General features: G+C 68.7%; 61 protein-coding genes and 5 pseudogenes (2 of these 66 running past the window's edge). 30 read left to right on the top strand and 36 right to left on the bottom strand.

Annotated elements, in window-relative coordinates:
- From ABZV91_RS00610 to ligD, 4 genes are all read left to right on the top strand, one after another.
- Positions 1 to 195, top strand: the end of a protein-coding gene (locus ABZV91_RS00610; RefSeq protein WP_355233473.1) for an SPFH domain-containing protein. 912 nt of this gene lie to the left of the window's left edge; only the last 195 of its 1107 coding nucleotides appear in the window; its start codon lies beyond the left edge, outside the window; its stop codon occupies positions 193 to 195.
- A 26-nt stretch (positions 196 to 221) separates the two neighbouring features.
- Positions 222 to 605 (top strand): cold shock domain-containing protein, encoded by a 384-nt coding sequence (locus ABZV91_RS00605; protein WP_355233471.1) that lies wholly within the window; start codon positions 222 to 224, stop codon positions 603 to 605.
- Positions 606 to 711: 106 nt separating this feature from the next.
- Complete coding sequence (locus ABZV91_RS00600) at positions 712 to 1797, top strand: ATP-dependent DNA ligase (protein ID WP_355233469.1); 1086 nt, start codon at positions 712 to 714, stop codon at positions 1795 to 1797.
- Positions 1794 to 2804, top strand: coding sequence for a non-homologous end-joining DNA ligase (ligD, locus tag ABZV91_RS00595; protein WP_355233467.1), 1011 nt, complete (start codon positions 1794 to 1796; stop codon positions 2802 to 2804). Before ABZV91_RS00600 ends, ligD begins: the two co-directional genes overlap by 4 nt.
- 12 nt (positions 2805 to 2816) lie before the next feature.
- Here the strand turns inward: ligD and ABZV91_RS00590 are convergent, their stop codons facing one another.
- The 3 genes from ABZV91_RS00590 to ABZV91_RS00580 all read right to left on the bottom strand — a co-directional run bounded on the left by ABZV91_RS00590 (position 2817) and on the right by ABZV91_RS00580 (position 5572).
- The gene (locus ABZV91_RS00590) at positions 2817 to 3569 is read right to left on the bottom strand and encodes a hypothetical protein (RefSeq protein WP_355233465.1); all 753 of its coding nucleotides are present in this window, start codon (positions 3567 to 3569) and stop codon (positions 2817 to 2819) included.
- 172 nt (positions 3570 to 3741) lie between these two features.
- Complete coding sequence (locus ABZV91_RS00585; RefSeq protein WP_355233607.1) at positions 3742 to 4305, bottom strand: helix-turn-helix domain-containing protein; 564 nt, start codon at positions 4303 to 4305, stop codon at positions 3742 to 3744.
- A gap of 121 nt (positions 4306 to 4426) precedes the next feature.
- Positions 4427 to 5572, bottom strand: a complete 1146-nt coding sequence (locus ABZV91_RS00580) for an acyl-CoA dehydrogenase family protein (RefSeq protein ID WP_355233463.1) — start codon at positions 5570 to 5572, stop codon at positions 4427 to 4429.
- A 230-nt stretch (positions 5573 to 5802) separates the two neighbouring features.
- Here ABZV91_RS00580 and ABZV91_RS00575 point away from each other — a divergent pair, with 230 nt between their 5' ends.
- The 3 genes from ABZV91_RS00575 (at position 5803) to ABZV91_RS00565 (ending at position 9101) form a co-directional block, all read left to right on the top strand.
- Positions 5803 to 7233, top strand: coding sequence for an SDR family NAD(P)-dependent oxidoreductase (locus ABZV91_RS00575; protein WP_355233461.1), 1431 nt, complete (start codon positions 5803 to 5805; stop codon positions 7231 to 7233).
- A gap of 40 nt (positions 7234 to 7273) precedes the next feature.
- A complete protein-coding gene (locus ABZV91_RS00570; protein WP_355233459.1) occupies positions 7274 to 7657 on the top strand; it encodes a DUF2784 domain-containing protein in 384 nt (127 codons plus the stop codon).
- Positions 7658 to 7748: 91 nt separating this feature from the next.
- Positions 7749 to 9101, top strand: a complete 1353-nt coding sequence (locus ABZV91_RS00565) for a CoA transferase (RefSeq protein WP_355233457.1) — start codon at positions 7749 to 7751, stop codon at positions 9099 to 9101.
- A 21-nt stretch (positions 9102 to 9122) separates the two neighbouring features.
- On the opposite strand, the gene ABZV91_RS00560 is transcribed toward ABZV91_RS00565, so the two are convergent.
- The 6 genes from ABZV91_RS00560 to ABZV91_RS00535 all read right to left on the bottom strand — a co-directional run bounded on the left by ABZV91_RS00560 (position 9123) and on the right by ABZV91_RS00535 (position 15765).
- Complete coding sequence (locus ABZV91_RS00560) at positions 9123 to 9455, bottom strand: hypothetical protein (protein ID WP_355233455.1); 333 nt, start codon at positions 9453 to 9455, stop codon at positions 9123 to 9125.
- A gap of 50 nt (positions 9456 to 9505) precedes the next feature.
- Positions 9506 to 10480 carry a helix-turn-helix domain-containing protein gene (locus ABZV91_RS00555; RefSeq protein WP_355233453.1) on the bottom strand — a complete coding sequence of 325 codons (975 nt, stop codon included), beginning with the start codon at positions 10478 to 10480 and terminating at the stop codon, positions 9506 to 9508.
- Between the two features lie 743 nt (positions 10481 to 11223).
- The gene (locus tag ABZV91_RS00550) at positions 11224 to 12201 is read right to left on the bottom strand and encodes a helix-turn-helix domain-containing protein (protein ID WP_355233451.1); all 978 of its coding nucleotides are present in this window, start codon (positions 12199 to 12201) and stop codon (positions 11224 to 11226) included.
- Between the two features lie 472 nt (positions 12202 to 12673).
- On the bottom strand, positions 12674 to 13153 hold the full coding sequence (locus ABZV91_RS00545) for a hypothetical protein (RefSeq protein WP_355233449.1): 480 nt from the start codon (positions 13151 to 13153) through the stop codon (positions 12674 to 12676).
- A gap of 327 nt (positions 13154 to 13480) precedes the next feature.
- On the bottom strand, positions 13481 to 14488 hold the full coding sequence (locus tag ABZV91_RS00540; protein WP_355233447.1) for a transglycosylase SLT domain-containing protein: 1008 nt from the start codon (positions 14486 to 14488) through the stop codon (positions 13481 to 13483).
- Positions 14489 to 14730: 242 nt separating this feature from the next.
- Positions 14731 to 15765, bottom strand: coding sequence for a phage tail tip lysozyme (locus ABZV91_RS00535; RefSeq protein WP_355233445.1), 1035 nt, complete (start codon positions 15763 to 15765; stop codon positions 14731 to 14733).
- A gap of 213 nt (positions 15766 to 15978) precedes the next feature.
- Between ABZV91_RS00535 and ABZV91_RS00530 the strand changes: the two genes are divergently transcribed.
- From ABZV91_RS00530 to ABZV91_RS00520, 3 genes are all read left to right on the top strand, one after another.
- The gene (locus tag ABZV91_RS00530) at positions 15979 to 16530 is read left to right on the top strand and encodes a dihydrofolate reductase family protein (protein WP_355233443.1); all 552 of its coding nucleotides are present in this window, start codon (positions 15979 to 15981) and stop codon (positions 16528 to 16530) included.
- Positions 16531 to 16663: 133 nt separating this feature from the next.
- Positions 16664 to 17440, top strand: a complete 777-nt coding sequence (locus ABZV91_RS00525) for a glycoside hydrolase family 3 N-terminal domain-containing protein (RefSeq protein WP_355233441.1) — start codon at positions 16664 to 16666, stop codon at positions 17438 to 17440.
- Between the two features lie 15 nt (positions 17441 to 17455).
- Positions 17456 to 18925, top strand: coding sequence for a glycoside hydrolase family 3 C-terminal domain-containing protein (locus tag ABZV91_RS00520; RefSeq protein ID WP_355233439.1), 1470 nt, complete (start codon positions 17456 to 17458; stop codon positions 18923 to 18925).
- Positions 18926 to 20041: 1116 nt separating this feature from the next.
- Here ABZV91_RS00520 and ABZV91_RS00515 read toward each other — a convergent pair.
- The 4 genes from ABZV91_RS00515 to ABZV91_RS00500 all read right to left on the bottom strand — a co-directional run bounded on the left by ABZV91_RS00515 (position 20042) and on the right by ABZV91_RS00500 (position 22831).
- On the bottom strand, positions 20042 to 21007 hold the full coding sequence (locus tag ABZV91_RS00515) for a hypothetical protein (RefSeq protein ID WP_355233437.1): 966 nt from the start codon (positions 21005 to 21007) through the stop codon (positions 20042 to 20044).
- Positions 21008 to 21128: 121 nt separating this feature from the next.
- Positions 21129 to 21359: a hypothetical protein gene (locus ABZV91_RS00510; protein ID WP_355233435.1), complete on the bottom strand. Its 231-nt coding sequence runs from the start codon at positions 21357 to 21359 to the stop codon at positions 21129 to 21131.
- Positions 21349 to 22218: a S8 family serine peptidase gene (locus ABZV91_RS00505; protein WP_355233433.1), complete on the bottom strand. Its 870-nt coding sequence runs from the start codon at positions 22216 to 22218 to the stop codon at positions 21349 to 21351. Before ABZV91_RS00505 ends, ABZV91_RS00510 begins: the two co-directional genes overlap by 11 nt.
- 130 nt (positions 22219 to 22348) lie before the next feature.
- Positions 22349 to 22831, bottom strand: coding sequence for a hypothetical protein (locus ABZV91_RS00500; RefSeq protein ID WP_355233431.1), 483 nt, complete (start codon positions 22829 to 22831; stop codon positions 22349 to 22351).
- Between the two features lie 1230 nt (positions 22832 to 24061).
- Between ABZV91_RS00500 and ABZV91_RS00495 the strand changes: the two genes are divergently transcribed.
- The gene (locus ABZV91_RS00495; RefSeq protein ID WP_355233429.1) at positions 24062 to 25108 is read left to right on the top strand and encodes a hypothetical protein; all 1047 of its coding nucleotides are present in this window, start codon (positions 24062 to 24064) and stop codon (positions 25106 to 25108) included.
- 10 nt (positions 25109 to 25118) lie between these two features.
- Here the strand turns inward: ABZV91_RS00495 and ABZV91_RS00490 are convergent.
- The 5 genes and pseudogenes from ABZV91_RS00490 to hpnE form a co-directional block, all read right to left on the bottom strand.
- Positions 25119 to 25866: pseudogene (locus ABZV91_RS00490) on the bottom strand (nitronate monooxygenase); the annotation flags it as partial.
- Between the two features lie 90 nt (positions 25867 to 25956).
- A complete protein-coding gene (locus ABZV91_RS00485; protein WP_355233427.1) occupies positions 25957 to 28182 on the bottom strand; it encodes an acyl-CoA dehydrogenase in 2226 nt (741 codons plus the stop codon).
- Between the two features lie 131 nt (positions 28183 to 28313).
- The gene (locus ABZV91_RS00480; RefSeq protein ID WP_355233425.1) at positions 28314 to 29915 is read right to left on the bottom strand and encodes a GMC oxidoreductase; all 1602 of its coding nucleotides are present in this window, start codon (positions 29913 to 29915) and stop codon (positions 28314 to 28316) included.
- A 285-nt stretch (positions 29916 to 30200) separates the two neighbouring features.
- Positions 30201 to 30719: an SRPBCC family protein gene (locus ABZV91_RS00475; RefSeq protein WP_355233423.1), complete on the bottom strand. Its 519-nt coding sequence runs from the start codon at positions 30717 to 30719 to the stop codon at positions 30201 to 30203.
- A gap of 270 nt (positions 30720 to 30989) precedes the next feature.
- Positions 30990 to 32362: pseudogene (hpnE, locus tag ABZV91_RS00470) on the bottom strand (hydroxysqualene dehydroxylase HpnE).
- 66 nt (positions 32363 to 32428) lie between these two features.
- Between hpnE and ABZV91_RS00465 the strand changes: the two are divergent.
- From ABZV91_RS00465 to ABZV91_RS00455, 3 genes are all read left to right on the top strand, one after another.
- Complete coding sequence (locus tag ABZV91_RS00465) at positions 32429 to 33655, top strand: oxygenase MpaB family protein (protein ID WP_355233421.1); 1227 nt, start codon at positions 32429 to 32431, stop codon at positions 33653 to 33655.
- Positions 33656 to 33784: 129 nt separating this feature from the next.
- The gene (locus ABZV91_RS00460; protein WP_355233419.1) at positions 33785 to 34546 is read left to right on the top strand and encodes an SDR family NAD(P)-dependent oxidoreductase; all 762 of its coding nucleotides are present in this window, start codon (positions 33785 to 33787) and stop codon (positions 34544 to 34546) included.
- A gap of 147 nt (positions 34547 to 34693) precedes the next feature.
- The gene (locus ABZV91_RS00455; protein ID WP_355233417.1) at positions 34694 to 35575 is read left to right on the top strand and encodes an acyl-CoA thioesterase domain-containing protein; all 882 of its coding nucleotides are present in this window, start codon (positions 34694 to 34696) and stop codon (positions 35573 to 35575) included.
- A 23-nt stretch (positions 35576 to 35598) separates the two neighbouring features.
- Here ABZV91_RS00455 and ABZV91_RS00450 read toward each other — a convergent pair whose 3' ends face one another.
- Complete coding sequence (locus ABZV91_RS00450; RefSeq protein WP_355233416.1) at positions 35599 to 36627, bottom strand: oxidoreductase; 1029 nt, start codon at positions 36625 to 36627, stop codon at positions 35599 to 35601.
- A 247-nt stretch (positions 36628 to 36874) separates the two neighbouring features.
- Here ABZV91_RS00450 and ABZV91_RS00445 point away from each other — a divergent pair.
- Positions 36875 to 38025: pseudogene (locus ABZV91_RS00445) on the top strand (cytochrome P450); the annotation flags it as partial.
- Positions 38026 to 38039: 14 nt separating this feature from the next.
- On the opposite strand, the pseudogene ABZV91_RS00440 reads toward ABZV91_RS00445, so the two are convergent.
- Positions 38040 to 38170, bottom strand: a pseudogene (locus tag ABZV91_RS00440) (acetyl-CoA C-acyltransferase); the annotation flags it as partial.
- A gap of 99 nt (positions 38171 to 38269) precedes the next feature.
- On the opposite strand from ABZV91_RS00440, the gene ABZV91_RS00435 reads away from it, so the two are divergent.
- The 4 genes from ABZV91_RS00435 to ABZV91_RS00420 all read left to right on the top strand — a co-directional run bounded on the left by ABZV91_RS00435 (position 38270) and on the right by ABZV91_RS00420 (position 41499).
- Entirely contained in the window at positions 38270 to 38416 is a 147-nt protein-coding gene (locus ABZV91_RS00435; protein ID WP_063814553.1) for a DUF1059 domain-containing protein, read from the top strand.
- A 116-nt stretch (positions 38417 to 38532) separates the two neighbouring features.
- A complete protein-coding gene (locus ABZV91_RS00430; RefSeq protein WP_355233413.1) occupies positions 38533 to 39246 on the top strand; it encodes a 3'(2'),5'-bisphosphate nucleotidase CysQ in 714 nt (237 codons plus the stop codon).
- Between the two features lie 120 nt (positions 39247 to 39366).
- The gene (locus ABZV91_RS00425) at positions 39367 to 40188 is read left to right on the top strand and encodes a mycofactocin-coupled SDR family oxidoreductase (protein WP_355233411.1); all 822 of its coding nucleotides are present in this window, start codon (positions 39367 to 39369) and stop codon (positions 40186 to 40188) included.
- A gap of 183 nt (positions 40189 to 40371) precedes the next feature.
- Complete coding sequence (locus ABZV91_RS00420) at positions 40372 to 41499, top strand: NDMA-dependent alcohol dehydrogenase (protein WP_355233409.1); 1128 nt, start codon at positions 40372 to 40374, stop codon at positions 41497 to 41499.
- Positions 41500 to 41513: 14 nt separating this feature from the next.
- Here ABZV91_RS00420 and ABZV91_RS00415 read toward each other — a convergent pair whose 3' ends face one another.
- On the bottom strand, positions 41514 to 41972 hold the full coding sequence (locus tag ABZV91_RS00415; RefSeq protein WP_039824335.1) for a MaoC family dehydratase: 459 nt from the start codon (positions 41970 to 41972) through the stop codon (positions 41514 to 41516).
- A gap of 332 nt (positions 41973 to 42304) precedes the next feature.
- Here ABZV91_RS00415 and ABZV91_RS00410 point away from each other — a divergent pair, with 332 nt between their 5' ends.
- The gene (locus tag ABZV91_RS00410) at positions 42305 to 43042 is read left to right on the top strand and encodes a sulfite exporter TauE/SafE family protein (protein ID WP_355233407.1); all 738 of its coding nucleotides are present in this window, start codon (positions 42305 to 42307) and stop codon (positions 43040 to 43042) included.
- Between the two features lie 22 nt (positions 43043 to 43064).
- Here the strand turns inward: ABZV91_RS00410 and ABZV91_RS00405 are convergent, their stop codons facing one another.
- The 3 genes from ABZV91_RS00405 to ABZV91_RS00395 form a co-directional block, all read right to left on the bottom strand.
- Positions 43065 to 44252, bottom strand: coding sequence for a zinc-dependent alcohol dehydrogenase (locus tag ABZV91_RS00405; protein ID WP_355233405.1), 1188 nt, complete (start codon positions 44250 to 44252; stop codon positions 43065 to 43067).
- A 281-nt stretch (positions 44253 to 44533) separates the two neighbouring features.
- Complete coding sequence (locus ABZV91_RS00400; protein ID WP_355233403.1) at positions 44534 to 45604, bottom strand: crosslink repair DNA glycosylase YcaQ family protein; 1071 nt, start codon at positions 45602 to 45604, stop codon at positions 44534 to 44536.
- A gap of 84 nt (positions 45605 to 45688) precedes the next feature.
- Entirely contained in the window at positions 45689 to 47212 is a 1524-nt protein-coding gene (locus ABZV91_RS00395) for an SDR family oxidoreductase (RefSeq protein WP_355233401.1), read from the bottom strand.
- 305 nt (positions 47213 to 47517) lie between these two features.
- Here ABZV91_RS00395 and ABZV91_RS00390 point away from each other — a divergent pair, with 305 nt between their 5' ends.
- On the top strand, positions 47518 to 52140 hold the full coding sequence (locus ABZV91_RS00390) for a cation-translocating P-type ATPase (protein WP_355233399.1): 4623 nt from the start codon (positions 47518 to 47520) through the stop codon (positions 52138 to 52140).
- A 125-nt stretch (positions 52141 to 52265) separates the two neighbouring features.
- Here ABZV91_RS00390 and ABZV91_RS00385 read toward each other — a convergent pair whose 3' ends face one another.
- The 4 genes from ABZV91_RS00385 to ABZV91_RS00370 form a co-directional block, all read right to left on the bottom strand.
- Complete coding sequence (locus ABZV91_RS00385; protein ID WP_355233397.1) at positions 52266 to 53156, bottom strand: PRC and DUF2382 domain-containing protein; 891 nt, start codon at positions 53154 to 53156, stop codon at positions 52266 to 52268.
- A gap of 530 nt (positions 53157 to 53686) precedes the next feature.
- Positions 53687 to 95350 carry a LuxR C-terminal-related transcriptional regulator gene (locus ABZV91_RS00380; RefSeq protein WP_355233395.1) on the bottom strand — a complete coding sequence of 13888 codons (41664 nt, stop codon included), beginning with the start codon at positions 95348 to 95350 and terminating at the stop codon, positions 53687 to 53689.
- Between the two features lie 377 nt (positions 95351 to 95727).
- Positions 95728 to 96159: a YbaB/EbfC family nucleoid-associated protein gene (locus ABZV91_RS00375; RefSeq protein ID WP_355233393.1), complete on the bottom strand. Its 432-nt coding sequence runs from the start codon at positions 96157 to 96159 to the stop codon at positions 95728 to 95730.
- 26 nt (positions 96160 to 96185) lie between these two features.
- On the bottom strand, positions 96186 to 97856 hold the full coding sequence (locus ABZV91_RS00370) for a hypothetical protein (protein ID WP_355233391.1): 1671 nt from the start codon (positions 97854 to 97856) through the stop codon (positions 96186 to 96188).
- 225 nt (positions 97857 to 98081) lie between these two features.
- On the opposite strand from ABZV91_RS00370, the gene ABZV91_RS00365 reads away from it, so the two are divergent.
- Both ABZV91_RS00365 and ABZV91_RS00360 read left to right on the top strand, forming a co-directional pair.
- Positions 98082 to 99749, top strand: a complete 1668-nt coding sequence (locus tag ABZV91_RS00365; protein ID WP_355233389.1) for an FAD-dependent oxidoreductase — start codon at positions 98082 to 98084, stop codon at positions 99747 to 99749.
- A 14-nt stretch (positions 99750 to 99763) separates the two neighbouring features.
- Complete coding sequence (locus ABZV91_RS00360; protein WP_355233388.1) at positions 99764 to 101194, top strand: ATP-binding protein; 1431 nt, start codon at positions 99764 to 99766, stop codon at positions 101192 to 101194.
- Positions 101195 to 101254: 60 nt separating this feature from the next.
- Here the strand turns inward: ABZV91_RS00360 and ABZV91_RS00355 are convergent, their stop codons facing one another.
- Positions 101255 to 102400 (bottom strand): FAD-dependent oxidoreductase, encoded by a 1146-nt coding sequence (locus tag ABZV91_RS00355; protein WP_355233386.1) that lies wholly within the window; start codon positions 102398 to 102400, stop codon positions 101255 to 101257.
- 96 nt (positions 102401 to 102496) lie between these two features.
- Between ABZV91_RS00355 and ABZV91_RS00350 the strand changes: the two genes are divergently transcribed.
- The gene (locus ABZV91_RS00350; protein WP_355233384.1) at positions 102497 to 103069 is read left to right on the top strand and encodes a TetR family transcriptional regulator; all 573 of its coding nucleotides are present in this window, start codon (positions 102497 to 102499) and stop codon (positions 103067 to 103069) included.
- 33 nt (positions 103070 to 103102) lie between these two features.
- Here the strand turns inward: ABZV91_RS00350 and ABZV91_RS00345 are convergent, their stop codons facing one another.
- Both ABZV91_RS00345 and ABZV91_RS00340 read right to left on the bottom strand, forming a co-directional pair.
- Entirely contained in the window at positions 103103 to 104269 is a 1167-nt protein-coding gene (locus ABZV91_RS00345; protein ID WP_355233382.1) for an alpha/beta hydrolase, read from the bottom strand.
- Between the two features lie 73 nt (positions 104270 to 104342).
- Positions 104343 to 105008, bottom strand: a complete 666-nt coding sequence (locus tag ABZV91_RS00340; protein ID WP_355233380.1) for a TetR/AcrR family transcriptional regulator — start codon at positions 105006 to 105008, stop codon at positions 104343 to 104345.
- Between the two features lie 39 nt (positions 105009 to 105047).
- Here ABZV91_RS00340 and ABZV91_RS00335 point away from each other — a divergent pair, with 39 nt between their 5' ends.
- The gene (locus ABZV91_RS00335) at positions 105048 to 106538 is read left to right on the top strand and encodes an NAD(P)/FAD-dependent oxidoreductase (RefSeq protein ID WP_355233379.1); all 1491 of its coding nucleotides are present in this window, start codon (positions 105048 to 105050) and stop codon (positions 106536 to 106538) included.
- Between the two features lie 99 nt (positions 106539 to 106637).
- Here the strand turns inward: ABZV91_RS00335 and ABZV91_RS00330 are convergent, their stop codons facing one another.
- Positions 106638 to 108143, bottom strand: coding sequence for a hypothetical protein (locus tag ABZV91_RS00330; protein WP_355233377.1), 1506 nt, complete (start codon positions 108141 to 108143; stop codon positions 106638 to 106640).
- 588 nt (positions 108144 to 108731) lie between these two features.
- Between ABZV91_RS00330 and ABZV91_RS00325 the strand changes: the two genes are divergently transcribed.
- The gene (locus tag ABZV91_RS00325) at positions 108732 to 109898 is read left to right on the top strand and encodes a lipase family protein (protein ID WP_355233605.1); all 1167 of its coding nucleotides are present in this window, start codon (positions 108732 to 108734) and stop codon (positions 109896 to 109898) included.
- A gap of 93 nt (positions 109899 to 109991) precedes the next feature.
- Here ABZV91_RS00325 and ABZV91_RS00320 read toward each other — a convergent pair whose 3' ends face one another.
- From ABZV91_RS00320 to ABZV91_RS00310, 3 genes are all read right to left on the bottom strand, one after another.
- Positions 109992 to 110246, bottom strand: coding sequence for a hypothetical protein (locus tag ABZV91_RS00320; protein ID WP_355233375.1), 255 nt, complete (start codon positions 110244 to 110246; stop codon positions 109992 to 109994).
- A gap of 9 nt (positions 110247 to 110255) precedes the next feature.
- The gene (locus ABZV91_RS00315; protein ID WP_355233373.1) at positions 110256 to 110546 is read right to left on the bottom strand and encodes a hypothetical protein; all 291 of its coding nucleotides are present in this window, start codon (positions 110544 to 110546) and stop codon (positions 110256 to 110258) included.
- 121 nt (positions 110547 to 110667) lie between these two features.
- On the bottom strand, positions 110668 to 111231 hold the full coding sequence (locus tag ABZV91_RS00310; protein WP_355233371.1) for a gluconokinase: 564 nt from the start codon (positions 111229 to 111231) through the stop codon (positions 110668 to 110670).
- A 733-nt stretch (positions 111232 to 111964) separates the two neighbouring features.
- Between ABZV91_RS00310 and ABZV91_RS00305 the strand changes: the two genes are divergently transcribed.
- Positions 111965 to 112561 carry a hypothetical protein gene (locus ABZV91_RS00305; protein ID WP_355233369.1) on the top strand — a complete coding sequence of 199 codons (597 nt, stop codon included), beginning with the start codon at positions 111965 to 111967 and terminating at the stop codon, positions 112559 to 112561.
- Positions 112562 to 112845: 284 nt separating this feature from the next.
- Here ABZV91_RS00305 and ABZV91_RS00300 read toward each other — a convergent pair.
- A pseudogene (locus ABZV91_RS00300) lies at positions 112846 to 113141 on the bottom strand (DUF2000 domain-containing protein).
- On the opposite strand from ABZV91_RS00300, the gene ABZV91_RS00295 reads away from it, so the two are divergent.
- The 3 genes from ABZV91_RS00295 to ABZV91_RS00285 form a co-directional block, all read left to right on the top strand.
- A complete protein-coding gene (locus ABZV91_RS00295; protein ID WP_355233367.1) occupies positions 113037 to 113762 on the top strand; it encodes an AraC family transcriptional regulator in 726 nt (241 codons plus the stop codon). The pseudogene ABZV91_RS00300 and the gene ABZV91_RS00295 overlap by 105 nt on opposite strands.
- A 243-nt stretch (positions 113763 to 114005) precedes the next feature.
- Complete coding sequence (locus ABZV91_RS00290; RefSeq protein WP_355233365.1) at positions 114006 to 115337, top strand: alpha/beta hydrolase-fold protein; 1332 nt, start codon at positions 114006 to 114008, stop codon at positions 115335 to 115337.
- Positions 115334 to 115343, top strand: partial view of a DUF2156 domain-containing protein gene (locus tag ABZV91_RS00285; protein WP_355233363.1) — the 5' portion only. It continues 2477 nt past the right edge of the window; the window shows 10 of its 2487 coding nt (coding positions 1-10); it begins with the start codon at positions 115334 to 115336; its stop codon lies off the right edge, out of view. The genes ABZV91_RS00290 and ABZV91_RS00285 overlap by 4 nt, the downstream gene beginning before the upstream one ends.

Genomic DNA, 115343 nt, shown 5'->3' with positions numbered 1-115343 from the left:
ATGCTCATCGAGCAGCTGCCCCTCATCGTGGAGCAGGCGGCACGTGGACTGTCCAACGCCAACCTGACGGTCCTCAACGGGCCGGACGGGGTGGGCGAACTGCTCAACGGCATGGTCGGGCAGGGGCTCACCGTATTCAACTCGTTGCAAAAGGCGCTTTCGGCCACCGATGCGGAAAAACCGGATATAGAGTGACCGGCAGAACTGCGGCGAGGAGCGGTGTGGTGGCCAGCGGGAAATTGGTGTCGTTCGACGGATCGCGGGGTTTCGGTTTCATCCGGCCCGAGGACGGTGGACCCGACGTGTTCGTCCACGTCAACGATATCGGCTTGAGCGAGGACGAACTCCGGCAGGGCCGGGTGTTCGAATTCGATGTCACCGAGGGTGATCGGGGGCCCAAGGCGATCAACCTCCGGTCCCCGCGCGGCCAGCACGCACGGCCCAAACCGGCCGGCGAGGGTGCCCGGTTGACCGCCGAGGAGCACACCCGGCTGGTCACCGAACTCCTCCTGGACGCCTCCCCGGCGCTGACCGCGGGGGAGATCGTGGCCATCCGGGAACGGCTCACCGATTTCGCGGCCGAACAGGGCTGGATCGACGGCTGACAGTCGGATCCGAGGATCTGTCGGTTCGAACTCCTATCATCGGGGGCGATGATTCGGCGCCGGCCGCGGCGTCGATACGGGTGAGGATCGACCCCAGGAGGATCGCGTGGATCTACCGGTGATGCCGCCCGTCCGGCCCATGCTGGCCAAGTCCGCCCCCGGCATACCGCCGGGCCCGGGCTTGAGCTACGAACCCAAATGGGACGGATTCCGCTGCGTGGTGTTTCGCGACGGCGCGGAGGTGGAACTGGGGTCCCGCAACGATCGGCCTCTCACCAGGTACTTTCCCGAGGTTGCCGATCTGCTGCGCGGCGCGCTGCCGGATCGGTGCGTGGTGGACGGGGAGATCGTCGTGGTCACCGGACACGGACTCGATTTCGATGTGCTGCAGCAGCGGCTGCATCCGGCGGCCTCGCGGGTGGCCAAACTGTCGGTGGAGACGCCGGCGAGTTTCGTGGCCTTCGACCTGCTCGCCCTCGGCGACCGCGATCTGACCGAGGCGCCGTTCGCCGAGCGCCGCCGGTTGCTCGAAAGCATCCTGCGGACCGATCCCGGCCGAGTACAACTGACCCCGCTCACCGGCGATCCGGCGGTCGCCCGCGACTGGTTCACCCGGTTCGAGGGCGCGGGCTTCGACGGGGTGATGGTCAAAGCCGACGACCAGCCGTATCAGCAGAACAAGCGGGTGATGCTCAAGGTCAAGCACGAGCGCACCGCCGACTGTGTGGTGGCGGGTTTCCGCTGGCACAAGGACGGCCGAGGCGTGGGCTCCCTGTTGCTCGGCCTGTACGACGACGAGGGCCGGCTGCATCATGTGGGAGTGGCGAGCAGTTTCACCGCCGCACGGCGCACCGAATTGATCGGCGAACTCGCGCCGTACCGGGAGAACGCGCTGGCGGACCATCCGTGGCGGGAATGGGCCGATGCCGCGGCCCAGGCCGAGTCCGGCGGGTCCATGCCCGGCGGGGTCAGTCGCTGGAGCGGCGGTAAGGACCTGTCATGGGAGCCGCTGCGTGCCGAACTGGTGGCCGAGGTCAGATACGAGCATCTCCAGTCCGGCCGGTTCCGGCACGGCGGCCGGCTGGTCCGGTTCCGCGCCGATCGCACCCCCGAGTCGTGTACCTACGCCCAGCTGGAAGAGGCCGCGCCCGCGGAGTTGCGCGAAATCTTCGGGGCGGCGGTGGCGAAATGAGCGAAGCGGTGAAAATCGAGGTCGCCGGCCGGGTGCTCACCATCACCAACCCCGCGAAGGTGTACTTCTCGCGCCGGGGCGAGACCAAATTGGATCTCGTGCGCTATTACCAGAGCGTCGCCGAACCGTTCCTCCGGGTCAACGGCGGGCGGCCGCTGCTGCTGGAACGCTACCCGGACGGTGCGTCGGGGAAATCCTGGTTCCAGAAGCGGGTGCCGAAATCCGCGCCGGACTGGTTGCGCACCGTGGAGGTCGCCACCCCGAACGGCACGACGAGCGACGCGCTGGTGGCACACGATCTGGCCCATGTGCTGTGGGCGGTGAACCAGGGATGCCTCGGCTTCCACGTCTGGCCCAATACCGTGCCGGATCTGCGAGTCGCCGATCAGCTCCGGATCGATCTGGATCCCTCGCCCGGTATCGGTTTCGACGAACTGCGGACCGCCGCCGTCCGGACCAGGGAGCTGTGTGGCGAGCTCGGTATCGAGACATGGGTGAAAACCTCCGGGTCGCGCGGTCTGCACCTCTACATCGCACTGGAACCCCGCTGGGACGGATACGAGGTCCGTGCCGCGGCCGTGGCACTGGCGCGGGAACTGGAACGCCGGCACCCCGACGACATCACCGCGCACTGGTGGAAAGAAGAACGCGGCCGGCGGGTTTTCGTCGACTACAACCAGAACGCGCCGCACAAGACCGTTTTCGGCGCCTGGTGTGTACGCCCCAAGGTCGGTGCGCAGGTATCCACCCCAGTGACCTGGGACGAACTCGGCACCGTGGTCCCCGAGGATCTGACGATCGCCTCGGTGCCGGCCCGTCTCGCCGAGTACGGCGATCCCTGGGAGCACCGCCCACCGCAGAGTATCGAGCCGCTGCTGCGGATGTCCGAACGCGATCTGGCCTCCGGTCTGATGGACGCGCCGTGGCCGCCGCAGTACCCGAAGATGCCGAACGAGCCGCCGCGGGTGCAGCCCAGCCGAGCCCGCAAGCCAGCGACGGACGGCTGAGCCGGGCCCGGCTCAGGAGGTCCAGAGCGTCCAGGTCCCGTTTTCGCAGACCAGGGCGTACCCGGCGGCTGTGCGCGCGGTGGCGGTGCCCGTACAGTCCGTGTCTTCCGTCCGGATGGTGTCCGCTACTCGATAGGGACCCGACCACTGGTAGCCGGTGACCGACGCGGAATCGGTGAGGCACAGCAGGGTGCCGCCGTCGGCGGCGGCACCGAGCAGGGCCGGTTCGGGGCAGGCGGTGTCGGCCTCGGCGGCCGGCGGGACCGCGGTGGCCGCACTCGCCGGAACCGAGGGTTCGGTGGACACGCTCCGGCCAGGCGAGGTGGTCGGTGCGCTCTCGGAGGTCCCGGAGGCAGCCGAAACCGGCGGTTCGGTCGTCTGCTGCCCGCCGGTCGCCTCGTCCACCGCGGCGCCGACCCGGGAGAACACCTCACCGGGCGTATCCCGCGGCAGCAGGATCAGTGCCGCCAGCACTGCCACTTCGCCGACGCCGAGCACGAACGCGGTGAAGGCCATGAGGCGACCACGGGGATGCCCGAACGCGATCAGCCCGAAAACGATCGCCACCGGGAAGACCAGGACGAGTGCCGCTACCAGTGCGACGATCGCGTACGGATTGACGATCGGACGTTCGTCGTGGCGGAAGGGCTCCTCGGACCAGTCGTCGTAGTCGTCGCGCCGCCGCCCGGTACGCGGTGGCTCCTCGTCCCGGTCCGGCGGAACTTCCGGCCAGCGCTCCCCCGCCCAGCGCTGTCTATATGCCATGACCGATCCCTTCGAGCCGCCGTCGGCGCATCCTGGAGCACTGGACTGCGCCCGGCATCCGAAAGAATAAGCCGCGATCCGCCGAGGGGCCCGGTAAATCCCCCTGGCCGCGGATCGAGGCTGGTCAGCACCCGAAATGCCCGGCCGCTCCGCTGCGCCGGGCCACGGCGGTTCAGTCCTCTCGTCGTACCCGCGGCAGCGATTCGGTGACCAAGGTGCTCAGCATATCGACCAGCAGTCCATGGACCTGATCGCGGGTCATGGTGCCGCGAGTCAGCCATTCCCGGCCGGCCACCTTCACCAGGCCACCGTAGGCGCGGACCATCGCTCGTCGCGGCTCTTCGGAGGCCGCGCCGTCGGCGAGGCCGATCATCACCAGCAGCCGCTGCGCGGCCGCGTCGTCGGCCGCGTCGAGGATCTGCTGCACCTCCGGGTCGTCACCGACCCCCTCGTGACTGGTCACTTTGACCCAGGTACTGCCGTGTTCGGAGATAGTGTCCAGCAACCAGCGCACACTGGCCTCGACCCGTTCCCGGGTGGTGCCCGTGGGCACGGCCAGTTCGTCGGCACGGGGCAGGGTCACCATCCGGCGGACGACCGCGAGGTAGAGGTCGCGCTTGTTGCCGAAATAATGGTTGATCAGGCCGCGCGCCACACCGGCCCGCTGCGCCAGTTCGGCCGTGGACACCGCCGCGTACGGACGTTCCCCGAACATCTCGATGGCCTGGGCGAGGATCTGGGCGCGGCGCTCGTCGGGTTCGAGCCGGCGCCGCCGGGGTTGCTCGTCCGTGCCGTTTCCACCGGCCCCGGACGGGCCGAGGGCGGGGTCGGTGACGGGGGCGAGTGAAGGTTCGAGGTCAGAGCCCACGCGCGATGAGGTCCTTCATCACTTCATTGCTGCCGGCGAGGATGCGCAGCACCCGGGCGCCCGTGTACAGCTGGGAGATCGGGTACTCGGTCATATAGCCGTAGCCGCCGAAGAGCTGCAGGCAGCGGTCCACGACGACGCCGAGCTGATCGGTGGACCAGTACTTCGACATGGCGGCCGACTGGATATCGAGTTCCCCGCGCAGGTGCCGGCCGATGCAATCGTCCAGGAACACGCGGTTGGTCCGGGCGATGGTCGCGCATTCGGCCAGTTCGAATCTGGTGTTCTGCATGGCGAACAGCGGTTTACCGAAGGCCTCGCGGCCCTTGGTGTATTCGACGGTCAGTTCGACCGCGCGCTCCATCATCGCCACCGCCATGATGGCGGTGACCAGCCGCTCCTGGGCCAGCAGCTGCATCATCTGATAGAAGCCCTGACCTTCGGCGCCGCCGAGCAGGTTCGCCGCGGGCACCCGCAGTCCGTCGAAGAACAGTTCGGCGGTGTCCTGGCCTTTGCCGCCGATCTTGGACAGGATGCGGCCGCGGGTGAAACCGGGGGTGTCGTCGCCGACCTCGGCGAAGAGCAGCGACACACCGGCCGCGCCCTTCTCCGGGTCGGTCTTGGCGGCGATGATGATGCCGTCGCAGAGCCAGCCGTTGGAGATGAAGATCTTCGAACCGGTGATCACGTACTCGTCGCCTTCGCGGACGGCCCGGGTCTTGATCGCCTGCAGGTCCGAGCCGGTGCCCGGCTCGGTCATCCCGATGGACAACACCATCTCGCCACTGCTCGCCTTGGGCAGGATCCGCTTCTTCAGCTCCTCGGAGCCGAATTCGGCCAGATAGGGCGCGATGATCGAACTGTGCACCGGGATTCCCAGCGCACCGTCGCCGGCGCGGACCTGCTCCTCGATGATCGCGGCCTCGTGGGCGAAGCTGCCGCCACCACCGCCGAATTCCTCCGGGACCGCGGGGCACAGCAGGCCGAGTTCACCGGCGCGCCGGTAGAGCGCCTTGTCCGGATGGCCCTGCTCGATGAACTTCTCCTCGTGCGGCACCACTTCCTTCTCGAAGTAGTTGCGCGCGAGTTCCCGTACCGCCTCGACCTCGTCGTCGCTCCATGCGGGGCGTGCCATATCCGCGTCCTCTGTTCGTGATCAGCCAGACCGGCGCCGCGCACCGGATCGTCCGGCAACGACTTTCCCGCACTATTGGCGTGATGTCAACGAGGCGCTTTCCCACTTGTGGCGACGCGACCGGCACCTGTGCCGGGCCGCCGCGACGGCCCGGCTCCGCCCGCGCTCCGGCGGTTTTGCCACAATGGTGCGCACGCTTTTCCAGCTCACGAAGGAATTCCTCCGCACCGATGGCCGCGCCCAGTATCGACCCGAACGACCTCGCCACCTGTTTGCGCGTTCTCGACCAGGCAGGACAGCTGGACCCCGGCCATCCGGATTCGACCACCGTGCAGCGCGCGGTCGGCCGCATGTTCAAAGAACTCAAACGGCAGCGTCGTATCGCGGCCCGGCAGGCGAAACTGGCCGCGGACCGCGCGGTGGTCGCCGCGACGGCCACCGGATCACCCAACCGGATCGACGACGAGACCGCCGGTATCCCGATCAGCTCCAACACCACCGGCGCCTCGGCCGGCACGCTCCTGCGCCCCCGCGGGTGCTATATCTGCAAGGAGAAGTACACCCGCGTCGACGCGTTCTACCACCAGTTGTGCCCGGACTGCGCGGCCATGAGCCACGGTCGCCGCGAGGCCCGCACCGACCTGACCGGCCGGCGTGCCCTGCTCACCGGCGGCCGGGCCAAGATCGGGATGTACATCGCGCTGCGGCTGCTGCGCGACGGCGCGCATACGACCATCACCACCCGCTTCCCCAACGACGCGATCCGCCGCTTCGCCGCCCATCCGGACAGCGCCGACTGGCTGCACCGCCTCCGCATCGTCGGAATCGATCTGCGGGATCCGGCGCAGGTGGTGGCCCTAGCCGACGATGTCGCGGCTCAGGGACCGCTCGATATCCTCATCAACAACGCCGCGCAGACGGTCCGCCGCTCCCCCGGCGCCTACAGCGCCCTGGCCGCCGCCGAGGACGGCCCACTACCCTCCGGCCAGTTGCCCGAGAAGGTGACCTTCGGGCAGACCACCCGCGCCCATCCGACCGCGCTGACCGCCTCGCTGACCCCCACTCTGTCGACCGCCGATGTGGCCGAACTGGCACTGGTGGCCGGGTCGGCCACACCCGACCGCATCGCCCGCGGAGTGGCGATCGATGCCGGGGGCCTGGTGCCCGACCTCGCCCATACCAACAGCTGGGTGCACACCGTGGGCGAGGTGGACCCCACCGAACTGCTGGAAGTCCAGCTGTGCAATTCGGTCGCCCCGTTCATCCTGGTCTCCCGATTGCGGCCCGCGCTGGCCGCGGCGCCCCCACGCCGGAAGTACGTGGTGAACGTCTCGGCGATGGAGGGACAGTTCTCTCGCGGTTACAAGGGGCCCGGGCATCCGCACACCAATATGGCCAAGGCGGCGCTGAACATGCTGACCCGGACCAGCGCGAAGGAAATGCTGGAGACCGACGGCATCCTGATGACCGCGGTGGACACCGGCTGGATCACCGACGAGCGACCGCACTACACCAAGATCAGGCTCGCGGACGAGGGGTTCCACGCCCCGCTGGACCTGGTGGACGGCGCGGCCCGGGTCTACGACCCGATCGTGCGCGGCGAAGCCGGTGAAGACCTCCACGGCTGCTTCCTGAAGGACTACCGCCCCTCGCCGTGGTAAACCCGGTGCCGTAACCCATCCGAGGACATACCCTGGAAGGGTGTGGTATCGGCTGATCGCGGATATGGTCGCCGCCCTGCATCTGCTGTTCATCGGCTACGTGGTGGCGGGCGGCTTCCTGGCGTGGCGTTTCCCTCGCACGATCTGGTTGCACGGGGCGGCCGCGGCCTGGGGATTCGGCACGGTGCTGGTCGGCTACGACTGCCCGCTCACCTACGCGGAGAACTGGGCACGGCATCGCGCCGGGGTGTCGGGGTTGCCGCCGGAGGGCTTCATCGACCACTACCTGACCGGAGTGATCTATCCGGAGAGCATGCTCACGGAAGTGCAGCTGGTGGTGGCGGCCTGCGTCGTGGTGTCGTGGGCCGGGGTGTGGTGGCGCGCCCGCCGTCCGCACGGTCCGAGTGCGCGGGTCGCCGGCTGATCCGTGCCCGCTGGTGACGGTGTGATGAGAATCGCTGTGCCATCGGACGACCGAGCGTTCGCCGGGCCCGCGGCCCAGTACGCTCGGGGCGGTGGACGTGGGCGCACGGCTGGTCCGTGATTACGAAGACGGGGCAGGCGTCGGCGGTTCGGGTCCGATGGAGTGGCCCGATCCCGGTCGGTATCTCGCCGCCACCCTCCCCGTGTGGGGGCTGGCCGCGGGATCCGTGCAGGCATTCGTGGCGGCCGCCGATCGGTATCGGCGCGCGACCGGCACCGCACCGATCCGGCACCGGTTGAACCCCGAGAGAATCGCGGCCTCGTTCTCCAGTGACCGGTTGCTGCGGATCGGCGGTGCCCCCGTCGAAGGATTCGCCGACCTGTCCGGTTTCTTTCCCACATTCGACGGCTGGGTGCGCACCCACGCCAACTATCCGCATCACCGCGCCCGGCTGCTGGCCGCCCTCGAGCTGCCCGCGGACGCGCCGCGTGAGCTGGCCGAAACCCAGATGGCGATGATCCGCGCCGCGGATCTGGAAGAGCTGGCCGCGGCCCGGGGCGCGATCGTGGCCCGGGTGCGCGACGAAGCGCAGTGGCGGGCGGAGCCGCAGGCCGCGGCCGCCGGAGCGGGCCCGTTGGTCGCCCTGGTGACACGCGGCGACCGGCACCGGTACACGCTGCCGATATCGGGGACGCCGTACCAGCCGCTGCAGGGTGTGCGGGTACTGGATCTGACCCGGGTGATCGCCGGGCCGGTGGCCACTCGGGCGCTGGCGCTGCTCGGGGCCGAAGTCCTGCGGGTGGACCCGCCCCGGCTGCCGGAGATCTCCTGGCAGTACAGCGACACCTGTCAGGGCAAATATTCGGCCCTGCTCGACCTGCGGTCGGCATCCGCGGCCTGGGAGGCGCTGCGGGACTCCGCCGACGTGCTGGTGACCGGCTATCGGCCGGGCGCACTGGAAGGACTCGGCCTGACCGGACGCCCGGGGCTCGTGCACGGCCGGGTGAGTGCCTGGGGTTTCACCGGGCCGTGGGCGGGCCGGCGCGGTTTCGACAGCATCGTGCAGGCCGCGACCGGCATCGCGGTGATCGAGGGGGAGTCCGCGGTGCCCGGCGCGCTGCCCGCACAGGCGCTGGACCACGCCTCCGGTTACCTGCTCGCGGCCGGTATCGTCGACGCGCTCACGGACCGCGCGGGCGACGGCCGCGGCCGGGACGTGCGGGTATCACTGGCCCGGACGGCGACCTGGTTGCTCTCGGAACGTGGCCGCACTCCCGATCATCCGGCGCCGGCGGTGCCCGGCGCGGACAACACCGTATCCCATGGAGAGGTCGTCAGCGCGGCGCCGGCGCTGGCCGAATTCCCGGACTACCCGTTTCCGGCGCCGGGCTATGGTCGCGCCGAGCCCCGGTGGGCGGAGCAGCGGGCACCCGAGCGCCGCTGAACGCGCCCGACGGGCGAAGGCTCACAGGCCGGTGGCCAGTCGCACCACGACCTGGTCCTGGGTGACCTCCTGCACCGTCAGGTTCAGCCCCTGCACCGAACCGGACTCACCCATGGGTACGGTGACCTGCTGGCCCGCCACCGACAGGGTGACCAGGTCGCCCTGCACCGAGGTGAGTTCGGTCTCCACGCCCAGCACGCTGATCTTCGCCTGCACACCGCGCTCGAATGTCACGGTGCAGCCGCTGACCTCGCATTCGCTTCGCGCCCCCGATCCCGTCGCGGTGCAGGCCGCGGTCCCCAGCGACGCGGCGACTACGAGCAGGAGGGCGGCGGTCAGCCGTCGAACAGACATGCTGACAGTGTAGGGGCCTGTTCGGGCACGCGACCGGGATCACCGCATGATCACCACGGGCCACCGTGGGCCCGGATCTGCGCCGGTGAAACTCCCCGCCGCCGACGAGCGAGCGCGCGTAGCGCGCCGGCATTGATATAGCCGACCTCCCGGGCTATAGCCTCGACCGTGAGCCCAGTGGCACGGAGAAGCCGGGTGGCACGGTCCAGCCGTATATCGTCGGCAAAGTCTTTGGGCGACATCCCGAGAGCCGCGCGCGTGGCGCGCTGCAGGCTGCGCTCGGTCACTCCCAGTTCTCGCGCTGCAGTCGAGATAAGGAACTGCTGCGATATATGCTCGCGCACCCACCGCTCGTACCCGACAATCAGCGGGTTGCCCCGCGCGACAACCTCGGGGATGGCATAAGATGCCTGGCTGGACCGGTCCTCTATCGCGAGGTAGCGGCGCGCCTGCTCTGCCAGTTCCGGACTGGTGCGATACACCATCGACAACGCCATATCCATATGTGAGAGCGAGGCGCCTGCAGTAGTGATGCCATCACCGTGGCAGACAATGCTACGCTCGTCCAGGTCGACGCCCGGGTAGCGCGCACGAAAGCTCGCGCCCAGCCACCAGCTGGTCGTAGCCGGCGAGCCGTCGAGCACACCGGCCTCCGCGAGAAAAAATGTTCCCGTACAGGCCGCGGCCAGGTGCACGCCCTCGACTCGTGCACTGCGGATCCGATCGAGAAGCCAGGTATTCCCGGGAGCCGAGACGAGTTCCACCAGCGCGCTCGGCTCGAAGACGTTCACCGCCGCCACCGCGACAGCGTCCAACGGCTCCGACACCTCGTTCAGTGGAATGGTCGGCACCAGGTTCCCGCTTCCCGAACGCACCGATTCCCCGAACGATACCGTCTGCACGTGCCACTCCGCCGGCGGATTGTTCAATTCTTTACGGAGGGCGTTCGCCGTGCTGAACGCACCGAGGAGGGCACCCAGACCGAGTTCGCCCACACCGTCCACGACGAAGATACCTACATCCACGCTCGCAGGATACGGCTCAATAATCATCCATGAAACCGATTGGTCCGCTATTCCGTCCGACAGAGGGTCCTCCGCCGGATGGAAACCTGTCGCAAACCGACCGTATCCTGTCGCTTCGGCCCCTCGGACAGAGCTGTCCCACACAGTAGCGTGAGCGCACAGCGCCGGCGACGTACCGCTCTGCAATTACAGGAGACCGGGGCGAAACGCTGGCTGAGACGACCACGCGACACCCACCTCCGTCCCGCACACCCGGCCGAGCAATCGGCCGGAAACCACGTGTAGCGCGAGGTCGCCATCGGCGGTTCCGAGGGACGCCCGGTGATCCCACCGTGGAGTCTTCCGGCAATCCGGTGTGTCCGAATCCAGGGGTGCGGCGCTGAGGGGTGCGCCGTACCCCTGGATTCGGACACACACCCCTTCGAAGCGGCCTGCCCGCCGCCAGGAGGAGACGTCCGGCTCCGTGTTCCGGCCGGGCGCCCGGTGCACAGGGCAAGGTCTTGCGGCTACCATCGCCACCACCTCCGGCGCACCGCTCGAGCGGGCTCCGGTCACCGCGAGGGGTGGCGATATCGTCCCCGTCGGCGCCGCGCACCCCTCGGACCAGGCCGGGGACACTCCGACACCCGTCGATTCGCCGCGGTACCGCGGACTCCGGCACCGTCGAGCCCGGGCTGTTTCGGACAGTCTCCGGATGGCCGGCACCGCGGGTCCACCCCGAGCTCCGCAAACCTGACGAATTCTCAGCGGACGGTACGCGACCCCCGGATCTCGGCAACGGTCAGATCGCGGCGGCGTCGGATCAGCGCTCGCAACGCGCCGCCACTCAGATAACCGACTTCGGCGGCGATCGAGTCAACCGTTTTGGTGGTGGTGCGCAGCAGGTACACCGCCCGTTCCAACCGGATATCGTCGGCGAAGTCCTTCGGTGACATCGCCAGATCCGCCCGGACTGCACGCTGCAGGCTACGCTCGGTGACCCCCAGTTCTCGGGCGGCGGAGGCAATCAGAAATTGTTCGGAGATATGTGCGCGCACCCAGCGCTCGAACGCTGCAATCAGCGGATTACCCCGAGCCATCACCTCTGGAATCACGAATTGCCACTGGTTCGTCCGGTTACCCATCGCCAGGAACCGGGCGGCGCGTTCGGCGAGGTCGGGACTGCCGCGATGCACCAGGGACAGTGCCAGATCCAAATGAGACAGCACCGCGCCTGCTGTGGTTACCCCGTTTCCGTGACAGATGATCCGGGACTCGTCCAGCTGGACGTGCGGATATCGGTTGCGGAAGTTCGGCCCGAGCCACCAACTGGTGGTGGCCGGAGAACCGTCCAGCACACCGGCCTCGGCCAGGAAATAGGTTCCCGTGCACCCGGCCGCCAGATGGACCCCGTCGGCGTGGACGTCGCGGATCCGATCGAGCACCGGCGCGTGCGCCGCGCTCGAGACCAATTCGACGAGGGCCTCTGCGGCCAGCACGTTGACCGCGGGCACGATCATGGTGTCGAGGGGACGGCCGCTCAGCTCGGACAGCGGGGTCGTGGGGACGGCTTGGCCGCGCGCCGAAGTCACGCTGTCTCCGAGCGCGACGACATGAACGTCCCAATCCGTGGGCGGCCGATCGATTTCGCCGCGTAGGGCGCCGGCCAAGTCGAAGGTTTCCAGCACCGCGCTCAAACCGAAGTCGGCCACACCGTCGACCACGAAAATCGCCACCTGCATGTCGGAAATAGTACGGAATCTGTCGCTTCCATCGATTGCCGGGCTACCGATTTACCGGTAGTGCGCACGCGCGACCACCGACAGACGATCCTCGTCACGGCGAGATGCGCACACACGCCGTAAGCATTCTTTGCCGTGGCACCGATTGGATTGTAAAAGGCGCGGGGACGTGAAATGGGCGATTCGCAGGCCGACGCGGATGCGATACGCAGCAACGGTGATACCGCTGCCGGTCACGGCCGCCGAGGTCGCCTCCGGTGCCACGAACCAGGTGGCATTCATCGCCTCGTCCATCCGATCACCGGAGCCTCGCCCCCAAACCGGGCACTGGCGATCGATTCCACGTCGGCGCTGATACGGATTCCGAGCAAATTACCACAGAAGGCCCTGGGCACCAGTGGTTCACATCGCCGGGACCTCATCAGTTCATCGGACCGGCACCTACCAGCGCGCCGGCCCTCCGACCGCCGGGTCAGTATCCCGGGGTGTCGACCTCGATATCGGGGGCGAGGATCCCACACACCTTCCAGCCCCCGTCTTCCTTCACCAGGTCGTAGGTCGCGGTCGAGCTGGTCTCAGTGCCGAGCACCTCCATGGTCATCTCCATGGTGAAGGTCCCGGAATCACTACCCGAGGCCACATCTACACTCTTCAACGTAGTTTCCGATGCCGGCATATCCGACGGCAAACCAGTAGTCTGCACCGAACTGTCCTGCTCGTCTCCGGAGACCGCGTCGAGATCCGCCGCACAGACCAGATCCTGGGGCTCGCCTTCTCGGTCGACCCATGCCTGCGCCACATCTCGCGGATTGTCGTAGCCACCGCCTATCGAGTCGCCACCATCACTGAAGAGGAAGAACGCCCCCACGCCTACGGCGATCAATACGACGGCGACGCCGCCCAGGATGGCCGCTATCCTGCCCCCGTTTCCACCGGACGGACGCGGCGGCACGCCATAACCTCCGGGGGCCCCGTACTGCGGTTGCCCGGGCGGATAAGGCTGACCGTACTGCGGTTGTCCAGCATAGGGCTGTCCCGCAGGTTGCCCGGGATACGGCCCGGCCGGAGGCATCGGCTGACCGGACCGATGCGAGTAGGGATAAGGCAATTGGGGGTGACCCATTCGAAAGTCCTGTTTTCCTTGCGTTCATGTGCGGCACCGAGCGTGATGCCGCATCCTCGTAGTGATTTCCCCCCGGGGCGCCATGACGTTAACGTCACCTCGCGTGAACCGCCCCAGGCGGACAGCAGTACGGAGCCCCGGGAGGTCGATGTATCGTCAATATCCCACGTAGCCCGCCCCGTGGGACATATTGACGATTCCGGGCACATTCTCGAGCGACCCGTAGCGGTCGATGGCGTAGGCGGTACCCGCGCAAATGTTGTCGACCGGATTCCAGATATCGGTGTGGCCGGGTAGGGCATGGGCGTTGAAGGTCGGATCGATGGTCTGCATCAAGCCCTTCGACGGAGTGCCCGCGTCTGCGTTGCTGTCCCACAGGTTGATCGCGTTCGGGTCGCCGCTGGATTCCTTCTCGATCATCGTGGCGATGATGGCCGCGTCGGAGTCCTTGATGTCGTAGCCGTTCTCGCGCAGCACCTCGATCGCCTGGTCGATCCACTGCGCCAAGTCGCCGGTGGGCATCTTGGTGGGCCGACCGGATGTGCCGGTGATCTCGCCACCGGACCCGGAATCATCGTCGGACCCGGAGTCACCACCGTCCGAGGACTGCCCGCCCATGAGCGGACTCGCCGGGGAGCCGCTGCTCACCGGCGCGCCGCCGGTACTTCCCGACCGGTCCTGCGGGACCTGCAGGGACTTGTTCTCCAATTCATTGTGCGCGGACTGCATCTTGCGGACGGTGGCGCCGATGGTGTTGTCGATCGCGACGACCGCGTCGAACTGCTGCCGGGAGGTGGGATTGTCCGGGACGCCTTCGGTGATCTCGATGACCGCGTCGCGCAGGTGCTCGAAATATCCGCTGACGCCGTTGGCATCGTCGGCGGCCAGGGCAGCGAGTTCGGCGATCTGGTTGTCGAGAGTGTTCCAGTCCTCTATATAGGTCGCGACCTGCTGATCCAGCAGCTCGTACTTGTCCGCGAGGTCACCGTCGCCGGGCCGCTCGCCGGCGAGGCGGGCGAACTGCTGGGCGGTGAGACTCGTCGCGGTACGGTCACCCAGCCCGCCCTCCAGTGCTTTGAGGACCTTCTCTGCATAGTCGATATAGGGATTCAACAGCGGAGCGTTGTACGGACGACGGAGTGCCCAACTCTTTGCGACAACCATCGCCCTCCGTCCCGCGCCCAGTACATCACCACTTTCTCAGCAGAGTTCCATCCGGCGCGTGGCCGAACATCCCCGCTGATGAGAAGCTCGCACCGATATCTCGGTAGTACCACGGCGAAATCTTGCCCGGGAACATGTCGACAGAATGCCGGGTGGGAACGAACCGGCGCCGGAGCTCTGCCTTCTTGCAGTCCTGCGCACGAGCACGTTCGGGTCGCCGCTCGGACCGAAGCCCGCCGAGACTACGCCAGCACCGAGGAATCGGTGGAAGGAGCGGAGTTCGCCATGCTGTTCGCGATGCTTTGGGCATTGGCGATCCGCTGCCCACGCGCTTCGCCGGAGCTCCGTTCGTAGTACTGGTCGAAGACCGCCGCGGCGTCGCCGGCATTCGTGGTGCTCTTCAGTCTGCTCATGGCGCCCGATTCGCTGGTTTCCAGTTCGTGCACCATGAAGTCGATCTGCGTCTCCCAACTCGTCACATCCTGGCCACGGGAGGCCGCGAACGCTTCGAGGTTCGCCCGGCGACCGCCGAGCCACTGAGCCAGGCCGATCGCGCCTTCCCCCGGGTTGTACGCGCCGGTGTCGAAGCCCGACTCAACCTGGAGGTTCCCGAGAATTCCGGCAGCCTGTGCCGGAGTGAAGCCCTTTTTGATCAGGTACTCGTACATCTCCTTCACCTGAGCCTTCTCACCCTCGCCGATGGGCTGGGCCGACGCGCCGCTGTAGGCACCGCTGGTATTGGTGAGGCCCGGAACATACGGCGCGGCCCCACCGTTGCCCGACCAGTTCTGCGCGGGGACCTCGGTGGACTTGCCCTCCAGCTTCGCGTAGGCACGCAGGATCGCCTCGTACGCGACGCCGACCGCGTTGTCCAGCGCGTTCACCGCATCGATCTGGCGGGCCGGAGTGGGATCGTTCGGCACCGCTTCGGAGATGTCGACCGCGCTGTCACGCAGTTCGTCGAACTCCCGGCTCACGGTGTTGGCGTCTTCGGCGGCGAAGCCGGCGATGAACCCGATCTGGTCGTCGAGGGACTCCCAGTCGTCCTGGTAGCCCTCGACCTGTTGCATGTTGAGGTCGTACTGCTGCCGCAAGGCGCTCTCGCCGGGGCGCTCGGCCGCTTTCTTCACCAGCTTCCCGGCGTTCAGCGTTTGCGCGTTCTTGTCACCCAGTCCGTCTTCCAGGGCTTTGAGGACCTTCTCGATATAGGTGATGTAAGGGTTGAGAATCGGAGCGTTCTCCGGACGATGAAGCGCCCATTCCTTCGTCGGAGCCATCGTCCACCTTCCTCGACCCGATACAACACCTGCATAACAGGATTCCATCTCGCAACCCGGCCACCCTCCCGCCCGTGAGAATGCATGCGAGCTCACCAGGCAGCGATGAAAAATCTCGTCGTGTCACGTCAATCCGAACGAGACCCGACGAGCCCCGGCGGGCTCATCACAGACCGGCGGCCCACGCCTACCGCCGCCAGAAAGGACATGATCATGGGAACCATCGCCGTGCACGAATTCGTCTCCCTCGACGGAACGTACGAGGACCCGTCGTTCACCTTCGAGTTCGGATTCGATCCGCAGATGGGTGAGACACTGGCCGCGATCACCGGAGCGGCGAAAGCGATCCTGCTCGGTCGCAGAACCTTCGAGATGTTCGCCCCGGCCTGGTCCACCCGGACCGTCGAGGACGATCCGGGCGCCCCGTTCTTCAACGACACCGTCAAGTACGTGGTGGGCGCACGGGAGCCGCAGGTCGAATGGGCCAACAGCGTCTCGTTGGGTGCTTACGATCCCGACCGGATCCGCGCGCTGAAGGACGAGATCGACGGCATCGTCTACATCAGCGGTAGCGGTACCCTCGTCCGGGCACTGCTCGCCGACGGCCTGGTCGACGATCTGCACCTGTTCGTGTATCCCGTCACCCTGGGCAAGGGGGAGAAGCTGTTCACCGAAGGGCTCGACGTCACGAAGTTCGCTCTCAAAGGCCATGACGTGTACGCCAACGGCGTGGTGCACCTGGACTACGGCCCGGCCGGGTCCTGACACGCCCCGGCGCCGCGCCCGCGAATCGGTGCCGGTCACGTCGCCGACTCCCACGCGACGCCGGTCGTATCCACCACCACGCCTCTCCCGGCGGCTAGGTTCGACAGCAGTGCCGAACCACAGGAGGAGTCGTATGCCGGACCCGGTCGCATCCACCCCGGAAGACCTTGTCGCCCCGCTGCCGGTCGAGCAACGCGCCCGGCTGGGCAGTGGGCGCGACTTCTGGTCGACCGAGCCGATCGGGGATATTCCGTCGATCATCCTCTCCGACGGTCCGCACGGCCTGCGCTATCAGGATCCGGATCGCGCCGGTGACGCGCTGGGCATCGGCCCGAGCATTCCGGCCACCTGTTTTCCGCCCGCGGTGGGCCTGGGTCAGAGCTGGGACCCAGAGCTCGCCGCCCTGGTGGGGGCGGCGATCGGCCGGGAGGCCGCGGCGGCGGGTGTGCACGTCGTGCTGGGGCCCGGAATCAATATCAAGCGCGATCCGCGCTGCGGCCGCAATTTCGAGTACTTCTCCGAGGACCCCCGGCTGACCGCCGCGCTGGCCACCGGCTGGGTACGTGGACTGCAACGGCAGGGGGTGGGCGCGTCACTGAAACACTTCGCGGCGAACAACACCGAACACGAGCGGATGACCTCGAGTTCGGACGTCGATCCGCGGCCGCTGCGCGAGATCTATCTGCACGCGTTCGGGCACGTGGTGCGCGAGGCCGCCCCGTGGACGGTGATGTGTTCGTACAACAAGATCAACGGCGTGTACGCGGCGCAGAACCGCTGGCTGCTCACCGAGGTCCTGCGCGAGGAGTGGGGTTTCACCGGTGTGGTGGTCAGCGACTGGGGCGCGGTCGACGACCGGGTCGCCGCGGTCGCCGCGGGACTGGATCTCGCGATGCCCGGCCCCGACTAGGCGGGTGATGCCCGGGTGGTCGCCGCGGTCGCCGACGGCGCACTGGACCCGGAGGTCGTAGCGGCTTCCGCGGGCCGTCTGGCCGCGCTGGCCGTCCGCGCCGCCGGGAACGCCGATCGGGAGACCGGCTGGGACGCCGCCGAACACCATGCGCTCGCCCGCAGGGTCGCGAGCCGCTGTGCGGTGCTGTTGAAGAACGATCACGACCTGCTCCCCCTGTCCCCCGGCGGGCATATCGCGATACTCGGTGAATTCGCGACCGAACCGCGATACCAGGGCGGGGGTTCGTCCCACGTCAACGCCACCCGGGTCGATATCGCGCTAGACGAGATCCGTGCGCACGCCGGATCGGCGACGGTCGGCTACGCTCGCGGATTCGACACCGGATCCGAGTCCGCGACGGCGGATCTGCGTGCCGAGGCGGTCGAGGCGGCCGCCCGGGCCGATGTCGCCGTGCTCTTCCTGGGGCTCGCGGCCGCACAGGAATCCGAGGGCTTCGACCGCGACCACATCGAACTGCCCGCGGACCAGGTCGAGCTGTTGCACGCTGTCCGCGCGGTACAGGACCGGGTGGTGGTGGTCCTGGCCCATGGCGGTGTATTACGACTGGCGTCGATCGTCGATGCCGCCGATGCCATCCTGGACACCGCGCTGCTGGGCCAGGCCGCCGGCGGCGCCGTCGCGGATCTGCTGTTCGGTGTCACCGCACCGTCGGGCCGGTTGACCGAGACGGTGCCGTTACGGCTCGTCGACGTCCCGGCCTACGACAATTTCCCGGGCGAGCAGGGGCATGTCCGTTACGGGGAGGGCATTTTCGTGGGATATCGCTGGTACGACCGCCGCGAGCTCGAGGTCGGTTTTCCGTTCGGGCACGGACTGACCTACACGACCTTCGACTACGCCGAACCACGCACGGTCGCCGATACCGGCGGCGTGACCGTGACGGTGCGGGTGACCAACACCGGTGCTCGGGCGGGCCGCGAGGTGGTCCAGGTCTACACGAGCCCGGTGAACTCGTCGATGCTGCGCCCGCCGCGGGAACTCGGCGGGTTCGCGACGGTGGAGCTGGAACCCGGTGCGGCGGGCGAGGTCACCGTCCGGATACCCCGGCGGGAATTCGCCCGCTGGCACGAATCCGCGGGGCGCTGGGTCGTCGAGGGCGGCGAATACGTCCTGTCCATCGGTCGTTCCAGCCGTGACCTGCCGGTGCGCGCCACCGTGCGGATCGACGGCGACGAGGTCCGGGTGCCGCTCACCCGGGACTCGTCCTTCGCCGAGGTCATGGCGAACGCGGTGGCCGGGCCGGAACTCGAAGCGAAAATCGGGTCGCTGCTCGGCGAGCCCGGTAGTTCGGCGGGGACCGATCCGGGAGTGGATATGGCGCGCATGATCGGTTCCATCCCCATCGGACGGATCGCGCTGAACCTGGGTGGGCTGATGACCGCCGCGGAACTCGACGATCTGCTGGCCCGCGCGAACGGCTGAAGCGGGGACGGGTGTGCACCCACACCGGCTGGGACCTGTCCTGTGATTCATAGTAGCCAGAGGCCGATCGCCGCGATGGTGAGTTCGGCCTGGTAGTAGGCGGGGTGGGCGGCCGCGACCTGGCCGGAAGACACTGCTGCCGTCGAGCAACGGCAGCAGTAGCGGGTTGTCACCGCCCTGCCCGCCGGTGAGCAAGATCCGCGTCGGTCAGCCGCAACCATCGACGAGGAGGATCTTGGTGCTCAGCCCGCCGGTCCTCGTCCGGGCCCATGCCCGCTCGGTCCACTCACCACGACCAGCCGCGCCGGACAACCAACTCCACACACCACAACGAATTACGAGACCGGCCCTACAGGCAGGTCCCTCCTCCCTGAGGATCTCCGAACCACCTTTCGCCGGTGCAGCAGACATTCCCCGGGTAGCAGCTTTCGCCGACGGCGCAACACTTATCGCCACATTTTCCACGCGGTGGCCTACAACAATCCGAAGAAGTCGCCAGCCTCGGCAAGCAGCAGCCCGCCGGCGTACAAACATTGCCGCGTGGGCAGAGTTCGCCGTGACAGATCACGGAGTCGGCCGGGATACATCCGTGCGAAGGATCGCAACTTTCTCCTATCTCACAGCACTGACTCCCGCATATTGTCTGATCAAGATCACACAGCGCGTACTGTGTGCAATTCTTCTCACCGGGCACATAACAACCGTTACCGTGACAGCAGACCTGACCGGGTGGGCAACAAACGTTCCGGCTGGAGATAGTTCCCGTCCAGTCGAAGACGGTGCAGCACTCGGAATCCTCCGCGCAGCACTCCGGTTGCCCGGTACTCAGACGCCGGCAGAGCTTCTGCCCGGGGCCGCATCGGGGAAGGTGCTGTTCACGGCAGTACTGCGTACACATCGGCTTGCATTCGCGCTCCAGAAGGGAAGTCGGAGTATCCCATCCGTCCGCGTCCCGGACACAGTCACGAACGCATTCCTCCACACAGGCGTCGGCAAGAAGGACGCCCTCCTCCATATAAGCACCAGCGGGCACTGTGCAGTACTGCTGGACCGTACGGTAGAGCGAACAGTCTGCCGTTGCGGCTGGAATGGACATACCCGTGCCTCCCGGCGGGATCATCGATCGTAGTATGGAGATAATTTCGTCACCAAGAACGGAAACTCCTCGGTGACGTCGACTCGGACAAAATACTTCTCGGTCACGTCGGTGGTGCGACTGGTGTATGACAATATGACGTCGAGAATGTTTCGAACGGCACTGAGCCGCGAAGGGCGCGTTTCGATCGCGGTCACCGACGATCCGGCTGCGAATGCCTCTGCACTCTTCGCGTATATGCTCGGGTATCGGGCGACGAGATAGTTGAGCGCGCGGTGTTCATCGGACGCTCCGGAGTTGTCGGCGATTTGCATCACCCGATCGAATATCTCCTGTGCCGCCGATCGGAACCGCTCTTCCTCGACCGCGTCCGGCTTGGGCAGCGCCCTCACCAACGCCGCGGTGTCGAAGGCATAGATCTGATCGAATGCCACTACGGGGAGCGTCAATCCATTGCAGTAATTCGGCGGCGCCAACCCGCCCCGCAGACCGATCAGGAGATGGAGGTCGGTCGGGTTGGGAGCTTCCCGAAGAGCTTCGATGAGCAGGGTCAGTTCAGCCGGATCCCGTGGTCGCACCAGATAGGTTTCGAGCCCCTGGATCATGAACACATAGCATGCCAACCTCGCCAAATATCTGTTCTGCGGATCGGAGAGCACAGCATGAAGCGCCTCTCGATCGGTCAGGTCGGCAGTCGCGGCGCGTCCGGTCGCCTGCGCGAACTCCTTCTCGATTCCCAGGCTCGCCAGTCGCGGCTCGATCCGGCCCAGAGCGTAGACATAGGGTGAAGACAACCCGTGCCAGCTCGAAGCTTCGGCACCTGTAGGCCCGCCGGTGCCATCGGACCCACATCCGCATGCTTCCGGCTCCGGCACGGACGCGGGATCGGCTACGTCATCCTGTGGAACGGCCGAGCGCCCTGGGATGTCCCGCGGGCCGGATGTAGCCTTCGCCGAATTCTGTAGCAGCACATCATGATCCTCCATGCGGCAACGCTCCCTTCTCGATCGCACCATCGAGCATCGCTCGAGCCGGATCACATCAGGCCGAGTCCGGTACAGCCGGAAGGTGCTGGAAACTCACGAATACGGTCCGATGCGTGCCGGCTCATCGTTTCCGGTTACCTTTCCCGACGATCGTGATCCAACGGTCGAGGGCTTCGGCCCGCCGTTCGCATCCCCGACACGGACGGATTCCAGCGGTGGCGGTCACGCGTTTCATCAAATCTCCGAAACCGATATCCTCGTCGTTGACGAATCCGGGAAGGCGCACAGCCGAGTGTCCACGGTTCGGTTCGTCGGCCGTATCACTGACGTCGTGTCCCTGATCATCGCCCATCTCGACACCCTCGAACTCGTCGCATGGTTCGTAAAGCCTCGAAAGCCGTCCAGGCATTCAACAGTGGTGGAACAACAGACGCTCGGCGATCGCCGACCCGGCTCAGCGTGTACATCAGTTCCGCGGTCGAAGCCTGCGGGAATTCTGAACACAACAGCGCGACCGTGCCAGTCACCACCGCAGCGGCGGCACTCGTTCCACCGAAAGGCTTCAGGCCTTGGCCCGGCGCGAGACTGGTTATTCCCTCCGCGGGCGCACCGATCCCGCGCCAACCGATCGAATGTCCGAGGTTGGAGATCGCCGAAGGTCGGCCCTGTAGGTCGTACGCCACGGCCGGAACTACGGATCTATGCCGCGTCACCGGCGAACCGGCCATGGCCCGCTGATTTCCCGCCGCCGCGACGATGATCACCTCACGCCGGAACGCGTGGTCCAATGCCTCTCGCAGTGTTCGACCCGCCTCGGCGGTTCGCTGATTCACTGCCAGGCTCACATTGACGATGCGGGCACCCGCTTCGACCAGTTCCACTATCGCCGACGCAAGTTCGCGGTAGGTTGTGGCGGCAGGCTCGGCATCCGAAAACACCGAGCGAACCAGGAGAGTCACTCCGGGACAAATTCCCGGGGCGCCTGATCCACGCTCGGCTACCAGGATACCGGCGACGGCTGTCCCGTGGAACGATCCGCGGCCTACTCGCGAAGGCCCGCCGTCCTGCGCACGAAGGAATTCGAAGCTCGCATCGGCGAACTCCGAGCGCGCACTGTTCACCCGTCCATCGATCAGTCCGACCCGAAGATTGCGTCGACCACGCGTCCGGGACATCAAGCGAGGCAGCGAGACCAATGCCAAAGGATCCATCTCGGGCTCTCCATATCTCGTGGCTGCGCTGTGACTCGGCACCCCTCGTCAAGGACGTTGCCGCCGAATAGGCGAACCGGGGGGCGATACCCCGTATACACGCGGTCGGGCCCACTGTGCTCAGGGCGTTCTACGGGTCGAAATTTCCGGGCGCGGTGAATGCGGCGCGGTCAGCGCCACTCGTATTGGGGTCGGTGTCGGGATCCGGGCCCAAATCGGGTTCACCGGGGTTGTTCGATGACCGGAGGTAGATCCTGCCGTACAACCCCTCATGCCCCGACTCCGTGTCCGCTACGTCCCTGGGTACGACAACCTGAAATGTCCGGGGCACGATCTGCTGCCCCGGAACGAACGTGGTCGGGGTGAACTGTGCCGTGATCTGGTCATCGTCGCCACCGAACGGCTCATCGTTGTCGCTCTCCCATATCTCGACGACCTCACTGAAGGTGTCCTGGCGTTCCGGTGGATCGAATATCGCGCGATAAGTCACCTTCAAGAAATACTTGTTCTCCGGATCCGGCCCGAAAGGTCCACCCTCTATCTTGGCATTCTTTATATCGACCATGACCGCCCTCTTTCTCCATCTCTGTCGCCCCATCCGGTTCCACTGCATCGCGTTTCCGCGGCCGGGTTCGCAATTGCCCGCGGCCGCCCTCACTGTTCAAGGGTCGTCGAGCCACAACAACCGGGCACGCGTGGCAATCCGAGAACCAGCGGCTGTTCCCACGGGGCGCCCGCCCTATCTGGCCCGGACGTACCGGCCATGCAGGCGCATCGTCAGACCTTCCGAACCGGATCACCCGTAGTCCACCAGGGACTTCGTGCGCGGGCCGCATCAGCGGAAGCGCCCGTACCAGCACTTGAATACAACGCAAGTATTCGAGCACACCTCCGGATTTTGCCGAGTAGCCCTCCCACTACCGGAAGCGTCGCATGGCACGCACTTCCGACGATAATTCACGGACCAACTTCTCCAGCGGCGGGCCGATCCGGCCACCGTTGAACTACTCATTTCTGCATTTCATGGTCCTCCTTTCGGAGGCACATGTCACTGATCGTTAGTTCACGGAAATGCCTGTCATCCAGGGTAAGTGAAGCTGTGCGCGTGGAGATTCGACCGGTCATGATCGACCGGGCGTCGACGGCTCCGCGACACCCGTCGACCGCGCACTGAAGCCGTTGCCGGCTCGCGGCTGAGCGGTGGTGGTGCCCGGTATCCAAATTTCGCGGCGGGCACTTGCGACCGCGCGCCGGACCGGACGGCTCTGCGATCGGGAGCGCTGGAACACCATCGGCAACATCGCGCGCGGCAAACACTCCCGAAATCAACGGCACCGCACCCGTCTGCGACCCGGTGCGCGGGACTGATGTCCTGCAGATGCCGCGCCAAGTGATATGCGTGCGTTCAATCGGTTCGTAATCGAGAACTTTCCTCGCGGGCGGCGGAGGGGTCGCTCTGGACGGGATGGTGAAGCGCGCAGGCCTCGCGAAGGCTATTGTCGAGCGGCCGACGCCCGTGGGTATCGGCCTGTTCACCGGGGCCTCGGGCACCGCGACCGGAGCCGAATGATCGCGGCTGGCCGACGCGGGTCGTGCTCACCGGCAGGCGGGGCGGTGACAACCCGCAACTGCTGCCGTTGCTCGACGGCAGCGGTGTCTCCCGGCCAGGTCGCGGCCGCCCACCCCGCCTACTACCAGGCTGAACTCACCATCGCGGCGATCGACCTCTGGCTACGACGAATCACAGGGCGAGCCCCAGCCGGACGCGTCACGTCAAGACTCCTAGCCGCGCGAATTCTCGATCGAGGCAGAAGGATTACTTCGATTTGCCATGATCGTCATCATGTTCGGAAATCCCACTCTCGCCGGGCTCGGGCGAATTCTGCGTATGGCCGGGCAGCGTGCCGTGCCGGTCGTTCTCGCGGTCGTCGTATCCCTCGGTCTCACGGCGAGCCCCACCCACGCCGATCCCGCGGCGCCGGCGCCACTCCCCTCGGCGGGATGTTCGGCACCGCAGCCGCGGCCCGGCACCGAGGCGATACTGTTCGGCTCCCGCGGTATCTCCGGTATCTACGGCCTGGACGTTCCCCCGGACACCGGCCGGCCGTTGCCGGTCGTCCTGGATCTGCACGGGTATCTCGAGCCCGCGTTCATCCAGCACACGAGTACCGAGTTCGGTGCCTACGGGCGCAGCCACGGCTTCGTCACCGTCACCCCGCAACTGCTGCGGCCGGGCATGCCCCGCTGGGACTTCGGCCCGGGCTCGGCCGATATCGGCTATCTGGCGGATCTGCTCACCGAAGTGGAAACCACACTCTGCGTGGACACTCGGCGGATCTACGTCACCGGGCTGTCCATGGGCGGTTTCACCACGTCGTCACTGGGCTGCCAACTGGCCGACCGGATCGCCGCCATCGCACCGGTCGCGGGCCTGGCCGATTTCGCCTGGTGTGCTCCGGCCCGCCCGATCCCGGTGATCGCCCTGCACGGCACCGCCGACCCCATCGTCGCCTACGAGGGCGGGAAGGGTCCCAACGCGCGACTGCTTCCCTCGCCGGACGGATCCGGTTCGGCCGACCCCGGCCATCGCGGGCCGGCGGTGGACGGTCCGGGGCCGCATTCGATTCCGGAGAACGCCGCCGCCTGGGCTCGGCGCAACGGCTGTGCGAGTGGGCCCGTCGACCGGCAGGTCACCGACGATGTGGTCCTGTCGGCGTATCCGTGCCCGGCGGGAGCCGAGGTCCAGCTGTGGTCGGTGACCGGCGGCGGCCACCTCTGGTTCGGCACCCCGTCGGAGATCTTCCCGGCGGCCCTGGTCGGCAACGATACCGAGTCGATCAGCGCCACCACGCTCATCTGGGACTTCTTCCGCGCACACGCGCTGAGCTGACTCGATCAGCTCAGGGCGGCGAGCCGCTGCGGGCGCGGTCGTATTCCGCGGCGAGCCGGTCGACGACGGCCGCGGTAGAAGCGATCCCGGTCACCGCGCCGATACCGTGCCCCGCGCCCCAGATATCGCGCCACGCCCGGGCCGCACCGGAGTTCAGGAATGCCAGCGACCCGGGCCCGTCACCGGGGCCCCAATGCCTCCGGGTCCATCCCGGCGGCGACGATACTCGGGCGCGGGTGGTTGCCGTCGACGCCGGTGCGGAAATCCGTGTAGACGATATCCCCGGCGGTACCGGCGACGATCATCTTCTTGTACTCGGGCACCGCCGCGGCCTCGTCGGTCGCGAGGAAAGTCGAACCCACATACGCGAAATCGGCGCCCGCGGCGAGGGCCGCCAGCACGCTGCCACCATGCGCGACGGCACCCGAGAGGGCCAGCGGGCCGTCGAACCACTCCCGGATCTCCCGGACCAGTGCGAACGGCGACACCGTCCCGCCGTGACCGCCCGCCCCGGCGGCCCCCGCGATCGGTCCGTCGGCGCCCTTGGCCACGGCCTTGCGGGCGAAGGTATCACTGATGACATCGTGCAGCGCGATTCCGCCGTAGGCGCGGATCCGCTCGTTGACATCGGCGCGGGCGCCCAGCGAGGTGATCACGATCGGCACCCGGAACTCCTCCGGGATCGCCAGATCCTCCAGCAGGCGCGCATTGCTCTTGTGCACGATGAGGTTCACCGCGGACGGCGCCGTACCCGGGGTAGCGGCCAGTTCCCCGGTGATCCGGGCGAGCCATTCCCGCAGGGCGAGTTGCGATCCGGGCCGCGGCCCCGGGCGCACCGGCCCGGCACGTTATTTCCGGGGCAGGCCGAGCACCAGCGTCGCGATGGTGTTGAGCTGGATCTCCAGCGTTCCGCCGCCGATGATCCAGGTCGGGATATCGAGTTCGTGGTGAACCGGTTCGGAGACCGCCTCGCCCAGTGCCCCGGCCGGGCCGATCAGGTTCAGAGCGGCGGCCGCGGCGTCGGTGTGCAGCATGGAGGCCGCCGCCTTCGCGACACTCGTGGCCGGGCCGACCGGCTGACCGTCCAGCCGCCGGATCGTCTCGCGCAGATTCAACGCCGAGACGGCCGCCCCTCGGGCGCTGATGCGGCCGAGGGCGCGCAGCGCGTCCTCACGACTGCCGGCGTACTGCGCGCGCTCGATGATCTCTCTGATCCGCTTGTTGTGTCCGGGGTCCCGGACACCGCCGATGAACAGGCGTTCCTGCGCCAGCGTCTCCAGGGTCAGCGTCCAGCCCTGCCCCGGTTCGCCCAGGACCATCGAATCGGGCACGAAGGCATTGTCGAAGAACACCTCGTTGAATTCGGCATCGCCGCTGGCCTGGGTGATCGGGCGGACCGTCACCCCGGTGCCGTGCATATCGACCAGGAACATGGTGAGTCCGCGGTGTCGTTCGGCGTCCGGGTCGGTGCGGCCCAGCAGCAACCCCCAATCGGCGCGATGGGCCAGCGTGGTCCAGATCTTCTGCCCGGTCAACTCCCACCCGCCCTCGACCCGGGTGGCCCGCAGGCTCAGGGAGGCGACATCGGATCCGGCCTCCGGTTCGCTGAACAGCTGGCACCAGATCTCTTCCCCGCGCAGCGCGGGAGCCGCCAGCCGGGCCAGTTGTTCGGGTGTGCCCCGGTGCAGCACGATGGGTACCACCCACTGACCGATTCCCATAGAGGGCTGGGCGATCCCGTGCCGGTCGTATTCGTCCTGCAGGATCAGCTGTTCGAGGGGTCCGGCCTCGATACCGTAGGGCCGCGGCATCGGGGGCGAGACCAGGCCGTGGTCGGCCAGCAGCGTCCGGCGCGGCCCCGGATTCACCGCATCGGTATCGCCGATCTTCGACGGACCCGGGTTGTCCAGTTCCGCCGCCCGGTCCAGGATCTGCGAAATCTCCTCCCGGAAGGACGAATCGGTCTCGGGCAGGGGTACGGCGAAGGTACGCGCGCCGTGCAGGGCCGCCTCGCCCAGCCGCAGTTCCCACGATTCCACCGGCCCGGCCAGCGCGGCCAGGGCTATCGCTCGACGCCAGTAGAGGTGCAGATCGTGCTCCCAGGTGAACCCGATCGCGCCGTGCAGGCCGAGACATTCCACGGCCGCGTGTACGGCCCTGCCGAGGGTGGTGAGCGCCGCACCCGCGACCGCGTGCGTCCGCTGTCGCGCGTCGTCGTCGAGGCCGCGGATCGCGTCCCAGGCCGCCGCGGTGGCGAGTTCACTGGTGATGAACAGTTGCGCGGTGCGGTGCTGCACCGCTTGGAAGGCGCCGATCGGCCGGCCGAACTGGGTCCGCGAGGTGACGTAGGCGGTGGCGGTGTCCGAACACCAGCGGATCACCCCCGCGGCTTCCACGGCCGACAGTGCCACGGCGACCGCCCCGGCCCGCTCGGTATCGAGCGCGACCGGCGTATCGACGGCGACCGAGGTGAACCGGATCTCGCCGATATCCCGGCCCAGGTCGGCGCCGTCCCGCACCACGACCTCGAGTCCCGCGGCCGCCCGGTCGACGACGAACCACCGGGTCTCCGTACCGGACGCCGCGGCCACCACGAACAGTTCGGCCGACGCGGCGCCCAGCACCGGCCCGGTGACGCCACCGAGTCGTGCGGTCTCACCGACGCCATCGTCCACCGTGATCGCGTGCTCGGGCGCGACGACCGCGCCGGTCGCCCCGGCGGCGAATTTCCGCAGCAGGGCATCGACGCGGTCCTCCCCCGCCGCGGCGGCGAGCACCGCGCTGGCGACCACTGTGGGCAGCAGGGGTCCGGGCAGCAGCGCCCGACCCGATTCGGCGACCACCACCGCGAGATCGCCGAGTGTGCCGCCCTGGCCGCCGATCGATTCCGGCAGATGGACCCCGGCCAGGCCGAGTGCCACCAGGTCGGGCCAGAAAGTCGGCCGCACACCCGCTTTCAGCTCCTCGGTGTTCGCACGGAGGTATCCGCGACCGGCGCGGCGGTCGGCGAATCCGGTCACGGTTTCGGCCAGTGCCGCCTGGTCGGCGGTCAGCGCTACAGGCACGGTTCTCATTCCGGTCGAGGGGTACGGTCTCGTTCCCGATCGGGTCGGGGAACTCGGGACTAGAACCTGTTCTACTCGTGGTGGAGCCGTTCGCACAACCCGGATGCGGGCGGGTCCGCCGAAACCGGAGGCGGCAGCCTTCAGATGAGCGATCCCACATCCTCGGCGACCAGGTTGTCCATGGCCCGTTCGGCCACCGCGGCAATGGTCATCGACGGATTGCAGGCGGCGGCGTTGCCGGGGAGCAGCGCACCGTCGAGCACATACAACCCCGGCTGGTCGTGCACCCGTCCGTCGAGATCGCAGACCGTCCCCATACAGGCGCCGCCCAGTGGATGCCAGGTCGAGGGGAAGGCGCGATTGGTATCACCGATCACCGAGGCCGGCCCGGCCACCTTGTGCACGGTCTTCTCGATCCGGCCGTACTGGATGGCCGCGTCACCGTCCGCGGGCCAGAACAACCGGGAGCTGTCGGTGGCCGAATCGTAGGCGAAGCGGCCCCGCGCTTCGCTCACCCCGTAGCCGACGAGCATGGTGGTGTGCGCGTCCATACCCAGCGGTGGAATCGAGGCCTGGATAACGGTATGCGCCGTCGCCGGATCGTCCCAGTTCAAGCTGCCGTAGACGACCGGTCCGCCCTGTTCGGCGCCGAAGTCCTCGGCCAGGTCGGTCCAGGTGTAGATCCGGTCGGCGTTGGTCCCCCACCCCGCGCCCAGCTGGTCGGGCATATCCGGAATGAGGCCCTTGGCCGCGGCGCGCACGAGCAGGTCGGTGGTGTTGAGACTGCCGGCGGCCATGACGAGGGCCTTGGCGGTGAGGATTTTGTTCTCCAGCACCCGCGCGGTCTCGTCGGTCCGATCGACGTGCACGAGCCAGCGGCCGTCGGACCCGCGTTCCACATCGGTGACGTTGTGCATGACCTGCACATCGACCAGTCCGGTGGCCTCGGCGGCGGCCACGTAGGTGACATCCACCGAATGCTTACCGCCGTTGTTCACCCCGAACGCGCCGGCACCGTTGGTGTAGGAGGCCGCCATTTCACCACGGGTTTCGGCGAGGGCGAAATTCCAGTCGATGGGCATGGGGATCTTGGACACCGGCAGGCCGGCGGCCGCGGCGTTCCTGGCGAAGAGGCGGGCGGCTTTGTAGTGCGGGTGGGCGATCAGTTCGTCGGGCGCCACCGCCAGCCGCAACATGGCCGCGACGCGCGGATAGTGCACGCGGTCCATCAGCTGCCAGTCCAATTCCTGCGGGAAATGCGTAGTGAACACCGCTTCGCTCGGTTGCAACGACATTCCCTGGTAGAGCAGGGAACCACCGCCCAGCCCCGCCGCGCACAGCGCCGTCATATTCTCGCCGACGACCGCGTCGAGCAGGCCTGTGTAGGGCTCGAGCGCCACCGGTTTCCCGAACAGTTGCGGATCCGAACCGTGCCACAGTAGTCGCCGGTCGGGGTTCATGGGGTTGCCGAAGGTGTCCGCGTTCGGCCCGGTCGCCCAGCGCCTACCGCGTTCGAGCAGCAGGACCGGGACACCGGCCCGAGCCAGCCGGAGCGCGGCGATCCCGCCGCCGAATCCGGAGCCGATGACGATCACCCGATGTTCCTCGCGCACAACGGGAGTGCGCCGCCGCGGGCTGCGGCTCGCGGGTTGCGCGGAGGCGACGGCCGTACCGGCGACGGTGAGACCGGCGGCCGCTGCCGCGGTACCACTCAGGAATGTGCGCCGTGGGAATGCGGACAAGGACGACCTCCGAACAGCTGTGCACAACTCCGCGCAACAGCCACACCGCCGCGCCCGGCCCCGGAACGCGGCGGCCGGGACAGCCGACAAGCGGAGTGCCCGTGGAATCTTCCGCGAGCGAGTCAAAACTAGACACCTGTCGAGACGGGTGTCAATAACCAATCGGACGCTCGGCCAACTACCGCGCCGTGATCACGATGCGCCGTGCCACGCGAGTTCGGAGTTCCGTTCCGGCGGCCGCGAATAACGACCTGCACACCTGTCCGTCGCAGGTGCGGGCCCGGTTCAGGCCCCGCGGGGAATTTCGAGTTCGGCCTTGATCCGCTTCAGGGTCCGCCGGATATTGCCCTTCTGGAATTCGGCGAACCCCCGTTTGCCGGTGGCTATCCGGTCGAACCACAGGGCGGGAGTGTCCGGCCAACCCGCGCGATCGTCGTACCAGGTCTCGGTGATCCGCGTGCCGTCGGACACCTCCTCGAACCGGTACTCCCAGGTGGCCGCGGCCACCGGCAGCAACGGCTTCCACACCCCCCAGCGGCGGACCTCGAAGACGAACCGGCTCGGCCGTTCGGCCACCACCACCGTGCATCCGGTGTGCCAGCGCATGGCACCGCGCCGGTTGGCGCCCACGAACTCCATACCCGGATAGACGGGCCGGCCCGGCTCCGGGACCACGGCCCCGGTGTTCTCCGGGCTCCACCTGCCCATCTGGGTCACATCGGTCACCGCGTCGTAGGCGGTCTCCGGATCGATGCGCACCACGATACTGTCGGACACCTGGGTGGTCCGGGAAATCTTCACCACGGTCGTAACTCCTTGTCGGCCCCGTCTTGTTCGTCGATCCTAGGCACCGCGCACACCCGTGCGAGGTCGGCGCGAACCCGGCCGGCGGTCTCGCCGTCGCGTCCCGAACGGATTCGAACCGGTTCCTCTCCGGGCGAAGCGAACGTCGTGCGATATCACCGCGAGCCACCCTGCGCGGCAATGCGATCGACACCGGAATCCGTGTCGTGTGCGGACACACCGAATGCGCCGTCCGGCCAACCGCGCTCGCGCGAGGGGGTACTTCCCGACTCAGCGCGCACGGTCGGCCGCGGCGGCATGCTCGAGCAGCGCCGCCACCGCTCGCTCCGCGCTCTGGGCAGCACTTTCCATCGTGGCCGACCAGTCGGTGCGGGTCCAGTCGCCGGCCAGTACCAGATTCGGCACCGAGGTCCGCTGCTCCGGGCGCAGCCCCGTGGTGCCCAGCACCTGAGAGAACGTGGCCTTCGGCATCTTCACGACCTGGGCGTGTACCAGTCGCGCCGCTTCGGCTTCCGGATAGTAGCGCCGGATCAGCGCCAGCTGTTCCTGAACGATCTCGTCGTTGCTCTTGTGGATCTGTTCGTAGGCGCCGCTGGTGGTGAGGCAGTAGAGCCAGGCACCGCGGGGGGCCCGGCCGTGCATACGTTGCCGGTCGAAGACCTCGTCGATCACGCCGGTCCCGCCGATCAGCGCTTCCATCGCGGATCTCGTGCGCAGCGGCCGGTCCAGGTACAGGTTGGTGCTGACGATCGGGGTGACGCCCAGTTTGTCCGCGGCCGCGTAGATCTCGGCATGTTCGGGCAGCTCGTCGAGCAGACCGTGGATCCGCGAATTGGGTACCGCGCAGACCACCGCGTCGGCCGGGATCTCGGTCCCGTCGGCCAGTCGCACTCCCGTCACCAGACCGTCGGTGATCATGATCCGGCGAGCCACCGTCCGGAAGCGGACATCGACACCGTACCGGGCGAATACCCGCTCGGCGCCGGTGATGTAGAGGGCGTCCAGATCCACCGTCGGATAACCGATGGTGACGCCGACCCGGTCCTGCGCCCCGATGCGGAGGCCGGTCGCGAGAACGTCGGCGACACCTTCGCCGACTCCCGCTGAACCGGCTCGGCCGCGATACCGAGGGCCAGCCAGTCCCACAGCGCCTCCCGCGCCGTGGCGGGCATGCCCACCCGCTCGAACCACTGCTCGGTCGTGATATCGGCCAGATCCGCGGGCTGGAACAGGGCCTGCCGTCCGAGCCGGACCGTCGCGCGCAGCGCCCGGAACCGATCGAGCGGCCCCGCGTCGGGATGGGCGCCGAGCAGTGTCCGCACCGCGCGGAATCCTCTGGTATGCAACAGGACCGCGCGTCCGCCGGGCCAGCGCAGCGTACCCGCGCCCGGGAACTCGAGGCGGTCGCGGGTCCCCACGCTCTCGAGGTAGCGGAACAGGCTGCGATAGCCGCTGGCCACCACATGCTGACCGTTGTCGGGCGTGTCACCGACCTCGGGGACCTCCATCGCCTGGGTACGGCCACCCAACCGGGCCCGCCGTTCGAGCAGTGTCACCTGTTTGCCGGCCTCGGCCAGCCATACCGACGCGGCCAGGCCGGCGAGCCCGCCTCCGATCACCACATAACGACGGGCATCGTCCATCTGCTTCTCCCGGACCTCGCGAATCCCATGATTGACACAATGTAACGCAGTCCATACATTCGTTTCATGGGTTCCGACAACACGGGTGCCGCAGTCCCCACCCGTCACCCCGCCGCTCCGGTCCGGGTCCCCGGACTGCGACCGTTCGCCCTCATGATGGGTATCGGCGCGCCCGACGCCGAGCAGTGGGACGCCATGGGCGCCTCCCTGCTGATCGGGGACGAACCGATGGATTCACTGGTCGACTGGATGATCACGACGGGGATGAGCACCACCCGGCCACTGTTCGAACAGGCCCTGCACACCGGGATCGATTCGGTCCCCGACGCCCCTGCCCCACTGCGCGAGTTCTTCACGGTTGTGGAGACGCCGCCGGCCTGGCTGGATGTGCGGACGCTGCGCCGCGGCGAACAGGTCTTGCGCCGCGGTGGATTCGACGGGTTGTACCTGGCCCGAGACGTCTCCTTCCTCGGTGGCTATCTCGCCTCCGGTTTCAACAAGACACTGCTGCGTACCGGAGCTCTGGAGAAAGGTCCCGCTCAGCGGTTCGCCGAAACCATGCAGTGGGCGCTGGACGTCCAGAACGGAATGGAGAAGTTCGGGCCCGGATACCGGTCGACCCTGCACGTACGATTCGTCCACTCGCTGGTCCGCCGGCACGTGGGCGCCATGCCGGACTGGGACGGCGACGCCTGGGGGCTGCCGATCAATCAGACGGATATGGCGGCGACGCTGGTCGGCGCCCTCATCGCGCCGTTCATCGGCGGGATGGCGATGGGAATCCTGCCCGCGCGGGCGGACCGGGAGGCGGCCGCTCATCTCGCGCGCTACGTGGGGTGGCTCATGGGTGTCGCCGACGAATGGCTGCCCACCGGATTCCGCGACAGTGTGCGGATCCTCTACCACTGCATGACCGCCATCACCAACCCCGACGAGACCACCCGCCGGCTCGCGCTGCCGATGGCGGACGATCCACTCACCTGGAACTACCGCAATCTGCCGTGGTTGCGCGGCAGGATCGCCCGCGCACAGCATCTTTCGATCGCCACCATGTACCTGGGCCCCGGCGCCATGCGCAAGCTCGGCCTGTGGCCGTATATGCCGCCGTGGTATCCGATGCTGCGGTTGCCGGTCAATCTCGTCCGCAGCGCGGCCACCCGGATCAGCCCGGGCGCGCGGGCGCGTGCCGAAACGCGGGGCATGCGGGAGCAGAAAGCGTTCCAGCGGATGCTCGTCGGCTCCGGACCGGCGACCGTCGGACTCGCCGCGCAGAGTCTCCAGGCCGGCGCCTGATCGCTCGACCAGCACTATCACCGACACTTCTATGAAAACCGTGGTCCGGTCGCACCCCGGCGCTATAACGTAGGCCGGTATACGTTCGGCGTGCGACGACCGGGCATCACACCGAGAAAGACAGGGACTATGGAGATTCAGGGAACACGCGCAGTCGTCGTCGGCGGCGCGTCCGGGATGGGACGGGCCAGCGCCGAGCTCTTGGCCGCGCGCGGGGCGAAGGTCGCGATCGTCGACCGGACCGCCGGTGAGGGCAACAAGATCGCGGCCGATCTCGGTGGTTCCTTCTTCGAGGTCGATGTCACCGACCACGCCGGGGTCGAAACCGTGCTGGCCGACGCGGTGGCCGAACTGGGCGGCCTCGATATCGCCGTCAACACCGCCGGCGGTGGGATCGCCGAGCGCACCCTGTCCAGAACAGGCCCACACGACCTGGAATCGTTCACCCGGATCATCGATCTGAACCTGATCGCCACGTTCAACCTCAATCGGTTGCAGGCCTGGCATATGAGCCAGGGCGAACCGAACGCCGACGGCGAACGCGGCGTCATCATCAATACCGCCTCCATCGCCGCCTTCGAAGGCCAGATCGGACAGGTCGCCTACACGGCCGCCAAAGCCGGTATCGCCGGCATGGCATTGACCATGGCGCGCGACCTCGGCTCGGTCGGTGTCCGGGTGCTGGCCATCGCGCCGTCACTGTTCGATACCGGCATCCTCGCCGGAGTACCAGAGGAGATGGTCACCCCGCTCGTCGCCGGCAATGCCTTCCCCAAGCGGATGGGACGCCCGGAAGAGTACGCGAAGCTGGCCGCCGCCATTGTCGAGAACGGCATGCTCAACGGCCAGTGCCTGCGCCTGGACGCCGGAATGCGGTTCGCGCCCAAGTGAATCGCCGCGAACCGGGGTACGGCTCGGCCGTGCCCCGGAGCCGGATGGGGAGTCGGCGCCCGGCACGCCGGGCGCCCGCGCCATAATGGGATCCGACCTTTTCCGACACCGCGGCAGACGGCCGTTTCGCGCCGCACGGAGGTGGCCATGACTCTGGAGAGCGTACGGCCCGCGGAATCGGTGGCCGATCGGCTCGCTCTCGAACGCGTCGGGGAGCGCCGCTTCCGCGGGCGCGTGCACGCCGGACCCGCACGCCGCAGCTACGGCGGCGAAGTAGCCGGTCAGGCGGTGCTGGCGGCGGGGTTCACCGCTCCGGCGGACCGGCCCATCCATTCCGCGCAGACCTATTTCCTGTTGCCGGGCGACACCACCGTCCCGACCGAGTTCGTGGTGGAGCCGGTACGCGACAGTGGCTCGTTCTCGACCCGGCGGGTGGAGGCGGTCCAGAACGGTCGGGTGATCTTCACGATGCTCGCCTCGTTCCATCGGCCCGAGGAGGGTCTGGCCCACCAGGTCGCCGCCCTCGACACCCCCGGCCCCGAGGAGGCACCCGATCCCGCGGAGGTCTTCGCCGAGCAACCCGAAGCCATGCGCTGGACCACCGCCTTCCTCGACGCGCTCGGAGTGGACGCCCGGTTCCCCGATCCGCCCGCCCGCTCGCACGCCATGCGCGGAGCCGCCTCCGGCCCGCGACAGCGGGTATGGCTGCGCACCCGGATGCCGGTGCCCGATTCGGGCCTGGAGCAGGCCGCGTGCCTGATGTATCTGAGCGATCTGTTGCTGCTGTCGGCGACCACGGGACCACACGGCGAGGCCCTGCGCGACCGGGAACTCCAGGTGGCCACGGTCAACCATTCGATCTGGTTCCACGCCCCGCTCCGGGTCGACGAGTGGTTCCTGCACGATCAGTACGGTCGCTGGGCGGGTGGTGGCCGCGGGCTCGCGCACGGCGAGATCCTGGACCGGGCGGGCCGGTTGTGCGCGACCACGATGCAGGAGGGACTGATCCGGCCCCGCGACTCCCGCTGATCCGCGCGCCCCCGCTCGGGTGGTTACGCGGTCTCGCCGGCCGCGCCTGTCTCCGGGGCCACCGCGGCCCCGCGCACCGGCACCTCGCCCGCGACCGGGCGCCGCGGCGATCCGAGCGCGAATTCCACGCCGGTCAGCTCTTCGGCGGCCGCCCAGAGCCGACGACCGGCCGCGGGGTCCGCGGCGCCGGCCGGGGTGGACAACCGGACCGGCGGGCCGACCAGTCCCCACCGGCGCACCGGACCGTAGAACCCGGCACCGGGGACTTCCGGGTCGAGCGCGGCCCGCAGCACGGAACGAGCGCCCCCCTCGGGCGTCTGGGTGACCAGACGTGCCAGCGTCATCACCACATCGCTGTAGGCGATCCGGACCAGCAGGCTCCGGTCGCGCAGGATGGTCGACCGCACCCCGCCGGGATGGGCACCGACCGACAGCGCTCGCGACCCCGCGGCCGCCAACCGGCGCTGCAATTCGACCATGAATGTCATGGAGGCCATTTTCGAGCGGGAGTAGGTCACCAACCGGCCGAAGCTGCGCTCGGACTGTAAATCCTCGAAATCCAATGCCGCGGTGCGGCGCCCGTGGCTCAGGCTGCCCACGCTGACGATCCGGCCGGCCGGTGCGGCGGTGATCATATCGGCCACCTGGGCGGTCAAGGCGAAATGCCCGAGGAAGTTGATGCCGAAATCGCTTTCGAAACCGTCGACGGTCGGCGTCCAGGTGCCGGCCACCACGCCCGCATTGTTGATCAGCAGATCGATGCCGGGGAGTTCGTCGTGTAACCGTCGCGCGCAGGTGGCGACCGAGCTCAGGTCGCCGATATCCACATGCGCCGTCCGGATGTCGGCGCCCGGTACCGAGTCCTCGATATCGGCTTTCGCCGTCGCGGCGGCGATATCGTTACGACAGGCGAGCACGACCGACGCGCCCCGGCGGGCCAGGCCACGGGCGATTTCGAGTCCGATCCCGGTGTTCGCACCGGTCACCACAGCGGTCCGGCCCGACTGGTCGGGTGCGTCGGCCACTGTGCACGATTCGTTCGAAGAGCTCACGGCATCTGTCCAGTTCCACCATGTTTCACGCCGCCCCTCGACCCGGAGGGTCACCTGCCGAGGCAGCCGGTCCCGCCGAAGTATAAGATAATTCTCTTTCTGAGAGAATATTATTTCCGCTACCGGCGCGCGCTCGTCCCCGCCCTGCACCGCGTGCGGTATCGATGGTCTGCCGAGCCCGGAGCCCGCTCATGAATCCTGCCGACAGCGCCCCGGCCACCACCCGCCCCTTCCACCCGCTCGATAGTTCTGGGCCCGTGACTTCGCGGCCCGCGACGAGGTATTCGCCCGGTTGCGCGCCGAACCGGAGCTCACCTGGCACACCCCGCACCCGCCGTGTTCCCGCATTCCGAACCCGGATTCCGGGCGGTGACCCGGCGGCGCGATATCGCCTACGTCAGCCGGCATCCCGAACTGTTCACCTCGAGCCTGGGCATCAGCATGGACCCGCCCCGGCACACCCGGTACCGGCGTATCCTCAGCGCCGCGTTCACCCGAGGCAGGTGCGCCGCATCGAATCCCAGATCGCGGCCAACGCCGCCGAGATCGTCGACGAGTTCCTCGCCGAACTGCACGGCGAGCAGCCGGTGGACCTCGTGGACAGCCTGTCCCGCAAACTGCCCATGCGAACCGTCTCCGACATGATCGGCATCGACCGCGCCGACCGGGAAACCGTCGCGTACGCGGACGAAGCGATGTTCGGCTCGTCCGACGAGGAATACGCGAGCCTCGACGAACGTGCCGGTTTCTTCATGACCCAGTTCGCCGTCCTGCACGGCGCCGGAACAGAACTCGCCGCGCGGCGCCGCCAGAGCCCACGCAAGGACCTGATGTCGGCGATCGTGGCCGCCGAGGTGGAGGGCCATCGGCTCACCGACGAAGAGATCGGCGCTCATGGTCTTGCTCGCCTCCGCGGGAAACGATACCACCGAACAGACCATCTCCCACGGGTTCAAGGCGCTGGTGGACCAACCCGCACAGCGTGAATGACTGCTCGAGGATCCAGCGGGCCGGCTCGGCGGCGCCGTCGAGGAGTTCATCCGCTGGGCGACGCCGGTCCTGCATTTCGCCCGGCACGCGGTGACCGATACCGAGGTCGCCGGCACCCCGGTACGGGCGGGCGAGAAACCGGTGTTGTCCTACTGTTCGGCCGATCGCGACGACGCCGCACTCGACGCGCCCCATATCTTCGACCTCACCCGCGACCCCAACCCGCATTCCGGTTTCGACGGCGGCGGAGGCCACTTCTGCCTGGGCGCATGGCCGGCCAGAATGCAGCTGCGGCTACTGTTCCACGACCTGCTCCCCCGGAACCCCGAGGTGGTGCTCGGCGACCCGGAGTACGGCCACAGCGATTTCGTCCACGGCATCGAACGGATGCCGGTCCGGCGCGCCTGATCAGACCTCGGTGCCGCCCGCTGAGGGGAGCGCAACGCCCAGGCGTCCATCTCGGCCCGGGTGATCCGACCGCCTTCGCGGTGTTCAGGCCGACCGTGATCGACATATCGCCGGTCGGCGCGTCGGGGGTCTGCGGAGGGGTGGGCATCCCGCATACGGCCGCGGCAGTCTCCATATCCGTCGTCCCCGCCATCGGAGACGTACGCTGTTCGGCGAATCGTTGTACGCGAAGAGAGGAATTCCCGTGAAGACAAGGCTCAACTGCCCCTGTGGTGAACATCTGACCGGTGCCACCGAGGACGAACTGGTCGACGTCGTGCGTAAACATCTCACCGAGAACCACCCCGGCCACGACTACTCGCGCGACGAGATCCTGTTCATCGCCTACTGACCTGCCGCGCCGGCCCCTCCGGCCGCCGCTACCGGTCTGCGGAACCACGCGACGAGTGCACCGGACGCACCGTGGTATATGGATCTGGGCGGCACCGCTCGCCGGGAAGGATCCTCATGGACGACCACACACTCGCCGCGACACTGGCCGGCGAAGCCGGGACACTGCTGCTCGGCATCCGGGAACTCGGCGGCGCTGTCGGCGACCGGCGGTCCGACAATTTCCTGCTCGGGCGGCTGGCCGTCGAACGCCCGGCGGACGCGGTGCTCTCGGAGGAATCCCCCGACGACGGGGACCGCGTCCGGCAGTCCCGGGTGTGGATCGTCGACCCGCTGGACGGGACCCGGGAATACGGTGAACCCACACGGACCGACTGGGCGGTGCATGTGGCGCTCGCGGTGGACGGCAGGCCCGCCGCGGGCGCGGTCGCGCTCCCCGCCGAGGGTCTGGTGCTGCACACCGGGCAGCCGCCGGTCCTCCCGCCACCGCCGCCGCCCGGGACCGTGCGGATCGCGCTCTCGCGCAGCCGCCCGTCCTTCGAGGTCCGGCGATTGGTGGCCCGGCTGGGGGCGACCGAGGTCCCGATGGGATCGGCCGGCGCCAAGGCGATGGCGGTGGTCCGGGGCAGCGCCGATATCTACGCCCATTCGGGCGGCCAATACGAGTGGGACTCCTGTGCACCGGTCGCGGTGGCGGCCGCGGCGGGCTTGCATGTCTCCCGCCTCGACGGAAGCCCCTTGCTCTACAACCGCCCCGATCCGTATCTCCCCGATCTGCTGATCTGCCGTCCGGAGCTGGCCGAACTGGCTCTGAAGGCGCTGTCGGAGTAGCTCGCCCGAAGGTGCGGGGCACCCTCGTCGGTACTGCCCGTTCCCGACTCCGTACGTGCAAGGCGCGGCCCACCCGGCACACAATGGTCGGAGGTGTTCGCAACGACAGGAGAACGGCAAGTGAGCGGTCGGCTATCCGGCAGAGTAGCTTTCGTCACCGGCGCGGCCCGCGGTCAGGGCCGTGCCCACGCGGTCCGGCTGGCGGCCGAGGGCGCCGACATCATCGCGGCGGACCTGTGCGGTCCGCTTCCCCCCGCGGTGCCCTACGACGCCGCCACTCGCGCCGATCTCGACGAAACCGTCCGTCTGGTCGAGGAGACCGGCCGCAAGATCGTCGCCGAAGTAGCCGATACCCGCGATCCGGACGCGCTGCGAGCCGTCGTCGACGCCGGGACGGCCGCCTTCGGCCGGCTCGACGTGATCGTCGCCAACGCCGGGATCTGTATCCCCGAACCGTGGGACGCCATCACCTCGGAGTCGTTCCAGGCGGTGCTCGACACCAATGTGACCGGCACCTGGAACACCGTGGCGGCCGGCGCGCCCCGGATCATCGAGGGTGGGCGGGGCGGCTCGATCATCCTGATCAGTTCCGCCTCGGGTGTGGCGATGCAGCCGTTCATGGTGCACTACACCGCGAGCAAGCATGCCGTCACCGGCATGGCCCGCGCGCTGGCGGCCGAACTCGGCAGGCATTCGATCCGGGTCAACAGTGTCGCCCCCGGCCCGGTGGCCACGCCGATGGGTTCCGGGGACATGGTCGGAGCACTCACCCGGGCCGCGGAGACCCACGAGCTCCTGACCCGGATGAACACTCCCCTGCTCCCGGAAGGAATCGCCCAGCCGGAGGACATCTCCGACGCGGTGTGCTGGCTGGCGAGCGACGAATCCCGGTTCGTCACCGCCGGCAGTATCTCGGTCGATCTGGGCGCGGCGCAGTACTGAGCCGGTCGGTTCGCGGCACACCGCCCACATGCCCTCGCGGCGTCGTGCGCGGTGCGGCCGTGAACCGCGGCGGATACCGTTTCGGAAAATTCGATATAACACTTTCCGAGAACGTCATTATCAGGCAACCTGAGTACTGCCGCGAACCGACGCGCGACGCCGCCACGACAGTAAGGGAAGCCGATGAAAGCCAAGGGTGCATTGATCTGGGATTACGCGCAGCCGTGGTCGGTCGAGGAGATCGAGATCGGCGATCCCCAGTACGGCGAGGTGAAGGTCCGGGTCGAGACCGCCGGGTTGTGCCAGTTCGATCAACGTCTGGCCAGCGGCGATGTGCCCACCGCCGAGTTCCCGATCCTGGGCGGGCACGAGGGCGCGGGAGTGATCGTCGAGGTGGGCCCGGGAGTGGACCGGCTGACGGTGGGCGACCACGTGGTGTTCTCTTTCATCCCGGCCTGCGGGATGTGCCGATCCTGCCTGTCCGGCCATCACAACCTGTGCGATCGCGGCCAGGATCTACTCACCCGGGGGGCGGTGTCCGACGGCACCTTCCGCATCCGCACCCGCGACCGCAATGTGCACCCCACCTCACTGATCGGCGCGTTCGCCCCCTATGCCGTCGTGCACAAGAGTTCGGTGGTCAAGATCGACCCGTCGATCCCGTTCGATATCGCCTGCCTCGCCAGCTGCAGTGTGACCACCGGGTACGGCGCCGTGGTGAATACGGCGACGGTCCGCCCCGGCGAGGATGTGGCGGTGGTCGGTGCGGGCGCGGTCGGCACCGCGGCGATCCAGGCGGCGGTCATCTCCGGCGCCCGCCGCATCTTCGCGGTGGATCCGATCGAATCGAAACGCACGCAGGCCGCGAAATTCGGCGCCACCCATATCTATCCGACGATCGACAGCGCGATCGGCGGTATCGACGAGGTCACCGGCGGCCAGATGTGCCGCACGGTGATCGTCGCGGTCGGGCGGTGCGACGGCCACGATCTGGCGAAATGGATGCGGATCACCGCCAAGGGCGGCAGTTGCGTCCTCGCCGCCACCGGCGACGCCGCGGAGACCAATCCGCGCATGAACCTGTCGGCACTGACCTTCCAGCAGAAGAGCCTGTGCGGCACGCTGTTCGGTGGCGGGAACCCGCAGTTGCTCATTCCCGAGGTGCTCGCGCTCTACAAACTGGGCGATCTCGGACTCGGCGATATGATCACCCGCGAATACACCCTCGAGCAGATCAACGAGGGCGTCGCCGATATGCTCGAGGGCCGCAATATCCGCGGAATCATCCGCTTCACGGACGCGGACCGCTGACCCGCGGAGCCGGGTCAGAACACGACCCGGCTCACCGCCTCCGCGATCAGCGCCGGCTTGGACCCGCCGTCGATCTCCACCGTGTGCTGCACGACCAGCTGTAGCGCGCCACCGGACACCTCGGTCGCATCGGCCAGCACGGCCGTGGACCGCACTTTCGCGCCCACCGGTACCGGACTCGGGAACCGGACCTTGTTCGAGCCGTAGTTGATGCCCAGTTTCGCGTTCGCGAAGCCGAAGATCTGCGAACCGAGCAGTGGCAGCAGCGACAGCGTCAGGTAGCCGTGCGCGACGGGCCCACCGAACGGGCTCTCCCGTTTCGCACGCTCGGGATCGACATGGATCCACTGATGGTCTCCGGTGGCCTCGGCGAACTGGTCGACCATCCGCTGGGTGACCTCCACCCAGTCGCTCGTGCCCAGCGTCTCCCCCACCGCGGCGAGAACCTCGTCCTTGCCGGTGAATGTGCGCACAGTCTGTCTCCTCGGGTCCGTGCCGCGTCGTCGCGACATCACCTGGTCCCTAATAGGTATTCCGCACTTCGGTCGCGAGTTCAACCCCTCGATGAGACATTTTCTCGATTCGTCGCAAATACCGCGGTGACGACACCTCGCACGGGCCGGACCCACCGGGCGACGCGGCCCCGCGAAACAGTAACCCGTACGACCGTTATGCTGCGGCGGATCGTCCCGGCACGATCCGGCAACGGCGCCGTGACGACCGGCACACCACGCGGTGCACCGGCCCGTCCCTCCCTGCCCCGGCGGCGCCGCCCGCCGGCATCGTTCCACGAGGAGTCCCGCCCTTGACCGTGCTCACCTTCTGCCTCGTCACGGTCGCCGGATTCTTCGCCGGGTTGGTCGGCTACGTGACCGGTATCGCCTCGCTGATCTCCTATCCCGCCCTGCTCGCCGCCGGGCTCTCGCCGGTCTCTGCCAATGTCACCAATACCGTCGCCATGGTCGCCGTCGGCGTCGGGTCCACCGCGAAGGCGGGTGCGGCGGTCAACGAGGACTCCCGGGCGCTGCTGATCCATGCCGGCTGCGCCGCGCTCGGCGGGCTCGGCGGCGCCGCCCTGCTGCTCACCACCTCGGCCGAAATCTTCGCCGCGGTCGTCCCCTTCCTCATCGCCATGGCCTCGACGAGCCTGCTGTTACAGCCCACACTGCGCGAACTCGCCGGCGGCCGGACCTTCCCCCGGCTGTACCCGCTCGCCACCGCTGTCGTCGCCGTCTACGGCGGCTACTTCGGCGCCGGGGTCGGCGTCATGTTCCTCGCCCTGATCCTGGTGTGCACCTCGGAGACGATCTGGCGGGCCAGTGTCCTCAAAAGCGTGCTGACCGGTGTCGTCAATCTCGTCGCGGCGGTGGGGTTCGCCGTGTTCGGACCGGTGCACTGGCTCGCCGCGGTGGCCATGGGCCTGGGGGCGTTCGCGGGCGGGTGGTACGGGCCGCCGCTGGTGGCCCGGCTACCGCCCACCGCGATGCGCATAGGTGTCGCCCTGCTGGGGTTCGGGCTCGCCGGCTATCTGGCCATCACCTGACCGGCCGCGGCCGGTACCCGGCTCACGCGGCGGGGTCGAGCACCACTTTGACCGCGCCGTCCTGTTTGGTCTGGAACATCCGATAGGCCTGCGGCGCCGACGACAACGGCATCCGGTGGGTGGTGAACGAGTCCACCCCCAGCGGATCGCTGTCGTCGAGCAAGGGCAGGATGTCGTCGGCCCAGCGCTTCACATTCGCCTGGCCCATCCGCAGCTGGATCTGTTTGTCGAACAGAGTCCGCATCGGCATCGGGTCCATGGTTCCGCCGTAGACACCGATGATCGAGATGGTGCCGCCCCGCCGGACGATATCGATCGCGGTGTGCAGCGCCGCGAGCCGGTCCACGCTCATGGTGTCCATCGCGGACCGCGCCACCCGCGTAGGCAGATACGACACCGCCCGCTGCGCCGTGGCCGCCAACGGCGACCCGTGCGCCTCCATCCCGACCGCCTCGACCACCGCGTCGGTCCCCCGGCCCTCGGTACGGTCGCGGATGGCGTCGGCCAGGCCGTCCCCGACCGCCCGCAGATCGATGGTTTCGATACCGCGCGCGGCGACACGATCCAGCCGCTCGGGCACCAGATCCACGCCGATCACCCGCAGCCCGCGATGGTGCGCGATCCGCGCGGCCATATCGCCGATTGGCCCCAGCCCCAGCACGGTCACCGACCCGCCGTCCGGGACCGCCGCGTACTCCACGGCCTGCCAGGCGGTCGGCAGCACATCGGACAGGAACAGATATCGCGTATCGTCCGCGTCGTCGGGCACCCGGATATGGGTGAAGTCCGCGTGCGGCACCCGCAGGTATTCGGCCTGACCACCCGGCACCTGGCCGTACAACTTCGAATAGCCGAACAGCGCCGCCCCGCAGCCCTGTTCGCGGACCTGGGTGATCTCGCACTGGGTCATCAGCCCCTGCCGGCACATCTCGCACTCACCGCAGCTGATCTGGAACGGCACCACCACCCGATCGCCCACCGAGAGGTTCCGCACCGCGGGCCCCACCTCCTCCACGATGCCCATCGGCTCGTGGCCGAGCACATCGCCCGGGCTCATATACGGACCGAGCAGCTCGTACAGGTGCAGATCCGAGCCGCAGATCGCCGTGGATGTCACCCGGACGACCGCGTCGCCGGGTTCCCGGATCCCCGGGTCCGGCACCTCCTCGACCGAGACGTCCCGTTTGCCCTGCCAGGTCACCGCCTTCATATCCGCCACCTCCGGCCTCGAGTACTATCGCCCCGGCAAGCCGAGTGCGCCGCGATTCGTCGGGCAGCGACTGCCGGGGCCGGTCCGTCGGCGGCTACCCACCGTCTCGCCCGGAGAAACCGGCCACGCCTCATGCCCCGACCGCTCCGGCGGCCGCGGGCAGCAACGACCGGCCTGTTTCGGCGCGGCGGGAGTCCACTCCCGCAGCGGCTGTACGACCTGTTCAGGGCAGCCGTCGACCGAAGTGGGGAGAAAGCAGTCGCCACGGGATTTGTGTGGGGTCAGTTCGGGTCCAGAAAGCTGTGCAGCCGTTGGATTTCCGCGTCCAGGGCGGTCGCGAAGGCCCGGCCCTTCGGGGCGCCGTCCACATATCCGACCTCGACCGCGCCGCCCGGAGCCGCGCAGTTCGCCCAGCCGATCACGCGGTCGCGCCACAGCATCGGCATCGCGTAGTACCCGCGGACCCGCTGGGCGACGGGGGTGTAGGCCTCGAAACGGTAGTCCCAGCCCCAGATCAGGCCGAAGCGCTTCCGGTCCCAGACGAGGGGGTCGAAAGGCGCCAGGAAGCGGACCCGCGCCTGCGGCGCGCGGTCGGTGGGTGCCAGATCGGACGGCCACAGGTAGCGGACTCCGTCGATGGTGAGGGCGGACAGTTCGCCGCCGGCCAGGAGTTCCCGGATGGTCGCCGAGCCGGTCGCGCCGCCGATCGGCCGGACGATGCGATTGACTGTGGCGGAGAGAGTCGATTCCGTGGCGGGCGCCAGTGTGCGCGCCACCCGCAGCGCCAGGGCCCGCCGGCGCTCGGCGGGTTCCAGGACGACCCGTGGTGGCTCGGCGAGTTCGTAGCGCCGGATACCGGACACACGGTCGGCCACCCGCAGCAACCCGTAGCGATGCAGTTCCTCCAGCGCGACCGTGGTGGCCGACGAGGTACCACCCCACGCGTTGACCACACCGCGGTGCCCGAAATGCGCCTGCAGCTCGCGCGGGTGCACCACTCCGCGCTCCCGGACGAAGTCCAGGATCGCCGCCGATCGCCGGTCGTGCGGGAATCCACCGTCGACACCCCGCGGATGGTGGCGAGGATGCAGGTACGGGCGCAGGCGAGGCACGGTGAAGCCGTATGCGTAGAGGAGGTCCTCGTCGATGCCGAGCGCGCGGTAGTCGCGGTCGAGATCGCCGACCCGGTAGCCGCGCACCCGATGCCGCAGGATCAGGTCCTGTGCGCGGGCGGGTGAACGGATGGGGTCGGCCTGGACGAACTCGAGTTCGGCCAGGGCCTCGGCGAGGGTGCCCGGACTGCGCGGCAGTGACCAGGCGACGGCGTGGGAACGCAACCATGCCAACGACATGGGCCCGAGGGTATCGGCGACCTCCGACACCGCACCGCGCCGCCCGCGCACACCCGCCCCGAAAGCTGTGGTGAGCAGGGAAGTTCAGCGCGCTCCCCGGCCGGGAAGGCGCAGCGCACCCAGCGCCCCGGGTCGTGCGGGCCCGCCGCGACCACCGTCGGCCTGCTCGGCCGCGCCGGTGATGTTCCGGCTCATCCCGCCGAACACCAGGGCGTGGAAAGGCACGATCGACTTCCAGTACAGGTGCCCGGCCAGCCCGTGCGGCTCGAAAACGGCACGCTGCCGGTAGATCGCACCGCCACGCCCGTTCCCCGGCCGCACCTCCAGCTCGAGCCAGGCCCGGCCCGGAACCCGCATTTCCGCGCGCAAGCGCAGCAGCGTAGGTCGTTCGATCCGCTCCACCCGCCACCAGTCCAGCGCCTCCCCCTCGTGGAGGCGGTGCGGATCGCGCCGGCCACGACGCAGCCCGACGCCCCCGGCGAGACGGTCCAGCCAGCCGCGTAACGACCAGGCCAGGGGAAAGGAATACCAGCCGTGCTCGCCGCCGATCGACTCGATCACCGTCCACAGCGCGGCCGGATCCGCGCTTGTCGGACGCTCCCGGAGATCCTGGTAAAGAGATCCGCCCGACCACACCGGATCGGTGGGCAGCGGCTCGGAGGGCGCGGGACCGGCATCCGACCAGCGGGTCGGCACATCCAGATCCCGGATCCGGGTCAACGCCAGCTCCACCGCGCGCCGGACCCCGGTGAGACCTTCCCCGGGGTCGGGGATGTACGCGGCGATCTCGTGCTCGGCACACACGACATCGTTGACCAGGGATTCCATCAGGGGGACGGCGATCGCCCTGGGCACCGGCGTCACCAGGTTCACCCACTGTGCCGACAGCCACGGCGTGAGCACCGGCACCGGCACTATCACCCGCCGCGGCAGTCCGGCGACCTCCGCGTACACCCGCATCATCTGCTCGTAGGTCAGGACATCCGGCCCCCCGATATCGAAAGCGCCGGTCACGGTGGCGGGGACCGCCGCCGCCCGGGTCAGGTAGTACAGCACATCCCGGACGGCGATCGGCTGGATCCGTGACCGCACCCAGCGCGGGGTGACCATCGCGGGCAGGCGTTCGGTGAGGTAGCGCAGCATCTCGAAACTGGCCGAACCCGAACCGATCACCACCGCCGCCCGGAGCACCAGCGCGGGGACGGCGCCGTCGAGCAGGATCCGGCCGACTTCGGCGCGCGAGGACAGATGCCGGGACAGGTCCTGTCCGGCGGGCGCGATCCCACCGAGGTAGACGATCCGGCCGAGTCCGGCCGCCGCGGCCTCCTGGGCGACGATGGTCGCGGCCTCGCGGTCCACAGTGTCGAAATCCGAGCGTGTCAGGGAATGCACGAGGTAGTACAGGACCTCTTGGTCCGCCAGCGCGGCGCGCACGTCCGCGGCGACCGTGACGTCACCGCGCACGATCTCCACCCGGTCGTGCCACGGCGCGTCGGTGAGCTTGCCCGGAGTGCGCGCGAGCACCCGCACTGTATGACCGGCCCGCAGCAGTTCCGGTACCAGCCGCCCACCGAGGTAACCGGTGGCCCCGAACACCACACAGCGCATAGGACTCCTCCGTCGAGGTCTACCCGTGAGCGCGGCCCGGCGAGCACCGCTGCTGGGCGCTCACCGCGTCCGCCGGTCTCGCGTCCGCGCCGTGCCCTGCCGGGTGGGCATGTGCCGCCCACCGCACCCTTTGCAGGCTAACCCGGGGGCGGTACCGCGGACGTCCCGACACCGTAGCGTCCGGGCACCGACTCGCACTCGATACCGGCCGTGATCGCGCTCCGAGCGGCGGATATGCCGATCGCCGGGCGTTTGACCGGGCCGCCGCAGGGTAGGCGCCCCCCATGGGTCCCTCTGTGCGAAGCATGCTGTCTCCCCGCTTGTTGACCGCTCCGGTCGCCACCGCGGCAGCGGTGGCGCGCACCGGTACCGGCCGTGCCGTCGACACCGGGGTCCGGGCGGTCGAGGCACCGTGGCGGGCGGTGGAGAAGGTCGTCACGACGGTCGCGTCCGGGCTGTCGACGCTCGAATCAGACGAGTCGGCGAGTCTGCGTGACGATCTGGCCGCTCTGATCGACCCGCGTGACCGCCGCGCCCAGCGCCGGATCGAGGTGACCGAGGACCACGCGACCATCGAGGTGCGCGGCCTGGACAACGGTCAGGGATCGGCGGTGACCCGCTCGCTCGACCAGCACCTCGGCCGGTTGCGCGGAGTGGAATGGTGGCGGGTCAACGCGGTCACGGGGCGGATCGTCACGGCGCTGTCCAGCGGCGCCGACCTGGAGAAGCTGCTGGCGGCGGTGGAAGAGGTCGAAGAGGAATCCGATGTCGCCGATACCGGCTGGAGTCGCGCCGACGAGTTCCCGGCCGACCGGGAACCGGTCCTGGCCGCGGCCATCGAAGTGGCCGGTGACGTGTGCGCTATCGCGGTGTCGGCCGTGGGCGCGGTGCCCCCGCTGCGCGGGTTGATGCGTAGCGTGCGCGCGGTGGCGGCGTTCACCGACGCCCAGCCCCGGCTGCGCGCGCATCTGGAAGAGCGGCTGGGTAGCGCGCGCACCGATATGGTCCTCGCCATCGCCAACGCCGCGGGGGCCGCGCTGGGTGAGGGCGCGGCCGGCGGAGTCACCAACCTGCTGGCCGATACGGTCCAGCGCGGATTCGTCCTGACCGAGACACTGGCCCGGCGTGGGCAGTGGCAGCAATGGGAGGCCGATATCGTCGATGCCGAGCACTTCGGGGTCGCCGAACCGCTACCGTCCTATACCCGGCCCGCCGATATGCCACGGGGCCCGGTGGAGAGGGTCGCCGACGAGACGGCGGCCGCCTCGCTGGCGGGCGCCGCCACCCTGGCCGGTCTGGGCCGTATCGGTGACGTGCCGGACGCGCTGATGCTGGGCGCACCGAAAGCCGCGCGCGCCGGACGCGAAGTGTTCGCCGCGACGGTGTCCACCGCACTCGCCGGCGCCGGCGTGCTCACTCTGCATCCCGCGGCGTGGCGGCGGCTCGACCGGATCACCGCTCTGGTCATCGACGGTGAAGCGCTGGCCACGTCCGGGCGGGTGGTGCTCGAGGTGGAGACGACCGCTGAGGGCTGGCCGGCCGCGCGGGTCTGGAGCACCGCGCAACGGCTGCTGTGGGCTGCCCCCGACGACGAGGGCACCGGGGGCAGGAAGGCAGTGCGGCTGGTGCGCCCCGAGTCGGGAGCTCCCGACCGCGGGGTCACCACCCGCCCCGTATGGCGCGAACTGCGCGAGGGCGAGCGGGTGCTGGGCCGCGTGCTGGTCGGGCGGGAGCTCGACCCGCGGGCACACGATGTGCTCGGGACCGCGCGGCGGGCCGGGCTGCGGGTGGTGCTCGCCGGCCACCGGGACGCCGGCGAACTCCGCAGCCTCGCCGACGAATTCGTGAACGCCCAGGGATCGCTGAGCTCCCATGTGCATCGTCTCCAGAAGCAGGGGCATGGGGTCGCGGTGCTGGCCACCCGCGCGCACAAGGCACTCGACCGCGCCGATGTGGCGGTCGGCCTCGTCGGTTGTGAAGGCGGCGGTATCCATGTGCCCTGGTCGGCCGATCTGCTGTGCCGGAATCTGGGCCAGGTGCAGCGGACCCTCGGCGTGGTGGGGCCGGCACGGCAGGTCAGCGAACGCGGCCGGACCCTGGCGCTGTCGGCGTGCAGTCTGACCGGGTTGCTGCTCGCGGCCTCGCCCGCCACTCGCTCCCGGACCGCGCCCATGATCGCCGCGAATTTCGCCGGCCTGTTCAACGGGGCGGTGGCCGGTGCGCGCGCAGTCCGGACCCGCCCGTCCGCCGAGCACGCGCCCCAGCTGCCCTGGCACGCTCTGGAACCGGACGAGGTGCTGGCCCGACTACCGGAGCCGGAACCGGTGACCGACCGCGCCACCGACGAACCCGCGGACCGCGGCGCGGTCGCGGCCCGCATGTCCTCGCTGACCGATTTCCTGGGCCATATGCGCCGGGAACTGGCCGATCCGCTGACCCCGATCCTGGGTGTCGGCGCCGCGGCGACCGCGATCCTCGGCTCCCCCTCCGACGCGGTGCTGTTGTCGTCGGTGCTCACCGTCAACGCGATGATCTCCGCGCGCCAGCGCCAGGCCGCCGAGAACGAGTTGTTCGATCTCATCGAGGGCGAGCGGCTGGCCGCGCGGGTGATCGACCGCGCCGATATCGACGCCGAGGACCCGGCCGGCACGGATATCCCCGCCGACTGTCTGCAGGTCGGCGATGTGTTCACCATCCGCGCCGGGGAGGTGGTGCCCGCCGACGCCCGCTTGTTGCGGGCCGAGGAACTCGAAATGGACGAGTCCGGGCTCACCGGGGAGTCGGTGACCGTACCCAAACAGGTCGAGGCGACGCCGGGCGCGGCGCTCGGCGACCGCGCCTGCCTCGTATTCGAGGGCACCACGGTGGTGAGCGGGGCGGCGGTGGCGGTGGTCGTCGCGGTCGGCGCCGATACGCAGGCCGGCCGCGCCACCGCGGGCGCGGTGCCGCCGGAGAAGGGCGGCGTCCAGGCCCAGTTGCGGGCCCTCACCGATCGCGCGCTACCGCTCACCCTCACCGGCGGCGCGATAGTGACCGCGCTCGGCGGTCTCCGCGGCCGCACCCTGCGGGCGGCGATCGCCGACGGAGTGGGCGTCGCGGTCGCGGCGGTGCCCGAGGGGCTACCGCTGGTCGCCACCGTGGCGCAGCTCGCCGCGGCGCGGCGGCTCTCCCGCTATGGCGTATTGGTCCGCGCCAACCGCGCCGTCGAGGCCCTGGGCCGGGTGGACACCCTGTGCTTCGACAAGACCGGCACCCTGACCGAGGGGCGGTTGCGGCTGACCGCGCTCGCCGATCTGGATGAGCAGTGGGAGCCCGGCAGCGACAGCGACGCCGCCCGGCGGCTGCTGCGGGCCGCGGCGCGCGCCTGCCCCGACCCGGACAACGGCCCGGTCCTGCATGCCACGGACCGGGCCGTACTGGACGCCGCCGCCGAGATCCTGGGCACGGACGCGCACCAGTGGGACCCGATCGACGAGATACCGTTCGAATCCAACCGGGGGTACGCGGCGGCGTTCGGCCGGACCGCGCACAAACTGCGCCTCGTGGTCAAGGGTGCGCCCGAGGTCGTCCTGCCCCGGTGCACCCGGGTCCGCGGCGGCGCGTCCGGTAAATCGGATCGGGCCTTCACCGACGGTCAGCGGGAGCGGGCCGAGGCCACCGTGCACGACCTCGCGGAACAGGGTCTGCGGGTGCTGGTGGTCGCGCGGCGCGACCTGCCCGGTCCGCCCGACGATGTCGAAGATGTGGTGGAGGGGTTGACCCTGATGGGATTCCTGGGCATCGCCGATACACCGCGACCCCAGACTCCCTATCTGGTCCGCGCACTCGAGGACAACGGTGTCGGCGTCCGGATGATCACCGGCGACCATCCGGTCACGGCGGCGGCCGTCGCGCGCCGGCTGGGCATCACCGTCGACACCGTCACCACCGGCGCCGACCTCGACGAACTCGACGACACCGCGCAGACCGAACTCATCGAACGCAGCACCGTGTTCGCCCGTGTCGATCCCGAGCAGAAGGTGCGCATCGTGGCGGCCCTGCGCCGGACCGGGCACGTCGTGGGCATGACCGGCGACGGCAGCAACGACGCCGCCGCGATCCGCACCGCCGATATCGGGATCGGAATCGCCGCGCACGGTTCGGCCGCCGCCCGTAACGCCGCCGACCTGGTCCTCACCGAACCGGATCCGCGGGCACTGCTGCACGCGCTGGTCGAGGGCCGGAGTATGTGGCAGCGGGTGGCCGACGCGGTGGCCGTCCTGGTGGGCGGAAACGCCGGTGAGGTCGCGTTCACGCTGTTCGGTACCGCGGTCGGCGGCCGCGCCCCGCTGGGAACCCGCCAGTTCCTGCTGGTGAACCTGCTGACCGATATGTTCCCGGCACTCGCGCTCGCACTGGCCGGCGATCAGGAGTCCCCCGAGCCCGACAACGACTGGGCCGAACAGCGTGCCGGTCAGCTCGCCGCGATTCCTCCGGCCAGCCTCGGCGCCGACCTGCTGCGCACCATCGGGGTTCGCGGGGTCGCCACGGCCACCGGCGCCTCGGTCGCCTGGATGGCCGGTCGCTACACCGGAACCCGGCGGCGAGCGGACACCATCGGACTGGTGGCGCTGATCGGCACCCAGCTCGGTCAGACCCTGGTGGCGGGCTACCGCAGCCCGCTGGTCTGGCTCACCACCGCCGCCAGTGGCGCGGTGCTGGGGGTGATCGTGATGACACCCGGTCTGGGGACGTACTTCGGCTGCACTCCGCTGGGGCCGGTCGGATGGACGATCGCGAACACTTCGGCGCTGGCCGCGACGGCGGGAGCCACAGTGCTGCCGCGGCTGCTGCCCGGCGTGGAACAGGACGGGCAGGTCGATTCGGCCCCGCCTCCGCTCGAACTCGAGGAGTCCGCGGACCGCGCGGAGAGCCCGCAGTACGCCTGAGCCCGCGGCGGGGCCTCGACGCTCTCCGGTCTCCGGTTGGGGCTCGGACCGGCCGCAATCGGGCCGGCCGGCCCTGATCGGGCGACCGGTGGGCCCGGTCCGTCCGGGCCCACCGGCAGTTGCGTTCAGCGGCGGTGTTGGTCGTCGCGGTCGATCCCCTCGATCTCGATCCGCTCCTTGCGGACCGTCTCGGTGATCGTCTGCTCGTCCTGGACCTGGTCGACGATCAGCCGGATCCGTTCGACCGGGACCATCTCCTTCTCCACTGTCACCCGGTCGGCGTGCAGTGTGACCTCCTGCTCCTGATCACCGAAGTCGGCGGGCAGCGCCGAGACATCGGTGATCGGTTCGCGCTCGACCCGTATTTCCTGGTGGCTGGTCGGCACGGTGATCGTCTGCTCTTCGCTCACCACGTACTTCCGCAGGCGGGCGTGCCCCGACACCTCCTGACGGGTGCCGATGTTCAGGCGTTCCTCCGAGCGCACGACGAAGTCGGGGCGGCGGGTGTCGCCTCCGTCGGGTGCGGTCGCATCGGGGGCGACCCGGCCGGTGGTCGCCGCTTTCCCGGTGGTCGCCGCGTTCCCGTCGGTCCTCGCTTTTCCGGTGGTCCCCGCTTTTCCGGTGGTCCCCGCGTCCCCGGTAGCCCATGCCTCGCCACGGGTGGGTGGGCCCGCGTGCCGCCCGTAGTCCTCCCAGCCGGACCGGTTGGGGTCGACACCGTAGTGGACGAACAGGTCGTTCTCGGAGTCCTGGGTGATCAGGCCGTCGTGCGCCAGATGCGGCGCTGATTTCACCGCTTCCTTGTGCACCCGTACCTGGAGTTCCGCGGGGTCGTCACGCAACTGTGCACCGGCGAGCGGTACGAGAGAGTCCTCACTGAACAGGCCGGTACTGACCGAGGCCCACGTCGGCGCGCCGGACGCGTTGTCGACGTAGACCCGTTTGACCTTCCCGATCTTGGCGCCGCCGAGATCGTAGACTGCGTCGCCGATCAGATCTTCCACATGTTGAGCCATGGCATTCTTCCTCGATTCTCGTCCGATACGTGGCCGGCGAACCGAGTTGCGCGGTCGCGACCGGAATCCGGCCCGGTCGGTTTCCGGCTCGTGGCCGGGTACGACGTTGCCGCTCGGTGTGCTCGTCGCTCCCGTTTCTGTGGATCGGGACCGGCGCCGCACCTACCTGTAGCCGGCGGCATTTCGTCTGCGCGAACCCGTTCGGCTACATATCGGCAACTACCCGTGTGATCACAGGTCAAACAGGCACGCCGAGCCGAGGCGATGAATTCGCTGACCGATTCCGCAATAAACAGGCAACTGTCCCGATTCGCGCCCGCGCCGCCTACCCGACCCCGGATCGCGGCAACCTCCGCGGGCCCGCGCCCCGGAAGCGGCTCACCGGCCGCCGTCCCGGACGAGCAGGCCGGTGGTGACCTCTCGTCCCGAGGACAACCGCGTGCCGACAGCGGGCGGCGCCGGCCCCGCCGGAAGCCCGCCGGAAGCCCTGTCCCGTCGCCCGCTCTGGTCCCGCACCGCCCCAGCGACCGCTACTCCGGCTCGACCGGTGGTTCGGTGACGATGTATACCGGCTCCTCGGAATCAGCCTCGGCATCGGACCGCACGATCGAGGCGGCTGCATCCGTTACGTACAGCGGAGACTCATCACCGGCGGCTCGGTCCTCGATCACCTGCAAGAGATCATCGATCACGGCGACAGCGTTCGCCACGGTGAATCCGTCATCCCGCCAGATACCTTGGCACCTCGGCAGCGCTCTGAACAGATAGTGCGCCGTGACGTGCGTTCGGAGGGAGTCGCGAACCGGAGATTCCGCCTGCCGAACCAGACGCGCCAGATCGTTGAGGATCCGCTGCGCGTCGAGTAACGCGACCAACGGTCCGAGTGCGGCAGGGACGTCCCACCCCTCGGGGGCCTGGTCGAGATCGCGCTGGAGCAGTACCGCGGATTCGAAATCGGGCGGACCGTACAGCGCGAGGCCGAAATCGACCAGGACTGCGGCATCGCCCCCGATGCCGAGAATATTCGCGCGGGTGATATCGGCATGCAGCAGCCGGAAGGGCTGGGTACGCACCTGGGCGGCGAGTGCGGTGAGCCCGGGAGCCAGCGACTCCGGAAGTCGGAGTCTGCGCAGCATCGGGCCCACCACCGGGTCACGCCGAGCCGCTTGATAATGCGTCTCCAGATGATCGACCAGCATCGTGAAGAAGCCCGTCGAATCACCCGACGCCGGATAGCCCTCGGGCAACGGCAGGAGTTCCTGAGGTACAGGCACTTGCTGGAATACCGGCTTCAGGTCCATGAGCAGGGATCTGACCTCCGGAAGGAACAACCGGTTCACCGGCTGCCCGTCGATCCGCCGGTGAATCTCGTACAGGACGTTACCGGCGTCGTCGGTCTCCACGTACAGGATCTGCGGCAGCCGGGCGACCAGATGGGGAAGCTCCAGCCGCACCGCGGTCCGCACCACGGCTTCGACCGTGCGATATTCGTGCGGCCACAGTCGATAGTCGGCGATCAGCGAATTCCCGGCGGAGACGGCCTCGGGTTTCGGCTCGCGCACCGCGTAGTCACCGAGTAGGTGCACCCGATTGTTGTTTCCCTCATGGTGTTCACCGTGCGCCACGGCGATCCGGCGCAATACCGCCGCGTACTCGGGCGAGATCTCGGTACCTTCCGCGGTACCCCGCACCCGGTATGCCGCGGCCGGCAACAGCCCGGCCAGGTCCGGATGGGACAGCAACTCCGCGTGGACGGCGACCTGGTATTCGACCTCTTCACCGGCTTCCTCCACCGCATCCGCCGGTGTCACCGCGAACGCCGGTTCACCGGTGAGCAGTTCGTCGCGGGCACCGGGTGCTACGACGAACAGCGGTTCGTCGATGTCGTCGTCGGATGCCGGTGTACTGCGTGCTGCCCCGGTGTCCGCGGCTGTCGTTGCGGACCACGGATTGCCCTGCGACTCCGCCGGAGCCGCGGGATCCTCGCCGGATTCCCGGCCGGCCGGGGATTCCGCCCCGGTATGCGCGGGAGACTCCCCGGGCGACGGATCGACCGGACCGCCACCGGTGCGCCGGGCCCGCTCCGGGTCGATCGGCAGGGCGGCGATACGCCGCCAGCGGGCCGGAGAGTCACCGCGCGGTGTTGCCGGTAAGGTATCGCTTCCGCGTCCGACGGTGATCAATCCGAAGTTGAGCAGGGATACCGCCGGGATGCGGGCAGTGGGGTCGGTATAGGCGTTGTAACCCTGGTGCACGGCCTTCAAGCCTTTGAGCCCGTGGAATTCGGGGAGATCGGGCGGCACCACCTCGACCCGGCGGCCGCCCCAGGCCGCGACCGCCGGGTCGGGGCCGAGGCCGCGATTGAACAATCGTCCGGCCTTGCCCTGATGCTCGGCGCCGAGCCAGGTGATCACATCTCGGTAGGCTGCCATGACGTACACGTTCCCCGTGCCGATGCCGAACTGTTCGGCATGGGTGATCGGACCCGCCCCCGGTGACCCCGACAGGATTATCTGATCGATCTCGTCGGCCAGGCGCCCGTCTTGCCCGGCGTAGCAGACGGTGGTCGACCCGAAACTGTGGCCGGTGAGAGTGTGCAGCGCCGGCGTCGGCGCTCCCCCGGGAAGCGCGGCCTGCGCTTCCCGGGTCGCGTTGTAGGAGACCAGATCCCGGGCCACCACATACCCGCCGACCTCGGCCAGCAGCGGGTTGCCGACTTCGGAAGCGGTGGTGGGATGCCGGTAACCGATATCGTTGATGGCGGCCATCGGGACGCCGGGTTTCAGCCGCATGGCCGTCTCCAGCTGCGCCAGCACGAACGTCGAACGGTTGTGGAGCGCCCGCAGCCTGGCGCCCACGCCACCGATATGACGGGTGACCAGCTGCGCGGCATCGGCGTCACCGTGTGATACGGCGATCGTGCCGTTGCCCCCGTACGCGAGCGGGTCGAAAACGATCAGCTGGACCGTATCCACGCCGACCGCCCGGGAATCATGTTCGATCACGGCCAGCTGCTTGCGCGTTTCGAGCAGGTTGCGCAGATGGATCCGTTCCTCGGTTGTCAATTCGTGGCTGCGCCAGCCCCGGGCCGGTCTGCGCCGCAGGAATCGTTCCAGCTCCCGGGTGACGAAGAGACGATTGGCCCGGTCACGCACCGTGTAGGGGATTCCGTCGGAATTCCCGGTCAGGTGCGGATGCATCCGGAGGAAACCCCACTGTTCAGCCGGAAGCAGCGAATTCCACCAGCGCGCGTTCGCGCCCGCGCGCGCCCGCGCGCCGTCCACGACGGCATCGGGATCGACGGGGGCCATCAGCGATTCCGGCCGGGCGCCGGGTCCGAGATGATCGCGCAGTTTCGCCACGGCGCTGCGGGCTCCCGCGATCTCGGCAGCGGTGAGCGGGGGATCCTCCGGCAGGGAGGAACCCCGATGCGCCGGTGTCGGCGGCGCGCCGGCCTCGGACGGGCCGGTGATCCGGGGCCGCGCCGATTGGTCCGGTCGATCCCCATCACCCGGCGTGGTCGTACGACTCGGCGCGCCGTCCGGCCCTGATTCGGTCGACCACGGGCTCGGCGACCGGCCCCGGAGCCCGTGCGGCTCGCCGGAAGCCTCCGGTTCGGACTCCGGCTCTTCCGGTGTGCGCTCGTCCGGATCCGTGGGTGGCCCGGTGATCTCCCCGTCCCGCGGCGGCGCCCACTCCGTGTCCCAGGGGGTATCGCGATGGACGTCCTCGAGCCGGCCGGCTTCGTCGGTGGTGAAGTAGGCGACGTGGGCACGGTGGACACGGCTGTAGGGCTGTACCCAATCGTCCACGGACCGCACTCTGGGAACGAGCTCGCCCGCCGGATCCGGCTCCACGCCCGCCCGGTCGACCGTGGTGTCGTGGACGAAGGCGATTCCCGCGATATTGGTGACCACGTAGGTGTGCATCCGCTCGCCGTCGTCCACGAGCACGACAGCGGAATCGAGCGCGTTCGCCGGATCGGTGACGGCATCGGCGACGAAGCGGAGCGGGTCGGAACCCGCCGCGGTCCGGACAAGGGGCACCGGTTGGAGCTTCGCGTCGATGGCGGTCTGCAGCGCCCGCCAATTCCGGGCCCCGTCGGCGGGGGCGACCGCCCGATCGTTGCCCAGGGCCCAGAGAAACCGGGCGGCGGCGGCCACGCAGTCGTTCATCTGCCGGGTCCGCACACGGCCTGGGCGCCACGGGAACCACGGGGACGGTTTCACTCCGCCGGCTTCCTCGGTGTGGCCGTCGGGAACCACCCGGCCGCCCTCGCTGTCCGGATCGGCGTCCCGCGCGAGTTCGCGACGGGAACCGTCCGGAGAGATCGCCGGCCCCCCGGCCCCGGCCCCCCGCGCGTCCTGGGGCCCGGCCCGGAACCAGCGGACCCGGCCGGCGCCTTCCGGCAGGATCCGGAATCCACTGTCGCCGATACCCCGCAGGTCGCTCGGGGACGGCTCCGCGACGCTGTTGTCGGCGACCTCCACCAGGACGGGGCGGTTTCGGCCGGTCACGGTGACGGTCACCCGAACCTCGCCGTCGCCGGCGCTCATCGCCTCCTCGACGAGATCGAAGGTGGCGTCCTCCGCGGTGCCGAGCAGATCCGGATCGCCCCAGCCACATTCACTCAGCAGACCGAACACCCCGTCGGCGGCGGTACGCGCGCCCCGGGCCCGGACCTCGTCCGGCTGTCCCGCCGAACCCACGGTCAGGGCGGCCCGGCGATGCCGAGGGTTGCGCGTTCCCTCGATGAGGTGCCACTCCGAGCGAGACGCCGCCGTTTCCTCCGGGTCGATATGGCGTCGCCGGAAATCCGTTCCGTCGTCCCGATATTCCTCGACTTCTATCGACGAGCCGGGAAACCTGCCGCGGAACGCGGTATCGACGGCTCTGGTCAGCGTGCGGAAATCGGTGTCGGTCGTATCGGGCGCGTCCTTGTAGAAGACGAGCACCTGGATTCGTCCGGAATCGAAGATTCGATACCAGAGTTTGCATTCCAGGGCGAGCTCGCCCACCTGGAGGTGCAGCAGGGTGGGTCCGCCGAGCGCTTGCTCGATATTCGGATGGAAAGACCCCTCGACCTCGACGGCCTCGAGGTCGAGGGATATCTCGGAGGCCGCGCCGGTCGACACCGTCGCGGAAGTGACCACACCCGCGACGACATGGTCCCGTTGGCGGACGAGTCGACTCGAATCCAGTACATCCTCCGCCCGGAGCAGGCTTATGTTCCCGTCGACCGCGGGCGGGAAGTACAGTCCTTCGTCGTGCGTTCCGGGTGCCGGCGCAGAACGAGCAGTCTCGTCGGCCCGCGAATTGCGGCCGTTCCTCGACTCCGCTTCCGGTTCGGTTCTCGTTCCTTCGGTTCCGTTGCCCGGGTCCGGCGTCGAACCGTCGGTTCCCGCGATCTCGCCCTCGACGAGGTCGATCGCCGCGAGCATCTTCTTCCGCTCGAAATCGTCCGCTTCGGGCTCGCCGGGCATCGGATACACCAGGTTCGCAATACGGTTCGCGGTGCCTCGCATCGTCTGTGCGATGTGCCGGAACGGACCACCGGCCACGCCATCCGCAGCGTCCAGCAGCTGTTGCCCCGAGCTGCCGGGTAGCAGGCCGGCCATGCCCCGGAGAATGTCCTCGACAGTGCCGATCAGCAGGTTCGGCGCCTCCGATGCGACGACGCCGGCCAGATAGCGGTCGACGACCCTCATCATGTATTCCTGGGCGGCTCTACTACCGATATTCGACCAGATATAGGCGGCGAGATACCGTGCCCGCAGGTACGTTTCACTCTCGGGCTCGTGCGATCGGCAACCCGGGAAATGCAGCGCCGACCACAGGTCGTTCTTCAGATGATCGTTCCAGAATTCGTACTCCTCGGAAGTGAGTACGGTTTTCATCCTTTCGTGGTCTTCCTGCAGGAGCGGGCGGCCGGATAGATACTGCATCGTTCCGGCCGCGATCGCGAGCAGCTGCGGCAACTCGTCGAGCGAGGTAGCGCGCGCGAATCGCGATGCCGGGGTGGTCTTGTCCTTTATCTCCCGGCTGCTCGGTTCCAGCGGGTTGCCCTTCCGCATGGTCCGGAGTTTCCAGACGCCGGTCGTCTCACCCTCCTGTGTGATCTTCGTCTGCCGGATGAACAGCTGCCCCCAGCCCATCTTGCGAATGTGCAGCAGCTGATCGACCGACAGTCCGGCCGCGACGATCAACGCGAGCGTCGTGTAGACCGGGAAGCGCTCGACGATCCGGCCGAGTTCGAGCAAGTCCTTGTCGGTGAATTCGATTTCGCGCAGTTCGTCGAATTTCCCGTCGAACAGCGCGCTCAGCCATTCCCCCCGCCTACTGACCCACTCAGCGCCGAAGGTGTCTCCGGGTTCGGGCATCGGCAGGTCGTCGATGTACCAAAAGCCGGGTAGCGCGGCGAGTTCCTTTTTGGCGGCATCCACTCGCGCGAAGGTCTCCGGGCCGAGCGCGGCCAGCCCCGCCCGGAGTCCGACCCGTACCTCCTCGAGCCCCCGGGCATGCTCCGGGAGTTCCGTCACGACCCGATCCTGTGGCCCCTCCGCGATCCGCATACCCAGAACCGCGGCCACCGGGGCCGAGGGCGACCATTCGGTCTCGTCCACGCCGGATTCGTGCACCACCACCGAGCCATCGGCCGCCCGCTTCACATTCACCGCGTGCCCCCAACGCGGTGCTTCCCCCTCCGCACCCGCGTACACGACCACGACGATCATCGGCTTGCCGGTCCGGGCCACCCGATCCTTCGCCTGCTGTAGCGAGGTGATGCCGGGGTCCCAGCCCGCACCGACCACCCCGGCCACATCCTTCAGCAGCACCCCACCCAGGCCCGGCTCGTGCACACCCGCCGGGCCCGCGACTCCCAGTGTCGCCCAGTAGTCCTCCGAGGCCCGCGCCACGCAATCCGCCCGCGTCCCGGTTTCGTCCCCGACAGCGACCGCCACAGCCGGTCGTGTCGCGGGGCTGCCATCAGAGGTAGCCGACTTCGCTGTCGCCTGCTCTGCTGCGAAAGTCTCGGCGGCCACCGGGTCCCGAGGCGACAGACCGCGACGGCGGGCCTCGGCCTCGTCCAGCGCCGCGAGATGAGCCCGGACGACCAGCTCCCCCTCGGTGGGAGCCGAGCCGGGAACTTCGACATCGGTGGCCACGACCGCCTCGGCCTCGACCTCTTCGGGATCGATTATCCATTTCTGCACGACCGACCCGGCGTTCTCGGATGGGCGCGGCCGGTTCTCCTCGAATCCGTACTCGCAGAACTGGGCACGGAGCCAGTCGTCGAATCGCGGATCACCGTCCGGTCCGTATTTGTCCGTGAAGTACTCCCGCAGAACGGTGAGGATATCCGAGCCCACTCCGGTCAGGGTCCGCCGGAGCACATGGGTCAGCTCGTGCACACCCGTGGTGTAGAACGGACGTTCCGGATCACCTCTCTTCGCTCCGAGCGACTTCGCACGTGCCGCTTCGGCGCGCATCAGTTCCGGAGCGGTCACCCACAGTTCGTTGAAGGTGATACCGTTCGGCCCCGCCGTGGCGAAAAGCTTCGCCGACTGCTCCTCCACCCGGAGATCCGACACATCCAGCACCTGGAACGCATCGGTCATATACCGGACGGAATCGATGAGCTGACGCGTGGTGTCGAGGCCGATCCCGGGGTTGTCGGCGCCGATGAGCCGGACACCGTGCTCTGCTTCGACCGCCGCGAGCAGCGCCAGCTTCTGCTGCTGTTCCGCGGGACCTACCGGGCGATATGCGGCGGTCAGGCGCCACCGCTCGTGATAGCGCGCGACAGCGTTCTCTGCTTCGCTCGTCACCAGCTCGTACAGGGCCTTCTCGCCCCGGGACATGCCGGCGGGCTCCCGCTCCCCGGCGGCGAAGGCACCGGTTATCGCCGATAAGGAGTCGAACTCTCCATCCCGGCCGACACCGTAGCCTCGGAAGTCCGCCCGCCGTGCCTCGACCATGTCCTGGAGGGTCGAGCCGTGGTGGACATGCAGGGCGACCCCTTTCGCCCGGTCCTGTGCCACCTGCCGGCCGGCGTTGTCCAGCAGATCGCCGAATTCTCGCAGCACCAGTCCTGCGATCGGCCGATCGGCGCGGCCGACGGCCTTCCCGGCCGCCACCATCGACGACCAGGCACTGCGGACCATATCCGGCATCGTGACAATCGAATCGCTGAGCAGCAGCGAACGTGTGTACGGGTAGCTCGCGGTATCGCCGGGAACATTGTCGACCTTCGCGAACATTCTCCCGCCACCGGCGGGCCCGAAACCGACCCGGTGCAATTGGACATGCGGATACTTCGTCAGCAACTCATCGATCGCGCGGGCGTACTCCCGGGCGGTCTCCACCGCCAGACCGGGGAGATCGAAGCCGACCACTTCCACGAATTGCCTGCGCCGCAGTTCCGCCGCCACGTCGGCGGCGGTCGCGCACTCGTCGAACGACACCGGGGCGACGGTGTCGAGGGTGTCGACGAAATCACGGGCGGTCCGGACGATATCCCGGTTCAGTTCCCGGCGCTGTTCCGGAAACGCCGGGTCCGTGTACGGTAACCGGTGCTCCGGCGCGGCGGTCCGCCAATTGCGCTGGAGCCACCCGTCGTGCACCCGGCCGGCGACATGTTCCAGCAGGTCCTCTCCGGAGATGTCGAGCCCGGATCGCACCGCCTCCAGCACGTGATAGAGCGCGAGTTCGGCGTGGAGGATATCCTCCGGTCGAATTCCGTCGGTGCCAGTGTCCGCGACGCCGGATTCCGCGGCCGCCGCGCGGTCCCGCAGCAGCTGCGCCAAGCCGACGACCCGGGCGCGCGGAATTCGCGGCACATCGGCTTCGCCGACCGGGGATACGGCGGCAATCTCCTCGTCGGGTTCGGCCGCCGGCCGCACGATCTCACCGGTCTCAACCGCCGGGGCCATGGGGGGGTCGGTCCGGGCACCGTCGTCGGGAACTGCCACTGTGTTCCGGTCCGGCGTGCCTTCCGCCACGAACAACAGCCGCACGTCGTCGTAGGCGCCTTCGGGGCCGTTCAAGGCGACGACGATCACCTCGGTGAGCCCCCGGCGCGCGGCCATTTTCCCGGTCCACGTGGAGAGCGCGGCTTCGCTGATCGAAAGCCCCTCGCTGATACAGCGGTTGAATGTGTCGAGGTTGTCGGTCAGCCCGGTCCCGGCCCGCCAGGTGGCGCCGATACGGGTGACCTCACCGCCGACTGCGTTCCAGAGGTCTTCGAACATCGTCCGGCCCGGTGGTGTGCGCTCCGAACCGTATATCTCGAAAGACAAGGTGCCATCGGCAGCGACGCGGCCGTTTATGCCCTCGTCCGGATGCAGGGCCTCGCCTTCCTCGTCACGCGCGGGCACCAGGCCGTACCTGTTGGCATACCGCGCCAGCGGCGCGGTCTCGGTGTTGCGGCGGACTCGGTCCAGCGTGTGCATGTACCAGTCCTGCGCACCGACGGCCTCGAACTGTGGCCGCAGGGTGGTGAACTGCGCCTCGAACGCCTCGGCTTCGGCACGTTCCATGCCGCCGCCGAGGAAACGCACGCGCCCGCGTTTGCTGAACCGGAACCTGCGGGCGAGCTGACCGAGCACTACGCGAACCTCCGCCGGGGCGGTCGGCGGGCGCACACGGCTCGCCGACGCGGAACCGGCGACGGGTTCCACACCAGGGGGCTCGGCCGCGGTTGCCGGGGCAGGGACACCTACGGCCGGATTCGGTTGTGGGTGACGGGGCCTGCGGTCGGCAGGCTCCCGTGACATCGTCTCGGCGCCCGGTCTCGACGTACCATCTTGCGCTTGGGTCTTCTGTACTGTTCCTGTCGCCGACCGGCCGCGGCCTCCCGTTATGTCTCCGAGGGTAGGTCGCGCCGGTGGCGCCCCGAGGTCGGCCGCGCGGTCGGAATCGGCCGCACGAGTGTACTCGGCGACACCTTCGGTAGCTTCGGATACGACTGCACCGGCGGACGGAGTGGCGCCGGACCGGGCAGCCGCCTCTTCGTCGAAGTACAAGGCGAGATTGCCGGCACCGCCCGCGACGGTGACATCGAGGGCGCGCGCGCCACGCGCGCCGGAGAGCTCCGCGGTGAAGGTGGCGTCGGCTCCGATCAGCCGGCCGCCACTGGGCCGGTTCATCCCGGCGAACCGTTCGACGACCTGGGCGAACACTGTGTCGATCTGCTGTTCGGGCCACCCGGTCAACAATCGGGGAATCAGGGTCTGGGCGAATAGGACGCGGTCCGGCCGGTCACGTCGCAGGGCCAGGTGGACCGTCGTCGTGCCCGGCGCCATCCGGATATCGAGCAATGTGCCGCCGTCGGCGTCGCGAACCTGGATCAATTGCTCCGTGCCCCGCGGTTCGACCGGCCAGAGGCGCGCGCCCGGGCGTTCCAGCGCCGCGCCGAGCAGCCCGGTCACGGCGCCCCTGGTGTGCTCGTCGAGGCCCGGCACCTGGGAAAGCGCTGCCTCGATCCGGCTCGCGGAATCGACGGGCCGGCCGGCGTCCGGATGGGCACGGGCGTCGAGTTTCTGCGCCTCCGTGCAGAGGTCGGCCAGTGACTCGAGGGCCCGGACGATCGGATCCACCGTCAGAACCCGTGCGCACAACTCGGCCGTGCGATCGGCGAAGAGGAACCTGCGCGGATCGTCCGGCGACAACGGTGCACGCTGCTGTTGCTGTGCCTGCCCCAGCAGGTTGTGCAGCTGATCCAGGGTCAGCCGTTCTCGTTCGATGCCCAAAAACCGGGCCAGCTCGCCCCACGCTTCGTCTCGCTCGCGAGTCAATCGGCTCGGCAACGGCGATCCCGCTACCAGGTGTGCGGGATCGAGCGACCGTTCGTGGGCGAGCAACTCACACATGGCCCCCTGGTAGGAGGCGCGCTCGTAGGCGTCGATCGCGGACGCGAGCATATCGATCCGCCCGTCCCACCTGTGGTACTCCTCGATCCGGGAGACCTGAGCACGGCTCCGCGGATCGGTGGCCCGGTAGAGCAGTTCCAGCGCACCGGACGCCGGAGTGAGCGCCGCCAATTCTTCGTCCGACAAATCGGACAGCTCCGCACGCGCGCGATCGCGGAGTTCTTCGGCCCGCCTCGTCTCCGCGACCAGATTCCGGAGCCGATCCTCGAAATCGAATGCGACGCCCGGCCCTTCCTCCGGTACATCCGCCGCAGCCTGCTCCTCCGGCTCCGATTGGGCGCGCGGGTAACCGTTCGCGTCGTCCCAGGCCCATCCGTAGAAGTCGGCGAAGGTGGGAGCGGACAGGCGAGGCCCTGTACTCCTCAGGAGCGGCTCCAACGCGGTCGTACCGGCCTGCCGGGCGAGAGCCATCTCCGTTTCGGAGGGGGTTCTGCCGGCCCCCACCCCGCCGAGAACGTGACGGTAGGCCGCGGTGTAAACACGTTCGAGCGGACCGGGGGGCTCGCTGTCGTAACCGAATTCTCGCAGCTGCCGTAAGGTCTCGGCACGTTCCGCCTGCGCGCGGGCTTCCTCCTGCAGCCGTGATTCCACATACCGCGACCGATCCGTCCGCAGCAACTTACGCGCGGCACTGCCTTTCGCGGACCGGCGCGCCTCCAGCACGTGGACCGCGCAGGCGGTCAGGGCCGCGGCGAGTTCGGTGTCGGAGTTGCCGGCATCGAGCACCTGGACTTTTCTTGCCGGGTAGTAACGGTCGTCGGCATATGCTTCCAGCAGCAGCACGATCTCGTGGTCACGGAGGATTCGATCGGCCCGGCGACCGTTCGTGGTCTCCCGCATCAGGCGCCGGGCCCGGTGAATCCGCTGATTTCCGGCCCGATCGGCCAAGTTCAGCCAGGGGACCTCGGGCAGGGCCGGCTGAGGACGGGTCTCGGGATCTCCGGCCCGCTCGACCCACACCCTCCCGTCCCAGTCACTGGAGGCGGACCAGAATTCACACTCGAGATCGGCCAGCTCCCCGAGCTCCGGACGAGCGGCGATCGCGTCATCACGTTTCTGCTGGTGACCACCGGCCTCGCCGGCGACGACGACCAGGCGCGGCCAATTGCCGCCGACCACTGCCACATGGTCGGTCAGCAACATCCCGGGCTCGTGCCGCAACATGGCGGAGAGTACGTCCCGCGCGGCGGCCGCGGCCGCCGCCGCCTGCGCTGCGGCCGCATCCCGGGCCACGATCGCACGCCACGCGACCAGATCGCGGAACTGCAGGTCGGCGTGAGTGCGCCGACGCTGATCGGCCGGAGATTGCGGATCGGCCGGGCGCTCCCTGCGACGCTCCATATCTCGGCCGATCGCCCGATCGAGCACCGCGAGGTCTCGTTCCGCGGCGGTCCGGGCCATAGCCGACCGCCGGATCTCGTCCGCGCTCTCGGGGGTGGTGGGCGTATGGCGGGTTTCGACTCCGTGCGCGGTGCGCGCCGCGAGCCAATTCCGGCGGGCGACCTTCACATATTCGCTGGGTTCGCCGAGATACCCGGTTGTGGAGCTACGACTGTCGGGTGCTTCCGGCGCCTCGAGGTATGCCCGCAGGTTCTCGGGCGAGGCGATCATCGTCGCCAACCTGTCGCGCGCTTCTCGCGGGTGGTTCCCGAATGCCTCGCCGGGGACGAGTTCGTCCAGCTTTTCCGGCGCCGCGCAGAACTCCGCCAGCTTCGCCGGCGAGCCGAACAGCTTCGTCACCTTGTCGGGAACCGCGAGGAAGACTTCCAGTGCGCGGACACCGGCCCGGTAACCGATCGCCAGCTGGTCGGCCTCGGAGACATCCGGATCGGCCCGCCGCGCGTCCCGGATCGCCTTACTGTGCGCCTCGTGGTAGACGATGTGCCGATCGTCCTCCTCGAGGTCGTACCCGGATGACTTCAGCACCTCCGCGAAGGATGCCTCCCGTGCGAACGCTCTCGCTTCCCAGCGCAGAATCGCGTGCACGTACTCGCCGCGCAGCATCGTGTACGGGTCCGGCATCGGTAGTTCTTCGGCGTCCCGGCCGTGCTCGTTTTCGTGGACCAGGGTGACTGCCTGCGTCAGCAGGTTCGCGCCGGTGGCGAGCACGCGGTTCACCAGTTCGGCCAGCGAATAGGACCCGGCCAGGCCCGGTGCCATGCTCGACACATGCCGCACCTTGACCGTGTGCGGAAGCATCTTCCGCCACTGCTCCCCGGCTTCGTCGAGCACCGACAGCACCTGGTCACCGACCGTATCGTGCGACAGACCGACCGCGAATTCGAGTTCCGCGGCGTCGGCCGGTGCCCCGGGGAGCACGACGGGTTCTCCGGCGGCGTCGAACGCGACCATCCAGAGACCGTTCGCGCCCTCCAGGTCCCACGGCCCGACCGTGCCCTCGAGCGGAGCGAAAACATCCAGGCCTGGATCTTCGCGGTGCACCTCGCCGTCGCGGTACACCGCACGGAACACGTGCCCGGCCACACCGTACTCGTCGGCCTCGTCGGAGCCCACGAACACCAGCGCCGAGGCACCCTCGCGCACCGCCTCCGGAAGTGAGCTCAGCGCCTGCGCGACACCCGAGTACGGTCGATCCGGGTCGTCCACCGCGAGCCGGCGGACATGCTCCGGTCCGGCGCCGGCGACCTGCACGATTCGCGAGACCCCCAAACCCTGCGCACCGACGGCTTCGGGTATCCGGCCGGGGTCCACCCAGGGCAAACGGGCCAGCACCAGCTGTCCACACAGATTGGCGACATGCCCCGCATCGCGCGCACCGGTCGAATCGGTGGGCGCGGCGTACTCACCGCCCCCGTCGGCCGCCACGACCGGCGGCGCGGCCCGGGTACCTGTCGTATGCGGTGCGGTGGGGACCGGCAACGACCACGATGGCGTTCCGGAGGGCCGGCCCCGGAAGCCGAGCCGATCTATCGCCGCGCTGACCTCGGGTGAAGCGAACACACCGCGGTACACGCGGTGCACGGTGCTGACATTCACGCCGGCGAGGGCCGCGACATCGGCGGCCGTGACCGGGCGGACGGTATCGAGAACCGTGTATTTGGTAGCGGCCGGGCCGGGAAGCAGATCGGCGACGAGCAGATCCGCCAGCTTTACCACCGCGCGGCGCCGCAGCTGATTGACCGAGTTCGTGGTCTTGCCCAAGGCGGCGGCGATATCGTCCGGTGCGGCGCGGTCGAGGTAGCGCAATTCGAGATATCGCCGCTCGTCGTCGCTGACCGCGTCCGGACTCAGGTCGCGGACGAATCGCTCGAACGCTTGTCGGTCGTGGCGTTCGGCCGCCTCGATCCGCTCCATCGCGTCGCCGGGAAGGCGGCGGTGGAAGCCGGTGATCTCCTCGGCGAGATGACGCACCGCCTGCTTGTACAGCTGTGCGAGCCCCTGAGGGGTGCGCCCGGTTTCCGCGAGAGCAGCCACCATCTGCTCACGGGTCTTCTCCTCAACGATCCGCAACTCGATGGTCTTGCGCTCGTCGGCCGGCAGTTTCCGTAAGGCACGCCGGAACGCGGGTCGAGCATCCAGCCACTCCGACATGACCAGTGCCAGCGCCCGTCCCCCGACAGTGGAGACTTCGCCGGTGGTCAGCGCTGTCGCGATCTTCGGGACCAACCGGTCCTGCAGAGTTCCCGCGGCCGCCTCCGACATCCCCATCTGTTTCGCGATGTCCGGGATGGACAGCGGCCGCTCGACGAGAAACCGCAGCCGGATGAACTCACGATGGCGAGTCGTGAACTTCCGGACCGCAAGCCGTACCGTGTCCGGTGGGGTGTTGCGGACCAGGTCGAGTTCCGGTCCACCGAGTGCGGCGGATTTTGCGTGCACTGATGCTTTTTCCGCTGCGGTGGGCAACTCGGCGGTGGGAACCGCGCCAGGCGTGGGCGGTCCGGCCGCCACCTCGACCGAAGCCTTCGATCCTTGCGCGCTCCTCTCCTCGAGAGACGACGGCTGCCGCCGGTAAGCCGCCTCGACCCCGGTAGCGGTCTCGATCACGATCCCACGGCGTTCAGCCGACCAGCCGAATCGTTCGGCCACCATCCGGACGCGGTGCGCAACATCGGCATCGACGTAGCCGCGGCCATGCAGTACTCGCTGCGTAGTCGTATAGCTGGTTCCGGCGGCAAGGGCAACGTCGCGCAGCGTCACCCGTCGCAGTGTGCCGCGGCCGGCGATGTAGCGCACGGTATCCGGATCGAGCAGGCCGGAAAGCAGATGGGCACTGTGATACAGCTGCGCCTCGACCGTGGAGACGTCCCGGTCGCGTGCCTGCGAAATCTGTTCGATGGTGCGGCCGGCCAGATAGCGTGCCAGATCGGATCGCTGCGCGGGCGAGAGGAATCCGAGGCTGCTCGAGATCGCATCGGGGTCGTCGGACCATACGACCTCGATCAGCAGTAGGGCTGTCGCGTCGGTGAGGAGCACACCGTTGGACAGGGCCGCCGCCACCCGGGGCGCGAGCCGATCCTGCTGATTCTCGATCTCGCTGAGTGGACGCCGGAGCATGTATGCCACCTGACCCGGCGATTTGTGATCGACGAACAATAAGGCGGCACTGGTCCTGAGCCGATGCGGAAGAAGCTCTATCACCGCCCGGACATCCGCTCGATCCGCTGCCCGGATACGCAGCAGCGCTTGCCCGCGGCGATGCTGATACCCACCATCCTCCGCGGTCCGCACGACCGGGATCGGTGAAGGTCGTCCGAGCCCCGCCGTGATCACCACGCCCGGCCGTTCCGCCGACCATCCGACCCGGGCCGCGGCCGCCTGGACTCGCCCCACCGCCGCACTCGAAGCGTTGGAAGTCCCCGCCATGATCCGATGCGCGGTTTCCCGCGTCACACCCGCCTCCGCGCCGACATCCGCCATTGTCACTCGGTTCAAACGACCTGCGGTCGTGTACTCGATCAAGAGCCCGAGTGGCAGATGCTCCATCAGCACCTCGGCTGTCCGGCGCAGTTGCGAGGTCACCGTCGACTTCGTCCGGCCGGTGGCCTGCACGATCTGCGCCACGGTCTTACCCTCGGCGAAGTACATGTCGAAACAGGTCCGCTGACCAGGGGTCAGGTACGTTCGCAATGAGGCCAGCGCCGTCGGTTGCCACCGCTGCACCGCCTCGGCAACGAGCAGTTCCCAACCTCCCGGTTGTACCGTGGCAGCGTAATGGCGGGCCGCCTTCCGGCCGGCGGTCTCGACCGCCACCGCCGTGAACCAGGCCCCGACATCCTGCCCTGCTTGCAGCTGATGCAGTTCGCGTCGTGCGCGGCGCAGGGACGATTCGAGGATTTCCTCCGCCTCGGGTCTGTCCTGACCGGCCGGCAGGATTCGCAGGAACATACGGTGGGCGTAGCGTGCGGACAGCCGATCGAAAGCCCTCTTGTCGCCGGCCTGGGCAGCGCGTACCCACTCCGCGACAGGAGTATCCGCGTACCGCTCGACGAAATCCGGGTCGATCCGGAGCGTAAGGCTGTTGGCTAACAGTTTCAGCGCGGTACGCACTCCCTGCTTCGATCGTCCACTGAGACCGATGATTTCGGCGACGCCGCGTCCGTGGACGAAGTACCACTCGAAATACCTGCGCTGAGTTCCGGAGAGCTCGCCCAGATACGGTGCCAGCACCTCGGGATGGTCCAATTGAGCACGCTCGACGAAATCCACGGCCGCCGCGCCGTTCAGCGACACACCACCGGCCAGCAACCCGGCCAGATTCCGAGCGATCGCACGCTGCGCCACATTGATCGACGCCCGGCTACGACCCAGCTGAGAGGCCACCTCGGCAACAGTCCTTCGTTGCTGGAAGAGCAGATGGGCCAGATCACGGTCCGTCTCCAGCAGGTTCGGTATGCAACGGGCGAGATCATCGGGATGCGCCCCCTGCACAGTCTGTAGCTCCGCACTCCGCCGTTCGGTGCGCTGCTGCCGCGAACCGGCGTCCCGGACCACCGGAACCGGCGGCGCTGTACCATCGTCCAGCGGAGCGGCCGCTGCGACGATCCGGCCGCGACCACCCGGTCGCCGGCCCAACCGCTCCGCCACGGCCCGGATGTGTTCCGCGATGCCCGCGTCGATTCCGGGGCGACCGTCCAACGCCCGCTTCACTGCATGGATCGATACACCGGCTTCTCGGGCGATATCTCGACGCGTGACCGGATGCAGATCGACAACTTGCGCAAATCGGTCGCGGAGGGCGCTCGGCAGTTGGTCGGCGACCAGCGACGCGATCTCTATGAGCTGCTGCCGCATTCGCGGCGGCGGCGTCCGGAAGTGCTCTGCGACATGTACCAACGAGGCACGTTGCACGAAGTAGAGATCGAATTGTTCGCGCTGGGATGCGGTCAGGGTCGACAGAATCTCCGGTGTCACCAGTTCCGCACTGTCATCGACGATCGCACTGATATACAGCAGGAGCGGGTTCTGGCGTGGTCGGTGCCGTCCGGGTCCATCGTTCCGGGCCTGCCCACCCAATCCGTCGACCACGGCGCCGACCGCTGCTCGCAGTGACCGGAGTACTGCGGACTCCCTCGGTCCCGCCGTGCCGGCGATCTCGTCGGGCCACTGCCCCAGGAACCATCGGATGAAAAGCTCCCGCTGGTATTCGCTCAATGCATCGACGAGCGCGGCAAGTTCGTCCGGCCGCGTCCGCCGGGCCGTCGACAATGCCGGGAGCAGTGCGCCGAGACCACCCTTCTCCGCTACGTACACACCGCCGTCGGCCAATACGGCGGCGAGCTCCGCACCGTGCGCTCCGAGCGCGGTAACCGAACGGTCCGGACTCGACTGCACGAGCTCACCCCGCATCAGCCGATGCGCGTCCTCGAGCAGATCCCGCACCGCGTCGACGGGCAGCTCGGTTCGAACTGCCACCTCCTCAGGAGTGGCGCCTTCCAGATCAACCCACCGGACCACTGTGCGAAGCCGATCGGGCAGTGCCTGGTAGGCACGGCCCACGTCGGAGGTGAGCCAGTCCGAATCCACGGCAGCACCCTCGATACCCGTACCGCCCGCGTGCATCCGATCCAGCGTGTCCTGCTCGTCGATGAACACGAGCCGGCTGTCTTTGTAGAAGGCTGCGGCGACATTCCGTACGGCGCGGCCGAGATAGGCAGCGAACGATATGGACGGTCTACTGCCGCGCCGTAAAGTTCCCAGCAAACTCGAAAACGTCAACGAGACCACGTCATCGGCATCCATCTCGTTGCGCGTGTTTGCGAGCGCCACTCGCCGCGCCTGCCGGTGATACCGCTCGTAGAGCACTTCGTAAGCGCTCACGTCACCCGCGATCACAGCTGTCACCAACTCGGCATCCGTGGCAGCTCCGGTGTCCGGAGATTCGAGCGAGCGGCCTGTGTAGCGCTCTCCGTCCGCCCACGCGTCCGGACCGAGCCGCCTGTCGTGCGCATACCAGACCGACAAGTCGGAGTATCCGCGCCGCGACCTCCATCCAGCGCCCGCGGACACCTCGGTGAAGCCGGTCTCCGGCCCCGGTATCGATCCACGGCTTCCGCCCGACGGGAGCTGCGTTCCCCCTCCGCGTTCCAGGGGAGCGACTACCTGCCTCGCGGTCCCGTACGTGTGCTGCCGGCCATCGTCGTCGGTGAACGAACGTACAGTCTCCCATTCGAGGGTGTCGTGCACTTCCAGGTACTGCCGGCCGTCCTCCCACCGAACCCGGGTTCCGGCCGGTATCTCCAGATACAGCAGTGATTGTCCGGCGAACCGCACCGACGGCTCCCTGAGCAGCTGCCAGCGCAGACCTTCCTCGGCCACGACCGCGGACGTGCCCGACCCGGGGGATCGGGTGGCGGCACCGTGGCCCGCGGGCAATACGGCCGCCACCACGATCGGCCGCGACAGAGTTCGGCTCTCACCCTCCGGGGCGGCGAGCGACCTCCCGGCGTAGGCGTAGGCGTCGGCCGTGTTGCCGAAAGCCATGATCCCGCGCGTGTTCTCGGCTCGGGCGACGGCGTGCTTTCCCGTCGCGGACAGGCCCGCGAACGTTTCCGCGGACACCGCGAGAGGGCCCGAGTCGGCCAGGATCGTGGTCAGTCGCCTGATCTCACCGCCGAGCCACAGGTTGGCCTGGGTGTCCACCAGCGCCTCGTGGATGTACAGGAACGACTCGCACCGGGATTCCAGCTGTGCCGGTCCCGGTTCGGCCCGGCGCTGCGCGGACAGGAGAGCGAGCCGATCCAGCACCGCCCAGGCGTGCATCGCGGTGAGATTCGCCGCGGTCGAGCCCCGCAGCGGTGCGACCAGTTCGGCATCCGCCGATCCAGCCGCCGCGATAACCCCGGCCAGCGATATCAGCGCCTGTGCCGACTCCTGTCGCTGGTCCACACCTGGTAGCTGCCGGGCCGAACGCAGATCCTCCTGGGTGAGGCCGGCGGCCCGGACCCGGAAGTCGGTGAATTCGCCGAGAGCTCGATCGAGCCGCCGCGCGGCGGAATCGAGGTCCGCTCGATCGGCGCCGTCGAGCGCTTCGGTCAGCCGTATCACCCGGTCGGCGGCATCGGCCAGCGCGACGAGTTCGGAATCACCGGCCAACTCGCCCAGCCGGCGCAGTGGATGTGCGAGATCGTCGGCATCCATCACCTGATGGAAATTCAGCAATGCGGCCAATCCGTCGTCCCAGACCGCCTGCCATTGCTCGGCCTCGGCACGCCAGGCGCCGACCTCGAAGCGCCGGGATACTTCCTGCAACGCATTGATACGCGAACCGATCACAAGACCGGATGCGAGCTGTTTGCGCAGCTCGGCCAGTCGGCGCGGGGTGGCAACGGCGGGCCACTCGTCCGCGGGCAGGAACGACAACATCATATCGGCCTGGCCGAACACCTCACGCACCAGATTCGGCCAGCGCAGGTGCGCCGGGTCGACTCCCAGCAGGGCACTCAACTCGGCACGGGCGCCGGCCAGTTCCTCCGCCGCTCGCCCACCGGGTATCCCACTCCGTACTTCCACCACCCCGGCGGATTCCCGAGAAGCTCGGCGGCCGGCCGCCACTGCTCCGCTCGCCGACCGGCCCCGGCCCCCTATCACGTCCCCGATGGTCGGCGGCGTGGGCGGCGCACCGGCGTTCGCGCGATCGGGTCGGTCATGCGGAATCTGTGCGCGGTCGCGCGCGGGGGCCGCTGCGACGGCCGAGCCGTCGCCGCCGACCGGAGAAACGGTGCTGCGCGGCCCCGAGACGTCGATACCGGCCGACTGTGCGGCCGCCGCGAGCTCGGAGAGTTCGCGAACTCCCAGTTTGCGCAGGATTCGGCGGGTATGGGTACGGACCGTCGACGGTGCGCTCCCCAGCTCTGCCGCGATCTCCGTCGAGCTTCTGTTCCGCAACAGCATTCGGAGTATCTCGGTTTCACGTGCCGATAAGCGGGGCGCCGGCCGGCGCGCGGGCGCACCGTCCGGACCTGCCGTTGCGGGACGGGCCGGTGACTTCCGAAGTGTCTCCCGGGAGAGTTCCGCCGGCGCGAGGCCGGTGACCCGAACCACCAGCGCCGCAAGTTCCGCTCGTGGCGTCCCGGGACCGAACCTGCCGCGGATATTGCTCAGGTGCCGCTGCACGGTGCTCGGGGACGTGCCTGTCTCCGTCGCGATTTCCTGGTCGGTCCGCCCCTCGGCCAGCAGGGTCAGCACCTCGATCTCGCGGGCGGTCGGGTTCCGCGGACCGGTCTTGTTGCGCGACGCCGGGCTGTTCGCGGCCGGTGCGGTTCCGTCGACTGCCGATCCCGCCGGATTCTCGGTGCCCGACCGAAGCTGCCCGGCCGAGTACTTCCTGTTCGCGCCGTCGGCCCCCGGCGCCCGCTCGTCCGCGCGCGCACCGACGCCGCGCGGGATTCTCGGGTCGCGGGCGAAGAAGACTTCCGGTCCGTACCTCGGACCCGATACGCGGCGCCCGCGGGCCGGCAGCCCCAGATCTTCCCGCGGATCGCGGGGCTCTGCGAATGCGTCGACACCGTCGGAACCCGGGCTGCTGCTGCGACCACCGCCGCGACGCGGCGGACTCCACCGGGCCGGCGGTGCGGGCTCCTGCGCACGCCGCGTAAAGACGCTGGCCGCATAGCCGAGTTCGGCAATCGCCGCCATCACCCGTTGTGTCACGCCCGCAGGTTGGGGCTCGTTGCGCAGGACTCGGCCGGCGGTGGTCACACTGGTGCCGGCCCGCTGCGCTACCTGGGCCAGGGTGACCCGTGGCTTATCGGCTGCGCCGTCACCCGGAGCCGCCGCTGCCAGCCGCTGCCGGGTCTTCTCGCTGACCGGCAGGCCCGAACGCGCACGACTGAGTGTGCTCAGGTTCACCCCGGTCGTTTCGGACTGATCCACCAGCGTATCGGCCCGGCGGACCCCGGGCGCCCGGTCGACTTTCTCGCCGACCGGATAACCCATCTCCACGGCCATCCGGCGGACACGCTCACTGGTCTCCTTCGAGATGTTCGGGATTTCGCGCTGGTTGACCGCGAAGTGAACCGTGGAGATGCTGACCCCGGCCGCACGCGCGATCTCGGCCAAGGTGGGCTGCCGCCTCTTCGGTTGCGCCTGCTGCGACACCGGCGAGCCGGCCGCATCGTCCATCTGTTCGGCGAGTGTCGCCGACATCTGCAAGAGGGCGTCGCGCAGCATGGCCTCGACCAGTCGGCCGTCGCGGTCCATCACTTCGACGACGGTCGGCAAGTCCATTCCGGTCAGGTATCGCAGCAGGGTGGCCTGCCGCCAGGCAACAGGCAGCTCGGTGACTGCCTGCCACATCTGGGCCATGGTGGCCGCCGCCAGCGCCGTACGGATCCGGTCGGTCGTCGCAGCCGACCACATCCGCTGCCGGAACTCGTCGAAACCCCGCTGGAACTGCTCGTATTCGAGCGCCACCAGCGCGAACTCCACCGCCCGGCCGGGAAGATCCACAGTACGGCCGTCCTGCTCACCGGTCTCACCGGCCAGGCGCAGGAATGTATCCCGCAGCACCGTACGGACCAGTTCCCGGTCCCCGCCCGATCGAGGGACCACGTGCGCCAGGACCGGTTTGCTGTACTCGGCGTACAACTGCTGGGCCCGTGTGGCCTGCGCGGCCGAGGCTTCGGCGGACTCCGGCCCGGTGGTACCCGCACGGGTCATCGTCCGGCCGGGATGCGCCGCGTTGTCGGGCGCCGGATCACGGGCATCCCGGGCGCCGAGTTCGCCGTCGTCGAAGACTCCCGCGCGTAGATACTCCGACAACACCCGAGGAGCGAGCTCGCGGGCGATCCGCACACTGATCCGCTGCACAGCGTTGTCCTGCACTTGATCCGCTGTCGGAGTTCCGGAAGCGAAGATGTGCTGCTCGAAGAGGTCGTACTCGGCCCCGGAGAGCAGCCGGGACGCATGCTCCGCCAGCAGCGCTCGATCCCGGGTCGCCGCTTCGGCCACCAGACGCGTCGCGATCGCCGCCGAACCGCCGAGTGCGACGACCAACCGCCGGAGCACGGCATCGGTGGTGGCGTCGGCGGACATCGGGCCCGGCTCGTCTGTTGTGCGCGCACCCGGCTGAGCCATGGGCTCACCCATGTACCGGGCGGTGACGGATTGCTGCCAGTCGTCGGGGAGCTCTGCGAAGGCCCGGCGGAACTCGAGGTCGCCGGCACGCGCCAATATTTCTCGGTCCGCTGCCTCGGCCGCCTGCTCCAGAGCCCGCCGCAAGCGGTTGTGCTCCGCGAAACGCTGCGCATCGCGGACCACGTCGCCGGCCAGCGCGGAAATCCAGTGTTCGGTATCGGTATCGTCGGCCAGCACTCCGACGCCGCGCTCCGCGCGCCCCACCGCCTCGGCGGTCAGCACAGGCACCAGCGATTCCGTCACCGCCGAAGCCGCTATCCGGGCCCGCGCCACCTCACGCAACCGCTCCCACGGGAGCGCGCGCCACTTCGGCCCCACCCGCGCCGGATTCCGGACGAGATCGGCCGGAAGCCTGCCCGTCCATTCCTCGGCCAGCGTGCGCGCCCACTGGTCTACAGCCGATTCGTTACCACCCTCTTCCGATACCGCCGTTGCCCGGGCATCGTGCCGGTCCACGAAGTACCGCGTGAACCTGTCGCGCATCGGCGCGGACAGCTGTGACGTGAACGGTTCCAGCGCCTCAGGGCATTCGGTCGCGATCTCCCGGATCACAGCCACTGCTTCGGTGCCGAAACGCAGCTCTCCGCCGGTGAGCAAGGCAGCCAGCCGGACCGCGATCCGAAGCCGATGCTCGGCGACCGAGCCCGGGGAGCGGCCCAGTAGTTCAGCCAGTTCAGGGACCGGCCAATCCTCCACGAACAGTCGGGTGGCGACGTCCCGATCCGTCTCCGGAAGTTCCGGAACGACCTGCTGTAGCCGGGTGCGTGACGCGGCGCGCACCACCGGTAACGCGATACCGCGCCGCCGGGTGGCACCAACGGTCTGCTGGGACTCACTCACCACCGGGACCGGTGTGGTAGGTGAACCGGCGCGGGCGCCGGTGGATTCGAGGATCACACCGGAGCGAACCGGCTGATATCCCAGCTTCCGCGCGGCGGTCACTACTCTGTTGCGCGCCCCGCGGTCGGCCGGAGTTTCCTTGTCGCCGAGTATTCTCGCGACGATCGGCCGCGCGACACCGGCTTCGCGGGCCACATGGTCCTGGGTGGTTCGGCGCAGTACACCACCGGCCGTGTATCGGTCCGGAAGATCAGTGGGCAGCAGTTCGACGACCAGACGCGCCAGCCGATCGCGGACCCGGCCGATCGTGGTCTCGCTTCGCCGCAACGCCGAGGCCACCTGATCGACCGGCTGGCCGCGCAGGAAGTAGCGGTCGAACACCTCCATATCCCTCGGCGCAGCGATGCGCGTCAGCGGAATCCGGCATTGCTCCAACAGCTGCGGTTCCCGGGCCGCCACGGCCTCCACCAGCAACAAGGTCTGGTTCTCGCTACGGGGTGCTACCTGCCGCGCCGCCCCGGCCTCCTTACCGGCGGGTCCGTCCGCCGCCAGCCCGGCCATTCTCAGCAGGTAGATATCGAAACCTTCTACTGCGGCACTGCCCGGTGGTGATTCGCCGAGAAGGGCCGAGCCGCGGCCGGACCTCGCTTCCGCCCCGGGGACATCGCCGGAACCCGGATCCCGGTCGGCGTTGTTCGCCGGCGAGGTGAGCCGGCCCGCGATGCCGACATTGTCGTAATCCAATCCGGCTACGGCCCGGGACTTCCCGTCGACGAGTGGGCGGCGGGGTGTACCGCCCTGCATGATCTCCCATCCGGATACGCTGCGTATCCCCGTCTGCCCGGCGGCCCACTCCGCGAACGCGGAGCGCTCCCCGTTGTCGATCACCACTACTTCACCGGTCCCGGGCACCGGAACCCTGGTACCGTCCGCACGGTTCTCGAACTCGCCGTCCCAGAATGCGTGCACCGCGTGCGATCCGGGCCGGGAGGCGTCGGTGAAACCCCGGAATCCCAGCACCACCAGTATTGCGTCGCCGGTCTGTTCCACATGCTCGGCGACCTCGGCGAGGTCGCGGTAACCGCCTTCGCGAGGGTCGGCACCGAGCAGATCGAACGAGTCCCCGGCGAGGACACCGGCAGGTCCGGTGAGATGACCGCGTAGCTTCGCCGGCGCGACACCGCCCGCGGCCTCGTACACGCCCAGCCCCGACTGGACGAAACAGTTCCGCTGCGCGGGCTGCCACAGATGTTCCACGGTGCTGATCGCGGGCGCGGCGGCGGCCTCGGCTCGATCGGGCGCGACGGTCGCCGCGACCACGGCGTCGACATCGGCGGCGAGCCTCTTCGCCAGCCCCGCATCGATGCGCTCGAGCTGTGCCGTGAGCGACTCGGATTCGGCGACATCGGCGATCAGTTGCTCCAGCCGCCGCAGCTCGGCGACCCGGTCGTGGAACGCCGAATCGGCGAAGAGATCCGCGCGCGACAGCGTGATCATCGAAATCTGTTCGGCGGTCAGATCCGCAGCGATCAGCTCGTGCTCGGCCAGCGAATCCGGACCGATCGTCGCGGCCAGCGCCGCACGCCGACCCGCCTGGAATCGGCGCAGCTGAGCACCGCGCCCGGCATCGTCGCGCAGCCAGCCGAAGTCCAGCTCGGTCTGCGCCTCGATCCGCTCCTCCACCGCAGCGCGTTCGTCCAGCACGCGGGTCCGCTCCGCCGCCAGGGCGTCGAGCCGGTACCCGAGGTCCTGCAGGCGCCCGATCTGCCATTGCCGCAGTTCCCGCTGCCCGGCGAGGTCGAGCAGCTCCTGCAACGCGGCGCGGACCTTCAGATACCGTTCGTGTTCGTATCGGCCTCCCTTCCATTGCTCCGCCCGGCGCAGCTGCCCACGTACCTGTTCGGTGTCGACGAAACCAGCGCCGAACCCGAACTCGTAGTCATCGAGGAGTTGCCGGTGCGCGTCCTGCGCGGCGACGAGCCGGCCCTCCAGAACGGGCAGGTGTGCTTGCGCCTGGAACAATGCCGCGCGCAGGCGATCGATCCCCTGCGTCCGTGCGGTCACCGCCAGCAGCTCTTCCGACGACTCGATTTCGACGTCCAGTGCCCGGCATGTCGCGGCGGCCCGGGCGCGCGGGTCCTGGGCTCCTTGGCGCTCCAGCACCTCGGCGATCCGTCGGACCCGCGCCGGGGTGAGGAGCGCGGGGGCCGTGCCGAGCTGCGCCGCCAGTTTCTCCGCAGACCGGTGACGTTGCTCCCGTTGCGATGCCAGGTCATTCCGGATCAGGGCGGGCGAGTCGGAGTCGCTGTCCCGCCGCGTGGGCAGCATGTGCAGCTCACGCCGCCGATCCGCGTCCCTGTCGCCCAGGGCGTTCAGTTCGTCGCCGATCAGCGGGGGAGTCGCGGCGTCGTCGAGAGCTCGGCTGGCGGCAACGGCTTTCAGCGCGTCGGTCAGCGCGTCGCGGAATGAATTCTCCAGCGACTGCCGAACCGGGTCGGCCAAAGCCCCGGCGACCGAGTTCTCACCGTCGTGCTGCCGGACCCGCGCCATATCGTTGCGGTAGATCGCGGTGTCCGCCTGCTCGAGATTCGACAGGTGCGATCGCAACCGCTGGAAATCGCGGGCTGCCGATTCATCGTGCGCGGCGAGCGCGTGGGTGTGGAAGAGAGCCGCTTCCAGCCGATCGATGCGATCGATGCGATCGTCCAGATAGGGTACGGCGTCGATCAGGTCGATCAGGTCGAAGAACCAGGCGAAGCTGCTGGCCGCCTCTTCGAGATCGGTGGGCGCGTCATCTCGCGCCAGCACATCGTCGGCATGGATGCGCAGCAAGGAACTCTCGTCGGGCGGCGAAAATCCCTCGTGCTCCTGGATCTTCTCGATCAGGCGCTGCTGTGCGTATTCTCGCTCGTCGACCAGCTCGTCTCTGCGCGCCGACAGCTCCGCCGTCGTCATTCCCTCATGCACAGCTACCTCGGCCAGCTGGTCGAGCACGTCCGCCCGCGTCGCACGCGCCAGACGTCGCGCCGTATCCAGCTGCCCCAGCTGGGGCTCGACAGCTACCGGGACGGCCGCCGGATTCGCCGGCTTCTCCGGATCGCGGTGCCACCCGCCTCGGAGCCGACCGGCCGACACCGAATTCGAGAGCTTCCCCAGCGCCCATTCCGTGAAGCGTCCCGCGGGCGTGAACACCCGGCCCTGCGGCGCCGGTGTGGTACGTGGCAGGTTCGTGAAGGCCTTGCGATGCGGTTTCAGCCGCGCATCGGTGGCAATGGACTGGATGAGGTCCCAGCCGGGCTTGTCGGCGACGATCCGGATCCTGCGCTCCGGTTCGGTGGCGTTCTCCCGCTGCGCCGCCAGTTCGGCGAGTTCGGTGGCCGGCGACGGCGCCGTGCCACCCTGCCACAACACCACCGCGACCGTTTTGTCGTCACCGAGTTCATTCGCGTAGACATCCACCGCTCGGCGCAAGCCCAGCCGCAGCGACGCCGTCGTGGCCTCGGCCCCGACCAGGACCACCACCTTGTCCGCGGTGCGCGGGTCGGCACCGAGGACGAAATGCTGGGCGGACGCGAGCAGCGCGGGTGTACCCGGGAGGTCCGCCACCCAGTGCCGGGCGCGGCGGACGATATCGTCGTCGGTTTCGCCCCGGGTGACCTGCGCCAGGTCCAGGCCGTCGCCCTCGAGACGGTCTGCCACCCCCTGCCAGATCTGCGTGCCCCGGTTCGTATTGCTGCGGCACACCAGTTCGACCCGCGGCGATTCGCCGTAGGGTGTCCATACCTCCCGTGCCCCGGCTTCGGCGGCCACCCACGCCGCGAGGTCGTTTCCGGCGCGCACCTCCCGAGCGTTACGCGATTCGCCGTCTCCGTAGGAGTGCAACACGAGCGTGGTCACCGCACGGCCGGGCCGGTGCTCGAACTCGGCGAAATCCGCGCCCGCGTGCACCAGCTCGGCCCATTCCCCCGGAACACCGCTCCGGACGATCGGATGCCAGATCTCGCTCTCGGGCACGGTGTCGTCGCCGTAGGCGAACAGGAGACTGCCGGCGGCTCCGCCGAGCCCGGTGCCACGCGGGTACGACAGCAGATGGAAGGGTACGCCCATCGCCTTCGCCCGGGCCATACCCTCGGTGCGCAGGGCGACGATCGTCTCCAGTTCCCGCAGCCGCCGATCATCGGCCTCGTCGAGAGCGCTTTCACGGAACCGCAGGTCGTCGTACTCACGCCACAACTCGCGCTCGTTCAACTCGCTGCGCTTGGCGCGCGGAATACCCGCGGCCTCACCGAGAATCGCGGGATACTCCTCTTCCAGTACCACGCGTAGCTCATCGCCGGCCCAGCCCCACAGCTGGGCATTGCGCCGGCCCCGGGCACGCGCGTCCGCCGCCGTCTCACCGTCGCGGTGCACCATCTGTTCGATCTCGTCGATTCCCGCGCGCGCCAATGCCAGCGCTATCTGCCGGGCACGTGCCGCATCGTCGCCGGTATCGGAGGTGGCGACGGCGATGTCCTCGTCGCGTTCCACCGGCCGCGGTACGAGTTCCTCCGGCGGGTCGACCGAGAAGCCGTGCTCGTCCACCCACAGCGCGATCGTCTTCCGCGCGGCCGGTTCGTCGGCGGGACGGAAATTCTGCTGGATACTGTCGTGCCCGGCATCCCAGCAATCGATCCGGATCCTGCCGTTGTCCACGACCGACACCAGCTCGACCATATGCCCGAGTCCCTCGGTGCCCGCGGTCAGCACGAAGATCGACTTACCGTGGCCGGCGCCGGGCTGCCGGCTCTCCGCGGCGGTGGCCCAGGAGTGCAGCTCGTCGAAAGCCGCCCGCATCGTGCGCACCTGATGTGCCTTGACCGGCCGGCCCGGTCGCTCCACACGCGCTTCGATAAAACTGGACAGCGTCCCCTCACCCGGTACCGCGGGTTCGATCTCCCCGGCATCGCGCCCGGTCCGTGCCGCGTTGGCGGCCAACGCGGCACGCCCGCATTGATCGTCGAGTCCCTCCAGTGCGTGTGGCCGCTGGTATCCGGCCATCCCCTCCGCGTCGGCGACCGTGGTGACTACCCGGGCCGGTGCACCATGTCGCGCCACCCGGATACCGTCGGTCCTACCGGCGGGCGCCTCGGACAGCTCGGCGCCTGTCCCGGTGGCGATACCGGACGCTTCGGCCAGGCCCGCGAGCAGGCGTTGTTCGAGTTCGCGGGTTTCGGCGGTCCGGGTGTCGATCGCCGCCGCGGCGGTATCGAGTTGCTCGGCGCGCCGGGCGGTGTCCCGGGCGAGTTCGTTCCTCGCGGCGCGGCATTCGGCGGCCAGCGCTTCGAGACCCGTTGCGTGCAGTTCCAGCCGGCCGAGCCGCTGTTGTCGCCGGGTATGGTGCTCGGCCAGCTCGATCAGCTTCCGCAGTCCGGCCGTCACCCGCGGATCGGTTCCGTCCACCCCGGCGAGCCGATCACGCAGCTGTTGCACCGCTTCCGGCCCGGCTACCGGGAAGCCGAGTTCGCGATTGAGATCCGCGAACTTCACCCTGGCTGCCGACCGGTACCTGTGGGCAGTCGTCATGGCGACTTCGAGGGCGTGGATACCGTCGATCAGCCGTCCCGCGACCTCGAACCCGGCCCGGGCCGAGTGGGGTGCCGCCGTGGCCACCTGGCATTCGAGGCGAAGCTGCCGCAGATTGTGCCCCAGCTCGCCGATCACCCCGAACAGACTCGGGTATCGCGCCCGCAGTTCGTCGTGGACGCCCCGTCGAGCCGCCTCTTCGATCAGCTCGGCGACCACCTGCCCGCGCAGCCGCGCCGCCGCGACCCGGTCGGCGCCGGGCACCGGGTTCAGCAGCGACTCCAGGCTGTCGATACCGTGTCGTCCCAGCACGTCGCGCAGGAGTACTTCCGGCAGGGCCTGCGGCTGCTCATCGCTTCGGGAGCTGGACCGGTCGCCGCTCCAGGGTGTGAGCGCGGGTGCGCCGGCCTCCGGGCCGGCCGGTACCGGCGCGGCCTCCCCGTCACCGTGCTCGGCCGAGTCCCCGGCGATCATGCCCTGCGGGTGTGGGGTGCTCCCCTGGCCCTGGTCGCGGGTCCACGGTGAGGCCGCGAGGCGGGGATCGGAAACCGCGGTCGGTGGCCCCGGATCGTCCGGCGCCGCCGCGGCGCTCCACGGAGTACCTTGCGAGGCCACGGATGCGGGGGCCCGGCCGCTACCGGAATCGGTATCCGTTTCACCCGACCGTACTGAACCACCGACCCCGGTCGGGCCCCCGATCACCACCGCCGTGCCGTTGTCCGTGGTGCCGTTCGTCCCCGGTGCGGCGAGAGCGGTCCGGGTCGCGGCCTCCGCCGCCGCGAGCCGATCGTTCGGGGATCTGTGCAGGGGCGCGGTGACCGCGGCGGCGAGCTGAGCGTCGGACACGCCCGCACCGTCGAATTTTGTCACCGGTCCCGTGATCACGCCGGTAGCCCCGGCCCCCCGATGCTTCGATCCGGTCCCGGTGCGAGGTGTTCCGGTGGTGTTCTGCGCGGGGAACGGGATCTCGTCCAGATGGAGGGCACCACGGCGCAGTGCCTGGAGCACGGCGCCGGTGCGGTCGCCCACCCCCAGCTTGCGGAAAAGCAGTCCCAGAGCGGTTTTGACGGTTTCGGCGGATACCTCGAGAGACTCCGCTATCGCACCGTTCGCCCACCCCATGGCAACCAGTGGCAGTATCTCCGTTTCGCGCGGGGAGAGCCGGAGAGGCCGGTCCGACAACGGAACGTCGTCGAGGTCGAGAAGGGACATCCGCAAGGCGCGGACCACCGCCTCGGTCCGGCTGGCCGCACCCAGCGCGCGGACGGTCTGCCCGACCCCGGCGACGGACTCGCCGGCCGCGACCCGTGCCAGGGCCGTGAGCTCGCTGCGGGACAGTTCGCGGGTGGCGACGGCCCCGGTCATCGGGATTTCGTCCAGCTGGAGATATCGGACGTGCAGTGCCCGGACCAACGCTTCGGTCTGATTGCGCGCGCCGAAAGCAAGAAGAATATTCCGGACGGCCGCCGACACCGTGGACACCGACAGTCCTGTGGCTGTTGCGATGCCCTCGTAGGTGTCGTGCACAGCCAGCAGGGGCAGGACCCGATCCTCCTGGTGGCTCAGCGGTCGCGCACGGGATGGATCCGATGCCGGCAGATCTTCCAGCCGGAAGATACGACCGCGCAATGCCCGAACGACCGCGCTGGTCCGGTCGACGGCATCCAACTTCTGCAGAATGCTCGACACATGCCGTTTCACGGCATCCTCGGTCGTCTCGAGGCTCGTCGCTATCTCGCTGTTCGATCTGCTCTCGGCGACCAACTCCAGGACATCCCGTTCCGGAGTCGAGAGGTCGTCATCGGAAGCCACGGCGGTCGGCACCGGAAACAGGAGACCGGCCGTTTCCTCGGCGAGCCTGTTGACCGCACTGAGTTTCAGCGCGTCCGGGCGCCCGCCTGCCCGGACCGACGCGACAGCGCGGTTCACACGCTGCCGTTGAACCGAATCCAACCCGGCCGCGGCACGGAAGAGGGTGGGCTTGTCCGCGCTTGCCAGGGCAAGCGCGATATCGACCAGTTCCGTGTCGTCGCGGTGCTCGAGGATTCGATCCACCAATTCACCATCGGTGGCCTGGTCGAGTGCCTCCGCCGAATCCGGAGCGACCATCCGGTTGCCGACGAGATAGGCGAGCACCACCCCCCGCCGCACGCCGAGGAACTGCTGGTCGGCGACCGCCGAGATCGCGGCGGTGGTCTCGACGTGCGCATTCGGCCGCGCGCCACGCGCGGACACGGCGACCAGATCGTCGCGCTGCGCCATATCGAGTTTTCGGCGAAGTCCGCGCACGGAGGTCTTGATCGTCTCCTCGCCGACATGGAACAGCCGGGCGATTTCCGCATTCGTCCGGCCCTGGGCGACCAGGCGCAGCACCGTCAGCTGGCGCACGGAGAGTGGACCGGTGGCCCGCTGCACCATTTCGGCGAGAAATACTCCGATATTGCCGACCAGGCTGTCACGCTCGGTGACACCCAGCTTGTCGTGGACACGTTTCACATAGGAGGTGACTGTCGATCTCGGAACGTCCAAGCTCTGTGCGATCACGGGATTCGCCATCCCTTGGACGATGAGCCGGAGGACAGCGAGTTCGACCGTCGACAACCTGCGGGTATCCGCCTGCCCCGGCAGGCCGGCCACCGCGGCACCGTCGGCTCCCACCAGCTGTTCGCGATCGGTGACTCCGAGCCTGTCGAAGATTCGCTTGACCTGAGCCTTGACCGCGCCTTCGGAGGTCTTCAGCTGGTCGGCGATCTGCGCGTTCGTCAGGCCCTGGACGATTCCGCCCAGGACAGCCCGCTGGTTCACAGAGAGCGGACGTTCCCCCTGCCGCACCGGACCATGGGAAGGAGTGTCGGTGCGGGGGTGCGCGAATACCGGCCCGGCCTGATCGATCAGGCCCTGCCGCTGAGCCGCCAATGCCAGATCCAGCTTGTTGTCGACATCGAACTTCTCGTACAGCTCCGCCATGAGCCGTCGCCGCTGCCCGTGACCCAGTTCCAGCCGGATACCGATCTTCTCGTTCGACCAACCGTCGGCGACGGCCCGGAGCACGCGTTCTTCGACCTCGGAAAGGTCCACAGCGGCCCGGGGTTCACCGTCGTCGGCCAGGACACCCGCACGCACCGCGGCCAGCACTGTGGGAATCACCCCGGTGGTGCCGAGTTCCTGTTCGGCACGAGCGAAGCGTCGCTCGATCGTCTTCGTGGACAGATCCAGATGCGCGGCGGCCGTCTTCGCGGAGTGGCCCCGCATGAACAGACGAAGGACTTCCTTCTCGGGCGGTCGTAGGGCGGCGCCGGCCCGATTCTCGACCTGAGCACGGAAGGCCCGGAGTATGTCGGCCGACAACACTGTCCTGCCCTCGGCGGCGCCGCCGGGCAATTCCCCGGCCAGCAACTCCGCGATCTCCACCTGTGCAGGCAGGAGCCGGAGACGCTCCGAGGATCGGCCCGCCTCCGTCGCGGACACGACCCGGGCTTCGGCGACCCCCTCGATCGTCGAGTGGAGTTGCAGCAATATCCGATTGGCCTGTGCCGGGGTGAGCCCCAGCAGCGCGGCCAGCGAGCGCGCCGGTGACCTGTGAGCTCCCTTCGCCGAACCGGCGACGAGTCGCACGATATGTGCCTCGCCCGGGGACAGCAGACCCGAACCCGAGGGGTTGTCCTCGGCCGAACCGGGAGAGTCGGTCCGGCCCTCGGCGATCGGACGGGACGCCCGCTCGCGGCCGTACAGTGTCACAGGTTCGCCGCGCCGCACGCTGGACCCGCCGGTGTCGTGCTCTTCCGGTTCCGTTTCGATCCGGTTGGTGGCCGCACCCGACCCGTTCAGTTCGATGCCCCGGTAGTACGCCACATCGCCGGATACGGTGAGCCGATCCGGATGCAACTGCACCGGGGCCACGTCGGGCAGATCGGGATCGAACAGCCAGATCGTCCCGTGGTGGTTGACAGCGAAAAGAACATGGCCGCTGCGGCCCTCGGCATACACCTCTTCGACGATCATCCCCGCACCCCAGCCGCGATCCACGAGCCGACCGGCGATGGCTTGTAACCCGTCCCGGCCGTCACCGAAATCCTCGAAGTGTCCTCGCGCCAGCCAGGAGAGAACCGGACCCGGAGCGCCCTCGTCGAGCGTGTCCTCGGGCACCGCCATCGCCTGCGCGATATCCGCGGTGGCCCGGTAGTAGTCGTTCACCAGCAAGGCCACCCGGCCTACGCAATCGGTTCGGCGGGCGGCGCTCGTCCGGGCGACGGTGCCGCCGCCGTGATCCCGTCGTGTCGCGCGGTGGAGCGCGGCCCGCATCGCCCGGGCCGCGGTGACATCGCCTCGGTCGATCTGCCGACAGGCCGCCGCGTAGTTTTCCACGGCCCGGCGGAGGCTCGTGAGGTGCGCGGCGGGGACACCGGTGTCGCGGGCGGTCGCCACCGCCGCTTCGAACCGCCGCAGAGCCGCGCCGGGCGTCTCCTCCACGGGCACGACCGCAGCTCGTCGCAGAGGCGCCTGGACCGCCGCCGACGCGGCCAGTTCTCGTTGCACTCGATCGAAATACCGGCCCAGCCAGGTGCGCTGCAGCAGGCGCTCGTCGGGCGCGTGCCGTACCGGCTCGACCGTTGCCGGGCGGCGATCGTCGGTCGTCGCGCCCAGGAGCATCTGTGGCAGTGCCGCACTGACTCGAGCGAGGAGTTCCTCGGCGGCAGCCGTGGAGAAACCGACATGCGCCGCGGCCTCGTCCAGCGGATCTCCATCGATGAGATGCAGCTGGATCAGATTCCACACCGTGCCGACATCGGCTACCCCGGCCAGCGCATTCTGTAGACCCTGGCGGAGTTCGACGATATCGAAGGGAGTCTGGGCGTTGTCGTCACCGATGAGTTCGCCGAGGGTACTGCCGTTGTCGATCACCTCCCGGTCGAGCGAGGGCGTTCCTCCCTTGATCATCTGCCGGGCCCAATCGACCTCCGCGACCGGAATGCCGAGGGTCTCGGCGAGGCCGGGACTCTGCACACGGTCCTCGTCCACCTGCAGCGCAGACGCTCGAATGCCGAGCTCGCGACGGACGCGGACGACGAGTTCGCGCTCCGCGCGATTCAATTCCGGATACGCGGCCTCGTACCGCGCCGAGAGGGCGCCCTGTACGGCGGCGGCCCAGGCGTGCGGCGTGAACTGACCGGTGGGTATGTGGTTGGCTATGGCCGCCATGATCGAGATCCGGCACGCCTGGGCCAGCTCGTCTCGCATATGCGAATCGTCGGTACTTCTCCCCACCTTGCGGGCCACCGCGTCGGCTACCCAGGCAAAACGGGCGAAGATCCGGTCTCGCAGCACCCTCTCTTCGGTCGATCCCACACGCGTGGCGTGGAACCGCCAGAACAGCTCCTGCTCTTCGGGTTCGGCCTCCTCCACCCCTTCGTGCCGGTAAAAACGTTGTATGGCGGCGACGACGAGATGGTGCGGAATTCCGTTGGCGTCACGCAGCGCACGCAGCGACGACAACCGCGGCCGCACGGTGCGGCCTTGCTCGGCGTGCTTGACTGCCCCCGCACTGAGTCGGCCGGAGAAATCCGCCTGGCTGCGGCCCAGGTAACGGCGCCACTCCCGAAGCCACGCGTTGGGGGTGGCGGACGCCGCGGGATTCGGGGGATAGATGCCGTCGGGGTCGTACCATGCCAGGCCCTCGCGGTCGAAGAACCAGACGATCGCTTCTCGGCCGATGTCGTCCGCGATGCCGTTGGCGGCGCACAGGTCCCGAACGGTCGCAGCGGTCGGTTTGCTCCGGAAGGACTCGGTCGCGCTGATCGTCCCGCTGCTGAACGGTCCGGCGAATACAGCCTGGTCGACACCGAGGTAGCGACGTAGCGCGGTCAGCCACCGGTTCACCGCGAACGGTTCCGCCGGATTGATTGCCGACGGCCGGGGCAGGTAATCCCCGTCGGGATCGTAATGAGCCAACCCGTCACCGTCGTAGAACGAAAGGAGCGCCGAGCGGACGAACTCGTCCGGTATCTCGTTGGCCCTGCACAGGGCGCGAAGAGCGGCAGCGCTCGGGTTGCGGCGTTCGCGCTCGAAATGCTTGACCAGGGTGGGGTTGGCCGGAAGGGCGAATTCGTTCAAAGTCTTGCCGAGGTAGCGACGAAGCGCGGCCAGCCACTTGTTCGCCGCGTACGGATCTTCGATATCGAATTCCGCGGGATGAGGTCTTCGCGTTCCCTGGGGATCGAACCAGGCGAGCCCCGCACCGTCGAAGAATCGCAGCAGGGCCGCGCGTGCGAGTGACGCGGGAATCCCGTTCGCGATACAGATCTCACGAACAACGCGGGGTGTCACATTTCCCGTCTCGAGCTCGATCTCTCCGATCGTCTTCGGATCCACCGCACCGCCGAATTCCGCTCGGCCGCGACCGAGATAATGGCGTAGATCTGCCAGCCATTTGTTCGCAGCGTGCGGATCGGCCGGATCGTAGTCACGCGGGCGGGGCCGGAACTCGTATTCGGGATCGAATCGCGCGAGCCCCTCGCCGTCGTAGAAATGTATCAGCGCCTCGCGAGCGAGCCGGTCGGGAATGCCGTTCGCTTCGACAAGTTTCAGCAGAGTGCTGCGGGTCGGATTCCTCCGGCCGCTCTCGATGAGCGAGATGACGGATTTACCGACCTCCGCTCCGCCGAAAGCGCTCTGACTCAGCCCCACGGCATCGCGATACTCCGCGAGCCATTCGTTGGCCGTGGTGAACTCGATGGGTCTGGGCAGGGTCACCCCACGTTCCGGAGCCACCTTCCCGCGGCCGATAACGGTGTGTGAGCCGATGGGATCGTCGGGATTGATCGCGGTGACCAACGCCGGGTCGAAGCCACCGATCACCGCGCCGACACCGGGCTCCTGGTATGCCCCGTCTTCTCTCGAGTATCGACTCGGCCGAACCGGCGCCGCCGTCACGGGGGATGCGACACCGGTATCCGGCGCGTCGGTCTCGGTGGCGCGGGTCTGCTGTGCCACCGCCGTGAGCCGCTGGATCGCGGCGAGCTGATCATGGGTCGGTCCGCCACCACGGTGTAATTCGGCGAGCGCGGCGCCGATCAGCCGACGGTCGTGCACCTTCACGTGATCCAGGCATTCGAACAATGTGTTCTGGGCCACCTCGAACAACCAGTCCGCGACGTCTCGCCCCGCCGGCACCGGCCACCGATTGCCGGCGGCGAATGTCATGACACGGAAATGGATCGCATGCGCCAGCCGGGTCACGTGGATCGGCGGGGTCCCCCGTCCCGGCTCCCACCCCAGCATGGCCACCGTGCGCTGGATGTTCTCCCGCCCGTACCGCGTGTTCAGTGCCTGCTCCGCTGCCTTGTCACCGGCTCGGGCGCGGGACAGTGTCGCGTCGTCGCCGGTGGTCCGGCCGAGCGCGGCCGGGTCGACCGGCGCCGCCCTGCCACTGGCGTCGTCCGCGGTGACCACCACGTCGGGCCCCGAGTCCACACCGGCCGCTGGGCTCTCACCGACGGCCCGATCCCACCTCGACCACCGGGTTCCGTCGACCTGCAGAATTCCCGCCCGGATTCCCACCGCGACCATGGCGGCGGGTATGTAGGTCCCGAGGGCGCGGCCGATTTCACGAAGGTGCGTGTGCACCGCTGCGGTATCCAGCGACAGGATCGCGGCGATGGCCGCGGGTGTGCGGCCTTTCGCGGTGAGTGCCAGCACCGCGGTCTCTCGTTCGGACAAGCGGACTGTGGCAGTATTTTCCGGCATCGGAAACGCGGCGGGATCGAGTTCGCCGCGGCGGGTCGCTTCGGCGACAGCGGCGGCCCGGTTGGGGACGCCCAGCGTCCGCGCTGTCCGCCGGTCGATCTCGGCCACTGTTCGCCGGGGCATATTCGAGCGCTGGGCGATCGCCGCGCGGGACAAGCCCTGAGCCGCGGAATCGAGGACCGCGAGTTCGGTGTTTCCGATGGCCGGCTCGATCCCGGGGACACCGTGCGCCGCGGCGATCGAGCGCGCCAGGCGACGCAGCCCACCCGCGGCCAGCGTGCCGACAGTGGTGGCGGTCCAGTGCTGTGCCGAGGCGCCCCGGGCATTGAGCCCGTAGGCAGTTTGCTCCTCGTTCAGTCCCGTACGGAACCGGAGTTCGAGGACCCTGCGCTGACTCGGATACAGCTGGTCGACGAACTGCCCGAACAGCTCGACCGGAGACGCGGCGAGCGCGGCGACCACCGGATCGGCGTCCGTCAGGCCTTCGAGAGACTTGTAGGCGGCCACTACTCCCCGTTGCAGGACCCGCAGGTCCCAGTGGGAACCCGGGTCCCGCGACGTCGGGGCGGCCGAGGCTCCGGCGGCCGCAACGGTCACCGGGGGCACCGGGATGTCATCGCGGCGATCTGCTTCCGGCCTGCCGGCAGCGGCCGGTGGATTCGCCACAGGTGCCGATTCGGCGGGTGCTGCGGCAGTAGCGCCGGCGGGACTCGCCGCAACAGCATCCGGTTCGGTCGCGCCCGCTGCTGTTTGCGGGGACCGGTCAGGAACCGAAGTCCCGGCTTCCGGTATGTCCCCGGCGCGGTACTGCGCGTGTACGGCGCGGGTCAGCTGTTCCAATGCGTCGAGCTGCTCCGTGCTCGGCTGCTGTCCGCGGGGCGGTGCCTGCAGCACGCCGGCCACCAGGCCGCGTTGGGTGGCATCCAACCGACCCAGTCCATCGAGCAGTGCGTCACCGGTGTTCTCGCGCAGCCACTCGCCCAGATCATGACCACTGGGCACCGACCACCCGTGCAGTGCCGCGGCTCGGAATCCGGCGAAGGTCATCGCGTGTGCCAGGCGGCGCACCGGCTCCAGCGGTGCTCCGGATGTGGTGTCCCAGCCCAGCTGTGCGCTCGACTGCGCGAGAGCGGCGGGCCAGAAGGTCTGCACCAGCGATCTCGCGGCGACGGGATCGCCTTGCTGGGCGGCCTGGAGACGGGCCCGGAGTTCGGGGGACACGTCGATGGTTTCGGGCGCGGCCACAGTCTCGGGGCCGGCTGGGATCGCCGCAGCGGCACCCTCGGCTACGCCCGGCACGGCGGCCTGCGGAGATACGGCGGAGGTCGCCGAAGACGAATCCTGCTGCGGTATCGCCGCCGCAGGTACGGCTGTGGTCGAGGCCCGCGCGGGCTCGGCCGCCCCGACGGCAGGTTCGTCGCCGACGGTGCCGGTGATCGGTGAGGGTGGCTTCGGCGCCTCGGCGCGCTGGGGGCCGGTGGTGGAAGGGTCGGTGGCCGGTGGGGCGTGGGGCAGGTGCGCGGTCGCGGGGTCGTGGGTGCCCGGCTGACGCACACCGACGGGCTGCAGCTTCTCGGCCAGCGCCCGGATATCGGCGTTGGCCGCCGCCAGATTGCGTTCGGTGGCCTCGACCCTGTTCAGGGTCCGCGCGAGTTTGTCCTGGGTCTCCCGGCTCGGCGCCAGCGCGTGCTCGGCCAACGCGGCACGATGCTCGGCCAACGCGTCCTGATGCTGGGCATACCGGATGATCGAGATCTGCGCCTCGGGCGCATCAGCGTAGAGCGCGTCATCGACAGCGGTGAAATACTGCGCACTCCCCTTCCCGCCACTACGCGCAGTACGGTTCTCGACCTGGATATCCACCGCCCGCGACTCCGCCGAACGCCCCGAGATCAACACATGCAAACCCCCGTCGTCATTCACCTCCGTACCCACCGGAATATCCACCCCCCGACCCCCCTGCCGATTGATCACCAGCACCTTGCCCCGCTGACCGGCCTCCTGAAAGATCTTCTGCAACTCCGCTTCCGCGTCCACCCCGTGACGCAGAAAGAACTTCGCATCCACCGCGATATGCTCCACCCGCGCCGCGTCCAGCAACGCCGACAACCGGGCCACCTCACTGTTGCGGTTACACACCGCCAACTGCGGAATACCCGAAGGCTGCCGCTCGGCGATACTGGACGCCATCGCCGCCAACTTCGCGTCCTGATGACTGATCACACCCTCGCGACCGACAGCGACATAATCATCGGCGATCCTCAACTGCAAATCCTTGAACCGCGGAATATCGACCACCCGCGCACCGTACTTACTCAACAACTCACCCGCGACCGCATCGGCCGTCCCGGAAAAACCGAACATCTCATCACTCTTGTCCGCCGAGAACAACTCCCCCGCGGTAACCGACGCCGAACTGGCCGGATCATCCCGGATCCGGATACCGTGCTTGGCCTCCACCGCCTGCGCCAACCCACCATTCCAACGGCTCTCGGTCGACGTCTCGGCATCGAACATCACCTTGTGCGACGTCTGATCGATGATATAGATCTTGTGCGTCTCCGGATTCAACACCCACTTGCCGTCCGCATCCACCACAAACTCCGGACCCAACTCCGAATGATGCCACACCACATAATGATCGTTCTCGACATACTCGAACTCCGCCGCCGCGGCCATCGTCAACCGATTCGCTTCCTCCTCGGTCAACGGCCGACCCAGAATCTCCTCGATCTTCACCCGGCCCGCATCACTCAACTCGGTACCACCACCGACCCGCCCCGGCTCCCGCCCGAAATCGAACTCACTCAACACCCCCGCCTTCCGGGCATCGGTGAAAAAAGCATGCGCATCCCCCACCGCGGCCTCCACATCCACCGCCGCCGGATTCCCCGCCCCCTCCGACAACACAAACGTCGTATTCGCGAACACCAACGCCTCATCGATCTCATCGATACCATTCCGACGCGCCAACGGCACATTCCCCCGAAGCTCACCGAACCCCAAATCCTCCATCGTCCCCACATAAATCGTCGGCCGCCCCTCCACCGGATCCGCATACGGCGCATCCGGATTCATCCGCACAATATCGAAACCGTACTCCCCCAAAATCGTCCGATACTCACCGAACGCATCATGAGCCAAACCGTCACGAGTCGTAATGATATTCACCGGCTCCCCCCGCGCCGCCTTCAACGCCGCCGCCGCCAGGAACACCAAAGTCTTACCCTCCCCCGCCTGCATATTCCCCACACCCGCATCCCGCGCCACCAACATCGCCATCACCTGCGTCCACCGCAACACCCGATGCTTCGGATCACCCCGACGAACGATCTCCACCATCGCCGCCGCCGACTCCTGACCATCCGTACTCTGCCGAATCATCCAATCGAAACCCTCCGGCGACACCAAACTCCAATCCGTCGCCGCGTGCCGAGCGAGAACCTCCTCCGCCTCCCTCCGGTACTTCGCCGTCAGATCGGCCCCCACCGAAACCTCTCCGGCCGCCGGCCCGTCCTGCCCGTCAGCAGATTCCGAATCCCGCGACCCTGCGCCTACCCCGGAATCTTCATCGGACTCGGCGTCGAACCTCGTCGAACCACCGTCCTCGGCGGCCCGTGCGGGCTCCTCGGCAGAAATAGACGATTTCGCCGGCGACTCGCCGGACGGCTGCACCGCCGCATCCACCGCGCCCTCACCGGCCTGCGACTCCGGTTTCACCACCGGCGGTTTGAACGCCGTGCCGGACGCATCCGCAGAAACCGCTCTGTCCGGATACCCCAGCGGCTTACCGACCGCATCCGCCGTATTCACCATCGGCTTCGTCGTACCGGGTGGCTTGGCCGGCGTCGCTTCGGAACCGGGACGCCCGGGCGCGGCCGAATCGGCCGCAGCGGCAACCTTCGCCGCCCCTGCGGCAGGCTCGCGCACTACTACACCATCGGCCCCGGGCTGCCGCGGTACGGCCGTGCCCTCCGGCGACTCCGCAGATCTACCGGCACCGACAACCGCTTCGTCCCCATCGGTCGCCGGGCGCACGGTCACTGCCTCGGGTTTGCCTGAAGTGGCAGGGTTCTCCGGCGAGCCCCCAGGTTTGCCGACCACGCCCCCCGCGTCGTCGACCGGCGACACGGGCCGGTCGGCGACTTCGGCCTGCAGTGACCCAGCGCGAACATCCCGCCCGCTCGAGGTGTTCACCTCACCGGCCAACACCTCGGTCGGCTTCCACGGCTTCGCGACCGACCCTTCGGCGATATCCTCACGCCCACCGGGCGACTCGTTGACGATCGTGCCCTTCGATGCCGCCGGCTCACCCGCTTCGGCCGCCGCGGACTCGCGGACCGATTCCTCCTCGGCCAGCCGCTGCAGCAGACGAGCATGCAACTCTCCCGCCGGCCGCGCACCCCGGCCCCCGTCGCTGTCGACGCGGGCAGGCTCGGCATCCGGCGATACCGACCGCCCCGGACCCGTATCGGCACCCACATCGCGGCCCTCGGCCGCGGACGAAACACCCGCACGCGGCGCCAGCGAATCCACCTTCACCGGACTCACATTCTCCGGCAGCGAAAAATCACCAGGCCGCCACTCCACCGAATTGACCTGCCGGACATCGGTATCGACATCCCGCAACAACCCCGACAACAACTCGTTGAGCTTCTGCCGATGAGACTTCGGCACCGCCTCCGGATCCACCCCCCGCAACGGACCACGCGCCACCAGCGCCTCGACCAACGGCCGACCCGCACTCCCCGCCGGCGCGCCCGGCTCCGGCCCCGACCGCACCCCTGCCCCCGAACCACCACCGCCCTCCGGACCACCCGGCATCGCCGCCCGCAAACTCGCCACACCATGACCGGCCGCCCCCAGAAACCCCCCCGCCACCGCCGGCACCAACGACTCCGTAAAAGCATCCAGCGTGAATTTCTCCCCCGACATACTCAACGCCACCCCCGTCCCCACAATCCCCCCCGCCAACCCACCCGCACCACCGGTCAACAACGCCCCACCCAACTGCACCCCCACCCGCTTACCCAGCGTGTCCGCCAACTCCGCCCGCGCCACAGTCGCCGGAACCACCCACCGATCCCCCACCCACTTCCCCGCCACCACACCCGCGGCACCACCGAACAAACCCGCCACCGCCGCGATCTTCACATCCGCCCAAGCAACCTCCCCCCGCTGCTCATAACCCACCTGCTTGAGCTGCACAGCCAAATTGATCCCACCACCCTGCACAGCACCCAAACCCCCCGCCTTCACCGACAACGCCATCACCCCCCGCTCCGCGGCGGCCCGCGCACTCATCCCCGCGAAATACTCCACCAACTTCCGCGAAAGGATCTCCAACGCCGTCCGCGTCCGCATCGTCTGCGCCACCTGCACAAGCGCACCCCCATACGCGAACATGATCGCCGCATGGAACAACGTCCACGCCAAAATCACCGCGAACCCGATCACCGTCCACTTCTGGACCTCGAACGCGTTCGCCCCCTCATACAACTGCTCGGCCTGCGCATCCAACCGATCAGCCTGAAGAGTGCACTCCTTCGCCGTTTCCCGGCACGCCCCCGCGAACTGCTCACCCCCGGCCCCACCCAACCCCACCCGCCCCCCGACAGCCCTCCCCGAAAGAAACTCCGCCCCCTGACGAAGCCGCTCCGCCTTCGCCGACAACTCGTCGGCCTCCCGACGCATCGCATCTTCCCGCGCCTCCGGGAAATGCCCGGCAACAACCTCCAAGACCCCGGGCGGCAACCACCACGGCAACAGCAGAGACACAGCTCACCCCTGCCCATCCACCGCAATCTACCCTTGCTTCACCCGACCGAACTGTTCGTTCCGTAGTTCATTCGAGATTAATAAGTTCCCACTGCTGAGAAGGTGACGAATCCCCAGCATCACAGCTGTGAGTTCCGTTCGCCGCGAAGAAAGTCGCGGATATCACCGAGATCGGGTACCTCGGGTACGAGGTCCGAGAGATCATCCCTCTTCTCGAGTTCCTCGGCAGCGGGAGAGATGAACCCTTGCCGGTGCTCGCGAGCGTGTTCCGCCGCCTGCGCGACGGTCTCGACAATTACGCGGGCCAACTCGTCAGGGGATTTGCTCAACGCCGATCGGGTGAGATTCAACTCGGTGAGTACCCCGCCCGCATCAACGGTCGCCGCCACCGAGCGGTCCACCGATTCCGCTCGGATTCGAGTCTCCTCCAGCTGCCGGTACGTTTCGGCCAGCCGGGCCTGCTGTTGCTGAAAGGTGTCGAGCAGATCTTCGATCTGGTTCCTCAGCCCATTGTTGGCGTTCAACAGACCTTCTCGTTTCCACCGGTCCATAACTGCATCCTTTCCGGATCATCTGTTCATCGGTTGCCCGGCGACTCTGCCCGAGCCATCGCCACCAGCAGCCGATGCAAGGTCTTGGCAGCCGCGGGGGCTTCGCTGCCGGCCAGCTGGACTGCGGCGAAACCCGCGGCAAGAGCTCGGCCGGGCGAGAAGGTGCGGTCATCGAAGCAGTAGTCGCCGAGCTCGCCCCGCCAGGATCTGTATCCGCTGACGATCCGTCCGAGAGTGTCGCCCTGGGCACCATTGATTCGTAGATATTCGGTGATCAGCGCCCGCTGCGCTTCCGCCCGGGCGCGCAGCCCGCCGGTCAGGTCCAGCACATGGCCGAGCTCCCGCAGCATGGTCACATACATCGGACGGTGCTGCAGCACGCTCTCCAGGGGAACATGACCGGCCCGGTCGCGTCCGATGAGTACCCCGGGGTCCGCGGTCGCGGTCACATCGAGAACGATCCATGGTTCCGGATTCTGCGACGAGTTGACCGCGGAATCCGCGGCACCCGCACGTCGATCCTCCGCTCGGGAGAGCGGCCCTCCCTCGGCGACCTCGAGCCCGCACAGGATGGCCGGATGCTCGGTGAGAACCGCGTCGACGGCTTCGGCGATCTCCCTGGCCGTCTGCTCGGCGATACCCGCCGTCTCGACTCCGATGAGCTCGAGGTCGCGCCGTGCGGCCAGGTCACGCAGGATTTCCATGGCCGCCTCATCGGTTGCGCGCCGAGCGCTCGCGGCCGGCGCCTCTTTACGCGACGGTGGCGTTCGGCGGGGATCCGCGTCCGGCTTGGCCGGCGTCGGCGGCCGATCGGCAGTTCGCGGCGGAACCGCCCGCGGCGGGATCTGACTGTCCGGGGCAGTGGCACCGACCGGCGCGCCGGATCGTGGGGAACCCGGGGAATTGCGACCCCAGGGTGTATCGGTCGATCCGGCGGAAGCGGTGCGGGCAGCCGTCGGCTTCGGTGCTTCCGGTGCTTTCGGGGCGCTCGGTCCGCGGGTGCCGGGGGGCTGCCCCACCGGTGTCGCGGATGCCCCCACCGGGGGCGGAGCTCCCGGAGCATGTGGCGGAGGTTGCGGTACTTGTTCCGGGCTGCCCGGTTCGGTCCCCGGGTCGGGCGACCCCGGGTCGCCGGAACCCGGCTGCTGCTGGGATTGCGGGGTTTCGCCCGGCTGTGCGCGGTCCGCGTCGGTGGCGGCGTCGGGCCGGGTACCGTCGGCGGCATTCTGCCCCGCCTCCGAGGTGATCGGATCATCGGCCGGCCGCGGCGCCGCGGTCGTCTGCCGGTTCGGCGCCCCGGCCCGGTCCGCGGAATTCCCCGCCGGGACGAGAGCCGGGGATATCGGCGCAGCCGGATCCGTGCCCGCGCCGGGATAGAGCGCCGGATCGGAGTTCCGTACCTGTGCGCTCCCGGCGTTGTCCGTATCCGTGTATGTCCCGGTAGCAGCACGGAGACCGGCGCCGAGAGCGCGGACACGGTCCACCAGATTCTCGAAACCCGCGATGCCCTGCTGCGCGGTGGGCACGTAGCTCTCGGCGAAGGCTTTACCGGGCTCGTCGGTGCCCCAGGATTCTCCCTCGCGTAGTGAGGTGTCCTTCAACTCGGCGAGCATCTGCGCCAGTTCGTCCGCCATCTGGTCGAACTCCGCCGCCGAGGCATGCATCGCGTCCGGATCGAGCCACAGCGGATCGGTCACTCGATCACCTTTCCTCCGCACCCTCACCAGCAGGTCCGATCAGTGTGGGGGATATCGCGCGATACCGCATCCCGCACTCTTCCTGGTCCTGGCAAACACGTCTTTACCGGCTCCGGTAGCGTATCCGTGGCTCCGGGCCGGACCGCGGCCTTCCACGCTCCGCTCCCGACCGGATATCGACCTCGCGCCGACACCGGCCGCGCGGCGACGCGGCATACTCGTCAGGTGAGCTCTCCCGCGACCAGCAAGCCCGCCATCCTCAGCGTCGACGACGACCCCGGCGTATCCCGGGCCGTCGTCCGCGACCTGCGGCGCCGGTACGGCGCCGAATACCGGATCCTGCGCGCGGAGTCCGGCCCGCAGGCACTCGAGGTGCTGCGCGAGATGAAACTGCGCGGCCAGCCCGTCGCGATACTCATCGCCGATTTCCGGATGCCGGGTATGGACGGGATCGAGTTCCTCGAGCAGGCGATGGACCTCGATCCCTACGCCCGCCGGGTACTGCTCACCGCGTACGCCGACACCGATGCCGCCATCGACGCCATCAATGTCGTCGATCTCGATCACTACCTGCTCAAACCCTGGGATCCGCCAGAGGAGAAGCTGTACCCGGTGCTGGACAGCCTGCTGGATGCCTGGCGCAGCAGCGAGCACCGGCCGGTACACGGGACCAAGGTCATCGGCAACCGCTGGTCGCCCCGGTCGTCGCAGGTCAGGGAGTTTTTAGCCCGTAACCAGCTACCGTACCGCTGGTTCCTGGCCGACGAACCGGAAGGCGCGCGTTTGCTGGAGGCCGCCGGCGCCGACCCCCGCCGCTGCCCGGTGGTGATCACCGAGGGCGGGCAGGCGCTGGTCCAGCCCAGCGACGGGGAGCTGGCCGCGAGTGTGGGGCTGAGTACCGAACCGGCCGGTGACTTCTACGACCTCATCGTCGTCGGCGGGGGGCCGGCCGGGCTGGGCGCCGCGGTGTACGGCGCCTCCGAGGGACTGCGCACCGTACTGGTCGAGCGCACGGCCACCGGCGGTCAAGCGGGCCAGAGTTCGCGCATCGAGAACTACCTGGGCTTTCCCGACGGGCTGTCCGGGGCGCAGCTGGCCGACCGGGCGCGGCGCCAGGCGGCCAAGTTCGGGGCCGAGGTGGTCACCACGCGTGAGGTCGTCGGGCTGGAGGTGAACGGGTCGGCCCGGACCGTGCGGTTCGCCGACGGCGGCGCCCTGTCCGCCCATACGGTCATCATCGCCACCGGCGTGGACTACCGGCGCCACCCGGCGGCCGGTGTGCACGAGTACACCGGGCGCGGAGTCTACTACGGGTCGGCCATGACCGAGGCCGCCGAATGCGCGGGCCACGACGTCTATATCGTCGGCGGCGCGAACTCGGCCGGGCAGGCGGCGATGTTCCTGTCCCGCAACGCCCGCACGGTGCACCTGGTGGTGCGCGGGGACGCGCTGGAGAAATCCATGTCGCACTATCTGATCCAGCAGATCGCCCAGGTGCACAATATCCGGGTGCACACCGAGACCGAGGTGGTCGCGGTGGGCGGTGACGACCACCTGGACACGCTGGTCCTGCGCGACAACCGGACAGGCGCCGAGGAGAAGGTGCCCGCCGAACGGCTGTTCCTGTTCATCGGCGCCGCCCCGCAGACCGACTGGCTCGACGGCGTGGTGCACCGCGATGCCGCGGGGTACGTGCTGGCGGGCCCGGATCTGCTGGTCGACGGCGACCGGCCGAAGGGCTGGGAGCTACCGCGGCCGCCACATCATCTGGAAACCAGCGTGCCGGGGGTTTTCGTGGCCGGAGACGTCCACGCCGAATCCGCCAAGCGGGTGGCCTCGGCCGTCGGGGAGGGCGCCATGGCCGTCATGCTCGTGCACCGCTACCTGGCATAGAGGAGAGACCGAGAATGAGCATCTGCGATCCCGCCGAACTGCGGTCGCTGTTCCTGTTCGAGAAACTCGACGATCGGCAGCTGGACTGGTTGTGCGCAGACGGCCGCATCGAAACCGTCGAACCGGGCCCGGTGTACCAGGAGGGCGATCCGGCAACCTGCTTCTATGTGCTCATAGACGGTGAGGTGCGGCTCACCAAACTGTCCGGCGGCCGGGAGATCGAGATGGTGCACACCGACCATCGCGGCTCCTACGCCGGAGCGTGGACCGCGTATCTGGGCGAACGGGCCGAGACCCACTACAGCACCTCGCTCCACGTGACGCGGACGTCGCGCTTCTATGTGCTGGACGCGCAGATCTTCTCCCGGATGATGCACAGCTGGTTCCCGATGGCGGTCCATCTGCTCGAAGGCGCGTTCTTCGGTAACCGCAATACCAATGCCCGCATCGCCCAGCGGGAGCGGCTGCTCGCCCTCGGCTCGCTGTCGGCGGGACTGACCCACGAGCTGAACAATCCGGCCGCGGCCGCTGTCCGGGCGACCTCGGGCCTGCGCGACCGGATCGCGGGGATGCGCCACAAACTCGCCATGATGGCACAGGGCAAATTCGATACCGCGGTTCTCGAGACCCTGGTCCGGCTGCAGGAGGAGGCGGCCGCACAGGTCGCCAAGGCGCCGGAACTGGCGCCACTCGAGGCGGCCGATCGGGAGGACCTGCTCGGCGAGTGGCTCGAGGACCACGGGATCCGCGACGGCTGGGAACTGGCGCCGAACTATGTCCAGGCCGGCTTCGATACGGACTGGCTCGAACGGGTGGCCGCGACTCTGGAGGGCTGTCCGCCCCAGGTACTCGAGGGTGCGTTCCGCTGGCTGAACTACACCATCGAAACCGAACTACTGATGAACGAGATCGCCGATTCCACCACCCGGATCTCGACCCTGGTGGACGCGGCCAAACAGTACTCCCAGATGGACCGGGCTCCGTTCCAGGTGGTGGACCTGCACGAACTCCTCGACAGCACACTGGTGATGCTCAGCCGCAAGATCGGTGACTCGGTCGAGGTGGTCAAGGACTACGACCGCACCCTGCCCCAGGTGCCCTGTTATGCCGCCGAACTCAACCAGGTATGGACGAACCTCATCGACAACGCGGTGTACGCGATGGCGGGCAGCGGGACGCTGACCCTGAGCACCCGGCTCGAGAACGACTGCGCGGTCGTGGTGGTCGCCGATACCGGGCCCGGTATCCCGGCCGAGGTGCAGAGCCGCGTCTTCGAACCGTTCTTCACCACCAAACCGGTCGGCGAAGGGACCGGACTCGGCCTCGATATCTCGTTCCGCATCGTCGTCGACAAGCACGGCGGGGACATCCGGGTCGATTCACGGCCCGGCGATACCCGTTTCACGGTGTGGCTTCCGCTCACCCGCGCCGCCGACGGCGCCTGATCCGGCTGCGCCGGTCCGCTGCCCGGGCAGCGGACCGGCGTCTTTTCCCGGGGTCAGGGGTCAGCGGCGGTCGAGGCCGGACAGCCGCCAGGCGAGCTTGTTCCGCACCACCGCCGTGCGGCCGGCCAGGCGCATGACCATGTTGCGGATCGGGCGCACCGCCGTGGGCATCGTCGCCAGGGTGGTGAGCCGTCCGGCGATCGCGACCACCGACTCGGTATTGCGGCGGCGGCCGGCGGCGTGCTCGTCGAGCAGCTCCGGCGACTCCCCGCGCAGTACCCGGGAGAGGGTCGTCGCGGCGGTGACCGCGTCTTCGATGCCCAGGTTCATTCCCTGCCCGCCGGCCGGTGAGTGCACATGGGCGGCATCGCCCGCCAGCAGGACGCGCCCGTCACGGAATCGGTCGGCGATACGGTGGTGCACGCGGAAACGCGAGCCCCACACCACCTCTTGGACCACCGCCGGCTGGGCCTTCGGGCCGCGCTCGTCGAGCAGGCGCTGCACGAAGGCGACGTCGGGTTCGTGCGGCGCCTCGTCCACGGTGGCCACGATCCGGTACATATCGTCGGGCAGCGGCGCCACGACCACCAGCCCGGCCGGGGAGAAGTACAGGATCACCTCGTCCTTCGGGACCCCACCGGAGACCCGGACATCGGCGAGGCTGAACGATTCGGCGTAGCTGCCGCCGGTGAATCCGATACCGGCCTGTTCACGGACCGTGCTGTGCAGCCCGTCGGCGCCGATCAGGTAGCGGGCGCGGAGTTGCTCCCCGTCGGCGAGTGTGGCCGTCACCAGGTCGGCGTCCTGGGTCACCGCGGTCACCTCGACGGGACGCCGCACCGGTACGCCGAGTTCGGTCAGCCGGCCCAGGATGAATTTCTCGGTATCGGCCTGCGAGATCATCAGCGTGTAGGGGTAGGCGCTGGGGAGCCCCCCGAAGGGGACGGCGATCAGGACCTGGTCGCGGTCCCTGATGGTGAAATCGGGGGTGTGCAGCCCGCGCCCGACCAACGGCCGCGTCACCCCGTAGGGCTCCAGCAGTTCGAGGGTGTGGGGGTGCACCACCGCCGCCCGGGAAGTGTTCGCACCTTCGGCCTGGCTGTCGACGATCACGACGTCGTGGCCGAGCTGGGTCAGTACGACGGCGGCGGTGAGACCGACCGGGCCCGCGCCGACGATGAGGACATCTGCGATTTCGGTGGCCATCGTTCTACCCGCTCTCCCGAGGTCAACACTTGTTGGCATTAAGGTTATGCCGGACCGTGCGAGCTTGTCAACAGTTGTTGGCCTACACTTGTTGGCATGAGAAGGACCTCGGAAGAGACGAAAGCGGTCATCCTCGCCGCCGCCCGCGAGCGCTTCGCGGCCGACGGGTACGACCGGGCGACGATCCGGGCGATCGCCGCCGACGCCGGAATCGACCCGGCCATGGTGATGCGGTACTACGGCAACAAGGAACGCCTGTTCGCCGCGGCGGCCGAATTCGACCTGGAACTGCCGAATATCGCAGAGGTACCCCGCGATCGGATCGGCCCCGCGCTGGTGGCCCACTTCCTGGATCGGTGGGAGCGCGACGAGACCCTGCTGATCCTGCTGCGAGCCGGGGTCACCAACCCGGCGGCCGCCGACCGCATGCGATCGATCTTCGCGACCCAGCTGGGGCCGGTGCTCGCGAAGGCCGGCGACGACCCCCGGGAGGCACCCCTGCGCGCCGGTCTGGCGGCGTCCCAGATCCTGGGTATGGCACTGTGCCGTTTCATCCTCGCGTTCCCGCCGGTGGCCGCCATGACCGGACCCGAGGTGATCGCCTGGCTGGGCCCGACGATCCAGCGCTATCTGACCGGACCGGTCCCGGAGACCGTCCCCGCCCGGTGATCACCGGCGCCGGGCCGGCACCGCGCTCCGGCCCTACCGGTGCCAGGCCGGCACCGCGCCGGCGACACTGCTGATCCGCGCCTGGTACCGCTCCACGAACGGCAGCACCTGCTGCGCGATCACCGTGTTGTATTCGGCGGGGCGCTGCCGGGGATTCGCGTGCCCGGTGCCCCGCGGTTTCACGACCAGCAGATTTCCGTCCACTCCCCCGACCTTGTCGATCAGGACCTGCTGAGTGCGCGCGACATCCACCACCCGGTCCCGGCTCCCGTCGTGCGGCCGGATGAAGACGATGGCCGGCCGCGGCTTGCCGTGTGCCGGCTTGGACACCGCGCGCAGATCGTCGGTCGCTCCACCGGCCACGATCGCCAGGAACTGGGCCTCGATCAAACCGTTGCTGGCGGCGTCGGCGTTGAATATCTTGTCCCGCAGCACCTGCCCCACCGCGGTCCGGAACTCGTCGAAGCGGATACCCGGGACGCCGGTGTGGTCGAGGAAACTCTCCCGGCGCGCGTAGGTCTCCACCGCGGTCCGCAGACCCCGGCTCTCCCGGGCACCGGGTAGCCAGCCCATCCAGCGCACCATATCCTCGCCCAGGCCGCGACTCTCCGGGCGGACCGCGTCGAGGTCCAGCGGTGTGCAGTCCAGCAGCACACCCACCAATCTGCGGTCGCTGCCGAGATGGATGTGCTCGGCGACCTCGAGTGCGATCACACCGCCCATACTGTGCCCGGTGAGCACGATATTGCGCACCCCCGCCATGGCCGCGGCGCGGATGATCAGGTCGGCAATCACCTCGGTGTCGATACCGCGGTTGTCGTAGCGGATCGCCCAGACCGCGCCCATCTCGCGCAATGCCGGCAGCGCGGCGGCCGTATCGCTGGCATTGAGATTGCCCAGTCCCACCAGATCCACGACGGCGGTATCGCGTGTGCCCGGGTCCGCCGGTCCGGCGATCGGTAACAGCGCGGGCTCGGTCAGCGCGAGGCGCACGCGCTCCGGCTCGACATCGTGCTCCCAGTACTGCGCGAACGCGACACCGACGATCATCAGCAGTGCGGCTACCCGAAACAACGCCAGCCTGGTGCGGCGCAACGTCTTCCATCCGTGACCCGGACGCGTCTCCCGCAATCTGGCCCGGCGACGTTCGTCACTCCAGTCCGCGACGGTGGACGGATGCCATTCGTCCAACGGCGACATGCCTCCACTGTATGTGCACCCGCGCCGGTGCTCCGGGCAGCGCCGCGGTGAGAATTACCGCACCGCCGGAGTTTCAGTCCCCGCGGACACCGTCGACCAGCAGTCGCCGGATCGCCCGGGTCAGCGCGGCGACGGCCGCCTCGTCCGGATCACGCAGCCCGTGCACCACCCCGGCGAGCAGCATCCCGGTCACCGCCCGGGCGGTGTTGATCGTATCGAGATCCGCGCGCAGATAGCCCAGTTCGACACCGTGGTCCAGATATCCGGCGGTCAGCGCGTCGGCGGTGTCGAGCAGCCCGTAGAGACGCGCGGTGAGTTCGTCGTCGATCCCGGTGGCGTGGAACAGCAGCAGCTGAGCCACACGCCGATCCTCGAGGAGGATACGGCCGAGCGCGACGCCGATCCGGTCGATCTGCTCCCGGTACTGGTCCAGCGTGGTCGCGGCGTCGGGTGCGTTGTCGGTCCCCAATGCGTCGATGATCCGGGCCGCCAGATCGTCGATCACATGGTCGATGATGTCGCGTTTGTTGCTGAAGTAGCGGTAGAAGGTGCCGTGGCCGATACCCAGCGTGGTGGCGATATCGGCGATCCCGGTCGCGTGGTAACCCCGCTCGGCGAAACAGACGAAGGCGGTATCGATGATCTCCTGGCGCAGCTCGGCCTTCCGGCGCTCCGCCCTTGTCGATGGCTTCGTCACGCCACCGATGATACTGTCATCACAAGCGGAATGATGTGTCATTCTGTGATGAATCGTTCAGCCAGGAGCAGGAGGTTCGGCGTGACGCCTCGATACGACGCCGTGGTGGTCGGCGCGGGGTTCGGTGGTATGGGGGCAGGAATCCAGCTCGACCGTCTCGGCCTGCACAATTACGTGATTCTCGAGCGGGAGTCCGATCTCGGTGGGACCTGGCACGTCAACCGGTACCCCGGCCTGGCGGTCGATATCGCCTCGGTGACCTACTCCTACTCCTTCGAACCGAACCCGAACTGGTCGCGCCTGTTCGCACCGGGCGAGGAGCTGAAGAAGTACGCCGAGCACGTCGCCGACAAATACGCTCTGCGCGAGCGGATGCGCTTCGACACCTCGGTCGACAGCGCCCGCTGGGACGCCGAGCACCAGTACTGGGTGGTCACCGTCGCCGGCGGCGAGACACTGACCGCGCGCTATCTGCTGACCGCGACCGGTTTCCTCTCCCAGCCCTATACGCCACCGTTTCCCGGTATCGACACCTTCGCCGGCAAGATCATCCACACCACGGCCTGGGACCACACCTACGACCTCACCGACCGCCGGGTCGCGATCGTCGGCACCGGCGCCACCAGCGTGCAGCTCGTCCCCGAGGTCGCGGCCCGGGCGCGCGAACTCACCGTGTTCCAGCGCACCCCGATCTGGGTGGTACCCAAGGTCGATATGCCGATCCCACCCGCGGTGCGGCGCCTGTTCGCCCGCGTCCCGATCACCCAGAAGGCCGCGCGGCTGGCGAATACCACCGCGCTGGAAGCGCTCATGGTGATCGGCGTACTGCACTACAAGCAGGCCAAACCCCTGAACAAAGCGGCGGCGCTGCTGGCCAGGGCGCATCTACGCGCTCAGGTCCACGACAAGCGGACACGCGAGCAGCTCACCCCCGACTACGATTTCGGCTGCAAACGACCGACCTTCTCCAACCGCTACTTCGCGACCTTCAACGAGCCGCACGTCCGGTTGGAGACCGGCGGTATCGACCGGCTCGAACCGGATGGGATCGTCACCGCCGCGGGCACGAAGACCGAGATCGACACCCTCGTGCTGGCGACCGGTTTCAACCTCTGGGACGTGAACTTCCCGGCCATCGAGATCATCGGTCGCGACGGAGTGGACCTCGGCAAATTCTGGCGGGACAACCGGTTCCAGGCCTACGAGGGAATCACGGTCCCGAAGTTCCCGAATTTCCTCAGCCTCAACAGCCCCTATTCCTACAGCGGTCTGTCCTACTTCACCACCATCGAGGCACAGATGAAACATATGGCCAGGCTCTTCGGGGAGCTGGCCCGCCGGGGCGAGACCACCTTCGAGGTCACCGAACGGGCCAATACCGAGTTCCTGGACCGCGTCACCGGCAAGCTCGGTTCGTCGGTGTTCTACGGCGGCGACTGCGCCACCGCGCGCAGCTACTACTTCAACCAGCACGGCGAGGCGGCACTGCTACGACCGACCAGTACGGTCAACGCCCACCGCGAGGCAGTGCGGTTCCCGTTGGACGACTACCTGTACGGCCGGGCCGGCTGACGCCGTCCACCCCCCGGGTGTCCGGCGGCACGGACGAGCAACATATCGTCCTCGACCGCCGGGACCGCTCCTGACCGGCCGCGCGCACGCCCTGGACGTTCACACCGTCAACCCGTGGCGTTCGTGATAGCGCTGCTCGAACTCTTCGACGAATGTCGTCGGGGCGATCGACGAGGACGAGTGCTCGAGCACGCCGTCGTCGGCGATGTAGAAGATCGCCCGGCCGATCGCGATCTCCCCGCGGGGTACCGGCACGTACACCATCCAGCCGCAGCTGAACCGGTCGGCCACCAGCTGGTCGAGCGGATAACCGGTGGTGTCCAGGCCCCGGCTCTCGATGTACCCGCGCACCCGGAAAACGGCCTCGTCGTCCGACATCTGCGGCGGCAGCGAGGCCACGACCCCCGCGAGACCGAGTTGGTACATGGCGCCGTCGATATCGAACTGCTCCTCGTCGAAGAGAGCGAGCAGGGTCTCGCGGGTCACCATCCCGATATCGGCGGCCGCGACCAGCGCCTCGGCGGCGGCGCGATGCTGTGCTGCCGGAGGCTGCGCCACCAGGCCGGCGAGAATGCCGGCCACCGTGTCGGCCGTCCACACTCCGGGCACCGCGGTCGCGCAGTCCTCCGCGGACGGCGATTCGCCCCGATACCAGCGCCCACCGTCCCACCAGTAGACGAATGACAGCAGGCCGGTGGCCGCGCGCGGGTTGAGTACCGGGTCGGCCACCCAGTCGGGCGCACCCGCGAAGAAACGCGGCATCGGGGCGCCGTCGTTGTACGCGGCGTCCAACGCGGGCGCCTCCCAGACCCCGCCGGAGAGCACCGCCCGTCCGCCCGGCAGGGAGTACAGCGTCGAACCACCGCGGCGAGAACTCTCGAACCACCCCATACCGGGCAGCACCCGCGGACCCCATTCGGAACCGGCGGCGACGAAGCCCGCGGAGATACACGCCCACCGAGCCCACATCTGCGGGAAGTCCGGGAACTCGTTCTCGGCCGGCGTCGGCCACACTTTCGCCGCGCGGTCCGCGCGCGCGTCCCGCGCGGCGTCCTGCGGTGTGCGCATCTGCCGCTCGGCGTGCCCGATATAGGCGGCCAGCCAGACCGGCAGCGAGTGCCGGGGGAATTCGTCCACGTCCGCACGGTAGGCATCGGGCTCGAAGAGCTGATCGTCCGGAAACGGCTCGGCGCCGAAGTCGTAATCGACCTCGAACTCCCCCTCGGCGCTCAGCCGCAGCAGCAGGCGCCACCACGGCTCCCCGTCCAGTTCGGCGACCAGTGCCCGGTGTTCGCGGACCTTGTCGAGGACCGGCGCGGCCGGCTCGGTGCGCAGCGCACGTTCCCGGGCGGAGTAGACCACCTCGGCGAAGGCCGTGGTAGTGGTGAGCGCGAAAACGGCGTCGAGCCGGAGCCACCCGCCGGGACCTTCGGCACCCAGTGCGGTGGCTATCTCCCACGCGAGAGCTCGATCACGGCCTTCGGCCCCGGCGGGATCGGCGTCTGCAGTGGACTCGCCGGGCTCGCCGCCGGGCGGCAGCCGGAAATCGATATCCGGTTTCTCGTCCCCGGCGCCCTCCGGGTTGCCCTTGGCCTGATCGCTCACTGCTTACTTCCGCCGGTCTTCCCGCTCCGCACCGTCCCGAACTACCGGAATTTTTTCACGACAACAGGAACTTTTCCTCCCAACAACGGGAAGAGCGGTCGATATCGGAGCGTGCCGTAACCCGCTTCGCCCTGACACTCACCCGCGCTCCCGACCACCGCTCACCTGCCGATCTCCGAGCGGTTGCCGAGTTCGGTCATATCACATGCTCCGGGCACGAACATGGCGAATCACGAGACCGGCCGCTGTGACGGCTCCAGCGGTACCGGGATTTCCTTATGAGTTCGCGCAGAATCCCTTGTCCCCCTTGCCCAAGATCACACTTTTCGCCCGCGCACGTCGTATCGTTGCTCGTCGAGCCGAACTCGGATGCGGTCACAAGCCGGAGCAGACGTTCGTTCGAGCGACGGATCCGGTCACGCGGATCGTCGCCGCGGTACACCTGTACAACAGCGACCGGAGTCGTTCGCTGCACCCACCGCGCACCCTCCTCACGGTGCGGGCCGTCGCGGCATCACGAATGCCGGGCCCCACCGGTCGATTCCTGCTGTCCGAAAGAAGAACGTGTCCAGAGTTTCCACCCGTATCCTGGTCCTGCTGTTGACCCTCGTCTCGGTCGGGATTCTCGGCGGCGGCGCCGCCACCGCCGAACCGCTGTACCCGCAACCGGATCCGGACCCCTTCTACACCGCACCGCCCGACCTCGCCGAACTGCAGCCGGGCGAGGTGGTCCGCACCCGCAAGATCGACACCGGTCTGTACGTGGGCACCGAAGGCTGGCAGGTAGCCTTCCGGTCCACCAACTCCCTCGGTAACCCGATCATGGGAATGACCACGGTGCTGCTCCCCGCCGGCGTGAAGAACCCGCCGCTGGTCTCCTATCAGGCCCTGATCAATTCGCTCGGTACCCGATGCAACCCGTCCCGGTCGCTGTTCAACGGTGAACTACAGGACGCGGTCGGCGCGATGCTACCGATCGGGCGCGGGTGGGCCATCTCGGTACCCGACTATCTCGGCCCGAATGTCGCCTACGCCGCCGGTCGGCTCAGCGGCATGGTCACCCTCGACAGCGTCCGCGCCGTTCAGCGTGTCGCCGAACTGGGCCTCGCGGAATCTCCCGTCGCCCTGGCCGGGTACTCCGGCGGTGGGCTGGCCACCGGTTGGGCCGCGGCCCTGCACCCGTCCTACGCACCCGAGTTGAAGATCGCGGCCGTCGCCGCGGGCGGTATTCCCGCCGATCTGGAGCAGATGGCGCTGGGCCTCGGCTTCGCACCGCACCCGGGTTTCGGCCTGGCCTTCGCCGCGGCGATGGGCCTCGAACGCGAGTACCCGGACCGCCTGCCGATTTCCGACCAGCTCAACGAGAACGGGCTGTGGTTCCGGGAGTTCACCCATGACGCCTGCCGCCGATTCCTGCTGTTCCACGGCGCTTTCCGCAGTGCTGAGCAGATGGCCGCGTCCAAGAGCCTGATGGACAGCCCCGAAGCGCACCAGGTCCTGCGGGAGAACAGCCTGCGCTACTTCGACGGGGTGCCGACCGCGCCGACCTATCTGTGGCACGGCCGTTACGACGAGCTCACCCCCTACGACGGGGTGGCCGAGTTCGCCGACCGCTACTGCCGCGCGGGCGCGCCGGTGAAACTCACCACCTACGATATCGCCGAACATATGACCGCCGCCGCGGCGGGTTTCGCCGACGCCTGGAACTTCGTGGAGGCCAGGTTCCGCGGTGAGCCGATGGCCAAGGGCTGCTGAAGCGGGCCGACCGGTGCGGTGCGGCCCGGCCCGGTGAGATCGCCGGACCGGGCCGCACCGGTTCCCGGACGGGGACGGTGCGGTACCGCCGGTTCAGCCGTCGGCCGCGCGTTCCACCAGCCGGGGATGGTCGGGGTGATCGGCGATCGAATACTGCGTCGCAAGCCGGCGTAGCCCGGCCAGGTCGGTCGGATCGGACATCACCTCGGTGTCGAGATCGAGGATGAAGTGCCCGGGCCGGACAAACCGCGCCGAGCGGCCGAGATCGCCGTCGGGGTGCGCGACGGTGACGACTCCCGAGACCGCGGTGATCCGGCCGTCCTGGTCGTATTCGATCTGCACGCGCACGGATCCCCCTCAGACGAGTATCGGACTGGACCAGGCTATGTAGAAGTAGTAGTAGACCGGTTCTCCCGCGCCGCTGTGGTGTATGTCGAAATGGGTTTCGTCGTGCCCGCCGCGATAGTGCGTGATGTTGCGGACCTCGATCTCGGCGCCGCTGTCGCAATAGGCGGTGAAGAGGTACAGCCTGTTCTCCCGGCCCCACTCGCCGCCCGCCGTCCACCAGTGGTCGGTTTCCCCCGGCGCCAGTGGACCACCGAAATTACAGAACGAACCGAGCCAGTTCAGTGGCACAACCTGGACCATCAGGCCTCCCTGGAAAGATCGGCGAAGATGTCGTCAGATCACCCGGGCGGTATTTCGAGGGTCGAACCGGTCCGTGTCATTATCACCCACCCGGGCGGCGACTGTCACGGGTGAGCGCAGTTCAACGATCGCGACGACGCTCCGCGGCGAATTCGCGCAGCGACCGCATCGCCACATCCGCCGCGTGCCCGGCGTTACGGCTGCCGTGCAGCGCGACGCCCCGCTCTCCCGGTTGCAGGGGTTCCAGGGCGGCGAGCTGGGAATCCAGCAGCGCGGCCGGCATGAAATGTCCGGTCCGGCCCGTCAGCCGTGCCAGGAGTTCCTCGCGGTCAGCGGTCAGGAGCAGAAAATAGGTACCGGGCGCCCCGGTCCTCAGCTGGTCGCGATAGCGGCGTTTGAGCGCGGAACAGGCCATCACACCGCCGGTCCCCTCGGCGTCGCGTGCTCGCAGCCAGTCGCCGACCGCGCCGAGCCACGGCTCTCGGTCGCTGTCGTCGAGCGGGATCCCCGACGCCATCTTGTCGATATTGGCCCGGGGGTGGAGATCGTCGGCGTCGGCGAAGGGTACGCCGAGTCGCCGGGCCAGCAGCCGGGCCGTCGTGGTCTTGCCGGTCCCCGATACGCCCATCACCACGACGCAGGGGAGGTGGGGCAGGGGGCGTTGCGTCGAGTCCACGACCGTCATCGATTCCTCTCGATCCCGGGCACGGTGCGGCGAGCACCGCGAGCGGCCGGTGCGGCGTCCCGCGGCGGGTGTTCGGGCCGGGCAGGCGGGCATCGCCGGGCGAGCATCGAACTCTGCATTGTCCGCCCTCCTGCGTGCACGGATGATCGGTAGGGCATGCCGACGGATATCGATGTCAACCTAACAGCAGGTTCAGGGGCCGTGCGAACTGCCGACGGGACGGCGGGCCGCAGCCGGGCTCGATGGTCCCTGGTGACCCGCGCCCGCGAGCACGCGGCCGGCGGTCCGGTTCGGTCCGGGTGACACTCGTCTCCGTGGAGGTCGGCCACGACGATGGATCCGGTCTCCGGTGTCGGGCGGGTCGCAGCAGCGGATCCGGGTTCCCCGAGCGCGGCCGGCCGGTCGCATTCGGCCTCGAGCGGGGGGTACCCCCGTCCCTCTCGAGCCCCGGCCGCCCGGAGACCCCGAGAGACGCGGTTCTCGGCAGGCCTCGGCAGGCAGAACACCCCCCGGGGGAAGCGGGCCGACTCTTCGAGCGGTGGGGCCGATCACTTCGCCGGTCTTCCGGTCGATCGGTTTCGTGGCCTGAATTCGTTGGCGCGAAACACCTTCCGAGTTCTCGGGCGGAATCCTTCCGCGAATGGCACTTTCGCCGGAAGCACCCGATGCGGACAGAACAGCCGCGCAATGGTTCAATTCCCGGCGTACGACCCGGAGCGCAGGAGGAAATCGAATGGCAGTGCGTTACTCGAAAAGAGAACAGACCAAACTCGTCAACCGAGTGAAAAAACTCCTCGCCCAGGGTAAATCGCTCAACGCGGCGTGCACCCAGGTCTCCGAGCGCGAAGGCGGGCTGCCCGCCACGAATACACTCGCCAATTGGGTCCGCGCGGCGGGACTTTCCGAAAGCACCGATACCGCACCCGTCGTGGACACCCCCGCGCCCGCGAAACCCCGGCGCCGCCGCCGTGTCACCGGCAAGGTGACCGCGACACCGGCCGTCGCCACCGAGACCGAGACCGCGGAAACCACCCCGGAATCGGCGGAAACCACTCCGGAATCGGCGGAGACCACCGCCGACGCCGTAGTGGCCCAGCATGCCGCACCCGCACCGGAAACCACCGCCGAAACCATCCGACCGGCGCCGGAGACCACCGCGGAACCCACGGCCGAAATCGTCCGGGTACGCCCGGCGGATACCACCGTGGACTCCGCGCACGAACTCGACGATCTGCTCGACGAGAATCACCGGCTGCGTACCGCGTTGAACGAGGCCAACCGTGAGATCCGGGCTATGCGCGACCTTCTCGTCGTCTACGCGAGCCGGTAGCTCGCCGGTTCGCGAAACTGTCGCAGTGCCCGCCGCCACGGAGGAATACGGTGGCGCCCGGTGCACGGGCCAGCGGGATACGGGCGTGATTCCGCTGGTACCCCGCCGGTGTGCCGCGGCCCCGGAACGCGGACGATCATATTTCGCTGACGATGCCGATGCGGCCCGGACGGCAGGTCTCGACATGGTTCCCGTTACCCCGACGCGGTGAGCCGGGCGGCGCGATCGCGCCGCACACCGTGCTCGCCGCACTACACGGCGGGTGAGGCCGGGACGGCCGGATCTCATGGGTGCATCCGGGCCCCCTTCACGACCTTGTCGACGAGTTTGCGGTCCGCGTGCAATGCCAGGCCGACCAGATCGAGGTCGGCGCGGGCGACAGCGCCGACCGCGGCCCGGTTGTCGCGATCGTTGCCGGTGGCGAAGAGGTCGCGGTGAATATCGAGAGGGCGAGTCCACGGTCGAGTGCCCGTGCGTGCGCGGTGCGCAGGACCTCCTCGGTACCGGCGAACACGAGAACCGGCTGACCGAACATCGGCAGGTACCCGGTGCCGTCCGCGTCGGTGTAGGGCGCGCCGATGAGGTCCGGATTCGCGGCGGCGATTCCGGCGCGATCAGCTACGAGTTGAACGGCCGGGAGCACGGATCGGTCGAGCACTGGGTGACGCTGCTGCCACCGCATGTGCCGCACGACGGCCGTGCCGCCGGGGAAGCGGGTTTCCGCAAACGCGTGCTCTATATCGAGGACACGCGGCTCTCGGGTATCGGCCGGGCGGTCGATACGCCGAGCACCAGGGACCCGATCCTGCGGGACCGGATCCACCGGCTGCACGAGACGCTGCGGTATCCCGGTGACGAGCTGGAAGCCGAGAGCCGTCTGACCTTCGTCCTCGAACGCCTGCAGAACAGACTGTGCCGCCGGCCCTCCGCGCCGCGGCCGCACCGCGACCCCGCACTGGCCCGCGAGCTGCGGATGCTGCTCGATGAACACTCGGTCGCCGGGATCACCCTGGCGCAGGCCGGCACGATTCTCTACGCCGATCCCGCGCATCTGGTCCGCGCGTTCTCCCGCGAGTTCGGCATCGCACCGCATCGGTACCTGATCGGCCGCCGGATAGATCTGGCCCGCCGCCTGTTGCTCGCGGGCCGCCGTCCGGCCGAGGTGGCGGTCGCGGCCGGATCCACGATCAATCCCACCTGAACCGGCATTTCAAGCGAATGCTCGGCGCGACACCGAAACAGTTCGCCTCCTCGCGCCCCGCCGGGGCACCACACCGATAGTCCGGAGGCGGTGGGCGGACCCGCGATCGGTCCGTCCGCTTCCGAGCCATGCGCCCGCTGCGCGGCAGCGGCCGCGGCCCCGTCCGTCTGTCGCGTCCTCCGGTGTTCCGGAGGCGGGCGCGCATCCCGCTCACCGGCTCGGCAGGCCTGCATACTGGACGTCATGTCGTGGTCCGGGCTCGTCGAAGCAGTACTCGGCCTGCAGGTGACGACGACCGCGGCGACCACCGTGTTCGTCGCCGTCACGGTGGTGGGTCTGGCGGCGCTGGTGATCCGCCGGCACGGTCGGTGGTGGCGTGCCGGGGTCGCCGTCGTGGTGGCGGTGGCCGTACTGTCGGTGGTGCTCGCCGCGGTGCTCATCGAGCAGGTCTGGCGACCGTTCCCCGACCCGCTGCCCCCCTCGGTCTACATCTGGTCGGGTCTGGCGGTGCTCGCGGTGGCGCTGGTCGTCGGCCGCGGATTCGTCCGGCGCCGGGATCGGTCGCGGCCGCTCGCCGCGACCGGACTGGTCGCGGCCGCCGTGGCGGTCGTACTCTGCGCCGCCGGGGGGATCAACGCGGTCTTCGACGCGTACCCGACGGTGCGGACCGCACTCGGTATGAACGACTACCGCACCGTGCCGTTCGATACGGCACTGGCGCCGCAGGCGGGGCCCGGCGGATCCCCGAGTCCGGCGGAGTGGGCGCCGTCCGCCGAGATGCCGGACACGGGCGCGGTGACCCGAGCCGCCGTTCCGGGTGCGGTGTCCCGGTTTCCCGCCCGTGAGGCGCGGATCTATCTGCCCCCGGCGTACTTCACCGATCCCCGCCCGGCGCTGCCGGTGCTGGTCCTGCTGGCAGGGCAGCCGGGCGGCACCGACGACTGGCTCGTCGGCGGCCGGCTGACCCGCATCATGGACGCCTATGCCGCCGACCACCGGGGGCTGACGCCGGTCGTCGTGCTCGCCGACGGAACCGGCGGGCGGTTGGCCAACCCGCTGTGTGCCGACTCGCGGCTCGGTAACGCCGCGACCTACCTGAGCGTGGACGTACCGAATTGGGTACGCACCCATCTGCAGGTGGACCCGGACCCCCGCGGATGGGCGGTGGGCGGGCTGTCCTACGGCGGCACCTGCGCACTGCAGCTCGCCACCACCCGTCCCGAGGTCTATCCCACCTTCCTCGACCTGTCGGGTCAGGCCGAACCGACCCTCGGCGATCGCAAGACCACGATCCGGGAGGCCTTCGGTGGCGACGCCGACGCCTTCGCCCGGAACAACCCCGCCGACCTGCTGGCCCGTAATCGCTACCCCGACTCGGCCGGTGCGTTCGTGGTGGGTCTCGGCGACACCGAATACCGCACCGCGATCGAGCGGCTCGCCGACGCCGCACGTACCGCCGGCATGGATGTCCACCTCACCGAACTGCCCGGCGGGCACAGTTTCGCCGTGTGGTCCGCCGGTCTGGAGAAGGAGCTGCCGTGGCTCGGCCACCGACTCGGTCTCGACGTATCGTGACGACCC

Origin of the sequence: Nocardia sp. NPDC004568 (assembly GCF_040609955.1) — a bacterium.
GTDB lineage: Bacteria > Actinomycetota > Actinomycetes > Mycobacteriales > Mycobacteriaceae > Nocardia.
This window is presented reverse-complemented; position numbering and strand designations above follow the sequence as displayed.

What these genes read in the sequence shown, in the direction of transcription:
- ABZV91_RS00375 (WP_355233393.1), bottom strand. Translation starts at nt 96,159, where the DNA reads ATGGACCGGTGGAAACGAGAAGGTCTGTTGAACGCCAACAATGGGCTG.
- ABZV91_RS00530 (WP_355233443.1), top strand. Translation starts at nt 15,979, where the DNA reads ATGGGAACCATCGCCGTGCACGAATTCGTCTCCCTCGACGGAACGTAC.
- ABZV91_RS00430 (WP_355233413.1), top strand. Translation starts at nt 38,533, where the DNA reads ATGGACGACCACACACTCGCCGCGACACTGGCCGGCGAAGCCGGGACA.
- ABZV91_RS00590 (WP_355233465.1), bottom strand. Translation starts at nt 3,569, where the DNA reads ATGGCATATAGACAGCGCTGGGCGGGGGAGCGCTGGCCGGAAGTTCCG.
- ABZV91_RS00495 (WP_355233429.1), top strand. Translation starts at nt 24,062, where the DNA reads ATGTTCGGAAATCCCACTCTCGCCGGGCTCGGGCGAATTCTGCGTATG.
- ABZV91_RS00360 (WP_355233388.1), top strand. Translation starts at nt 99,764, where the DNA reads ATGAGCATCTGCGATCCCGCCGAACTGCGGTCGCTGTTCCTGTTCGAG.
- ABZV91_RS00540 (WP_355233447.1), bottom strand. Translation starts at nt 14,488, where the DNA reads ATGGTTGTCGCAAAGAGTTGGGCACTCCGTCGTCCGTACAACGCTCCG.
- ABZV91_RS00385 (WP_355233397.1), bottom strand. Translation starts at nt 53,156, where the DNA reads ATGGCTCAACATGTGGAAGATCTGATCGGCGACGCAGTCTACGATCTC.
- ABZV91_RS00305 (WP_355233369.1), top strand. Translation starts at nt 111,965, where the DNA reads ATGGCAGTGCGTTACTCGAAAAGAGAACAGACCAAACTCGTCAACCGA.
- ABZV91_RS00350 (WP_355233384.1), top strand. Translation starts at nt 102,497, where the DNA reads ATGAGAAGGACCTCGGAAGAGACGAAAGCGGTCATCCTCGCCGCCGCC.
- ABZV91_RS00515 (WP_355233437.1), bottom strand. Translation starts at nt 21,007, where the DNA reads ATGGAGGATCATGATGTGCTGCTACAGAATTCGGCGAAGGCTACATCC.
- ABZV91_RS00550 (WP_355233451.1), bottom strand. Translation starts at nt 12,201, where the DNA reads ATGCAGGTGGCGATTTTCGTGGTCGACGGTGTGGCCGACTTCGGTTTG.
- ABZV91_RS00315 (WP_355233373.1), bottom strand. Translation starts at nt 110,546, where the DNA reads ATGGTCCAGGTTGTGCCACTGAACTGGCTCGGTTCGTTCTGTAATTTC.
- ABZV91_RS00355 (WP_355233386.1), bottom strand. Translation starts at nt 102,400, where the DNA reads ATGGCCACCGAAATCGCAGATGTCCTCATCGTCGGCGCGGGCCCGGTC.
- ABZV91_RS00400 (WP_355233403.1), bottom strand. Translation starts at nt 45,604, where the DNA reads ATGTCGTTGGCATGGTTGCGTTCCCACGCCGTCGCCTGGTCACTGCCG.
- ABZV91_RS00340 (WP_355233380.1), bottom strand. Translation starts at nt 105,008, where the DNA reads ATGACACATCATTCCGCTTGTGATGACAGTATCATCGGTGGCGTGACG.
- ABZV91_RS00485 (WP_355233427.1), bottom strand. Translation starts at nt 28,182, where the DNA reads ATGAGAACCGTGCCTGTAGCGCTGACCGCCGACCAGGCGGCACTGGCC.
- ligD (WP_355233467.1), top strand. Translation starts at nt 1,794, where the DNA reads ATGAGCGAAGCGGTGAAAATCGAGGTCGCCGGCCGGGTGCTCACCATC.
- ABZV91_RS00465 (WP_355233421.1), top strand. Translation starts at nt 32,429, where the DNA reads ATGGGTTCCGACAACACGGGTGCCGCAGTCCCCACCCGTCACCCCGCC.
- ABZV91_RS00575 (WP_355233461.1), top strand. Translation starts at nt 5,803, where the DNA reads ATGGCCGCGCCCAGTATCGACCCGAACGACCTCGCCACCTGTTTGCGC.
- ABZV91_RS00290 (WP_355233365.1), top strand. Translation starts at nt 114,006, where the DNA reads ATGTCGTGGTCCGGGCTCGTCGAAGCAGTACTCGGCCTGCAGGTGACG.
- ABZV91_RS00580 (WP_355233463.1), bottom strand. Translation starts at nt 5,572, where the DNA reads ATGGCACGCCCCGCATGGAGCGACGACGAGGTCGAGGCGGTACGGGAA.
- ABZV91_RS00390 (WP_355233399.1), top strand. Translation starts at nt 47,518, where the DNA reads ATGCTGTCTCCCCGCTTGTTGACCGCTCCGGTCGCCACCGCGGCAGCG.
- ABZV91_RS00500 (WP_355233431.1), bottom strand. Translation starts at nt 22,831, where the DNA reads ATGCAGTGGAACCGGATGGGGCGACAGAGATGGAGAAAGAGGGCGGTC.
- ABZV91_RS00455 (WP_355233417.1), top strand. Translation starts at nt 34,694, where the DNA reads ATGACTCTGGAGAGCGTACGGCCCGCGGAATCGGTGGCCGATCGGCTC.
- ABZV91_RS00310 (WP_355233371.1), bottom strand. Translation starts at nt 111,231, where the DNA reads ATGACGGTCGTGGACTCGACGCAACGCCCCCTGCCCCACCTCCCCTGC.
- ABZV91_RS00535 (WP_355233445.1), bottom strand. Translation starts at nt 15,765, where the DNA reads ATGGCTCCGACGAAGGAATGGGCGCTTCATCGTCCGGAGAACGCTCCG.
- ABZV91_RS00505 (WP_355233433.1), bottom strand. Translation starts at nt 22,218, where the DNA reads ATGGATCCTTTGGCATTGGTCTCGCTGCCTCGCTTGATGTCCCGGACG.
- ABZV91_RS00420 (WP_355233409.1), top strand. Translation starts at nt 40,372, where the DNA reads ATGAAAGCCAAGGGTGCATTGATCTGGGATTACGCGCAGCCGTGGTCG.
- ABZV91_RS00345 (WP_355233382.1), bottom strand. Translation starts at nt 104,269, where the DNA reads ATGTCGCCGTTGGACGAATGGCATCCGTCCACCGTCGCGGACTGGAGT.
- ABZV91_RS00525 (WP_355233441.1), top strand. Translation starts at nt 16,664, where the DNA reads ATGCCGGACCCGGTCGCATCCACCCCGGAAGACCTTGTCGCCCCGCTG.
- ABZV91_RS00395 (WP_355233401.1), bottom strand. Translation starts at nt 47,212, where the DNA reads ATGCGCTGTGTGGTGTTCGGGGCCACCGGTTACCTCGGTGGGCGGCTG.
- ABZV91_RS00560 (WP_355233455.1), bottom strand. Translation starts at nt 9,455, where the DNA reads ATGTCTGTTCGACGGCTGACCGCCGCCCTCCTGCTCGTAGTCGCCGCG.
- ABZV91_RS00405 (WP_355233405.1), bottom strand. Translation starts at nt 44,252, where the DNA reads ATGAAGGCGGTGACCTGGCAGGGCAAACGGGACGTCTCGGTCGAGGAG.
- ABZV91_RS00460 (WP_355233419.1), top strand. Translation starts at nt 33,785, where the DNA reads ATGGAGATTCAGGGAACACGCGCAGTCGTCGTCGGCGGCGCGTCCGGG.
- ABZV91_RS00510 (WP_355233435.1), bottom strand. Translation starts at nt 21,359, where the DNA reads ATGGGCGATGATCAGGGACACGACGTCAGTGATACGGCCGACGAACCG.